Here is a 112,303-nt window from a genome sequence, read left to right on the forward strand (position 1 = left end):
GCCGATCTCGTGGCCAATGCCGTGGGCAATCGCCGGGTTGATGGTGTACTTCGCAATATAGCGGCGGACGCGGAAATTGTCGTTGTCGCCAGCCTCCTCGGCCAGTTGCCCGCGTTGCTTCTTCATCTTGTCGGCGGTCTGCCAGGTGCGGATCAGAACCTCGCCGACCCGGCCCATCGCCTGACTGTCAGAGGCGATGATCGAGAACGCCCCCATGTCGTGCAGGATGTCTTCGGCGGCGATGGTCTCGCGGCGGATACGGCTTTCGGCAAAAGCAACGTCCTCAGGGATGGATTTGTCGAGATGGTGACAGACCATCAGCATATCGAGATGCTCTTCCAGCGTGTTCACGGTGAAGGGGCGCGTGGGGTTGGTCGAAGACGGCAGGACATGCTCCTCGCCACAGATTTTGATGATGTCTGGCGCATGCCCGCCGCCCGCTCCTTCGGTATGGAAGGCATGGATAGTGCGGCCCTTCATGGCGGCGACGGTGTTCTCGACAAATCCGGATTCATTCAAAGTGTCGGTATGGATCATAACCTGCACATCCATGGCGTCGGCCACTGACAGACAGCAATCAATCGCGCCGGGTGTCGTGCCCCAATCCTCGTGCAGCTTCAGCGCGCAGGCCCCGCCCAGCACCTGTTCCTCAAGCGCAGCGGGAAGCGAGGCATTGCCCTTGCCGGCAAAGGCTAGGTTCATCGGAAAGGCATCCGCCGCTTGCAACATCCGCCCGATATGCCATGGGCCGGGTGTGCAGGTGGTGGCGAGCGTGCCATGAGCCGGGCCTGTGCCGCCACCCAGCATGGTGGTCAGGCCGGAATGCAGCGCATCCTCGATCTGCTGCGGGCAGATGAAATGGATATGGCTGTCGAAGCCCCCGGCGGTCAGGATGCGCCCCTCACCGGCGATCGCCTCGGTGCCGGGGCCGACGATGATATCGACACCGGGCTGGGTGTCCGGGTTGCCCGCCTTGCCAATTCTGGCGATGCGTCCGTTTTTCAGGCCCACATCGGCCTTGTAGATGCCGGTATGATCGACGATCAGCGCGTTGGTGATGACCGTGTCAACGGCACCCTCGGCGCGGGTGGTTTGGGCCTGTCCCATGCCGTCGCGGATCACCTTGCCGCCGCCGAACTTGACCTCTTCGCCGTAGGTGGTCAGGTCACGTTCAACCTCGATGATCAGATCGGTATCGGCCAGCCGCAGCCGGTCGCCGGTGGTGGGGCCAAACATGGCGGCATAGTCGGCGCGGGAAATCGTGGCGGGCATCAGAGCTCTCCCATCACTTGTTGATTAAATCCGTAAATCCGCCGCGCCCCGCCAATTGGGATCAACACCACCTCACGGCGCTGTCCGGGTTCGAAGCGCACAGCGGTCCCGGCTGCAATATCCAGCCGCATGCCACGCGCGGCGGCGCGGTCAAAGTCCAATGCGCTGTTGGTCTCGGCAAAGTGGTAATGCGATCCAACCTGAATCGGGCGGTCGCCGGTATTGGCCACCATCAACCGCGTGACCGCGCGATCTTCGTTGAGGGTCAATTCCCCCTCCGCCGGAATGAGCTCGCCAGGGATCATTTTGAACGTGTCCAGGCCAAACCCGCCGCCCCTGCGACAACCAGCCCTCCAATCAAAAACGGAAGCCACGATGGGTCATTGGCGTGGGGATGCATGTGCGCGCCGCTATGGGCAAAAGCTGGCGCGGCGGTCAGGGCAACAAGAGCGGTCAGAGCGGGTTTCATGATGGATCTCCTTCAGCGAATGGGATTGTGAACGGTGACAAGTTTGGTTCCGTCCGGGAACGTGGCCTCGACCTGCACCTCGTGGATCATCTGGGTGATGCCTTCCATGCAGTCTTCGGCAGCCACCACCTCGGCCCCTGCTTGCATCAGGTCGGCCACCGAGCGCCCGTCGCGGGCGCCTTCGACCACTGCGTCGGTAATCAGGGCAATCGCCTCGGGGTGGTTCAGTTTCACACCGCGCGCCAACCGTTTGCGGGCCACCTCGGCGGCCATGGCAATCAGAAGCTTGTCTTTTTCTCTTGGGGTCAGGTTCATCTCAGATCATCCAGCATCGGGGAATGTCGTCATTGTTCAGAAGGCGCAGCACCGGCAGCAGGCTCTGGCGCAGCACAAAACTGTCCTGCGCCAACAGCCGCGCCACCAGCAGGTCATCACCGATCAGGCTCGCTCCTGCGGTTTCGGGCAGTAACGCCCTCAGTTTTGGTAACAACGCCTCGGCATCCTCGGCCACATAGACCAGAACCACCATCGCCCCCGCCCCATCGGCAATGAAGGGCAGCGCCAGATGCGCGGTCACGTCCCCCTGCAAACGGGTGGCATCCAGAAAGATCGGCTTGCCCTGGCGCCGGATCTCGATCCGATCGGTGAACTGGGCCTCGGTCAGCGTCTCACCCATGGCGGCCCGGCCAAAAATCAGCGGCTCGACCATCAACAGGCTGGCCGTCGGTGCCATCTCGATCACAAGACGCCGGTCCAGCGCCGAACCATTATAGAGAATCGTTTCCTGCGGCAGCCAGTTCAGCCGCGCCCCGGCCTCGGCATGCAGCGTATTGCGCACCTGTCCGACCTGGCCGGGATGTGCCCTATACGCGCGCTCGCATGCCTGCGTGGTCACGCTCAACCGCGACCCCGTCCCGGCCCGGGCCGAAAACGACAACCGGTCCCCCCCGGTTACACCGCCGGCCGTATTCAAAAGCACCGCGTCAAGACCCGCGCAGCTGTTGCGCGGAAACAAGCATTTGGCCGACCCGGCCTGATACAACTTGTCAACGGCGCTGCGCCCACCGGCCAATTTGCTCACAAGCTCGACCGCGCCCCGCGCTCGTGGCTGCACGGCCAATTCACGCCGGGGCATTATGGTCGCATGTTGTGTAATCCGGGCCACCTATCGCGTATGAACTTGCCCTTGGTTTTGGCGCGGCGGGGACAAAGCGCCATTGGAAAGGGCGATTCCGGGGTGATTCCCTGCGAGGCTGATTGTTTTCTGGGCGCAGGTGTCGGTGGCTGATGGAAAATTAGGCATTTACCGGGGCGCTGGGCGATTTTCCCCGACCCGGGTTTGCCATTCTCGCCGCAATGCAGAATCGATTGCCTCACCTACCGGGGGCACAAAGCCGAACATGTCCGGGGGGTGTGTGGCGACCATACGAATTGGACCTCGAAGCGGCCGCCACACGATTGCAACACGAAGTTGCGGGGACAGGTAAGGGAACTGTGCGCCTCTGCGCAAGGGTTTCCGCCACGATCCCCGCGAGGAGAATCGCATGAACTTTCTCAAATCAACGCTTGCCGGATCAATGGTTTTTGCCGCGCTGGCCGGCTCGGCCATGGCTGCTGAAGACACGATCAAGGTTGGCGTCCTGCACTCGCTGTCGGGCACGATGGCCATTTCCGAGACCACGTTGAAGGACACGATGCTTATGCTGATCGATCAGCAGAACGCCAAGGGTGGCCTATTGGGCAAACAGCTGGAGGCCGTGGTTGTTGATCCGGCCTCGGATTGGCCGCTTTTTGCCGAAAAGGCCCGCGAACTGCTAACCGTTCACGATGTCGACGTGATCTTCGGCAACTGGACCTCGGTCAGCCGCAAATCGGTTCTGCCAGTGATCGAAGAGCTGAACGGCCTGCTGTTCTACCCGGTGCAATACGAGGGCGAAGAAAGCTCGAAAAACGTGTTTTACACCGGCGCAGCCCCGAACCAGCAAGCGATCCCGGCAACGGATTATTTCCTGGAGGAACTGGGGGTCGAGAAATTCGCTCTGCTTGGCACGGACTATGTCTACCCCAGGACCACCAACAACATTCTTGAGAGTTATCTCAAGCAGAAGGGCATCGCCGATGCCGACATCTTCGTCAACTACACCCCGTTTGGCCACTCGGACTGGTCGAAAATCGTGGCAGACGTCGTCGCCCTGGGCGCAGATGGCAAAAAGGTCGGCGTGATTTCGACCATCAATGGCGACGCCAATATCGGCTTCTACAAGGAACTGGCCGCCGCAGGCATCTCGGCCGACGACATCCCGGTCGTGGCGTTCTCGGTCGGTGAAGAAGAGCTTGCCGGTCTCGACACCTCGAACCTGGTGGGTCACCTGGCGGCCTGGAACTACTTCCAGTCGGCTGAAAGCGACGTGAACGCCGAATTCGTCAAGACCTGGAAGGCGACGATGGGTGAAGAGCGCGTTACCAATGACCCGATGGAAGCCCACTATATTGGCTTCAACATGTGGGTGAACGCCGCCACCGAGGCAGGCGGCACCGAAGTCGACGCCGTGCGCGCCAAGATGTACGGTCAGGAGTTCCCGAACCTGACCGGCGGCACCGCCGTGATGTTGCCGAACCACCACCTGGCCAAGCCGGTGCTGATCGGTGAAATCCAGGCCGACGGCCAATTCGACATCATCAGCCAAACGACAGAAGTTCCGGGTGACGCCTGGACCGACTTCCTTCCGGAATCGGTCGTTCTGATGTCCGATTGGAAGGACCTTGGCTGCGGTATGTACAATACCGAGACCGAGACCTGTGTTCAGACCCTGTCGAACTACTAAGACCTGACCTTGTGAAGGGGGTAGCATGCCTACCCCCTTTTACCCTGAATTTGCGGAATCCCCTGACATGAAACGTCTTTTGCTCGCGGGACTTGCCCTCCTGTTGTCTTGCCTGATGGCCACAGCACAGGATGCGCCGATCCAGCCGCTCTTGCAGGAGCACCAGGCGGTCATCGCTAAAAGCTCGCGTAAGACGATCGGCCCGGCAATCGACGCCATTGCGACAAGTGGGCTGCCACAGGCGCAGGTCGTTCTGGAAACCTGGGGCGCCAAGTCGATGTGGATGCGCAAATCCGACGGGTTGTTCTTCATCGGTAAAAAAGCTGACGGTAAATCTTACCAATTGACCGATTTCGACAGTGGCGAGGTCGTGGGAGAGTTCCCCAAGAAAGAGCTGAAACAGCTCAAGCCAAACAGCGGCATCCGCGCCCTGATTGCCACCGCACTTGTCCAATTCCAACTGAATGACCCGGACCGTGCCAAGCGGCAGGACGCTTTGACCTCGATCCAGCGCGACCCAGAGGCCGCGCATCTGGGGCCACTCCGAGCGTCGATCGATAACGAGCCCGACAGTGAGTTCAAGGCTCAGAAGAAACGGCTTGAACGATTGCTGACCATCAGCTTCGATAACGACATCCAGACCCGCATCAATGCCATTAACGAAATGTCTGGCGATGTGGGCGTCGACCTGCGCGCCACGCTGAACCCGCTGGTCGCCACCACGCGAGAGGTTGCAGTGGGTCAAATACCCGAAGACAGGAACGTTGCGGCCCGTCTGACGCCTGGAACAGCCGCGTTGCCGCGCGACGAAGCCTATGGCCTTCTGGTTGCCAAGGGATTTGCCCCGACCCAGGTCACGCCGGATGACATCCGCACGGCTCTTGCCACTAACATCACCGGCGGACTGGTCGCGGGCGTTCCCGTAGCCCAGCTTGACACCGACGCCGCCCGCGCCCGCGCCTATGCTGCACTGGCCAAGGGCGGCACTGTGCCACCGATCCTATCCGACGCGGAAATCGACGCGGCCCTTGCCGCCCATGTTTTTTATGACAGTTACGCCGAACCTTCAAATCATGTCACCGACGCCGCAAACGACGTCCTCAAATCCATCGAGTTGAAGGTGGGGGCCAACCAGGCGCTCGACCTCACACTTGACGCTCTGTCGCTCGCCTCGATCTATTTCCTCGCTGCCATTGGCCTTGCCATCACGTTTGGCGTGATGGGCGTGATCAACATGGCCCACGGCGAGTTCATCATGATGGGAGCCTATACTGGCTACGTGGTGCAACAGATCATCCCCGATCACACCGTCTCGATCCTTGTTGCCATCCCGCTTGCTTTTGCCGTGACCTTTGCCGCAGGCGTTGCGATGGAGCGGCTGGTGATCCGCTGGCTTTATGCGCGTCCGCTGGAAACCCTGCTGGCGACCTTCGGCATCTCGATTGCCCTGCAACAGCTCGCCAAGAACATCTTTGGCACCCAGGCACGGCCACTCACTTCACCCGAATGGCTCGACGGCGCGCTGGTTCTGAACGACGTGGTCTCGATCAGTTATATCCGCATCGCCATCTTTTTCCTTGCGCTAATTTTCCTTGGCGTTTTCCTCTTCATCATGAAACGCACCCGGCTGGGGCTGGAAACCCGCGCCGTAACCCAGAACCCGCGCATGGCGGCTTCGATGGGGATCAACCCGGGCCGCGTCAACATGCTGACCTTTGGACTGGGTTCGGGCATTGCCGGGGTTGCCGGTGTCGCCATCGGCCTCTTTGCCAAGGTCACCTCAGAGCTCGGCAGCGATTATATCGTGCAAAGCTTCATGACCGTTGTCGTGGGCGGTGTTGGCAATATCTGGGGCACGCTCGCGGGGGCCACTATGATCGGCTTCCTGCAGAAGGGCATCGAGTGGCTGAACCCCAGCAATACACTGGCGGCGCAAACCTACATGATCGTCTTCATCATCATTTTCATCCAGTTCCGGCCAAGGGGCATCATCGCCATCAAGGGCCGCGCGGCGGGGGATTGATCCATGCAACGCTCGTTTATCGCCAAAAACCCGTCCGTCCTGATCTTCATCGCGGCACTGGCGCTCTTTACCCTCGTGGTCACCGTCCTATCCGAAGGTTTCGGCACCGGGATCATTTCGACCAGTTTCATCAAGACGCTGGGCAAGACTCTGTGCTTGTGCCTTATTGCAGTGGCGATGGACCTGATCTGGGGCTTCACTGGCATTCTCAGCCTTGGCCATTTCGCCTTCTTCGGGCTGGGAGGATACATGATCGGCATGTGGCTGATGTATGAACGGACCCGCCTGATCGTGGCCGAGTCGCTGTCGCAATCCGAAATACCACCAACCGAAACCGAGGTCATAGACGCCATCGGCAACCAGATCTTCGGCGTTGTCGGATCCAGCGAGTTTCCTGTGATCTGGGCCTTCGCCGACAACCTGTTCCTTCAGCTTGTTCTCATCGTGCTTGTGCCCGGACTGTTGGCCTTGGTATTTGGATGGCTGGCCTTCCGCAGCCGTGTCACCGGCGTCTATCTTTCGATTCTGACCCAGGCGATGACCCTGGCGCTGGCGCTCTACCTTTTCCAGAACGACAGCGGGTTACGTGGCAACAACGGCCTCTCGGGCTTACAAAACCTGCCGGGCATCGAGACCACGCAGGATGTCGTCTCGCTCTGGTTTCTCTGGGCCTCGGCCCTGGCCCTGGGGCTTGGCTATCTGCTGGCGGCGTGGATGGTGAGCGGCAAATTCGGTTCAGTCATTCGCGGCATTCGCGACAACGAGGCGCGAGTACGGTTCCTCGGCTATTCGGTCGAGACCTACAAGCTGGTGATCTTCACCCTGACCGCCTGCATCGCCGCCATTGCCGGGGCGCTTTATTACCCACAGGCCGGTATCATCAACCCGGCCGAAATCGCCCCCATCGCGTCGATCTACCTCGCGGTTTGGGTTGCCATCGGAGGGCGCGGTCGGCTTTACGGCGCTGTAATCGGAGCGGCCTTCGTCAGCCTGCTGTCCACATGGTTCACCGGCGGGCAGGCTCCCGACATTCCTTTGGGGTTCTATACCATCAAATGGGTCGACTGGTGGCTGGTGCTGCTGGGTCTGTCCTTTGTCGCTGTCACGCTGTTTGCGCCAAAGGGTATGGGTGGGCTGGTCGACCTCTGGACGATGCGCAAATCTCCAAGCCGTCACGGCGCCGACCTTGGCCCCGACGATGGCGCCTTGCGCGAACAGGAGGCCAGCCAATGAGTACACTTCTCGAAGTCTCCGGTGTCTCGGTCGCATTCGACGGGTTCCGCGCCATCAACAATCTCAGTTTCCAGATCGGCGATGCGGAAATGCGCGCCGTGATCGGCCCCAACGGCGCGGGCAAGACCACGTTCATGGACATCGTCACCGGCAAAACCCGCGCTGATGAGGGCCGGGTGATCTGGGGCGAACGCTCCGTGTCGTTATTGAAAATGAGCGAGGCAAAAATCGCCCAGGCCGGGATCGGCCGCAAGTTCCAGAAACCAACCGTGTTCGAAGACCAGACCGTGCAGGAAAACCTGCTCATGGCATTGAAGAAGCCGCGCCGCTGGCTTTCGGTGCTGGCCTACCAGCCCAGCAAGACAGATTTCGAAAAGGTAGAGGAACTGGCCCGGGAAATCGGGTTGCAGGACGCCCTGAAACGCAAATCCGGCGAGCTGAGCCACGGTCAGAAACAGTGGCTCGAAATCGGCATGCTGCTGGCGCAGGAGCCGCGCTTGCTGTTGGTTGACGAACCCGCCGCCGGTATGACCCCTCAGGAACGCGAACACACAACCGACCTCTTGATCGAGGCAGCCAAGACCCGCGCCGTGGTGGTGGTGGAACATGACATGGAATTTGTCCGCCGCCTGAACTGCAAGGTCACCGTGCTGCACGAGGGGTCCGTTCTGGCCGAAGGCAGCCTTGATCATGTCACCTCGAACCAGGACGTCATCGATGTTTATTTGGGGCGCTAGAGAATGCTGAAGCTACGAGACCTGACCCTGCATTACGGGCATTCACAGATCCTCAACGGTATCTCGATGGAAGCTTCCCTTGGCGAAGTCACGTGCGTCATGGGCACCAACGGTGTCGGTAAGACCAGCCTGATCAAGGCCATTTCGGGCACCCATCCGCGTTCAGGCGGTGACGTGATCTTGAATGGGGAACCGTTGGGTGTTTTGCCCGCGCACCGGTTGGCCCATAAAGGTGTGGCCTATGTCCCTCAGGGGCGCGAGATTTTTCCGCTTTTGACCGTACGCGAAAACCTTGAAACCGGGTTTGTCTGCCTTCCACCCGACGCGCATTTCATTCCCGACGAGGTTTTTGATCTGTTCCCGGTCCTCAAGGAAATGCTGAACCGGCGAGGCGGTGATTTGTCGGGGGGGCAACAGCAGCAGTTAGCCATTGCACGGGCGCTGATCACCAAACCACGGCTCTTGCTGCTGGACGAGCCAACCGAAGGCATCCAACCTAATATCATCAGTCAAATCGGCGAGGTCATCCGCCATCTGCGCGCGCAAGGCAAAATGGCGATCGTCCTGGTCGAACAATACTTCGAATTCGCTTACGATCTTGCCGACAGGTTCGTGGTCTTGCGACGCGGCGAGGTGCTTGTGGCGGGGCAAAAGAACAAGCTCAAGAAGGAAGATGTTTTGGAAGGCGTATCGGTTTGAATTGAGCTTTGGTTTACTTACTAGATTCGTGACCGTCCCTGGGCGGCTCAGGTACGTTCTCGGAATGACCACTTTGTCCCGCGTAAGAGACTTTCAAGCCGCCCGCAGCAAAAGTCTGGTTCTCAGCCGATCTCATCAAAAGGTTTCGTGTACTTCTCTTGCGCCTGCAATCCGGTTGACCTTGCTGAGAGTGAGTTTGATTGACGCGACGCGCAGGCAAGCCTGCGGTTGATCAGGCCGCCAACCAGATTTTGGCGCTGCACGAACAATGCAGGTCAAGTTCACCGGCAGACGGGCAATACCCGCTGTGGCTGGTTCTTCAGGGAGCGCCGCCATTTGTTGATGATCGGCTGGAGGTTTCGTTTGGGCCAGAATTTCGGAGCGCCGATGGCCTTGCGGCACGTCTCGTTCCAATAAAGCCCGGCTTGGGACAGGGATTTTCCCGCCTTCACTGCACTGGCGACCGCTTTGATATCGCCGGATTCCGGATAGATGTAGAGCGTCGTCGGGTTGTCCTCGACCAGGGTTATAATTTCCTTGGAAGCGGTCTGTGACCAGGTTGTGCAGCCGTTGCTGCGGCCGCTGGTATAGTCCACCAGCCTTCCGAAGAAAACATACCCGTCCTTGTCGGCATGGGGGCTTTCGGGTTTCTGAAGGCGGCACTGCCATTTCAGGAACGTGGCCTGATGCCCGCCGATCGCCCGCTCGCGGGCGTTGTTCGTTTCTCCTTCGCCATCAAACAGCAGGAATGTGCGGTAAAACGGTGTCCGCTTGCCGGATCGGCTGTAATAGCCTTTGAATGATGTCCTTGTTTCGGCCGTCACATAGGATCCACCCATGGTCAGCTTGGACCCTTCTGCGTTGCTGAAGTTTTTCGCGCATTGCCGGCCGTTCGAGAAATTCGCGCGTTTCAGCTTTCGCCCGTTGCCATAGCCCGATGAGACCGCGCGGAACGATCTTTTGGATTCGCAAATGACGTAAAACCGGCGACCCGGTTTGCCGCTCTGCGAGGTGCTTGGGCGTGTCGCATCCATGGCAAGATAACAGGGGTTCGTGATAGCGCCCTGGCTGCGTTTTTTTTGGTGAAGTGCGCGTGCACGGTTCAGGATCACCTGTGCGATCTGACCGTCGCCGGTGCCGGCGTGTTTTTGCAGCCAAGCCGGAACGTCCGAGGATTGCGCCGCCGCCGGACCAGGACGTGAAACCGACAAGGCGGCAATGATCATGGTGGCAATGGCGAGACGGGGGGCATTCAACAGCAACGGATAAATCTCCTGCCAAAACATCCTCTTCGTCAACATAACCAAATTGCCAGGTTGAAGTCACTAGGGCTTGGATGACGGCCAATGGTTTCGGCTGATGACCGCTGTAGCGGCCCGGGATCAGGTTGACCTTGCTCATGGCGCATTCGAGAATAAGTAAAGAGTATCGGTGCCGTCATGCGCCAACGGTTTCGGAGTGTACCCATGAGTCCCGCCCAAGACATTGCCCGCCCGCAAAATGCTGTGCCATTCTGGCTGTCGCTTGTGTTGATCCCGATTGCCTGGATCGGGGCGGTTTATGGGGGGTGGACCGTGATCCTGCTGCCGGTGGCGACGTGGTATTTGTTTTCGGCGTTGGATGCGGTGTTGGGGCTGAACACGGAAAACGCCGATCTGAAGGCCAGCGAGGATGACATCAAATGGTACACGGTGATCACCAAGGCCTGGGTGCCATTGCAGTTTGCCACGCTTTTCGGGTTGATCTGGTACGTGACCGGGCCCGGCGACGAACACCTCAACGCGTTCGAGACCATCGTGCTGTTTTTCGGCGTCGGGGTGATCACCGGGACGGTGGGGATCAACTATTCCCACGAGTTGATGCATCAGAAGAACAACCTGGAGCGTTGGCTGGGCGATATCCTGTTGGCGATGGTGATGTATTCGCATTTCCGCAGCGAGCACCTGTTGGTACATCACCGCTATGTCGGTACGCCGCGTGATCCGGTGACAGCGCGATACAACGAAGGGTTCTACCGGTTCTATCCGCGCGTTTTGATCGGGTCGCTGAAATCGTCGTTCCGTGCCGAGAAAGAAAAACTGGCCCGTGCTGGGCGCGCCTGGACGGATCAGAGCAATCCGTTCTGGCGATATTGGGGTTTGCAGACGCTGATGTTGGCGTTGGCGTTGGGTGTCGGTGGGTGGGAAGGCCTCTTCCTGTTCCTCTGGCAGGCGGGCGTCGCGGTCTGGCAATTGGAGATCGTCAATTATGTCGAACATTACGGGCTGACCCGGAAGCATCTGGGCGAGGGCAAATACGAGCACGTGATGCCGCATCACTCGTGGAACGCGGCGCACAAGGCGTCGAACTGGCTGCTGATCAACCTGCAGCGCCATTCGGACCACCATTACAAACCCGATCGGCGATTCCCGCTGTTGCAGAACTATGGCGAGGATCAGGCGCCGCAGCTTCCCCATGGCTATCCGGTGATGACCATGGCGGCGATGGTGCCGTCGCTGTGGCGCCGGGTGATGAACCCGCGGGTACAGCGCTGGCGCGGGATGTATTATCCCGAGATCACCGATTGGCGGGACTACAACAAGGCGGCCAACCCGATGCCGCGGTAGGGCGGGGCGCGATTTTTCGTACGAGAAATCATGGCCGCCGCGCTGTGACGCAGGGGCAACGCCTTGGGGCTGTGCTAGCGTAAGGTGAATCGCGTCCAAAACCACCCAGGAGGTTGCCCATGCCGCTTGACCAGAATCAGCTTGATCTGATCCGTCAAAGTTTTGCCGCTTTGAAGGAAAACCCTGAGCGCCGCTCGCATGAATTCTACGAGGCGTTCTTTGACCGTGCACCTGAGGTCAAACCGATGTTTCGAGAAGACATCGAAGGACAGGGGATGCGGTTCCTGGCGACGCTGTCAATGATCGTGGGGCATCTGGATCAGCCGGAAAAGATGGCGGAACGACTGGAAGAATTAGGCCAAGGACACCGGGCCATGGGCGTGACGCAGGCACAGTTTGCTCCGATGGGTGAGGCGTTGGTCGCCACTCTGGCGGCGGCGCTGGGCGATGATTTCACCCCCGAGACCCGCGCGGCCTGGGAGGCCGGGTTTGCCGAGATCACCGCATCGGTGGTTGAGAAGGGCGGGATTGGTCAAGTCTAGTCTCGATCGCACATGGAACTGCGTTATCGTTTTTCAAGCGACAACGAGGAACGCTCGACCGACAGGCGTTTCTCGCAGAAATGTGCGAAACGTTTGAGACGTTTGACAAAGTGCCGAAAGACACTTGGACCAGCTGTCTTTGGCATTGAAGAGCTGGTGACCGTACGGTGATGGCTCGGGCGAGGGCGGCCAGCAGCATCATATCTTGTAACTGTTCTTAACAGGCTGGTGTCGGGCAATTGCATAGCGTTTCTCCAGGAACCAAATTGTCTATCTGGAAAGTAGCATTTCTTGTTGTATGATCAGATTCAGGAATACTTTTAGGCTGTTAGGAAAACTTTCAATGGAGCTGCTGGATTGGACAAAGCTTCCTTCGCTGACGTCGCTAAAGGCGTTTGAGGCGGCGGCGCGGGCCGAGAGTTTCAGCGCGGCGGCGCGTTCGTTGAATGTGACCCATGCGGCTGTGGCTCAGCAGGTCAAATCACTGGAAGAGCATCTGGGTGTACAATTGCTGCAGCGGTCGCCGAGCGGGGTTGCCGTGACGCCAGATGGACGCGACTTTGCCGAAAGTTTACGGGCCGGGTTCGCGATCGTTGCGGAAGCCGTGCGGGCGGTTGGTGAATCCGATGGCAATCGCCCAATCAGGATCACAACAACGGCGTTCTTTGCCGAAGCTGTAATTTTCCCGCGCATCGCTTCTTTCTGGAGCAAGTTTCCAGATACTGAGATCTCGTTCTCGTCTTCCGACGACATCGTGGACATTGTTGCCGAAGGGTTCGACCTAGCGATACGAGCCAGCGATAAGCCTTGGCCGGACTTGTCATGCCATTTGCTTTTGGAAAGCCCGACGCGCGCGCTTGCCGCGCCTTCGCTGGTTGATGATCCGAAGACGGATTGGAATAACCTACCGTGGCTCATACCTGACGACAGTCAATGGGAGCGAGAGGCATTGCGACAGTCTGGCATCGACACGAATTCAATCACGACCAAGGATCTGGGCAATCCATCGCTGGAAGTCAGAGCGGGCGAAGAAGGAATGGGGATTGTACTTGAATCCGAACTCGATGTGCGGTCGCAATTGTTGCAAGGTTCGCTGAAAGTGGCGCCAATCAAGATCACGCACATATCGGGGTACTATGTTGTGACCCCGCCGTGGAAACCGCGCGCTTCCGTACAGTTGTTCATCGACTGGCTGATGCACATGGGGCGCACCATTTCAACGTGACGAAGTTTGTCGAAAAAAATGCCCCGCCAAGAGGCGGGGCAGTTGAGTGCCATGTAGTCAGGCCACAGGCACCGGCGGTGTTCAGGGTGATGCGTTTGTCAGGGAACTTGGAGAACCGCCGTTACTGGTAAACGACAAACGCATTTAAAATCAGTTGCGCATTTCCGCGCGGATCTGCTGGCGGAAGAGGTCGATGGGCACGGTTTTGCCTTCGCGTTTGATGCCCCAGTAGGTCCAGCCGTTGCAGGATGGTGCACCCTCGCAATGGGCGCCGACCTGGTGGATCGATCCCTTGATGTCATCACCGATCAGGGTGCCATCGGCACGGACCTTGGCCTTGTGGCGACCGTTGAGAGAGTAGAGATCCTCGCCCGGGCGCAGCATGCCACGTTCGACCAGCTGGCCGAAGGGGACGCGGGGTTCGGCACGTTTGGAAGCGGAGACTTCGAGCGCAGCCTTGTCGAACTTGCGGATCTTGGACAGACGCTTTTTGGCGACCTTGCGATAGGCCTCTTCACGCTCGATGCCGATGAAATCGCGGCCCAGCATTTTCGCCACCGCGCCGGTGGTGCCGGTGCCGAAGAACGGGTCCAGGATTACGTCGCCGGGGTTGGTGGTGCCGACAAGGATGCGATGAAGCAGGGCTTCGGGTTTTTGCGTCGGGTGGGCCTTGTCGCCGTTTTCGTCCTTGAGCCGTTCGCCGCCATTGCAGATCGGGATGACCCAGTCCGAGCGCATCTGGATGCCTTCGTTCAGGGCCTTCAGCGCCTCGTAGTTGAAGGTGTATTTCGCGCCTTCGGATTTCGAGCACCAGATCAGGGTTTCATGGGCGTTGGTGAAGCGCTTGCCACGGAAGTTGGGCATTGGATTGGATTTGCGCCACACGACGTCGTTGAGGATCCAGAAGCCCTGGTTCTGAAGCTCGGTCCCCATGCGGAAGACGTTGTGATACGAGCCGATGACCCAGAGCGCGCCGTTGGGTTTCAGAAGGCGGCGAGCGGCCTTGAGCCATTCATGGGTAAAGCGGTCATAGACCTTGAAACTGTCGAACTGATCCCAGTGGTCATCAACCGCGTCGACCTTGGAATTGTCGGGGCGGTGCAGGTCGCCCTTGAGCTGGAGATTATAGGGCGGATCGGCGAAAATCAGGTCGATGGAATTGGCGGGCAACGCGTTCATTGCCTCGATGCAATCGCCGTCGAGAATCGTGTTGAGCGGGAGCGTTTTCACGCTCTTGTCGGTCTTGGTCTTCGTCATTGTCTGCCTCTGTCCCGGCCCCAATTTTGGGTGCCTGTTTGTTGGGCCTAGGATGAGTCAGAGATGATTCGCGGTCAAATTCTTTTTTGAATCAGTCACTTACATTTTTCTGTTGATACAAGATATTGTGGACCGGTTTGAACGAGCGTCTATGGTGTGGGGTTACCCCGAGATTTTGGAGCGCTGAAATGTGCTTTTTCGATCCATATCCGGCGTTGGTTTCCCAGCCGTAGCCGGGGTACTGTTGCGCAAGGGACAACATGCCACGATCACGCCATGTTTTGGCCACAATTGAGGCGGCCGAAATCGACAAAGATCGGGCGTCACCCTTGATTATTGCCTCGGCTGAAACAGTCAGGTCGCGGGGCAACATGTTGCCGTCGATCAGGCAATGATCGGGGGCATGCGGCAAACCGGCGATGGCCCGGGTCATGGCAAGGTGGCTGGCGCGCAGGATGTTGATCTCGTCAATTTCCTCAACCGTGGCTTCTGCAATCGAGACCTGGGCGCAGTCCATGATCTGGCCGTACAGCGCCTCGCGCCGTTTGGCGGTGAGTTTCTTGGAGTCGTTCAGACCCTCGGGGATGTTGGCGGGATCAAGAATTACGGCGGCAGCGGTGACGGGGCCGGCAAGGGGGCCGCGGCCGACCTCGTCTACGCCGACGATACGGGAAAAGCCGCGGTCGAGCGCGGCCTGTTCGAAAGAGAAATCAGGGACTGTCATGGATCAGGTGAAAGCGCAAAGCCGGGCGGCAGGCAAGGGGAAAGCGCTTCCGAAAAGACCGCCCCCCGTTCAAGGAATGCTCCCTGGGGACTGAACGGGGGGCGGCTGCTCGAGGCGGGCCGGGGGAAGGACAGCGACACGATCACCCCCGGCGCTGGCCTCGCCTCACCTTGGTCAGTGGCGGTTGAGATTGTTGGCGCGGCGGATGACTCGCTGAACGCACTGGGCATCGTAGCCGCGGATTTTACGACCACCGGCGCGAACCTTGGTCATGCAGTTCTGTGGCAGGAGCCAGGGCGCGCGGATCTTGTTTTCCATGCAACGTTTTTCATAGATCTTGTGCATGCCGCGACGGTTCTGGATTTTGATCAGGCAGCGGCGCGGCAGATCGACATTGCGCACACGATCCGGCAGCGGGCGCGGGGTGACATGCGTGCGCGTGCGGCGGTCGCGGTCACGGGTGCGCCCGTTGGCATCGCTGTCGCTGTGCACCCGGTCGCGGATGCGGCCATGGGTGTATGCGTCGTGGCGATGATTCACGTTGCCGTGGCGATGCCAGCCGTCATAGCGATGCGTATGAGTCGATTGGGTTACGGTGTCGGCCTTGGATTGCGAAGCCGCCGCGCCTAGGATGGCGAGAGCTGCCGCGCCCAGGATGACGTTGCGGGTGCGTTTGTCGGCCTGGGCCTGGGAGGCGGTTATGCCGGCGACGGCGACCGAGGCGGCAACAACGAGCGAGATGAACTTGCGGGACATGAGGTGTTTCCTTTCCTGTGTGCGTATCTTGGGTCGGGCGGCGAGTGAGACCCGCGGCGCCGTTCGTGGGACCAAGATCGGGCCGGACGGGAAAGACAGGCAATATCAGCGCCCTGTTATCGAATATCGTGGCCAAAACGGGCCTGGGTTATTGAATAACGCGGCGCATCGGCGCAGGTTGGGGGCATGAAACGGATTGCACATATCATGACTTTGGTGGCCGGGCTGGTCCTGGCATCCACGGCGGCGCAGGCGGCCTGTGTCGTCGAATACAAGGCCAAGCGCGACAACCCGCTTGAGCTTTTTTATGACGTGACCCAGGTTGGCGGCGATTGCAGTGTTGCAGATGCCACCGAGCGTCTGCGTCGAAAGCTGACAAAGCAGGGGCTGACCTTGCTCAAGGTATTGTCGGTGACCAGGCAGTAACTCGGACAAAAAAGCGTTTCGAGTTAACGTTGACTCACGGTGTAAACTCGAAATGCGCGAAACATTGAAATGTTGTGGGCGCTTCGACATATTGTCGTGACCCAACAATAAGTCGAAACGCTTTGGGGGCTCCATGTCCGAACAGTCTCATTCCGCCGCAGATATGCGCCGCACGGGCAACCGCCTGGTGATTGCTGGCGTGATCGCCATTGTCGCAATCCTGACGATGGCGGCGGTCTTCTTGTTTCTGTCGCTGCCCGATGCCAATGCGTTCAATGCCCGGGTCGAACGGATCTTTGTCGAGAATGACGCGCTGACCACGGGGTCGGAAATCAAGCTGCTGGAAATCCTTGCCCTGTCGGGGACGGCGTTTTCCGAAACGTTGACGTCCTATCGGATGGTGATTTTCGTGTTGCTGGTTTTTGCCACTGCCCTGCTGATTGCGGCGCTGGTATTTCTGGTGATGCTGGTGGCAGTGAACCGGCGCATGGCCCAGATCGAGCGCGCGGGGATCCAGGTGAATTCGCTGTTGATTTCGCGCGAAGAGAATACGGTTTACCTCAACAACCTCGGATTCAAGCTGACCCCGGCGGCAATGGAGACGCTAAGTGTGCTGGCCGAGGCGCGAATGGATGACGATGTGTTGTCGGGGTCCGAGATCGAGGGGATGATCTCGGGGCGCGACGCGTCGGATTGCGAAGAGGCTGCCGGCGCGACGCGGGTCAAGCGGCTGCGCGATACGCTGGGCAATCAGCTGGTCAGCGAGCTCTTGGTGAAGAACATCGCGCGGCGTGGCTATATCCTGTCGATCGACAAGGACGTGATCCAGGTGTTGTGAGGTAAGGCGGGGTGAAACCCCACCTTGCATTCAATCAGAAATCTCTGCGCGCAACTCGCGCATCAGGATGCCCAGCGTTTTTTGATAGCGTTCGCTGGCCAGGTGGCCCTCGTCGTCGAACTGGTTTGACCCGTCGGCCACGGCCAGTTCCGGGCCGGGAAGGAGGCGCGGGCGAAACGGGGTCATCATCGCGCGCAGGATCACCTGGGCGCGTTCGCCGCCGGCGCGGCCGTCGGCAACCGACATGATCGCCACCGGTTTGCCTTTCCAATGCATGCCCTTGACCCGGCTGACCCAGTCGAGGGCGTTTTTCAGAACGCCCGAGGGGGCCTTGTTGTATTCGGGGGTGACGATGATCACGGCGTCGGCCTCGGCGATTTGCTCGGCCAGCGTTTGGACGGCGGCGGGGATGCCATGGGCGTCTTCGTCATCGCCATTATAGAGCGGCAAGTTGAGGTCGGCGACGGTGAACTCGGCCTCGCCGAAGGCACGGGCGGCCACGTGCATGAGTTTACGGTTCTGGCTACCCGCGCGGAGAGAACCGCAAAGGCCGAGGAGTGTTGGTTGGGTCATGAAGGTCTTTCCTGATCGCTTGCTTCACCCGAAATAAGGCGTGGTGCGGGGTGGGGCAAGACAGCGGTGCGCATGGGATGCCTGCGGAAATGCATGATCCCGCCGGACAAGGGCGGGATCACAGAATGTTTGTCAAAGGATGGGATCAGGCCGCGTTGGGCAGGATCACGATCTCGACCCGGCGGTTTTGTTGCCGCCCCTCGGGCGAGAGGTTCGAGGCGACCGGCTGGCTTTCGCCACGGCCGGTGGACTGGATCCGGCTCGAGGCGACCCCTTCCGAGACCAGCACCGTGGCCACGGATTCGGCCCGGCGATAGGAGAGGTCCTGATTATAACCGGCATCGCCGACATTGTCGGTGTGTCCCAGGACCTGCACCGTGCTGTCAGGATAGGCATTGAGGTTGCTGGCCACGGCGCGGATGTCACGTTCGAGATCGGGGCGCAGCGTGTCGCTGTCGGTGGCAAACAGGATGTCCTGTGGCAGGGTCACGATCAGGCGGTCGCCTGTGTTGGTGATCTGCACGTCGTTGCCGACGCTCTGGCGCAGGTCGGCCTCTTGCTTGTCGAGAATGGACCCGGCGACAACGCCGCCCGCCGCGCCGACGACGGCGCCGAGCGCCGCGCCTTTTGCGCGGTTGCCGTCACCGGCGACGATCGCCCCCAGTGCGGCACCGAGACCGGCGCCCATCAGCGCGCCCTGCTTGGTGTTGTAGTCTGGATCATCGGGGTTCAGATAGGCCGGATCGGTGCAAGCCGTAGTGGTGGCCAATGCCCCGACGGCCAGCGCCAGCGAGATTTTCGATACATATGTCATGGTGTTTACCCGTTCAGCCTCAAGTCTGTGGTGTCGTGCCGCATTTTGCGGTCGTTATGCAATAACAGGCTCAATATACGCCAGCAGCGCCCCCGACCCAAGGGAAGATCGGGGGGAAATCGGCGGCAATTCGCGCATATCCACGGCACCGGGTCTAACCTGAAGCCACTATGCGAAACGTCTGCAACGCTTGACAAAACGGACGGCCAAAAATCTCAACCCTGTGCGAACTATGCGCTTCACCAGGCGCAGCCGATCAGCGCAAAATGTACAATCGATGATAGAGGTATTGTGCTTTTTGTTTTGAGAGGTGTCCAATGACAGCCAAATGCCTCATGCTTGATGTCGATGGCGTCCTCGTTGATGGTCGCCCTTGCGATGGGCGGCGTTGGGACTCCGATCTGTTGGAGGACTTGGGCCTATCGCCGGCTGTGCTTTTTGAAAACTTCTTCACGGCCGAGTGGAACGACATTGTTGTCGGAAAAAGGGAACTCTTGCCGACACTTGAAACAGTGTTGAAGCGCCTTGCTCCAATTGTCCAAGCCAAAGACCTCGTAGCCTACTGGTTTGAAATGGATTCTCGTATCATACAAGCCGTTTTGTCAGATGTCCGTATAGCAAGAGGTCAAGGAATTCCTGTGCATCTCGCGACCAATCAAGAGCACATGCGAGTTGAATACTTGATGCAGACAATGGGCTTGCGCGACGAAGTCGATGGCATCATTTATTCAGCCAAAGCAAGGTGTAAGAAACCGAGCTCCGAGTTCTTTGCTTTTGCGGAACAGACAACCGGGTATCGACCTGACGATTTGCTCCTGGTTGACGACACTTTGACAAATGTTGAAGCCGCGCGCGCATCTGGGTGGTCTGCGGTTCATTGGGATGGAACCAAAAAGCTTTCAGCTATTTTGCAACGCAGCATTGGGTAGTGTTGGCCCAAAGCCGCCGTCCGCTAGACGGTTGAGCATTCTTGAATAACTCCACGTTGCAAACAATCCTGTCAGGCCTCGGCGCGGGCGCTTTCCCATGCGAGCAGCGCGCGCTTGACCGGCAGGCCCCAGTGATAGCCGCCAAGAGCGCCGGATTTGCGCAGAGCACGGTGGCAGGGGATCAGCCAGCTGACCGGGTTGCGGCCCACGGCAGTGCCGACGGCGCGCACGGCGCGGGGTTTGCCGACGGCCTGAGCGATTTCGGAATAAGTGCTGACGTTGCCTGACGGGATTTGCAGCAGCGCCTCCCAGACCTTGATCTGAAAGGGCGCGCCGATCATGTGCAGCGCGGTCTCGCCTTTCTGCTCGAAGGCGGCGTCGACCAACGGTTTCAGGCGCATCGGGTCCTCGGTGAAGGTGGCGTTGGGCCAGCGGCTGACCATATCTTCCATCGCGGCCTCGGTGCCGGTTTCCGCGGCAAAGGCCAGCCCGCAAATGCCCTTTTCCGTGCCCATGACGAGGGCGAGGTCGAACGGACTGTCGAACCAGCCCCAGAAGACCTCGAGACCATCACCCTTGCGGGCAAATTCGCCGGGGCTCATCGCCTCCCATCGGATGAACAGATCGTGCAGGCGGCCCGACCCCGAAAGGCCGAGGGAATGGCTGACCTGAAGGGTGGTCATGTGTTCGGATAGCATCTTCTTGGCCTGACCCAGTTGCAGGTATTGCTGATAGCGTTTCGGGCTGACGCCGACCCATTGCGAAAACAGCCGTTGGAAATGGGCGGGCGACATGTCCATCTGCGACGCCAGATCCTCCAGCGACAAGGGCGCATCGGCGGCGTCGATCAGGTCAAGCGCGCGGCGCATGACGTGGTAGTGATAGCTCTGGTTCTGGTCGGCGGTCATGGGCTTGGTCCTTTTGGCTTGCCTATGAACCTAGTGGCTGTTGGAGGGTGAGGCGACCCGGATTTTGCGCATTTGCCGGATGTGGATTGGCGCGGTATGAGCAAGGCAACGCGAAAGGTGTGGCCGATGAAAACAGTGACCTCGATTGAAGAGTTGGAAACCCTCTATTCCGAACCGGTGCCTGCGTCCCTGACCAAGGTGACCGCGAAGATGACGCCGCTGTATCGGCAATGGATCGAGGCGTCGAAGTTCGTCGTTGTGTCGTCGGTCGGGCCGGAGGGGACCGATGCCAGTCCGAGGGGCGATGATGGCCCGGTGGTGCGGATCGCGGATGAGCAAACGGTCTTGTTGCCCGACTGGAAGGGCAACAACCGGATCGACACGCTGCGCAACATCGTGCGGGACGACCGGGTGAGCCTGATGTTCATGGTGCCGGGCTGTACGAACGTGGTGCGGATCAACGGCACGGCGGTGCTGGCCGTGGACGAGGGGTTGCGCGAGAGCTTTGCCAAGGGCGGCAAACTGCCCGCGACGGTGATCGTGGTGCGCATTGGCGAGATGTATTTCCAATGCGCCAAGGCGATCATGCGGGCGAATTTGTGGGGCGGGGATGCGCCGGAGGTGCCCACGGCGGGGCAGTTCATCAAGGAGATGAAATCGGATTTCGATGCCGAGGGGTATGACAGTGGCTATCCGGAATATGCCAAGGGGCGGTTTTGGTAGTAGAAAGCCAACAAAAAGGTTTGCAGGCGATCGTCAGAATTCCGTCAAGATGCCGTAGTATCGCTTAATCGGTTCACGGGCATTTAAAGTATGCGGGGTGCAATTTGCAGGACGACCATTTACACGAAACGCACGGAATAATGTGCGGTCACGTGCACACCGGTGAACGACCGCTCCGACTTATCGAGCACGGCCCTGATGGTCAGTGGGACCTTATGTGCGGAGAAACCGACCATGACACTCAGGAAGCGGTTAACGCGGCTGTCGTCGATTGCAAAGACTGCGCTATGAAGGGTCTCTTTCTACCGCACAGTGTTCAGAATCTTCCAATGGGGCATTTGGCTGAGTTTGAGCCAAGCAAAGAGCGCTGGGACGTAAGGCAAATGACGTCTGCTGAAATTGCTGCGTATTACGAAGAATGACGGCTTCGGCAGACAGGGCGTTGCCCCTAATGAGAATTGCGCTGGCTTTCGACCTTTGGTTGCCAACCATCCCACCCCGCCTTATCAAACCTGAAACGCAACCCCGGGGCGGCGCCATGGCCAAGCAGCTTGACTACCACACGATCCGAGAGATTTTCACCCGGTTCCAAGAAGCCGAGGCCGAGCCCAAGGGTGAGCTGGATCATGTGAACGCCTATACGCTGGTTGTGGCGGTCGCGCTGAGTGCGCAGGCCACGGATGTGGGGGTGAACCGGGCGACGAAGGACCTGTTCAAAATCGCCGATACGCCGCAGAAGATGCTGAATCTGGGCGAAGAGGCGTTGATCGAGCATATCAAGACCATCGGGCTTTACCGCAACAAGGCCAAGAACGTCATGAAGATGGCGAAGATATTGGTCGAGTACTATTGCGGCGAGGTGCCCAATTCACGCGCGGCGCTTGAGAGTCTTCCGGGGGTTGGGCGCAAGACGGCCAACGTGGTTTTGAACATGTGGTGGCATTATCCGGCGCAGGCGGTGGATACGCATATCTTTCGTTTCGGCAACCGCTCGGGTGTATGCCCGGGAAAGGACGTGGTGGCGGTTGAACGCGCCATCGAGGACCATATCCCGGTCGACTTCCAGCAGCATGCCCATCACTGGATGATCCTGCACGGGCGCTATACATGCGTCGCGCGCAAACCCAAATGCGCGGCCTGCCTGATCCGGGATCTGTGCATGTTCGAGGACAAGAATCTGTGAGCCGTCAGAACGTTTCTTCGGGATCGCCGCTTGAGCCGCAGATCGGGTTTTCTTGGGCGGTGCGGATTGGCAGTCACGTGGCGGTGGCCGGTACTGCGCCGATTGCCGACGGTGGCGGCACCGCGGGTGTGAGCGATGTGGCCGCGCAGACGCGCCGCTGCCTTGAGATCGGGCTTGAGGCATTGGCCGAGGCCGGAGCAGGCGCTAGGGATGTGATCCGCAGCCGGATCATGCTGACCGATATCAGCCGCTGGAAAGAGGCGGCGGAGGTGCACGGCGAGGTGTTCGGAGATATCCGCCCGGTCTGCACATTTGTCGAGGTCAGTGGTTTCATAAACCCGGAATGGTTGGTCGAGACGGAACTCGACGCCGTGATGTCAGAGGAAGAGCAATGAGCAAATATCAGGTTGTCGGCATCGGCAACGCCATCGTCGACGTGATTTCGCAATGCGATGACAGCTTTCTCGACCTGATGGGGATCGAGAAAGGCATCATGCAACTGATCGAGCGGGAACGCGGTGAGCTGCTTTATGGCGCGATGGGAAACCGCACCCAGGCGCCGGGAGGTTCGGTTGCCAATACGATTGCCGGCCTCGGATCGCTGGGGCTGTCGACGGCCTTTATCGGCCGGGTGCATGATGATGCGCTGGGGCAGTTCTATGCCCGCGAAATGGCGGCCGACGGCACTGATTTCGTCAACCCTCCGGTGCCAGGGGGTGAATTGCCGACGTCCCGCTCGATGATCTTTGTCAGCCCAGATGGCGAGCGGTCAATGAACACCTATCTCGGTATTTCGGCCGAGCTGGGCCCCGAGGATGTGGATGACGCCGTAGCAGGGCAGGCCGAGCTTTTGTTCCTGGAAGGGTACCTGTTTGACAAGGACAAGGGCAAAGAGGCGTTCCTGGCGGCGGCGCGGGCCTGTCGTGCAGGGGGCGGCAAGGCGGGAATTGCCCTGAGCGATCCATTCTGCGTTGACCGCCATCGCGATGATTTCCGCCGGCTGGTCAAGGAACTGGATTATGTCATCGGCAATTCCCACGAATGGGAATCGCTCTACCAGACCGATCTGAGTGCGGCGCTGGAGCAGGCAAGCCGGGATGCAGGTATGGTGGTCTGCACCCGTTCAGGACATGACGTTGTGCTGCTTAGCGGGGATGAGTTGGTGGAAGTTCCGGTTGACGAAATCGTGCCGGTGGATGCCACCGGGGCAGGCGACCAGTTCGCCGCCGGGTTTCTTTATGGTGTGGCCACCGGGCAGAGCCTTGAAGTGTCGGGTCGCATGGGATGCGTTGCTGCCGCCGAGGTGATCTCCCATTACGGTGCACGGCCCGAGACGGATGTGAAAGCCTTGTTCAAGGACGCCGGGCTGATCTGATGGTCGCCGCTTTTACGACCATGGCGCGTGTTTCAGGGTTGCCGGGTTTCGCGAACAGTATCTGGGCGAAGAAAGTACACGTGTGGCGCACCCCCTCACGGCTCAGAGTTTTCCGTCCAACCGATAATGTCCGGTCATCGGATAGCGCAGCAGGAAATCCTCCAGGCGCGCGCCCGCGCCGACATTGTGAATGATCATCGGCCGTTCCGTGCCGGGAACAAGCTGATCCGAGACGATGCCGATATGGGGCAGGCCGCGGCCGAGGGTCCAGGTGACGATGTCGCCAGGCAGGAAGATGGTTTGCTCATCCGGCATAGGCAGGGCCATGCCACCGCGTTTGAAATAGCGCCGCAGGTTGGGCACGCGGCGGTGGTCGATGTTGCGATCGGGGCGCTGGAGGCCCCAGATTGCCGGGTAACGGGAAAAGGCTGCACGCATGTCTTCGTGAACCAGCTTTTGCAGGTCGATACCGTGGGCGTCGCGCAGGGCGCGGATCAGCACATCGGTGCAAACGCCGCGCTCGCGGGGCACGTCGCCGCCCGGATAGGACAGGCTTTGGTAGGCGCCGTCATAGATCGTGGTGATGCCGATCTGGCTGCGCGCCGAGGTGATCAGGGCCCGAGACCAGTCCGAGCTGGGAAGAGGTTCGGGCGCAGGGGTGATTGCCGTGGCCGGGACAAGGTCGGACAGATAGGCCCGGGCGATGTTCCAGTGGTGCGGTTTCGCCAGCCCGATGGCCGCGGTGAAGATGACGGCCGTGAACGCGAGGATGAGAACAAGGGTCCGCATGCGGGCAGGTTAGGGCTGTGGTTTCGCGATGCAAAGCCGTTGCCCGGATCGGGTGGGAAATCGGCAAGGGATGGCCGGTCTGGTGCGGGGCGTTTGGGGGGAAGAGGCGGCTGCGCGTATTTGCCCTGCAAATGCGCCGAGGTGAGAGGCTGGACAACGACCCAAGCGGGGCTCGTTACGGCTGCTTCCTTCCGGACCTGACCGGGTTGGCGAGGCGCCTGCCCGCGCCAACCTCTCACGCTTGGATATAGGCTTGTGGACGGGGATTCGCAAGATGCTGCGGCAAACCCCGAAACAGACAAGGATCAGAGCGTGATCCGAAACTCGGCAAACCCGTCGGACGTGTCGCCAAGATCACGCAATTTCGGCAGATGCGGGTCGTTCAGGTAGTCGCGGGCCACCGGTGAGGTCTGGAACCGCGCAGTGGCGCCTGCGAGCGGCGTGAAGGACCAGACCCGTTTGGACGTGAAATCAAGCGGGCTGTTGTTGCGGATATAGTCGAGCAGAATGTCGTGGATCGAGACCGGGCTTTCGAACACGATTTCGGGTGCGCTTGCATCGTCCGGGTCGGCAGGCGCGCCGGGAAAGCCGACACCATAGACGCGGAACGCGTTGGTGGCCACGAGGAAGATCTGGTCATCCCGCACCGGTGAGCCCTTGTGGCAAAGGTTGCGGATACGCCGGGTTGCAGGGTTGATAACCGACAGATGGTCGTCATATCGCGGTGGCTGGCGCAGGTCGATTTCATAGGTCAGCCCGCAGATCACGTCGAACTTGTAGCCTGGGAAGCTGTCGATCAGCAGCGGAACGTCTCGTGGTGTGCCGGGTGGAATGTGGGTAAACAGGCTGGCGGCATGTTCCAGCCATTCGCGCAGCTGAGCACCCACAAGCCGGACGGCACAGAACGTGTTGGGATAGACGTAAAGATCGCTGACCGATCGCCGTGTCAGCGGGCCTGTGGGAACGCAGGTATAGTGATCGGGCCCGCCACGGCGGCCGGTTTTGAACGGTGCGGCCACGGACAGGAGCGGCAGGGTCGCAAGCTCGGTATCGGCGACAGCACGGCGCAGAAACATGGCCTGGGCCTGGGCCACCAGTTGCACCGAGGCGTCGTTGGCGATCATCGAAAAAAAGCTGTGCAGGGGGTTGCGTGTTTCGCCGACGGGTTCACGGATGTGGTTCAGCGTGCGGACATGGGCCGGTTCGCTCAGGCTGCAGAGGGTGGCGTCTTCGGTAACGACTTGACTCACTTGGCCCGCGCTGCTGCGCCGCGCCAGCGGCAAAAGCGTTTGGTGTGACGCATGAACCCGCCAGTTGCCCGAGGCATTGCGGGTCAGGGTCAGATCGGACTGGCCCAGGTGATTGCCGCCAAAGCCCGGCATCAGAACCGGCGTGCCGTGGATCGTTCCGGCATCGTTGTTGATGGCAGGATGAACCGGACCATCGCCGTGCGGCGCGGGAAACGTCAGGTGGGTGTGTCCGGCCAGAACGATATCGACGCCGGCCAAGCCGGCCAGTTCGATGGCGGCGTTTTCCGACCCTGCGTCCGAGTGGCCCGGATCGATGCCCGTATGTGCCAGAAGCACGATGAGATCACAGCCCTGAGTACGGAGATCGGCGATTTCGGTCCGGGTCGCGGCTACCATGTCAGAGGTGGTATAGCTTTCGGCGAGCTTATGGTCCCAGTCAATGGTCTGCGGTGGCAGACAGCCGGTGACGCCGATACGCAGGTCATGAGGTTGCCCGCGCTGATCGACAAGGCGGCGCGACAGGATGGTATGAGGTGGAAAAACCGGCGTGTTACGACCCGCCGGGTTCAGATGGAGGAAATTGGACGAGACCACCGGAAAATCGGCATCTTCCAGCGCCCGCGACAGGAAGTCGATGCCATGGTTGAAATCATGATTGCCTGGAGCGAACCCGTCATAACCCAGGGCATTCATGGCGTTGACCATCGGATGAGTCACGCCTTGCGGCAGGCCGCGGTTGGCGGTGAGATCGCAAAGGGCGCTGCCCTGCAGCATGTCGCCCGTGTCGAACAGAAGTGAATTGGCGGCGACCGCACGGGCTGCACGAATCAATGTGGCCGTGCGAGCAAGGCCGAGAAATTCCGACGGCTTGTCAGCAAGATAGTCGTAGCCGCGCAGTGCGCCGTGGACGTCCGAAGTATGAAGAATGCGCAGGTGGATTTCACAGAAGTCCGGGCCGGTGAATTGCGTGGGTTCATGCGCCAAATTGCTTTTGCCTCGAAATAGGACAGACCCCGAGCGGCCGTCACTTGGGCTGAGCGGTCTTCACAGCAGCCTAGTTGCCACTTGCGGGAAGTCAACAGCAGGGTTGTTATTTAAAGCGTCCTATCAACCATAACGGGATTTGAAGCAGGGCTTTCTGTGTGGGATTGTCCTGTTGGGGCAATCATGCGACAGGGGTGGCTAGGGAGACGGGTATGAAAATTGCGGAAACAGTGACTTTCGGGGGATCCGGGTTGAACCGGGCCGCGCATCTGCGCGGGGACGCAACGGCGCTTGCCGAGATGGCGGCCTTTCCCACGGCTGTGAGCATCCTGATCTGGCGTGGAAAACCCCTGTTCGAAGGTGAGGGTCACGATCGGCTGGCGCGGCTGCGGATGGATCATGCGTTGGTCAAATCCAGCGGAATCCCGGCGATCTTCATGGGCAGGGAAGAGGACGGTACCCCGGTCTTTGCCCATGATATTTCCGGCTGGCAGCCCGAGGACCTGGACCGCGAGGCGATGGGCAGTTTTTTCGATCAGAGCGTTCAGGTCCATCCCCTGGCGCCCGAGGGGGCTGTCTTCCTGGAATTGCGCGGACGGATGGCGGCAATCAATCCGCGCGACGCGGAACTGGCCGCCACCGCCAAGTCGATGTTCAGTTGGCATCGCAGCCACAGGTTTTGTGCCAAGTGCGGATCGGAAAGCAAGATGGCGATGGCCGGTTGGCAGCGCAATTGCCCGGCGTGCGGTGCGCCGCATTTTCCACGGACCGACCCGGTGGTGATCATGCTGATCACCCATGGCAACCAGGTGCTGATGGGGCGCAGCCCGGGTTGGCCCGATGGGATGTATTCGCTGTTGGCGGGCTTCGTGGAACCGGGCGAGACGATCGAGGCAGCGGTGCGCCGCGAGGTCGAAGAGGAATCCTCGATCAAGGTGGGGCAGGTCGATTACCTGGCAAGCCAGCCCTGGCCCTATCCCAGCTCGCTGATGATCGGCTGCCGGGGCGCGGCGCTCAGTGATGAGATCGAGATCGACCCGAACGAGATCGAGGATGCACGCTGGTTTACCCGCGAGGAGATTGCCGATTCCTTTGCCGGACGGAACCCCGATCTGAAACCGGCGCGGGCCGGCGCGATTGCACATTTTATCTTGTGGAACTGGCTTGCGGATCGTCTGGATTAGAGACAGAATCGACGCAACAAGACGCGTGGGGCGGGCAGGCAATGAAGTTCAAGACCAAGGAAGATATCGAGGCGCCGATCGACTATATGTTCGCGGTGGTGTCGGATTTCGACAGCTTCCAGCGTCAGGCACTGCGGCGCGGGGCCGAGGTTTCGCGACTGGATGATCTGGACGTGCCCGGGGTTGGCATGGCTTGGGACATCGCCTTTCCGTTTCGCGGCAAGCGGCGGCAAATGCTGGTCGATCTTGTCGACTTCGATTCGCCGAACAAAATGCTGTTCGACAGCCGGATGCAAGGGATGGCGGGCCATATGTTGGTTGACTTGATGGCCCTGTCACGGACACGAACCCGGATGACGCTGGAGATCGACCTGAGACCCGAAACCCTGTCGGCGCGGCTGCTGGTGCAGTCGATCAAACTGGCGCGCGGGTCGATGGACAAGCGGTTCAAACTGCGGGTGGCGGAGTTCGGGAAAGGCGTTGAGGACCGGTATTCGCGGGTTGGGTGAGTGGCGTTTCTTAGCCACCACCAATGTCCGCTTCGCGGGTGCGGATTCAACGGGTGATCGCAACACTTTAATCTTACGAGAGAGATGGAGTGTTGAGATATGAAGTACCGGACGCAAACGTTTTACACCGACAGACAGAAGTCAGAGATGTGGGATCGCTGGCAGCGCGGGAGTCGCTGAGTTCAATTGGGCGCAAGAGTGACGAGCCGCTTTTTTCCGGGTGCGCACGACCGATTGGGGAGGAAACGACCGCGACTTTGTTTTGGCGGACCCGTTACTGTTGTTTGGAAAACACTAGTTTCAAAAAATTGAATCTTCGTGTCAGTCCCTTCACGATTGGCAGGAAGAAGAACACAACCGCGATGGTTATAAAAAGTCCGGAAAGCGGGCGCTCGACGAAGGCCAAGATGTTGCCTTGTTCCGAGATCAGGGTCTGGCGGAAGCTTTTTTCCATCAGCGGGCCGAGAACAAGCGCCAACACCAGCGGTGCCAGCGGGTAATCAGCCTTGCGAAGCAGATAGCCCACGACCCCAAAGCCCAGGATTAACCAGACATCGTGCATTTTCTGGCTGGGGGCAAATCCGCCAACGATGCACAGCACCAGAACCAGCGTGCAAAGCACGGTAAATGGCATTCTCAGTGCCCAGACGAACAGCGGGATCAGCGCGATGTTGATCACCACGGCGGCGAAATTGGCAGTGTAGAGCGACGAGATCAGGCCCCAGACAAAATCGGGCTGTTCGATGAACAGCATTGGGCCGGGCACGAGGCCCCACATCACCATGCCGCCCAGCAGAAGAGCTGTGGTCGGCGAACCGGGAATGCCGAGGGTCAGCATCGGCAGAAGCGATCCGGTCGAGGCGGCGTTGTTGGCCGTTTCTGGTGCGGCGACGCCTTCGATATTGCCCTTGCCGAAGGTTTCGGGTTCTTTCGAGGTGCTTTTGGCAATGCCATAGGCCATCAGCGAGGCCGGGGTGGCGCCGGCTGCTGGCAGCATACCGACAAAAAAGCCGAGGAAAGAGCCCACGGACATGGTTTTCCACAGGCGCACCATTGTTTTTAGCCCGGCAGCCATTTCACCAAAGGTTAGCCGCGCCGCAGTGACGGTCTGGCCTTTCTGACTGGTTTCAATAGTGAACAACACCTCACCGATCCCATAGACGCCGATCGCCAGGACCAGGAAAGAGATGCCGGAATAGAACCCGGGTTGGTCAAAGAAGATCAGGCGCGGCTGCCCCGAAATCAGGTCAAGACCTACTGTGGAGAGCACCAGGCCAAGGCAGATCATGATGATGGTTTTCAGGATATCGTCGCCGCCGAGCCCGACAAAGGTGGTGAATGCCAAAAGTACCAAAGCGAATTCTTCGGCAGGTCCGAAGGCCAGCGCCAGATCGGCAAGCGGAACCGCAAAGATGGTAAAGAGAATGACTGAAATCGTGCCGCCCACAAACGAGGCCGTTGCAGCGGCCATCAGCGCAAGCCCGGCCTGGCCCTTCTGTGCCATAGGGCGCCCATCGAACGTGGTCGCAACCGCGGTCGAGGCGCCGGGTATTCCAAGAAGGACCGAACTGATCGCACCGCCGTACATGGCGCCATAGTAAATCGCAGCGAGCAGGATGATGGCCGAAGAGGGCGGAACGATGAAGGTCAGCGGCAACACGATGGCCACGCCGTTAACCGACCCAAGTCCCGGCATGGCACCGATGAAAAGTCCGGCCGTCACGCCAAGAAGAACGATCATCAGGTTTATTGGGGAAAGCGATGTGGCGAAGCCATCGCCGAGAAGAGCAAAAATTTCCATGGTGCAGGGTCCTCAGAAAAACTTGGCGTAGAGCGGAATGAACCATGGCTCGGTAAAGCCCTTGGGCAGCAGGATCTTCAATGTCACTTCGAAGAAAAAGAACAAAAAGACCGGGGTCGCCACAGCTAAAATCCCAGTCAGAATCCAGCCGTGGCGACCAAAGATCTTCAGATACCACAGCATGAAGAGCGGCAGCGCGATATAGGCGCCCGCCAGAGGCATCAGGAAGATCGTCACGGTCAGCGCCAATGTGACGGCGATTATCGGACGCAACGCCCGGTCGGAGAAGAAACGGGTGAGTTGACGTTCCTGCCGCAGGCTGCGCAATAAAACACCCAAGGCCGCGAACGCCATGATCAGAGACAGCCAGAACGGAAAGGCACCTGCGCCAGGACCGCCGGTTTCACCGTTCCAGCCGATCGGCAATTCCCAAGCATAGTACATGAAATAGGCGCTCATCGCGACAATCGCGAGCGCAATCATACGGTCTGCTGTCTGCATGACGTAGGCCCTTTGCCCTATGGTATCTACGCAGACGTGGCCGCCCCGGCGGCCACGTCCGATCTTCAGGTTTCAGCCGGTTTTAGGAGCCTTCGCCCTTCGCCTTGAGAATGTCGGCGTGCTTGGCGCGCTCCTCGAGGAAATAGACCTGAAGCGCGTCACCTGACAGGAAGTCGTTCATGAGCGACTTTTCTTCGGTGTAGGTCTTCCACTCTTCAGTTTCCGAAAGCTTTTTGAACATGTCGGTGTAGTAGGCGGCCGCCTCAGCCGGCATGTCCTTGGGGCCAACGAACGAGCGTTGCATCCAGTAAACGATGTCGTGACCCAGTTCGCGGGCCGTCGGCACGTCAGGAAAGGCTGCAAGGCGTTCGGGCGTGAAAGCCACGAGCGGGCGCGATTTGCCAGCCTTGTAGAAACCCATTTGTTCAGATGGGTTGTTCACCGTCGAATCGATATGCCCGCCGACAAGGTTTTTGGCCACGGTTCCGCCGCCTTTGAAGGGAACATAGGTAATCTCAAGCCCAAATTCCTTTTGCAGCATGGCCGTGACAAGGCTGTCCTCTTGACCGGTGCCAGTGCCACCCATCTTCCACGAACCACCTGCAGCTTTGACAGCGGCGACATAGTCGTCGAGGCTCTTGATGTCGCTGTCGGCGTTGACCCAGAGCACGAAAGTGTCCAGTGCCATGCGCGCCAGCGGCGTGAATTCTTCGATGTTCACCCCGATGTCATTGCGCAGCGGCGTGGTGTAATAGCTGTTCAGAGTGGCCATGATCTTGTGGCTGTCACCGCCGTTGTCCTTTAAGTGACGCAGCGCTTCTGCACCCGAACCCCCGCCTTTGTTGACCGGAAGAACCGGCATGGACGCAAGACCTTCCTTTTGGATGATCGACTGAAACAGGCGCGCGATACGGTCAGCGCCACCGCCCTGGCCAGCCATGATAACCATTTCGATCGGCTTGTTGGGTTTCCATTCTGCCGCGACTGCGGGCATAGCCGCGGTTGTCGCAATGGCCACGGATGCAGCAGCGGCAATGAAACCACGTTTAGTAAATTTGTGTAGCATGTCGTTTCCTCCCAGAATCACGCTATGTGCAAAACTCTTCCAAATTTCGCGAGTTTTCATCGTTGCACACAAGGCGAAAGCAGTGGGATGCGACAAATTATTCCATTTTCGGATGATTATTCATCGTAATGTTGCCTTTACATTAACACTAATTGTATATCTGTAAACATGGAAAAGACATTTATTGGATCGCAATTGCGTCAATTGCGTCAATCACACGGGGAAACTCAGGCTCAGATGGCCAAACGGCTGGGGATTTCACCGGCATATGTAAATCTGCTTGAAAGCAATCAGCGCTCCCTGTCGGTCAAGGTGCTACTTTCCATCACCGAAATTTACGGCGTCGAATGGCGCGATTTGCTAAGCAACGAGGATGAAAAGCGCCTCCCCGAATTGCGTGCCGCCATGCGCGACCCGATCTTTGCAGGGAATGAGCCCGACCTGCTGGAATTGCGCGCAGCATTGGATCACTCACCCCGCTTTGTCGCGCGCTTTCTGCAGATCTATGACAGTCATCGCAATCTGACCGACCGGTTGGGTCGGGGCCTCGGTCAAACCGGCGCTGACGACCTGTTGGCCATTGCACCGGAAACCGCGATCCACAATTTTTTCCGGGATAAAGAAAACCACTTTGCCGATCTCGAGTCCCGCGCCGAAGACCTGCGTGCGCGCATCGGCGGCGCATCGGATGATCTCTATGCCTCACTAAAGCGTCATTTGCGATTGGAACACGAGGTCTCGGCCCGGCTGGTCTCCAGTACCGACATGCCCCATGCCCTGCGCGAGTTCGACGATTCCCGTGCCGAGGTCCGCCTGTCCGAGACACTGGACCACCCAAACCGCGTATTCCAGCTGGCCCATGTTCTGGGGCTGCTGGCGGCGCGCGACATCGTTGATGACCTGGTCGCCAGCGCCCCCATTCCCGACGAGGACGGCCAGGCCCGGCTGGCGGTCGAACTGGTGAACTATTTCGCCGGGGCGCTGGTGATGCCTTACGAGAATTTCTTCACCCTGGCCGAAGCCAGCCGCTATGACATCAGCCGGCTCAAGGCCGCCTTCTGCACCAGCTTCGAGCAGGTCAGCCACCGCCTGACCACTCTGCAACGCGCCGGGCAACGCGGGGTGCCGTTTTTCCTGCTGCGCATCGACCGCGCCGGCAATGTGACCAAGCGATTCAACGCCACGCCCTTCACTTTGGCCGAACAAGGCGGGTCCTGCCCGGTCTGGAACATACACGCCGCCTTTGACAGCCCCGGCACGCTTTTCCCCCAGTTGGTCGAACTGCCCGACGGCGGGAGGTTTCTGACCCTGAGCCGAACCGCCGACCGCCCCGCCCTTGTCACCTCGGGACAGACGAGGCGGCTGGCCATTTCACTGGGATGCGCAAGCGTTCACTCTGACCGTGTTAAGTATGCCGACCGGCTCACGACCGACGCCTCGGAAAGTTTCGCCCGGATCGGGATTACCTGCAATGTCTGCCCACGGGTCGCCTGCTCACATCGCGCCCACCAGCCACTCAATGTACAGCTGCGGATCGACGCCAACCGCCGCGGCGCGACTCATCACGAAAGTTGAATCCTTGACTCTCGCGCCGCGACAGGTAAATAGGTTGGACCAATTTTGAAATTGGTTGGATCAAATAACGAGGCTCGATCTCAAATGCCCCAGCCCCACGGCACCCAAAACGCACCGGCCTATCTGGACGTTGCTTTGCGCCTGAAGCGTTTGATCGCTGATGGCGAAATGAAGATCGGGCAAAGCCTGCCGACGGAACGCGCCCTTGCCAAACAGTTCGATGTGTCGCGCCATTCGCTGCGCGAGGCCCTGCGCGTCCTGCAGGAACAGGGCATTCTGGCCCCGCAACAGGGCAGCGGCAATTACATCGCTTCTGCCGATGTCGACCTGTTGGACAGCGACCTGCGCCAACCCGGTCGCGGAGACGCAGATACTCGCAACCGCGAAATCTTCGAATTCCGCACTCTGCTTGAGCCGCAGATCGCTGCTTGGGCGGCCGAACGCGCCAGCGACCGCGAAATCGATGCACTGGCCGAAATCGTGACCCAACAGGCCAGTGAATCCAACGCTCATACGCTGAAACTGCTGGATGATGCCTTCCATCTCGGACTGGCTCGCGCCGCGCACAACCACGTCGTTACCGGGGTAATCCGGTCGATCAATTCCGTGGTAGGTCAGGTCCGTTCCGAGGCCTATCAAGGCCCGCAAAGAAACGCCGTTTCGCTGGATGGACACCGCGCCATCCTCGATGCGATCCGCGCCGGTGACGCTGATGCCGCGCGCCGGGCCATGAACCGACACATCACTCAAATTCGCGGCCTCGTTGTGGAAGAAACCTAAACCGCTGAACCGAAAACTCAAGGACAGAAAGACATGACCGACAAGATCACTCTGGGGCAGATTCTTGCCTCGGCCCCTGCATCGAACAAGGCGATCACTGCGCCCGACCGCCCGGACCTGAGCTATGGTGAACTGGCAAGTTTCGTGGAGCGGACTGGCGGGCAGTTGCGTGCCGCAGGCGTTGGCCGGGATGACAAGGTGGCCATCGTGCTACCCAACGGACCGGAAATGGCGGTGTCCTTCCTGGCCACGGCCAACGCCGCCGTAGCCGCGCCGCTTAACCCAAACTACAAAAAGGATGAATTCTCCTTTTACATGGATGACCTCAGCGCCAGCCTGCTGATTTGTGACGATGCCGCGGGCGCCGCCGCCCAGGCGGCCAAGGGCTTGGGTATCCAGATCGCCGTGATCTCGGTCGACGCTGCCGCCCCGGCGGGCACCTTCACAATGGATATCGAAGGCGATGGCATCTGCCCGCTTGACGAATCCCGGCCCGACGATCCTTGCCTCGTACTGCACACTTCGGGAACCACGTCGCGGCCCAAGATCGTTCCGCTGTCGCAGTTGAACGTCGCGACCTCGGGCCAGAATATCGCGCGCACGTTGGGCCTAGTGTCCAGTGATATCTGCATGAACATTATGCCTCTGTTCCACATCCACGGGCTGATCGCGGCCGTTTCTTCGACCATGGCCGCTGGTGCGGAAATCTACTGCACCCCGGGGTTCAATGCCCTGAAGGTATTCAGCTGGCTCGAGGATTGCCGGCCAAGCTGGTACACCGCAGTGCCAACCATGCACCAAGCCATCCTCGGTCGCGCTGCGCGCAACGAAGAGATCGTCAAGAACATGAAGTTGCGCTTCATCCGGTCGTCTTCTTCCTCGCTGCCACCAACCGTCATGGCAGAATTGGAAGAGGTTTTCGGCTGTCCCGTCGTCGAGGCCTATGGCATGACCGAAGCCACCCACCAGATGGCATCGAACCCCATCGGCAAGGGCACCCAGAAACCGGGCGCCGTCGGCATCGCCGCTGGACCCAAGGTCGCCATCCATGATGGCACTGGCCTGACGACCGAACCGGACGTTATTGGCGAAATCTGCATTTCTGGCGCCAACGTGACCGCGGGCTATGAAAGCAACGAAAAGGCCAATGCGGAAAATTTCTTCATGGATGGCGACGAGCGCTGGTTCCGCACTGGTGACCAGGGGCGCATGGATTCTGACGGCTACATCTACATCACCGGGCGACTGAAAGAGATCATCAACCGTGGCGGCGAGAAGATTTCCCCGCGCGAGGTAGACGAAGTGCTGATGGAACACCCTGCAGTCAACCAGGCGGTAACTTTTGCCGTCAAGCATCCTCAATTGGGTGAAGATGTCGGCGCCGCCGTAGTCTTGAACGAAGGCGCCAGCGCCGAAGCCAAGGACATTCGCGCCTTTGCTGGGGAAAAGCTGGCCGGGTTCAAGGTGCCACGCCAGGTGTTGATTCTCGACGAAATTCCGAAAGGCGCCACCGGCAAGTTGCAACGTATCGGCCTGGCCAAGGTGCTGGGCCTGGAGGATTAATCCATGACCAAGATTTGTATTTTCGGCGCTGGTGCCATTGGTGGCATGATGGCCCACGCTTTACACAAGGCGGGGGCCGAGGTCAGCCTTGTTGCCCGTGGTCCGCATCTCGAGGCGATCCAGGAAAAGGGCCTGACCTTCATCAAGGATGGAGTGAGCGAGACAATCGACGTCAAAGCCTCGGACAACCCGGCTGACCTGGGAGAGCAGGACTATGTGATCATCACGCTCAAAGCGCATTCCGTGCCGCCGATCGTGGATACTTTTTCGCCGCTGTTGGGTCCTGACACGGCAATCGTCTCGGCGGTAAACGGCGTGCCGTGGTGGTATTTCCACAAGGCAAATTCCGGCACCGATCTGGACGAAAACCCAGTGGAAACCACCGATCCGAACGGCGCGCAATGGCACGCGTTCGGACCGGAACGCGCCATTGGCTGCGTGGTCTATCCGGCCTGCGAGGTCACGGAACCGGGAACCGTGCTGCACCGCTCGGGCGATCGTTTCACCCTGGGCGAACCATCAGGCGAACGCACTGATCGGGCGATGGCCCTGTCCAAGCTGCTGCGTGACGGCGGTCTGCGCGCACCCGTGAAGCCGCGTATTCGCGATGAGCTGTGGATCAAGCTTTGGGGCAATTGTTCGTTCAATCCGGTCTCGGCCATTACCGGTGCCTCGCTGGACCTGATCGGTGCCGATGTTGCCAGCCGAACCGTGGTTCGCAACATCATGAGCGAGGCCCGTGAGGTTGGCCAGGCCATCGGCGCACGCTTCACCGTCGGCATCGAGCGCCGCATCCAGGGCGGAGCGGACATCATTGGCCACAAACCTTCTACCCGTCACGACGTAGAACAGAACCGACCGATGGAGCTTGATGCGCTGATTGTTTCGGTGCAGGAACTGGCCCGCCGTCTGAATATCCCGACACCAACGCTTGACGCCGTATCGGCGCTGGTACGAATGCAGGGACAGGTCATGGATCTCTACCGCCGTCGCCCCGACCTAGAGGCAATTGTCGACGGAGAATATCAACCTGCCGACTAACCGCGTAGCGACACGAAAAAGCCCCCTGGCCAATACTCGGAGCAGGAATATGGTGGGGCGAAACGCAACGTATCGGGGTTTCGTGCGCCTCCCCAAAACCTAGGTTTAAAAAACTTCGCATTTTGCTGTGTTCTTTGTGGCCCTCGTTGGCATGTGCGGCCGGATTTGTTGGGGTTCGATGTCGGCAACGGGCTCAGAGCGGTCATCCGTTCAATGCCAAATTACCGCACCCGATCCGCCGGATAGACGCCCAGAATATTCAGGTAGGAGGTGAAATAGTCCAACTCCTCCAGCGCCCGCTGCACCGGGGCGTCGTCGGGGTGGCCGTCGATGTCGGCATAGAACCGGGTGGCGGTGAAGTTGCCATCGACCATGTAGCTTTCGAGTTTGGTCATGTTGACGCCGTTGGTGGCGAACCCGCCCATCGCCTTGTAAAGCGCGGCGGGGATGTTGCGGACCTCGAAGACGAAGGTGGTCATCATGCCCAGATCACCACGGCGGGCTTCGTCCTTGTCCTTGCCCATGATGACAAAACGGGTGGTGTTGTGGCCGTGATCCTCGATATCGCGGGCCAGCACGTCGAGCCCGTAGATGTCTCCGGCGAGGGCCGAGGCGAGGACAGCTTCGCCCGGGGTCTTGTGTTCGGCCAGGTGGGCGGCTGCGCCGGCACTGTCGGCGGCACCGTGACTGGTGATGCCATGGGCGCGCAGAAAGGCGCCTGATTGCGGCAGCAGGACCGGGTGGGCGTAGACTGTTTTGACCTCATCGAGCGTCGTGCCGGGGGTGGACAGGAGGGCGATGCGAACGCGGACGAAGGTCTCGTCGATAATGTAGAGCCCGCAATCGGGGATCAGGCGGTGATTGTCGGCCACGCGGCCGTAGGTCGAGTTTTCAATCGGCAGCATCGCCAGGTCGCTATCGCCGTTTTGAACAGATTCGATGGCCGCCTCGAAGGACATGCAGGGCACCGGCGTGGCATCGGGATTGTAGGTGACGCAGGCCTCGTGAGAGTAGGCGCCGAGCTCTCCCTGGAAGGCGATACGCGTGTTCATGGGCGATTTTCCTGTCGATTTAACCAAAAAGGGCGATTGGTCGCGGAAACTACACCTTGCCATAAGGAAGGGGAAGCGGATAGATACGCGCCGACGGACGACTCTGAAATTCGGAAACGGGCACATGTTTGACACTATGACTTCGACCAAGATTATTGGCGCCTTCTGTGGGGCGCTGCTGGTTTTCCTGCTGGCCAAATGGGGCGCTGAGATCCTCTATGCGACAGGCGGGGGCCATGGTGGCGAGCAACACGCGGCCTATGTAATCGACACCGGTGAGGGCGACGCCCATGCCGCGGAAGAGGCCGAGGAAGGCCCGAGTTTTGACGAGCTGCTGGCCGCAGCGGATGTTGCCAAGGGCGCCAAGGTGTTCGGCAAGTGCAAGGCCTGCCACAAGATCGAGGATGGTGTGCATTCGACCGGCCCGTCGCTGTTCGGTGTTGTGAACCGCGCCATCGGCGGTACCGATTTCGGCGGCTACTCGGGCAAGCTGGCTCAGGCCGGTGAGACCTGGGATGCGGCGACGCTGAACGCTTTCCTGACCAACCCCAAGAAGGCCACGCCGGGCACCTCGATGAGCTTTGCGGGTCTGAAAAAGGAAAAGGACCGTGCCAACCTGATCGCCTATCTTGACGGTCTCGACGGCTGAGCCGGGTATCGGAATTGAGAAAAGGCCGCTGGACGACGTTCCGGCGGCCTTTTTGATTCCGGTTCAGGTGGGTGGGATATTCCGCCGCCTCACGGTTGATCACACATTCTCAACTTGAATGTCGCAAGGCGACGTATTTAGCATATGTTAACGATAATTCGCGCCAATCAGAAACCAGCGTGAGGAGGATGAGCCAGATGCCGACATATTCCGTTGCAAGCCGTTCCAGAGAGTGGATGGCGCTGGGGCTGATGATTGTGACGCTTGCCTTGACCTGGGCGGCGGTGCCGGTCAAGGCCGAGGAAGCGATCATCAAGAGCCACGGGATTTCGACCTTTGGCGATCTGAAATACGGGGCGGACTTCAAGCATTTCGATTACGTCAATCCGGACGCGCCGAAGGGGGGCGAGTTTTCGACCTGGGCCTTTGGCACGTTCGACAGCTTGACGCCCTATATCCTGAAAGGGAATGCCGCGGCCGGATCAACCGTGTTTTATGACAGCCTGATGACCGGTTCGATGGATGAGCCGGATGCGATGTATGGGCTGTTGGCGCATATGGTGGAGTACCCAGAGAACCGTGAATGGGCGATCTTCCATCTGCGCCCCGAGGCCAAGTTTTCCGATGGCACACAGGTGACGGCAGAGGACGTGGTTTTCTCTTACGAGGTGCTGCGCGAAAAGGGCCAGCCGGGGTATCAGGTGACGTTCAAGGATTTTGAAAGTGCCGAAGCGCTGGACCCACTCAGGGTGAAGTTCACCTTCAACCCCGAGGGCGCGCTGCGCGAATTGATTATGACGGCGGCGGGGCTGCCGGTGTTTTCGCGCGCCTATTACGAGACCCGCGATTTTGCCGAATCCACCATCGAACCGCCGTTGGGGTCGGGGGCTTATGCGCTGAACGAGATCAAATCGGGACGCACGGTCAGCTACAAGCGGCGCGACGATTATTGGGGCAAGGATTTGCCCGTCAATGTCGGGCACAACAATTTCGATACGCTCAAGTTCGAGTATTTTGCCGATTACACCAGCGCATTTGAGGCGTTCAAGGGCGGGGCCTATGTGTTTCGCGAGGAATTCCTGTCGAAACTCTGGGCCACGGCCTATGATTTCCCGGCGATTCAGGAGGGCAGGGTGAAGGTGGAAACCCTGCCTGATGGGCGGCCTGCGGGGACGCAAGGGTTCTTCTTCAATCTGCGGCGTGACAAGTTCAAAGACCCGAAGGTGCGGCAAGCCATCGAGATGGCGTTCAATTTCGAATGGTCGAACCAGAGCCTGTTCTATGGCATCTACACCCGCACCGACAGTTTCTGGGAGAACTCGACCTTGCAGGCCGAGGGAATTCCGGGGCCGGAGGAGCTTGCCATTCTTGAGCCGTTCCGGGGGCGTATCCCCGAGACGGTCTTTACCGAATCGGCCTATGTCCCGGCGGTGTCCAAGGCGCGTAAGGCGGGCGATCGCAAGAGCCTGCGGGCGGCGGCCAAGCTGCTCGATGAGGCGGGATGGACGATTGGCGATGATGGGATGCGGCGCAACGCCAAAGGTGAGGTTCTGAGCGTCGAGATATTGAATGACAGCCCGTCGTTCGAACGGATCGCGCTGCCCTATATCGACAACCTTCAGCGGCTTGGGATCGACGCAAGCTCTGAGCGGGTGGATGCGGCGCAATCGGCCGAGCGCGAGAAGAAGTTCGATTTCGACATGGTGACGCAGCGCTATGCGATGTCGTTCACGCCGGGGATCGAGCTGCGCGGAATTTTCGGCTCGCAATCCGCCGATCTGCACGGGTCGAACAATATCGTGGGCCTGAAGAACGAGGCGGTGGATGAGCTGATCGAGAAGATCATCCAGGCCAAGTCGCGCGAAGAGCTGGACCATACTGTCAAGGCCCTGGACCGGGTGCTACGGGCGCTGCATATCTGGGTGCCGCAATGGTACAAACCGAGCCACAACATCGCGTATTTCGACATGTACGAACGCCCCTATGGTGACAACCCGCCGCCGCTGGCGCTGGGTGAGGCGTCGATCTGGTGGTTCAACCCGGAAAAGGCGGCCAAGCTGAAACAGGCGGGGGCGCTGCGGTAATTCATGGGCGCCTATATCCTCAGACGGCTGTTGTTGATCATTCCGACGCTGATCGGGATCATGATCATCAATTTCACGCTGGTGCAGTTCGTGCCCGGCGGTCCGATCGAGCAAATCGTGGCCCAGTTACAGGGTCAGGGTGATGTGACCGAAGGCTTTGCCGGGGGGAGTGACGCCGGGATGGACACGTCGACCAGCGGTGATGATCAATCGGTCGGATCGCGCGGCCTGCCGCCGGAAATCCTGGCCAAGCTGGAAAAGGATTTCGGGTTCGACAAGCCGCCGCTTGAGCGGTTCCTGAACATGATGTGGGACTATATGCGGCTCGATTTCGGCGAGAGTTATTTCCGCTCGATCGGGGTGATTGACCTAGTGATCGAGAAGATGCCGGTGTCGATCACGCTGGGGCTGTGGAGCACGCTGATTGCGTATATCGTGTCGATCCCGCTGGGTATTCGCAAGGCGGTGAAGGATGGCAGCGCCTTTGATACCTGGACCAGCGGCGCGATCATCGTGGCCTATGCGATCCCCGGCTTTTTGTTCGCGATCCTGTTGGTGGTTCTGTTCGCCGGGGGATCCTATTGGCAGATCTTCCCGCTGCGGGGTCTGACCAGTGATAATTTCAGCGAGCTGAGCACATGGGGCAAGGTGGTGGATTATTTCTGGCACATCGCGTTGCCGGTTCTGGCCTCGACCATCGCGGCCTTTGCGACGCTGACGCTGCTGACCAAGAATTCGTTTCTGGACGAGATCAAGAAACACTACGTGATCACCGCGCGGGCCAAGGGATTGAGCGAGCGGCAGGTTCTTTACGGCCATGTGTTCCGCAATGCGATGCTGATCGTGATCGCGGGGTTCCCGGCGGTGTTCATCGGTGTATTTTTTGGTGGTTCGCTGCTGATCGAAACGATCTTTTCGCTGGATGGTCTGGGGCGGCTTGGGTTTGAAGCGGCGGTGGCACGGGACTATCCGGTGATGTTCGGGACGCTGTTCATCTTTGGCCTCATTGGCCTGATCGTCGGGTTGCTGAGTGACCTGATGTATGTGCTGGTCGACCCACGAATTGATTTCGAGCGGAGGGAAGGCTAGTGCGTTTCCTTTTTCAAATGAACCGAATCTCGCTGCCTCTCGCCTGTGGCTCGAACGCGAAATCTGATGCTTGTGTTTTCCGTAAGAAGGAAACGCTGTAGATGGCTCTATCCCCCCTCAACCAGCGCCGCTGGCGCAATTTCCGGCGCAACGGACGGGCATTCTGGTCGCTGATCATTTTCATGGTGTTGTTCACCATTACGCTGTTTGCCGAGTTCGTGGCCAACGACAAACCGATCCTGGTGAAGTATCGCGGTGAATTCTACATGCCGATCTTCAAGACATACCAGGAGAGCACATTCGGTGGTGAGCCGGGGTTCCAGATCCGCTATTCCGACCCCGAGGCGCAATGCCTGATCATCACCGGGGGGATCGAGGATTGTTTTGATGAGCCAGAGGAGCTGATCGAAGACGCCGGGGACGGGATGATTGACGGCGAGAAGATCGCGAAGGGCTGGATCCTGTCGCCGATCATTCCCTATTCCTATGATACGCAAGTGGAGCGATCCGGTGCGGCGCCGTTACCCCCGGGCGAGGGAAACTGGCTGGGCACCGATGATACCAAGCGCGACGTGCTGGCGCGGGTGATTTATGGCTTCCGATTGTCGATCCTGTTCACGCTGACCGTGACGGTTCTGGCGAGTTTCTTTGGCATTCTGGCCGGGGCGGTGCAGGGCTATTTCGGCGGTTGGGTCGACCTGATTTTCCAACGGATCATCGAGATCTGGGGTGCGACGCCGCAGCTTTACGTGATCATCATCATGTTTGCGGTGTTGGGGCGAAGTTTCTGGCTGTTGGTGTTCATTACCGTGCTGTTTGGCTGGACTGCCTTGGTGGGTGTTGTCCGGGCCGAGTTCCTGCGGGCGCGGAACCTGGAATATGTCCGCGCGGCCAAGGCGCTGGGTGTTTCCAACACAACGATCATGTTCCGCCACATGCTGCCCAACGCCATGGTGGCGACGCTGACCATGCTGCCGTTTATCGTGACCGGGACGATTTCGCTTCTGGCGGGGCTGGATTTCCTTGGGTTTGGGTTACCGTCAAGCTTGCCGTCGCTTGGAGAGCTGACCTTGCAGGCGAAACAGAACCTGCACGCGCCTTGGCTGGCGTTTACCGCGTTCTTCACCTTTGCCATCATGCTGTCGCTGCTCGTGTTCATTTTCGAGGGTGTGCGCGATGCGTTTGATCCAAGGAAGACGTTTCAATGAGTCTTCTTGAAGTCAACAACGTAAAGGTGGGCTTCCGCCAGGACGGCAAGGTCAACCCGGCCGTGAAGGGCGTGTCGTTTACCGTGGATCGGGGTGAGACGGTGGCGCTGGTCGGCGAGTCCGGGTCGGGCAAGTCGGTGACCGCGCTGTCGACAGTTTCGCTGTTGCCGCAGAGTGCCGAGATCGAGGGGTCCGTCAGATATGACGGGCAGGAGATGATCGGGGCCAAGGAGAGCCTGTTGCGCGACGTGCGGGGCAATGACATCAGCTTCATCTTTCAGGAGCCGATGACGTCGCTGAATCCGCTGCACACGATCGAGAAGCAACTTTCCGAGAGTATCATGCTGCACCAGGGTGTGGTCGGCGATGCGGCGCGGGCGCGTATCCTTGAACTGCTGGATAAGGTGGGTATTCGGGACGCGGAGAGCCGATTGGGGGCCTATCCGCATCAGTTGAGCGGTGGACAGCGGCAGCGGGTGATGATCGCCATGGCGCTGGCCAACAAGCCCGATATCCTGATCGCGGATGAGCCGACAACGGCGTTGGATGTGACCATTCAGGCGCAGATTTTGGAGCTGCTCGCGGAACTGAAACAGACCGAGGATATGGGGCTGCTCTTTATCACCCATGACCTTGGGATCGTGCAGCGTTTTGCCGACAAGGTCTGCGTGATGAAGGATGGTGAGATCGTTGAAAGTGGGCCGACGGCAGAGCTGTTCGACAATCCGCGGCATCCCTATACGCAGATGCTTTTGGGGGCGCGGGCGGTGGGTGAACCGGCACCGGTGCCGACGGCCTCGCAGGAATTGGTCAAGACCGATGGCTTGCGGGTGTGGTTCCCGATCCAGCGCGGGTTTTTCAAGCGCACAGTCGGGTACGTGAAGGCCGTCAACGATGCGTCGATCAGCGTGCGCGCGGGCGAGACGCTGGGCATCGTGGGTGAGAGCGGATCGGGCAAGACCACGCTGGCGCTCGGCATCATGCGGCTGATCGCGTCGGAAGGTGGCATCACCTATGACGGGCAGGATGTGCGGGGGTGGAGCACGCGCAAGCTGCGTGATTTGAGGCGCGAAATGCAGATCGTGTTCCAGGACCCGTATGGCAGTCTCAGCCCCCGGATGAGCTGTGAACAGATCATTGCCGAGGGGCTGGGGGTTCATGGCAACCCGGGTGGCCGGGCCGAGCGCGACCTAGTGGCGGAAGTGATGGACGAGGTGGGGCTCGATCCGGCCACGATGGATCGATATCCGCACGAGTTTTCCGGCGGCCAGCGGCAGCGGATTGCGATTGCGCGGGCGATGATTCTGCGGCCCCGACTGGTGGTGCTGGATGAGCCGACCAGTGCGTTGGACATGACCGTACAGGTGCAGATTGTTGATCTGCTGCGCGATTTGCAGGTGAAATATGGCTTGGCCTATCTGTTCATTTCGCACGACCTGAACGTGGTGCGGGCGATGAGCCACAAGATGATCGTGATGAAGCAAGGCGACGTGGTTGAGGCCGGGCAGGCCGAGGACGTGTTCGAGCGGCCACAGACCGAGTATGCCCGAACCCTGCTGGCGGCGGCGCTGGATTTGAAGGCGGGGTGACTGGGCGCTGGGGGGCCGCCCCGGCGTCACTCCCACCCACCCTCCCCGTTCCGCCGGCGCGGCTGGTGGCTGAGCCTTGGACGGGATCGCCCAACGCGATCGGGGAATGAGTATTTTTGCAAAGAAAGAGGGGCGAGTAGGTCCGTTCCTGCTTGGGTTAGTCAAGGTCGACGTGGATCAGGGCGTGGTCTGAGGCATGAGGGCGATGTTCCCCGGTGCCTGGCAGGCGCAGGCCAGTGTAGCGGGTGGACTCAAATCCCATGCCGTGGCGCAGAATGCGCGGCAGGGCATCAGGGTTGTCGGCGGCGAGCGCCGGGGAGGCCAGCAATTTGTCCGGGGCGGCGTAGAAATGGTCACGTGGCTGGTGATAGGACCAGCGCCGATCGGGGGGCAGACGGTCGACCAGGCTTTCGGAAAACGGCGGCAGCAAGGGGGCGATGGCGCGATTTCTGCCGGTGGGCGCGTCGACCGGATCGTTGAGGTCGCCAAGGATGAGCCAGCGGGCTATGGAGGGGTTGGGGAAGTGGCTCTCGATCAGGTGGCGGACGGACTGGGCCTCGGCCCGGCGGGTGGCCCAAGCCACGTCGGCGTCCGGGTATGGGGCCTTGAAGTGGCAGGCGTACAGGGCGAGATCCGGCAGGTCGATCTGGAGGCAGTCGCGGCGAAAGATCGGCAGGTCAGGGTCGAGACCCAGGGCCGGATCAACGCCGGTGTCGCCAGCGGTGAGGGTGGCGTGACTGGTGATGCGGGTCACGGGCAGGCGGCTGAGCAGGGCAATGTCGAGGCCACGGCCATCGTTGCCGGGCAGGCAGTGGCGAATGGGGTAGGTTACGCCGAGCGGTGCAAGGTAGTGATTGTGGAAATGTTCGAGCGTGTCGGCGTCGAACACCTCTTGCAGGACGATGAGATCGGCGTCGGCATCGCGGATCAGGGCGGCGGTCAGGCGACGGTCGATCCAGTCGATAGCGCGGGCGCCGGGGCCGGTATCGCCTGGCACGTCGCCATCGCGGGCCCCATCGAGATGGGAGCCGCGCAGGCGCAGGTTCTGGACGTTGAGCGTGGCGATACGCATGTGACCGCCTTTGCTTGGATCAGATCGCCGAGCTGTGCCCTGCCTTGGAGAGGTCATAGGCATCAAAAGCGCGGGCAATCATCCGGGTCAGGGGGCGGGCCTTGACCGGAATGGTCAGACCAGCGCCGGAGATTTTGAGCAGGCCATCGAAGGCTTCGTTGGTCTCTTCGAACATCTTGTAGAGCTCATCCTGCGAGATGTCATAATCGCGCAGGATCTCGCGGGTGTTGATCTTGAAATCGCACATCAGCATTTCGATCATCCGCGAACGCATCTTGTCCTCGGGGGTGAAGACGTGGCCGCGGGCGACCGAGAAATGGCCCTCGCGGATCGCCGAGGTATGGGCCGAGGTGGCCGGGGCGTTCTGCGCATAACCTTGCGGAAAGCGCGAGATCGAAGAGGCGCCGACCCCAATCAGGACTTCGGCCGGGTCGTCGGTGTAGCCTTGGAAGTTGCGGCGCAGGGTACCATTCCTTTGCGCCACTGACAGGCCGTCCTCGGCAGTGGCGAAGTGGTCGATGCCGATCTCGACGTAATTGTCCCACAGGAAGAGTTTGCGCGCGGTTTCAAACAGGCGCAGGCGTTCCTCGGGGGTGGGAAGTTTGTCGGAGGGGATCATCTGCTGACGCTTGGCCATCCAGGGAACGTGGGCATAGCCGTAAAGCGCGACCCGGTCGGGGGCCAGTGCCAGAAGCTTTTGCACGCTTTCGGTAATACGCGCGTTTGATTGATCCGGAAGGCCGAAGAGGATGTCGGCATTCAAGGAATGCACACCGCGCGCGCGAATCTCGACGACGGCGTCACGAGTGATTTCGAAGCTTTGTTCGCGACCGATGGTTTTCTGAATCTCTTCGTGGAAATCTTGAACCCCGATTGAGGCGCGGTTCATACCCGCTGCTGCCAGAGTGTCGAGCCGGGGGCCGTCGATTTCGTTCGGGTCGATCTCGACCGAGAACTCGTAATTTTCGGCAAAGCCTGCAACATCTGAAATGGTGCCGGCCAGATCGGCCATCATCGGTGCGGTCAAAAGCGTTGGTGTACCACCGCCCCAGTGCAGACGCGACAGTTTCACTCCTGAGGGCAGGCGCGATTTCAGAAGGGCGAGTTCTGTCTTGAGCGTCTCAAGATAGGCCTGCACAGGCGAATCAGACTGCGTGCCCTGCGTGCGGCAGGCGCAGAACCAGCACAATCGTCGACAAAACGGCACGTGTACATAAAGAGATATCGCCGAATCAGGTTTAATTTCGCTGATCCAAGATTCAAAATCCCGCGGTCCGACCGAAGGATTGAAGTGGGGTGCCGTTGGGTAACTGGTGTAACGCGGTACTTTCGCGTCAAATAGACCCATGTTGGCGAGTTGCGTTTTCGTAACCATCGTCGTACCGTTAGGCAAAGCTCAAGCCACTATCCTTGATGCAGATCAAACGCGCGAATTGTTCCCATGGTGAAAGAAAAAACAGCTTTCGTGCCGCACGACTGTGTGGACTGCCAAATTCGCCATCGGGCGGTTTGTGCGAAATGTGACGTGACCGAGCTCGAACAGCTGGAAACGTTCAAATATTACCGGACCTACGAGGCTGGACAGACGATCATCTGGTCCGGGGACCGGATGGATTTTGTCGGTTCGGTGGTGTCGGGAATCGCAACGCTGACCCAGACGATGGAAGACGGGCGGACCCAGATGGTGGGCTTGCTTTTGCCGAGCGATTTTGTCGGGCGTCCGGGGCGCGACGGAGCGGCCTATGACGTTGTCGCCACGACCGACCTTGTGATGTGCTGTTTCCGCAAACGGCCGTTCGAGAAGATGATGGCGCAAACGCCGCATATTGCGCAACGCCTGCTGGAAATGACGCTGGATGAGTTGGATGCGGCGCGGGAATGGATGCTGGTCCTGGGGCGCAAGACCGCCCGCGAGAAGATTGCCAGCCTGCTGAGCATCATTGCGCGGCGCGATGCGACGCTGAACCTGCGCGGGGTGGATGGCGAGATGGTGTTCGACTTGCCGCTGACCCGTGAGGCGATGGCGGATTACCTGGGTCTGACGCTGGAAACCGTGAGCCGCCAGATTTCCGCGTTGAAGCGTGACGGGGTGATCCAGCTGGAGGCCAAGCGCCACGTGACCGTGCCGGATTTCGCCCGGCTGATGGAAGAAGCGGGCGACGACAGCGACGGCGGGATGCTGGTTTAGGGCCGGATGGTGGGTTGGCACCCATTCGCCGAGGAATTGATTTCTAGGCGTGCCAGCTACGTATAGGGGCTATCTGGTCGTTGCCCTCGCGTCCAAAACAAACGCGAAAGCCAACCCCAAAACGCCATCCATTTCTTCCAAAGCCAAGAGTGCGGTTTGGAGATGTTTCGGAGCAGTTTTTCTACCAGTTTTGCTTCGCGCGCTGAGAAGTTTGCCTCAGTACCTTGTGGCGTCGACATTGTCTTCTTCCGCAGTCGGCGAACCGAGTAGGCTCTAAGTGCGGCAGCGACGAACAGCATTACTAGTATGCCAATGGCAAGTGGCACGACAATTGGAACAGCAGGCAAAAAGCCCCATGACATCAGGAGTCCTGTGACCCCTGTGGCGCCAACAGTGGTTCCGAATATCCCAGGGCCACCAACTAGCAGCGAAAATGCACCAGCGGTTGTGCCATAAGCCCAAACGACTGATCCACCTATAACCGCAACTCCAAGCTTTGCGGCAGTCACCGTGCCGGTAAGGAAAGATGCAAGTCCGGCGGTGCTTATGTATGTGCCTGCCACATATCCACCTGTTGATGCGCTATAAACAATCAACCCTCCCGCTGAGTGAGCAACGAGGTGACCACCTGATTTCAACGCAGCCACAACAGCGAGTAATGGGAATGCCATTTCTTAACTCCCAAGTGTTTTGGTGCGCAAAATGCGCACCCTACGTGTCGCGTGATCCTTCAGTGCGCCATGAAGACCGGAAGTTTGGCCTGTTCCAGCATGTAGCGGGTGGCGCCACCGAGGATGGCTTCGCGGAAGCGCGAGTGGCCATAGGCGCCCATCACGATCAGGTCGGCCTCGATATCACCGGCATGGCGCATCAGCACATCCGAGACACGCGGCAGGGTTTTCGACAGCACGTCAATCTCCGCCCGCACGCCGTGACGCGACAGGTATTGTGACAACAGCCCACCGGGATCCGAGCGGGTGGGGCCATGGGTTGGCGGGTCGATCACCACCACATGCACGTTTTCGGCGGATTTCAGCACCGGCAGCGCGGCGCGCACGGCGTTGAGCGCCTCGGAGCTTTCGTTCCAGCCGATCATGATGGTTTTCGGTGTCGGACGAGGGTCGCCTTCATCCGGAACTACTAGAACCGAGGTTCCACCTTCGAACAGAGCTGCCTCGACCACCGGTTCGATTTCTGCACCGTGGTCCTCGCCATAGGGCTGTGGCAGAATCGCCAGATCGGAGAACCGGGCCCGCGCCGCCACGTGGCGGCCAAGATCGGCCAGCTGGGCCACGCCGCTATCGGTGCCCCAGCGGATATTCGAACCGGCAAGGATGGATTTGGCCTTTTCCTCGATCTCTTCGGCTTCTTCCTGGGCGCGGTTGATGGTTTCCTGAAGCACCATCGCGTTGGCACCGGCGTAGTAATAGCCCGTTTGGCTGCGATCGACGCCGAGACAGAGCACCTCGAGATGGGCGTCAATGACATTTGCAATGGCGATCCCGTGGGCCAGCACGTTTTCAGCCAGGTCGGTGTCCGTGAGAACGGAAAATAGAGATTTGTAAGCCATGGGGCGCTCCGGATTTGGCATTTGGGTCCGTGTTTCGATGTTATCGGACTGAGACCTGCGTTACTTTGATGCGTATCAGGAAAAGTGGGCGGCAATTTTGATGCAGATCAAAGCGGTTATTCACCAACCCCCCGCATTAAGCTGCCAGTCAAATCCCCCTGCGCGGGAGAACGAATCGCGCCGGGCAAGACGAAGGGACGAAAAATGGGTAACTACATCAAGCTGATCGTGTTCGGCCTGATCGCGCTTTTTGCGCTGATCGCGGCCTCTTATGCACGTGACGTGGCCTATATGGTGAACGCGATCGAAATCGCGCTTGTCGCCGTTGTGGCCTTTATTTGGACATTGCGCCGGACTGGTAATCCGGTCGCGCAAACCGATCTTTCCGGTGAGTATATGGACGGGCCGATCCGTGTCGGCGTCGCTCTGACGGCTTTCTGGGGCGTGGTCGGATTTCTTGTCGGCGTGACAATTGCGTTTCAGCTCGCCTTTCCGGCGCTGAACTTTGAATGGGCGCAGGGCTATCTGAACTTTGGCCGCCTGCGGCCGCTGCACACCAGCGCCGTGATCTTCGCCTTTGGCGGCACCGCGCTTATCACCACGTCGTTCTATGTCGTGCAGCGCACCAGCGCAGCGCGGCTTTGGGGCGGCAACCTGGCGTGGTTTGTGTTCTGGGGCTTTCAGATCGTGATCCTGCTGGCCGCAACCGGCTATGTTCTGGGTGCTACGCAAGGCAAAGAATACGCCGAGCCGGAGTGGTATGTTGACTGGTGGCTGACCATCGTTTGGGTTGCCTATCTCCTCGTCTTCGTCGGCACGATCATGAAGCGCAAGGAGCCGCATATCTATGTGGCCAACTGGTTCTTCCTGTCGTTCATCATCACCGTTGCAATGCTGCACATCGTCAACAACCTGTCGATCCCGGTCTCGATCTGGGGTTCCAAATCGGTTCAGGTGTTCAGCGGCGTGCAGGATGCCATGACGCAGTGGTGGTATGGCCACAACGCCGTGGGCTTCTTCCTGACTGCAGGCTTCCTGGGCATGATGTACTATTTCGTGCCCAAGCAGGCCGAACGTCCGGTGTTCAGCTACAAGCTGTCGATCATCCACTTCTGGGCGCTGATCTTCCTGTACATCTGGGCCGGTCCGCACCACCTGCATTATACCGCTCTGCCTGACTGGGCCTCGACGCTGGGTATGGTCTTCTCGATCGTGCTGTGGATGCCGAGCTGGGGTGGCATGATCAACGGTCTGATGACCCTGTCGGGTGCATGGGATAAACTGCGCACCGACCCGGTGATCCGGATGATGGTGATCTCGATCGGGTTTTACGGCATGTCGACCTTTGAAGGTCCGATGATGTCGATCCGCGCGGTGAACTCGCTGTCGCACTACACCGACTGGACCATTGGCCACGTGCACTCGGGTGCGTTGGGCTGGAACGGCATGATCACCTTTGGTGCCTTGTACTTCCTGGTTCCGAAACTGTGGAACCGTGTCGGACTGTACAGCAACAGTCTGGTTAGCTGGCACTTCTGGCTCGCCACCATCGGCATCATCCTCTACGCGGCCTCGATGTGGGTCACGGGGATCATGGAAGGCCTGATGTGGCGCGAAGTGGATGCCAATGGCTTCCTCGTGAACTCGTTCGCCGACACCGTGGCGGCCAAGTTCCCGATGTATGTCGTACGCGGCACCGGTGGTTTGCTGTTCCTCGCGGGCGCAATCATCATGTGCTACAACCTTTGGATGACCGTGAGACGTTCGCCGGCTGTTGAAGCCACGAACCACATGGTCCCAGCTGAATAAGGAGGGTTGGACTAATGGCAATTCTCGACAAACACCATGTACTTGAGAAAAACGTAACGCTTCTGGCCATCTTTGCCTTTCTGGTGGTGACCATCGGCGGCATCGTTCAGATCGCGCCTTTGTTCTGGCTGGAAAACACGATCGAGGATGTGGACGGCATGCGCCCCTACACCCCGCTCGAGCTGGCCGGTCGTGACCTCTATATCCGCGAAGGGTGCTATGTCTGCCACAGCCAGATGATCCGCCCGATGCGCGACGAGGTCGAGCGTTATGGTCACTACTCGCTGGCGGCAGAGTCGCAATATGACCATCCGTTCCAGTGGGGCTCAAAACGGACCGGGCCTGACCTGGCCCGTGTTGGCGGCCGTTACTCGGACGAATGGCATGTCGACCACCTGCGCGATCCGCAATCGGTTGTTCCGGAATCCGTGATGCCGAAATACGGCTACATGGAAAACCGGATGATCGACGGCAAATACATCGGCGACCTGTTGGCAACGCACAAGCTTGTCGGCGTACCTTACACCGACGAGATGATCGAAAACGCCAAGGCAGACTTTGCTGCCCAGGCCGATCCGGACAGCGACTATGACGGTCTGATGGAGCGTTATGGCGAAAAGGTCCAAGTGCGCAACTTTGACGGCAAGCCCGGCATTTCGGAGATGGACGCAATGGTCGCCTATCTGCAGATGCTTGGCACGTTGGTCGACTTTTCGACCTTCACGCCGGACGAAAGCCGTTAAGGGAGGGAATCATGGAAACATATTCCCTTCTGCGTGAGTTCGCCGACAGCTGGATGTTGCTCGCACTCTTCACATTCTTCGTCGTCATGGTCCTTTGGGTCATGTTCCGGCCAGGAAGTACGAAGACCTATCGCGATGTGGCAGAGATTCCGTTTCGGCATGAAGACAAGCCCGCGCCTGCGCGGGACGCCAAGGAGGCGTAAGACATATGGCTAAACAACCTGAAAATCACCAAGACCCGGATACCACGGGCCACAGCTGGGACGGGATTGAAGAATTCAACAACCCGCTGCCGCGCTGGTGGGTGTGGATCTTCTACGCAACCATCATCTGGGGCATTTGGTACACCATCGCTTATCCGGCCTGGCCGGGTATCAAGGGCGCGACCGCCGGTTACCTGGGATTCTCGACCCGGGGTGAAGTGGCTGCCGACATCAACGCGGTCAATGAAGCGAACGCACCGAAGAATGACAAGCTGGCCTCGGTCGAGCTTGCCTCGATTGCGGACGATGCCGAGCTGAAAGGCTATGCCGTGTCGTCGGGCGCCGCCGTGTTCAAGACCTGGTGCGCCCAGTGTCACGGCTCGGGTGCGCAGGGGTTCAAGGGGTATCCCAACCTGCAGGACGATGACTGGCTTTGGGGTGGCAGCATGGAAGCGATCCATGAAACCATCACAATCGGTATCCGCAGCCCGGATCACGAAGACACCCGGATCAACGATATGGGTGCCTATGGCCGTGACGAGCTTCTTGAGAAAGAAGAGATCGAACAGGTGGTCAACTACGTGATGTCGCTGTCTGGCGAAGCCAAGGACGCAAGCCTTGTCGCAGCCGGTGCGGTCGTGTTCGAAGATAACTGCTCGTCCTGTCACGCAGAAGGCGGTGTAGGTGACCAAGATCAAGGCGCGCCGAACCTGGCTGATGCAATCTGGCTGTATGGCGGTGACTACGATTCGGTCAAGGAAACCGTCTACAACGGTCGTTCGGGCGTTATGCCGAATTGGGACACCCGTCTCAGCGAAGCGCAGATTCGCGCCGTTACGACTTATGTCCACCAGCTTGGTGGTGGTGAATAAAAGAATTCCGGGGGTGTGAGCCCCCGGATATGGCACCGGCCCTTCCGTCCTGTTCGCGCGTTTCCTGGAAGGCCGGTGCCAGCTTATTCTGCCCAAGTTGTGCAGAATTTCAATAGGTGACGATGAAATGCCTCTTTAGAGGCTTTTGTTCGCACCCGATCCCCACCGGCCTGCGCGCCGGTGTTTTTTTGTCTCGGCGCAGTTGCACAGGTAAGGCCAGACGCGGAAATTACGCAACCCTCGGTCGCTGAGGTCAGGGTGATAGACGATAGGGTCAATCATGGTGCTTTCTCCGGTTTGGGGTTGAAGTTTTGCGTTGCCGCCAGTGATCTGGTGCGTCCCAACGCGAGCGGCTGTGCGTTTTCTGACGTGTGGCGATCAAGAAGGAATCGGCCCATATTGTAAGCATGACTTTTCCTTTCCTCATGCAGTAATGTCTTGAAAATAGGAAATTTTACGGCTTTGTTGCGAGTCAAAGTGCCTGTCTATATGTAAGGTGAGATTACATGATTGATTGGATGTCCTTACCGCCGCTTGCCGCGCTGCGTGCCTTTGCGGCCTATGCCGAAACAGGCAACATCACAAAGGCTGGCGCGCGTTTGAACGTGAGCCACGCGGCGGTAAGCCAGCAGATACGTGCGCTGGAGGCGCATATGGGCGTCGCCTTGTTTGACCGAACCGGGCGCAGACTGCGGATGACGGCAGAGGGCGAGCGGCTGGCCAGGGCCTTGCAACAGGGGTTTGAGGGGATTGCCCAGACAATCGACGAAATGACCGGAGTCGAGGCCGAACGACCGCTGTTGGTGTCGGCCACTCCGACTCTGGCATCGGCCTGGTTGGTGCCACGTTTGCCGGATTTCCGCGCCAAACATCCCGGTATTGATCTGATGATCGACGCCTCGGCGGAAGTGCGCGAGATCGGCCCTGGAGGAGTTGATCTGTCGATCCGGTATGGCAATGGCGAGTGGCGTGGACTCGAGACCGACTTGCTGCTGCCATCGCCGGTCGTGGTGGTGGGGGCGGCCTCGCTTTATAACGGGCCGACCCCTTGTGAGATTGAGGCGCTGGGCGAGTTCCCCTGGTTGCAGGAAATCGGCACAAACGAGGCCAGTGCATTCCTGAGCCGACATGGTGCCAGTGGCGAGCTGACCCATGGAACAACGTCGCTGCCTGGCAACATGATGCTGGAAGCGGTGCGTGCCGGTCAGGGGCTGGCGGCGGTGGCGTTGGTGACAGTTGAGGCCGATATTGCGGCCGGACGATTGAACATCCTGTGCCGCGATGACAGGGCGCAGGGATATTTCATCGTCACCCGCCCCGGGGTGCAGCGCCCGCCTGTGCGTGAATTTGTCAGGTGGCTACGCAGGCAGGGGCGGCAAAGCGTGACTAAATAATAGGTGTGTCAAAAATGTAGAATATCGAAGCCGGTTTGATACAGGTCAAAGTGTTCGTGATCCCAACCTGTGAGAAGACCCTGACTGCGAACAGTATTTCCGGAGTGATTCCGTGTCCCAACAAGAACCCCAAAAGCTTTATGCCGCGCGTGAGCCGGTGTTTCCAAAAAAGGTCTACGGCAAGTTCCGTAACCTGAAATGGGGGATCATGATTTTTACCCTGGGGATCTACTATCTGACCCCCTGGATTCGGTGGGACCGTGGGCCCAGCCTGCCCGATCAGGCGGTTCTGGCAGACCTGGCGAACCGCCGATTCTATTTCTTCTGGATCGAGATCTGGCCGCATGAATTCTATTTCATTGCAGGCTTGCTGGTGATGGCCGGTTTGGGGCTTTTTCTGTTTACCTCGGCATTGGGGCGGGTGTGGTGCGGCTATGCCTGTCCACAAACAGTTTGGACGGACCTTTTCGTTCTGGTCGAACGCTGGATTGAGGGGGACCGCAACGCGCGCCTGCGTCTGCACCGGCAGAAGAAATGGGACTTCCGCAAGTTCCGCCTGCGGTTAATCAAGTACAGCTCCTGGATTTTGATCGCGCTTGCGACCGGTGGGGCCTGGGTTTTCTATTTCACCGATGCGCCAACACTTTTGGTGGACCTGGTTACCGGCCAGGCGCACCCGATTGCCTATACCACCATCATGGTGATGACCGGCACGACCTTTTTCTTCGGCGGGATCGCACAGGAGCAGGTTTGTATCTATGCCTGCCCATGGCCCCGTATTCAGGCGGCGATGATGGACGAGGACACGCTTGTCGTGGCCTATCGCGACTGGCGTGGTGAGCCGCGTGGCAAGCTGAAGAAAGGCAAGGAGAACCCGGATCAGGGGGACTGCATCGATTGCATGGCCTGTGTGAACGTTTGCCCTGTGGGGATCGATATACGTGACGGTCAGCAGCTGGAATGCATCACCTGTGCGCTGTGCATCGACGCCTGCGACGACATGATGGACAAGATCGGCAAGCCGCGCGGTTTGATCGATTACATGGCCTATACCGACGAAAAGGCCGAACGCGAGGGCGGGACCGCCAAGAACATCTGGAAGCACGTTTTCCGGCCGCGGACCATGCTTTACACCAGCCTATGGTCGCTGGTGGGTGTTGGCCTGATCGTGGCGCTGTTTATCCGCTCTGACATCGACATGACTGTCGCTCCGATCCGCAACCCGACCTTTGTAACACTGTCCGATGGTACGATACGCAATGTCTACGAGATCAAGCTGCGCAACAAGCACGGCGAAGAACGACCATTCCTGTTGTCGGTACGGGGCGACCCATCCCTGACGATGGAGATTGAAGGCAGTGCCTATAGTTCCGTCAAGGTGCCCGCCGATACCGCCCTGCCGGTGCGCGTCTACGTCATGGCGCCCAAGGGATCGCAGCCAGCGGAAAGTGAACGCGTTCCGTTCCGCTTCTGGGCGGAAGACATGACAAATGGCGACCGAGCCTATAAAGATACCGTGTTTAACGGAAAGGCGAATTGATGTCCGACGGCACGAAAAAGGGCCGCGAGATCACCGGCAAGCATGTGCTGATCGGTTTTGTCGCCGCCTTCGGAGTGATCATCGCGGTCAACCTGATCATGGCGTTTAGCGCGGTGAAGACTTTCCCCGGGCTTGAGGTCAAGAACTCGTATGTCGCGAGCCAGGAGTTCGACAAGCGCAAGGCGCTGCAGGAGGCCCTGGGCTGGTCTGTGTCGGCACGGCATGAGGGGGAGGAATTGGTCCTGTCCATCACCGACCGCAACGGCAACCCGGTCGAAGTAAAAGAGCTGAACGCGATCTTGGGTCGCCCGACCAGCGTAAAGGAAGATGTCGAGCCCGAGTTCCGGTTCAACGGCAGCGCCTATGTCGCACCGCTGAGCCTGCAAGATGGCAATTGGGACGTGCGGATGGTGGCCTATGCTGCCGACGGCACCGAGTTCCGCAAACGTGTGAAGATGGAATTCAAGAAGTAGCGCCATGACCGCAACGATGCGCCCAAACCTTTCGGCCTGTCCGGCCTGCTCTGCCGCCCCGGCGGCCGAGGCGTTGGCGGATGCGGCCGAGCAAAAAGATGTGCGCATTGCCCTGTCATTGCCAACAATTCACTGCGCCGCCTGTATCGTTGCGGTGGAAAAGGCGCTGAATGACTATCCTGGTGTCGAAAGCGCGCGGGTGAACCTGACCCTCAAGCGCGCCACGATCGAGGCCGACCCTGAGGTGATGCCCAACGATCTGGCCAAGATGTTGGAAGACATAGGCTATGAGGCATACGAGCTTGATCCCGGGACACTGAGTGCGACCGAGACCGACAAGGCCGGTCGCGAGCTGTTGATGCGGTTGGCCGTGGCCGGGTTTGCCTCGATGAATGTGATGTTGTTGTCAGTGTCGGTCTGGTCCGGGGCAGCGGATGCAACCCGCGACATGTTTCACTGGATCAGTGCCGCGATCACCCTGCCGACGATTGCTTTTTCCGGCCAGCCGTTTTTCCGTCACGCCTGGACGGCGCTCAGGGCCGGGCGGCTGAACATGGATGTGCCGATTACGCTGGCGATCCTGCTGGCGGTTTTCACGTCGCTTTGGGAAACGTCCCTTTCCGGTGAACATGCCTATTTCGATGCGGCGCTGGCGCTCACTTTCTTCCTTCTGGCCGGTCGTTATCTTGACCACCGCACAAGGGCGATTGCCCGGTCCGCGGCCGAGGAACTGGCCGCTTTGGAAGTGCCCCGTGCGATCCTGATGGTGGATGGCGAGGAACATCAGGTGCCGGTCGCGCAGGTTGTCGTTGGAGATCTGGTTCTGGTGCGCCCGGGCGGACGGATGCCGGTAGATGGCGAGATTTTTGAAGGTCATTCAGAGATCGACCGCTCGCTTCTGACCGGGGAAACTCTGCCGGTCTATGGTGGACCGGGGCAGGGTGTTTCGGCGGGTGAGGTGAACCTGACCGGGCCGCTGGTGATCCGCGCTACGGCCGTAGGTGAAGAGACCTCGCTGCACCGTATGGCAGATCTTGTGGCGATCGCTGAATCGGGCCGCTCGCGCTATACCTCGCTGGCAGACAGCGCCGCCAAGCTTTATGCGCCGGGCGTGCATATCCTGTCCGCCTTGGCCTTTGTCGGTTGGTATCTTTACACATGGGACGTGCGAACGGCGCTTAACATCGCTGCCGCCGTTCTGATCATTACCTGCCCCTGTGCGCTTGGCCTGGCCGTGCCGGCTGTGACGACAGCAGCGTCGGGGCGCCTGTTCCGCAAGGGGATGCTGATCAAGCACTCGACCGCGCTGGAACGGTTGGCGCAGGTCGATACTGTGGTGTTCGACAAAACCGGCACGCTGACTTCGGGCACGCCCGAAGTGATGAACCTGGATCAGGTGTCGACCCGCGATGTTCAAATTGCCATGGCGCTGGCGCAGGGATCTTCGCATCCGCTTTCGGTTTCGCTGGTGGCGGCCGCGCGTGACGCGGGGTTTGAGCCTGCCGAAGTCGAAGAGATCACCGAGGTTCCGGGATACGGCACCAAGGGCACGTGGCAGGGCCGCGAAGTTCGCCTGGGCCGTGCCACATGGGTCAATGCGCCGTCGATCAGCCGCACGGCGGCCTGGCTTAAGGTCGGTGATGAAGACTCGCAGGCGTTCGAATTCACCGACCGGCTGCGCGAAGGCGCCGAACAGGCGATTGCCGCACTGAAAGAGGCGGGCAAAGAGGTCTACCTGATGTCGGGCGATACCACCGCGGCGGTCGAGGCCATGGCGGCGCGCCTGGGCATTCCGCATTGGATGGCCGAGGCGCTGCCTGCGGACAAGGCCGCGCGGGTGCAGGACATGGCCGAGGACGGGCGCAAGGTTTTGATGGTGGGCGATGGTCTGAATGACACGGCGGCGCTTGCCGCGGCGCATGTGTCAATCTCACCGGCCAGCGCGCTGGACGCGGCGCGGGTGGCCAGCGATATCGTGCTTCTGGGCGGAGATCTGTCACCGATTGGTGATGCAGTGAGCACGGCGCAATCCGCCATCCGCCGCATCCGCGAGAATTTCCGTATTGCCACGCTCTACAACGTGATCGCTGTGCCTTTGGCGGTGGCGGGCCTCGCCACGCCGCTGATTGCCGCATTGGCGATGTCCGCCAGTTCGATTACAGTGTCGCTGAATGCATTGCGGTTGAGGTAACGGCATGAACATCCTGACCTATTTGATCCCGATCTCGTTGATCCTGGGCGGTGTCGGGCTTCTGGCTTTTGTCTTTACCGTGCGCAGCAATCAATATGACGACCCCGAAGGCAATGCCCGGCGCATCCTGTCAGACGAATATGACGACAAACCCAAGAGCTGAACGTTCCACCGTTCCAATTGCAGGTGCCTGCCCGGTTTGAAGAGGTGGGTCTTCTGAGTATTTGCGCCAAGAAAGAGACCAGCGTCCGTGCTCTTTCTTGGGGAAAATACTCAAATCCCGACAGCTGATCTTGATGCGATCTCTGGGAAAGCAGCGACGGGCCCGCCGTCCCGCCGAGCGAAGCGAGGCCCCCTGGCGACGCCGAAGGCGGCGCAAAGCCTCTGATCAGCCGGGACCGATCATGAAACAGGTGACATTGCGGGCCTGCAAGCGGCGGCAGGCCAGTTCGGCACTGTCACGGGTCAGGCCGGTAAAGTTGGCGTCGAACCCCTTCTTGCTCTGGATCACCTTGCGCGAGGTGCCATCGAGCGTTTCCATCTCGTTCAGCGCGGTCTTCAGCAGAACACGCTCGGCGGCATAGCGCGAGCGATAACGCCCGACATTGATGCCCCAATGCTTGTTGCCTTTGGCACTGATGCGGGTGACGACTTCCTGTACCTGCTTCGGTGAAGCGGGGGCTGAGGCCAGAACGAGGTTTGCCGGCCGGGCCTTGGGGGTGACACTTGGTTTGGTGGGTTTGACTTGAGAAGTAGCGGTCGGCTCGGGCTTTGGCTTGGGTGCAGGGTCCGGCGTGGCCTGAACCTCTTTCAGGGCGTCCTGGATATCATCCTTGAGCCCGGCGACGATCACCGGGGCCGGGGTCGGAATTGTCTCGCTGCCCGGGCGCACCTTGGGGCGCAGGCTTTTCTTGACGGCGGTGATCAGGCGGATGGTTTTACCTGCTGTTCCGGGGATGTGCTTCTTGGGTTTCGGCTGCGCATAGGTGGGCGCGGCCGGTTTGCGCAGCGGCGCCTTGGACGGTGCGCGGCGGAACCCGAGGTCGAGAAGCTCGGCCACTTTGGCATTGCGCGACGCGGTGGAGCGGCCGCCAAACACGGTGGCAATCACCCGTTCACGTCCCCGTTCGGCCGAGGCGACAAGGTTGAATCCGGCAGCGCGGGTATAGCCGGTTTTGATGCCGTCAGCGCCTCTGTAGGCATCCAGAAGCCGGCGGTTGGTATTCGACACTTCGCGCACCCCGGCATGGGTCGAGCGGCGCGAGAACAGGTTGTAGTACTGTGGATAGTCATAGAGCAGGTGACGGCCTAGCAAGGTCATGTCGCGCGCCGTTGACAGGTGCCCCTTCTCGGTCAGCCCATGGGCGTTGCGAAAGGTGGTGCGGGTCATGCCCAGCGCCTTGGCGGTGCGGTTCATCCGGCGGGCAAACTTGGCCTCGGAGCCCGAGATCGCCTCGCCAATTGCCGTGGCGCAGTCATTGGCGGATTTTACCGCCGCCGCCCGGATGCAATAGCGCAGCTTGATCCTTTGCCCGGCCTTGAGACCCAGTTTCGAAGGCGGCTCGGCGGCAGCATTTTTTGAGATTCGGATATTGGTGTCGAGGCTGATTTCGCCGCGTTTGATCGCTTCGAAGGCGATGTAGAGCGTCATCATCTTGGTGAGCGAGGCCGGGTGCAGGCGCGTGTCGGCGTTGCGGGAATGCAGCACCTCACCAGTGCGCGCATCCACGACCATCGCTGCATAGGGCGCGGCCGCGGCCGAAATGGGCACGACGACAAGCATCCACAATGCTGCAAAGATGAATATCCCGTACCGGACGGGGTGCCTGCCACGCATGCGCATGGGTGTCTGCCTTTTCTGCCTCAATCACCGCCGGTTTTCCGGCTGGCATTTTTTTGATGCTTCAAACCTAGCATGGGCTACATTTTTAGAAAAGATTTGTTTTCAATTGGATAGACGGCAGGAATTGCTACATCTTGGGGGAGAGCGACAAACCCTCCCCCAGATAAGCAATTGTGGCAGCAATGTGGCGGCGGGTTTCAAAGGAAAAACCGCAGTGTTGCAAATCAAACCGAGGCGCCTTGCGTTCAATGGAATTGCCCCGATTTTCGAACGCGTGGTGGCATGCAAATGCTGCCTCGGCGATCGGGGGATTACATGACTAGACCAAACTCCGCGCGCTCTAGATCAGTTTGACGATCTGCTTGCCGACATTCTTGCCTTCGAGCAGCCCCATGAAGGTGCGCGGGGCGTTTTCGATACCTTCGGCGATGTCCTCGAGATAGGCGACCTGGCCTGAAGAGATCATCGGCACCACCTCTTGCAGGAAGGCCGGGTAGAGGTCGAAATGGTTCGAGATGATGAAGCCTGACGCGGTCAGGTGCTTGATCAGGACCGTGCTCCAGAACATCGGGAACCGGTCGGGGCCTTCGGGCATTTCGGTGGCGTTGTAGCCCGAGATCATGCCGCAGACCGGGATACGACCGAAGCGGTTCATCAGGGGCAGCACGGCCTCGAATACCTTGCCGCCGACATTCTCGAAATAGATGTCGATGCCATCGGGACAAGCGGCGGCCAGTTCCTTGCGCAACGACGAGGCATCGGAATGGGCGCGGTGGTCGATGGCGGCGTCAAAGCCGAACTTTTCGGTCGCCAGTGCGCATTTGTCGGCGCCCCCGGCAATGGCGACAGTGCGCAATCCACGCGCCTTGGCAATCTGGCCCACCATCGAGCCGACAGGGCCGGTGGCGGCGGCAACGACGAGGGTTTCCCCCTTTTTCGGTTTGCCGAGTTCCGTGAGGCCGTACCAACCGGTGAAACCGGGCATACCCAGCACGCCAAGCGAGGTGGTGATCGGCACACGCGGATCGAGCTTGCGCAGCATGTTTCCCGGTTGAATCCCGTGTGTGGCCCAACCGAACATGCCAAAGACCATGTCTCCGGGGGCATAACTGGGATCGTTCGAGGCGATGACTTCGCCGCATCCGCCGCCCTCCATGACGCCGCCAATCGGTACGGGTTCGGCATAGGACTTGGCGTCATTCATGCGGCCACGCATGTAGGGGTCGAGCGACATGTAGTGGACGCGGACCAGAACCTCACCCTCACCGGGGGTGGGGATGTCGCGGGTTTCGAGGGCGAAATCCTCGTCCTTGGGCGCGCCAAAGGGGCGCTGGGCCAAGGTGATACATTGCATTTGGTCGGTCATGGTTTTCCCTTTCCGGAACGGTATTTGAAGACGGCCGTGGCCGTCGCGATCTTGGTGCCATTTTCGTCTGTGATTTCGGCGTCGGCGAAGGCGACGGATTTGCCGCCGCCGGTCTTGCGGCCCTCGGCGATCAGCATCTCGCCGCGCGCGACCGAGTGATATTGCACGTTGAGCGACAGGGTCATTACCAGCTGCTTGTTGTCGCGGTCGCCAGTGTAGCAGACGGCATAGCCTGCGGCGGTGTCGAGCAGTGTTGCCAGTACGCCACCATGGGGGATGCCGTATCGGTTGCCGATATGAGGGACCATGGGTTGGGATAGGCGGCAGTAATCCTGGTTCCACTCGTCGATGGTAAAGCCGAGATGAGCCTGAAACGGGTAGGGGGGTTCGCGCAATGAGTCGTCCATGGTCACACCGTCTTGGCCGCCTGAAGCCCGGCATTGGCAAAGAGGGGGACGAAGCCGCCCAACTTCTTGGCGCGTTCGGGGTTTGAGGCGTTGCCGTCGAGCGCGCGTTTCAACACGCCCTGAAGGATGCCGCCCATGCGGAAGAAGTTGAAGGCGAGGTAGAAGCCGAGCTTGTCGATGCCGGGAAGCCCGCGGTGGCGGCAGTAGCTTTCGACGAATTCGGTATCGGTGATCAGACCTTTGGCGGTGCGATCAATGCCGGCGAGGCCACGGCCCTCGGTGCCGGGAGGCATGGCCCATTGCATGAGCACCGCACCAACATCGGCGAAGGGGTGGCCGATGGTGCTGAGTTCCCAATCAAGAATGGCAAGAACGCGCGGTTCCGAGGGATGCCAGAGCAGGTTGTCGATGCGATAGTCGCCGTGGACCAGAGTGCGCTGCCCGTCATCTGCGGGAATGTTGGTTTGCAGCCATTGCGACAGCTCTTCCATCTCGGGGATGTTATCGGTTTTCGACGCCTCGTATTGCTTGGACCAGCGCCCGACCTGACGTTCGAAATAGTTGCCGGGGGGGCCATAATCCGACAGGCCGACAGCGTTGATATCGACCGAGTGGATGGCCGAGAGAACGCGGCACATTTCATCATGGACGGGACGGCGGTCCGGTTTGTCGAGTTCGGGCAGGGACGGGTCGTCGAAGCGGCGGCCGGTGACGTTTTCCATCACGTAGAAAGCGGACCCGATGACGTCATCGTCTTCACACAGGAGGTGCATGTTCGCGACCGGCACGTCGGTACCTGCCAGCGCCTTTTGTACCCGGAACTCGCGGTCGACGGCATGGGCGGATTTGAGCAAGACCCCGGGGGGTTTGCGGCGCAGGACATATTCGCCTGACGGCGTGGTCAGACGAAACGTCGGGTTGGATTGACCGACCGAGAACTTGTGCAGCTCGATCGGACCGGTGAAACCGGGCAAGTTGGCCGTGAGGTATGTTTCAACCGCGTCGGTATCGAGTTGGGCGGCGGCGTTCGCGCTCATGTTGGCCTCCCTAGGAGTAAGTCAGAAGCCGCTCTTGGTTGGCGGCGTTGATGTGCGGGGTTTCGTTGAACCCGGTCAGGTAGGTTGTCCTGGCAGAGTAGACGAAACGGGTGACAGAGCAATTCCTGGTTTGGAGTTGCAGCTTGATCTGTTGGCCGGGCGGGCAATCGAGCGTGTCGGCGACGATACGACCGATTGCGCCGCCCGAGGACACGGCAAGCACGGTTTGTTGGTCCGGGTCCATGGCGGTGCGCATGGCGTGGCGGGTTCTGTTGGTGAAATCGGCCCAGGATTCCGGTGGGTTTGGAATATCGTCGCGTTCCCATTCCAGCACCGTGTCGCGCAGGGTGCGAAAGTGGGATTTGCGTTCGGTGTGCATGTTTTCCGGGGCGGGTTGTTCTGCGTATTTCGCATTCAGCAGGGCGGTGAAATCGAATTCGTTGAATCCGGCGTGGGTTTGCGGTGCAGCAGAGGCGCCCATGCCACGCAGGATACCGTCGAGCGTTTCGCGGTGACGGGTCAGGGTGCCAGCCCAGAAGGACGTGGGTGTTACGCCTTGGGCCTTCAAAGCACGGCCCAGTTCCTCGGACTGCTCATGGCCGAGATCGGAAAGCTTGTCGTAATTCGCCGCCCCGAACGAGGCCTGGGCGTGGCGGATGAGGAAAAGCTCAGGCACCGCAGAGCCTTTCGCGGGCCGCTGTGTATTCAGCGGCAAATCGGTCGACCATCCGGGCGGTGGACTGCACTTCCTTGATCGAACCGATACCCTGTCCGGACCCCCAGATTTCTTTCCAGCTTTTGGGTTTCTCGCGGTCAGCACCGAAATTCATCTTGGATGGATCGGAGTGTTCAAGGTTTTTCGGGTCCATCCCGGCATTGGCAATCGAAGGCGCGAGATAGTTTCCATGTACGCCAGTGAAGAGGTTGGAATAGACGATATCCTCGGCCCCGGATGCAACGATCATGTCCTTGTAGCCCTGAACTGCGTTGGCCTCTTCCGTGGCGATGAAGGGCGAGCCGATATAGGCGAGGTCAGCGCCCATGGCTTCCGCTGCAAGGATTGAATTGCCGTTGGCAATCGCGCCCGAGAGGGCAAGCGGGCCGTCGAACCATTCGCGGATTTCGCTGATCAGGGCGAGCGGGGATTGCGCGCCAGCGTGGCCGCCTGCGCCGGCGGCAACTGCGATCAGACCGTCTGCACCTTTCTCGATCGCTTTACGCGCGAAGGTGTTGTTGATGATGTCATGCAGGGTGATGCCACCGCAGGAATGGGCGGCCTCGTTAACCTCGACCCTTGCACCCAGCGAGGTGATCCAGATTGGCACGTTCCACTTGGCACAGATTTCCAGATCCCGGTCGAGCCGCGTGTTCGAGCGGTGGACGATCTGGTTTACCGCGTAGGGTGCGGCGGGGTGATCGGGGTTGGCCTGATTGTGCGCATCCAGCTCTTCGGTAATGCGCTTCAACCACGCCTCAAGCATGATCGGGTCTCCGTCCTGTTCGCGGGCGTTGAGCGCCGGGAACGAGCCGACAATACCGGCCTTGCACTGGGCGATCACCAGATCGGGGTTCGAGATGATGAAAAGTGGAGAGCCGATGACTGGCAGGCGCAGGTTCTGAAGTTGGGAGGGAAGGGTCATGAATGCATCCGTGAGTGTGTGTAGAGAGGGTGTCCCACGCCCGGGCAACGACCCGCCCACCCACCCCGTCGCCCGGGCGTGGGCCTGACGGGCCAATAGCCGGGTCAAAGAACCTCGAACAGGCCCGCCGCGCCCATGCCGCCACCGACGCACATGGTGCAAACCACGTATTTCGCGCCACGGCGTTTACCCTCGATCAGGGCGTGGCCGACCATGCGGGCACCGGACATGCCATAGGGGTGGCCTACGGAAATCGCGCCGCCATCGACGTTGAGGATCTCGTTGGGGATGCCGAGGACGCGGGCGGATTGCAGCACCTGGCTGGCGAAGGCTTCGTTCAGTTCCCACAACCCGATATCGTCCATCTTGAGGCCGTGCGCGTCGAGCAGTTTCGGCACGGCATAGATCGGTCCGATGCCCATTTCGTCGGGTTCGCACCCGGCGGCCATCACGCCGACATAGCGGCCCAGCGGTTCCAGCCCGCGCTTCTCGGCCTCTTTGGCCTCCATCACAACCGATGCCGAGGCCCCGTCGGAGAGCTGGCTTGCGTTGCCGGCGGTGATGTATTTGCCTTCCTTGATGACTTGGCCGTTTTTAAAGACCGGTTGCAGCCCCTGGAGGTTTTCCAGCGTGGTGCCGGGGCGGTTGCCTTCGTCCTTTTCCAGCGTAACCTCGTGGAACGAGATTTCCTTGGTCTCCTTGTCCATCACGCCCATGTTGGTGGTCAGGGGCACGATTTCATCGTCGAACTTACCTGCTTCCTGCGCGGCGGCGGTGCGCTGTTGCGATTGCAGGGCGTATGCGTCCTGATCTTCGCGGCTGACGCCGTAGCGTTCGGCCACGGTTTCGGCGGTTTCCAGCATGGTCATGTAAAGCGCCGGCTTGTTGGCTTGGATCCATTTGTCAGCCAGATGGTCGACGCGCATCTTTTCGTTTTGGACGAGGCTGATGGATTCGACCCCGCCGCCGATGGCGATGTCCATGCCGTCATGCACAACCTGTTTGGCCGCCGTGGCTATGGCCATCATGCCGGACGAGCACTGACGGTCGAGAGACATTCCGGCCACGGTTACCGGCAGACCTGCGCGGATCACCGCCTGCCGACCGATATTGCCGCCGGTCGAGCCCTGCTGCAGGGCCGCGCCGATGATGCAGTCGGAAACCTCCGAGCCATCGAGGTCTGCACGGCTGACCGCGTTCGATACGGCGTGGCCGATCAGGGTTTGCGCCGAGGTGGCGTTGAAAGCGCCGCGATAGGCCTTGCCGATCGGGGTGCGGGCGGTGGAAACGATAAGAGCGTCGCGCATGGGTCTTAGTCCTTTTGGTCAAGCGAGATGCCGCGCAGGTCTGCGGCCTTGCGGATGTATTTGTTGGTCTGGTCGAAGGCACCGGGCATTTCCTGCTGACCTTGCGGATCGCGGATGCGGGCCATGTTGGCCATCACCGCTTCGGGCGTCATGTCGTCATCAGGCAGGGCAACGCCTTCGGTTTCGTAGATCTTGGTTTCGGCAAAACAACCGCCACCCGCACCAAGGATCATCTTGGCCGGGGCGTCTTCGCTGACAAGAGCGAGGAGGCCCGGCGTGATCGTCTCGGGTGCAAGCAGCGGCAGGACCGCGGGTGGGAGCAACGCCTCGGTCATTCTGGTGGCGGCGGTGGGGGCCAGCATGTTGACGCGGATGCCCTTGCGATGGCCCTCTTGGTGCAGCACGTTCATCAGGCCCAGCATGGCGGATTTGGCCGCGCCATAGTTGGCCTGCCCGAAATTGCCATACATGCCGCTGGCCGACGTGGTGAAAACGATGCGGCCATATTCGCGTTCGATCATGTGGCGCCAAAGAGCGTGGGTGCAGTTGACGGACCCCATCAAGTGAACGTCGAGCACGGATTGGAAGTCGTCGAGATGCATCTTTGCGAAGGTCTTGTCGCGCAGGATGCCCGCGTTGTTCACAAGGATGTCGACGTGGCCGAATTCGGCAATCGCTTCGTCCACCATGGCCTGCACTTGATCGGCGTTGGCTACATTGGCGCCATTGGCGATGGCGTGGCCACCCGCTTCGCGGATTTCGTGAACGACCTGTTTGGCGGCATCAGACGATCCTGTGCCGTCGGTGGCGACCCCAAGATCGTTTACCACGACCTTGGCACCGCGCGCGGCGAGGCCAAGTGCATGAGACCGGCCAAGGCCCACACCTGCACCGGTGACAATGGCGACGCGCCCGTCAAAACGAATTGTCATGTCTCTTCTCCGAAATAGCGGCGGCCGATCCAATCTGCGATCAGCGCCGGTTTGTCCTGACCCTCGATCTCGATTGTGGTTTCCATGCGGGTGGTGACGAAGCCAGGGTGGCTGTCATCGACATGGGTCATGGTGAAATGCGCCCGGATGCGGGCACCGGCGGGCACGGGTGACAGGAAGCGGATCTTGTCGAAGCCATAGTTCACACCCATTGCGACGTTTTTCAGGACCGGCATTTCATAGACCATGGCCGAAAGCATCGAGAGCGTCAGGAAGCCGTGCGCGATGGTGGTCCCGAATGGGGTTTCCTTGGCTGCCTCGGGGTCGCAATGGATAAACTGCCAGTCCTCGGTGACGTCGGCGAATTTGTCGATTTTCTCTTGTGTGATTTCGTACCAGTCGGAGGTGCCGAAGGGTTTGCCTTCGAGCGCCTTCAGTTCAGCGAGTGTAATGGTGTCGGGCATGACTACAGGTCCTCGTTGAAGAGGTTGCCGGGGGCGTTGGACTGCATCCCGCCAGACAAGGGAAGGATCGCGCCCGAGACATAAGCGCCGCCGCGACTGCAGAGGTATTGTAACGCGCCCGCGATATCCTCAGGTGTGCCGACACGGCCAAGGGGAACACCCTTGGCGGCTTGTTGTTGACCGGCCTCGGAGGCGAGCGCGAAAGCGGTCATTTTCGAGACGAACGGGCCGGGGGCAATAGCGTTGACGGTGATGCCCTGCGGGGCGAGGTCATTCGACAGGACACGGGTCATGTGATGCACCGCGCCCTTGGAGACGGCATAGGAATAGGTGGCTGTGCCCTTGGGGATGTCGCCCATGACCGAACCCACGTTAACCACGCGCGCGGGGTCGTTCGGCGCCGAACCCTTGAGCAGCAGCGGCAGCAGTTCCTGTGTCAGGTGAAACATGCCCTGCACGTTCAGCGACAGGAGCTTGTCCCAGGCGTCATAGGGGTGTTCACCTATCGGCGCGCCCCAGGTGCGCCCGGCGTTGTTCATCAGGATGTGCAACGTGTCGGTGCGCGATGTGACCTCTGCGACGATGGCGTCGATACCCTCTTCAGTGGCGACGTCGCCGCCGAAGCCTTCGACGCTGCCGGGCAGGCCAAGCGCGTTGACCTCGTCGGCGACGGCGGCGCAGGCATCGGCCTTGCGCGAACAGATGATGACACGCGCACCTGCAGCAGCGAGGCCTTCGGTCGCCATCCGGCCAATGCCGGTGGCGCCACCGGTGACAAGGGCCACCTTGCCGGTCAGATCAAACAGGGCGTTGGGGGTGAGGGTGGTCATTGGGTGATCTCCTTCAAAGTCCGCGATGGGCGGCGATAATGGCCGCGTGATAGCCGTAATCACCCAGCCATTCGGCCCCGACACGGGCACGTTTCATGAAAAATCCGGCATCGTATTCGTCGGTCATTCCGATGCCGCCATGCATCTGCACACCTTCCATCACGGCGAGTTTTGCCGTTTGTGTAGCGCGAGCCTTGGCGAGGCTGACCGCAAGGTCAGACGAGCCGCCTGCATCCAGAACCCGGCCTGCGTTGGCGATGGCGGAAGCGGTGACTTCGATCTCGCTGAAGAGATGCGCGGCGCGATGTTGCAGGGCCTGGAAAGAGCCGATGGTGCGGCCGAATTGTTTGCGCTCTTTCAGGTAGCCAAGGGTGATCGCGGCGATGCCCGAGGAAAGACCGGTCAGTTCGGCGGCAAGGGCGGCCTGTCCGGCCTGAAGCGCGGGGGTGATCGCGGCGAGGCCATTGTCGACGTCTCCGATCACGTCATCGCCGGTGGCCTCGACATTGTCGAAGTCGAGCGTGGCGAAGTCGCGGGCGTCGATGCTGTTTGCGGCCTCGCGGTTCAGGCCTGCACGGTCGGCATCAAGGTTAAACAAGGTCAGGCCCTGCGTTTCGCCTGCGCTGCCTGAGGTACGGGCGAGAACCAGAATGCGATTGGCAGAGGCACCGTCGGCAACGAAGCATTTCCGCCCCGACAGGCGGAAGGCGTTGCCCTCGCCACGCGCTTGAAGCGCGCTGTGCTTGGGGGAAAACTTGGCGCTTTCGTCAATCGCGAGCGCATATAGGGCCTGACCGGCGGCGATATCCGCCAAATGATCGGACCCGGCATCGCGCAGGGCTGTCGCGGCGATGACTGCAGAAGCGATGAATGGTGACGCCACCAGAGTCTTGCCCATTTCCTCGGAGAGGATGCCGGCGGCACGGTGGCCCATATCTGCCCCGCCAGCCTCTTCCGGTAATAGCACCCCGGCCCAACCCATCTGGGCCATTTCGGACCAGAGTGCGGGATCATACGAGCGCACCGCGTCGCGGTTGGCACGGAAAGCCGACAGCGGTGCATTTTCTTCCAGGAACCCGCGCGCAGCGTCGCGCAGCATGACCTCGTCTTCGGTATCGAGCAGTTTTTCCATGTCAGCGGCGCCTCATTTCGACGGCAGTTCGAGAACGCGCTTGGCGATGATGTCGAGCATCACCTCCGAGGTGCCGCCCTCGATCGAGTTGGCCTTGGTCCTGAGCCATGTCGCCGCCGCTCCGTCTTCCCAATCGAGCGAATTTGTACCTCGGGCCGACATGACAATCTCGTGCCGGCGTTTGTTCAACTCGGTGCCATAGTATTTCAGCATTGCAGAGGCGTGGCCGACGCCCTGACCGGCCTCGGCCATGTCCTTGTAGCGCTCCATAGTTAGGGCAAAGGCCATGGCATCGACTTCAAGCTCCATCGCCTGGGTTTGGATGAATGGGTCGGCAGCGGCAACCGGATCAAGTGTGCCCATCAGGTCTGCTAGTGTGGACCCGGCAAGAAGACCGCCACCACCGCCACCAATCATTTCACGTTCGTGGGTCAAAAGGTACTTGGCCACATCCCAGCCGCGATTCATTTCACCGACAATTGTTCCCTCCTTGGGCACTTTCACATTGTCGAAGAAGGTCTCGCAGAAGGGGGACGCGCCCGAGATCAGGCGGATGGGTTTGGTGGTCACGCCCGGTGCTTCCATGTCGATCAGCATGAAAGAAATGCCGAGGTGTTTGGGGGCCTCGCGGTCAGTGCGCACCAGGGCGAAAATCTTGTCAGCCTTGTCGGCATAGGACGTCCAGATTTTCGAGCCGTTGACCAGCCAGTGATCGCCCATGTCCTCGGCTCTCGTCTGCACGTTGGCAAGGTCCGATCCGGCGCCGGGTTCAGAATAGCCCTGACACCAGCGGATTTTGCCGGCGGTGATGTCGGGCAAATGCGCTGCTTTCTGTTCGTCGGTACCGAATTTCAGTAGGGCCGGGCCAAGCATCCAGATGCCGAAGCTTTGCAATGGGGAGGGCGCGCCAGAACGATCCATTTCCTCGCGCAGGATTTTCTCCTCCGCACGTGACAGCCCGCCGCCGCCGTATTCGGTGGGCCAGCGCGGGCAGGTCAGGCCGCGGGCATGGCAGCGGGAAAGCCAGTCGCGTTGGGCGCCCGAAGTGAACTGCCAGTTGCGACCGCCCCAGCAGATGGTTTCCTCGCTTTGTGCAACGCCCTGCAATTCGGGCGGCAGGTTGGCGGCAATCCAATCGGCGATTTCCGTGCGGAAGTTTTCAAGAGTTTCGGACATGCGGTTTCCTCCCAGAACCTCTGGTAGGGCACACCGAAAGGGGGGTGCCGCGCAAGGGGGCGTCGGGTTTGACGGTGCGTCACGGCGTCGTGTGCCGTAGCGTTCTGGCGCGCGCCAAGGCCTTTATAAGGCCTTGGCCCAAGTCGGGATTTCAACAGGTGTCAGCGCTGATCCGGCAGGCGGTAGTCGCCCATGGTGCGGCGAAGGTTCAGCTTGGACACCTTGCCGGTTGCCGTCAGGGGCAGTTCATCGACCCAGATCAGGTCGTCAGGCAGCTGCCACTTGGCGAAATGTTCGGACATATGTTCGTGCATCTCTTCAAGGCTGGGACGATCACTCCCCGCAGGTACGGCGATAAGCACCGGGCGTTCATCCCATTTCGGGTGGGGCACGGCAACCACGGCGGCATTGGCCACCGCCGGGTGAGACACTGCGGCGTTTTCAAGGTCGATCGAAGAAATCCACTCGCCGCCCGATTTCACCAAGTCCTTGGCGCGGTCCTGGATCGACAGGAACCCGTCCGGCGTGATCACTGCTACGTCTCCGGTGCCAAACCAGCCATCGGCGTCCATTGCCTCCTGACTTGCCTCGGCATTGTTGTAATAGCCCGACACGATGGCATTCCCGCGCACGTAAAGCTCGCCCGCAGATTGGCCATCATGGGGCTGGCGATTGCCATCTTCATCAACGATCTTGAGGTCAACGCCAAAGATGCGGCGGCCCTGAAGTGCCTTGTAGTCGATCATCTTTTCAAAAGGCTGCTCGGCGACCCACTTGGGCATGGTGCCATGGGTGCCGATCGGCGACATTTCGGTCATGCCCCAGGCGTGAACCACGTCGACGCCCATTTTTTCAAAACGTTCGATCATCATCCGGGGGGCCGCAGATCCGCCGACAACCATGTGGCCGAAATTGTCCGGCTTGCGGCCCTGGGCCTCGATTTCACCAGCGAGGCCCAGCCATACGGTAGGCACACCCCAGGCCGAGAATACGCTCTCGCTGTCCATCAGTTTGAACAGCGACGGGCCGTCCAGCGCCCCGCCGGGCATGATCAGCGAATGGCCCATCAGCGGCGCGAAATAAGGAAGGCCCCAGGCGTTGACGTGAAACAGCGGGACCACTGGCAGGATCTTTGACTCCGGGGGTATCGACGGGCCCAGCGTCATCGCCTCGAACAGCGCATGCAGCACGGTCGAGCGGTGCGAATAGAGCGCACCCTTGGGATTGCCGGTTGTGCCGGATGTATAACACAGGCCTGCAGCGGTGTTTTCGTCGAACTCGGGCCAGTCGATTACAGTGGGCTGTCCCTCCAGCAGTTCCTCGTAGCAGAGTGCATCAAGCGTGTTCTCGGGCATATGCGCCCGATCGGTCATGATCACATAGGTCATGCCATGGGGCAGATGATCGCGGACCGCCTCGAGGATCGGCACGAAGGTGGTGTCGACACACATCACCTTATCCCCGGCATGGTTCACGATGTAGATCAGCTGTTCCGCCGACAGGCGTGGGTTGATCGTGTGGCAGACGGCACCGATGCCCGAGACCGCATAGTACAATTCGAAATGGCGATAGCCGTTCCAGGCCAGTGTCGCGACACGGTCGCCCACCTTGATCCCATGTGCCCGCAGGGCATGGGACAGCTGGGCCACACGCGCGCCGGTTTCGGCATAGGTCTGGCGGTGGATGTCGCCTTCGGTACGGACCGATACAAGCTCACCTTGCGGGTGCATTTCAGCGGCGTAGGTAATGATATCGCTGATCATCAGCGGCCGGTGCATCATCTGGCCCAACATGGCGGTTTCCTCTCTCCCTGGCTTTTGGTGACCAGAGCCTATGCCGGGCCGGGCAGGATTGGGAAGCGGTTTTGCGTGTCGTGACGTTCCGGCATTTCATGGCCTGAGCCCTTGCGGCGAGGCCGGGCTGGTCACTAACGTGGCCAGGCAACAGGAGGGCACACGCATGAAGGCAATCGTCTGCAAGGAATATGGACCGCTTGAGGATCTGGTGATCGAGGATGTGCCCGCCCCCGAACCACGCAAGGGCCAGATCGCGATCAAGGTTGAGGCGGCGGGGGTGAACTATCCCGATGGGCTGTTGGTTCAGGGGCTTTACCAGATGAAGCCGCCGACCCCCTTTACTCCAGGAATGGAGGTGGCCGGGACGGTGGCCGCCGTGGGTGAAGGTGTCAGTGGATTTGCTGTGGGCGACCGGGTGGCGGGCAAGGGTGGCTTAGGCGGTTACGCCGAACTGATCGCCATGCCCGCGAACCAGTGTTTCGTCATGCCAGACGGGATGGACCCGGCGGATGCCTGCGCGTTGATGGTGGCCTACGGCACTTCGCATCACGCCTTGAAACAACGTGCCGATCTGAAAGCCGGGGAAACTCTGGTGGTGTTTGGCGCTTCGGGGGCAACCGGCATCGCGGCGGTTCAGATCGGCAAGATCATGGGCGCCCGTGTCATCGGCGTAGCCTCGACCGAGGAAAAGCGCACACTGGCGCAGGAAGCCGGCGCCGACGAAGTGATCGGCTATGACAATCTCAAGGATGACGTCAAACGCCTGACCAAGGGCAAGGGTGCCGATGTCTGCTATGATGTGGTTGGTGGCGATGCCTTCCACGCGGCCAGCCGGTTCATGGGACGCAACGGACGGTTGTTGGTGATTGGCTTTGCCGGGGGCGAGATTCCGAAGCTTCCAGTCAACCTGACCCTGGTCAAGGAATACAGTGTCGTGGGTGTGTTCTGGGGTAATTTCACTATGCACGAGCCGGATGTCTATGCGGCCAACATGGAAGAATTGTTTGGCTGGTATGCCGCGGGCAAGGTCAAACCGTTGATCGAGGGGCGCTATCCGCTCGAGGACGCTGCCGCCGTGCTGGCACGCGTCCTCGGCCGCGGAGCCACGGGCAAGATCGTCCTGACCCCCTGAGCAGACTACCCAAGCCGCACCTCTTTCTTGGCACAAATACTCGAATCGCGACCGGGCAATCTGGTGCTGTGGTAAAACCGGAATGCAGACCATGCGGTGCGCTGAGCGCTAGCTCGGCGCCACCAGATGCCGTGCGGGCCGAGCGAAGCGAGGCCCCAGGCGACGCCGTCTGGCGGCGCAACCCCTCAAACCTGCGGCAGGAACGCTCCTTTCTGGTCCGAGATGTGGCCAAAGACCGATTGTAAGGTCGGTGAGAGCTCCAGATCGGCGCGGTGCAGCAGGTACCATTGTCTCCGGATCGGCAGGGTATCAGCATCCAGGGCAACCAGCCGCCCCGAGCGCAGTTCCTCGGTCACCGTGTGTTGCGAGATCATGGCGACGCCAAGGTTGGCGATCACCGCCTGTTTGATGGTTTCGTTTGATTCCATTTCGATCAGCCGGTAGGGCGTGCCGCCACCGATCCGGTCGAGATAGCGGGTCATCAGAATACGGGTGCCCGACCCCTGCTCGCGGGCGATGAATGTCTGGTCCAGAAGGGCCTGCGGCGCAATGCCACGCTGCCCCGCCAGGGGGTGATCGGGCGAGGCAATCATCACGTGCGGATGCTCGCCGATCGGTTCGGATGTGACAGATGGGGTGCGCGGCGGCCGGCCCATGATGGCCAGCTCGATCGTGCGCTGTTGCAGAGCGGTGATTATGCCGTCCCGGTTGGAAACCTTGAGCGAGACCTCGATGTCCGGAAATGCCGTGCGCAACTGAGCCACGAGTTGCGGTGCAAAATACTTGCCGGTCGAAACCACGCCAAGCATTACGAGGCCACTGCGTCCTTCCTTGTAAGCTCTTAATTTCTTGGAACAAATTTCAAGTGCGGACTCGATTGTGATGTTCGCATCCAGTACCGCGCGCCCCTCGTTGGTGAGTTGCGCCCCACCTGATGACGAACGGTCCAGCAGAGTGCAGTCGAGATTCTGCTCCAGAGTGCGCAATTGGGTATGCACCGCCGGAGGGGTCAGTGATAGTATTTCGGCGGCGGCGGTGATCGACCCGAATTCAGCCACCGCACGCAAGGCGCGAAGTTGTTTCAAGGTGATCGATTCCAGGCGGGCCATTAAATTATTTTTACTCCGGGCTTTATTTTATTAAATTCTATAAACCTTCCAACTCTGGAATATCAACCCCAACGAACGCTGCCAGTCCAGAATCGGGAGGGGATGAAGATGACAGCCACAGGACAGGTCATAAAGACAGACCGCATGCCGGCCGAGCTTGCCCCGATCATCGAGGCGCTTTGCGAGGTAGGCATTGGCGTTGCCGATATCATTGCCAAGGGGGCGTTGGCGGGGGCGCTGGGCGCGGGTGTTGGCGAAAACACCGACGGTGACCAGCAAAAGGCACTCGACGTCATGGCGGACGAAATGTTCGCCGAGCGACTGAAATCCACTGGTGTGCGTTATTATGCCAGCGAAGAGCAGGAAGACGTGGTCGAGTTGAACCCGGAGGGGGATTACGCGCTGGCGATTGATCCGTTGGATGGGTCCTCGAACATCGACGTGAACGTGTCGATTGGGACGATCTTCTCGATCTTCAAGGCAAATGATGGAGCCGAGGAAAGCTTCTTGCGCAAGGCGCGGGAACAGTTGGCTGGCGGCTATATCATTTTTGGTCCGGCGACTGCGCTGGTCGTGACCTTCGGGGATGGTACCCAGATGTACACTCTGGATCGTGACAGTGGTGAATACATCCTGACCAACGATCGAATGGAAATTCCGGCCACGTCCAAGGAGTTTGCGATCAACGCCTCGAACTACCGTCATTGGACCAAGCCGGTTCGTGCCTATATCGACGATTGCCTGGCCGGCGATACCGGTCCGCGGGATCGCAACTACAACATGCGCTGGGTGGCGAGTCTGGTGGCGGAAACCCACCGGATCCTGACCCGCGGCGGTGTGTTCCTTTATCCCGGTGACGCACGTCCGGGGTACGAGCGCGGCCGGTTGCGCATGGTTTACGAATGTGCGCCGATGGCGTTCCTGGTCGAGCAGGCTTCGGGCAAGGCGACCGATGGTTGCGACCCGATCCTGGACCAGACAGCCGAAAGCCTGCATGCGCGCACGCCTCTGGTGTTCGGGTCGTCCGAGAAAGTCGACCGGGTGGCAACCTATCACGATCTGCCGGACGAGGAGGTTTCGGCGCTCTTTGGGCAACGCGGGCTGTTCCGCGGGTAAGAAGCTGCGTCTGCCGCGTGGGAGGAGACACAAGGCAAGGCGCGCAGGGCAACACTTCAAAGGAGAGGGTACTGAGCCGATTTCGCAGATACTGACTGAAAGACGCCAGCGCTTATAGGGAAGAGAAAATGAGCAAGAAACACCCCATCATCTCGGTGACGGGCTCGTCAGGTGCGGGCACCTCGACCGTCAAAGGCACTTTCGACCAGATCTTTCGTCGTGAAGGAATCAACGCCGTTTCCATCGAAGGTGACGCGTTTCACCGCTATGACCGGGCGGCGATGAAGGCCGAACTGACCAAGCGCACCGAGGCCGGTGACGACACGTTCAGCCACTTTTCCTATGACGCCAACGAGCTGGAAAAACTTGAGGACGTGTTCCGCACCTATGGTGAAACCGGCGGTGGCGAGACCCGGCATTACGTGCATGACGACGAAGAGGCCGAAAAGTTCGGTGTGGCGCCGGGCAACTTCACCGAGTGGGGCAGCTTTGCGGATGGATCGGACCTGTTGTTTTACGAAGGCCTGCACGGTGCGGTAAAAAACGATGATGTGGACCTGGCGAAATTCGCCGACCTGAAAATCGGGGTGGTGCCGGTCATCAACCTTGAATGGATCCAGAAGATTCATCGCGACAAGGCACAGCGCGGTTACACAACCGAAGCGGTGACCGATACGATCCTGCGCCGCATGCATGCCTATGTGCATTGCATTTGCCCGCAATTTATCGAAACCGATGTGAACTTTCAGCGGGTGCCGGTGGTCGACACCTCCGATCCTTTCATCGCGCGCTGGATTCCGACGGCGGATGAATCGCTGGTGGTGATCCGGTTCAAGGATCCGCGCGGTATCGATTTCCCCTATCTGACCTCGATGATCGGCGGCAGCTGGATGAGCCGGGCGAATTCGATCGTGATCCCAGGCGGCAAGATGGACCTTGCGATGCAGCTGATCTTTACGCCGATGGTTCACCGTCTGGTGAGCGAGAGCAAGCGCGTCTGATCCAACCTTTTTCCCATTTCCCGCAAGGAGAGCTGAGATGAACACCCACGCAGAGATTTCGACCACCACCGAAGACATGATGGCAAATGCCATTCGCGCACTGAGCATGGACGCGGTGCAGGCGGCCAATTCTGGTCACCCCGGAGCGCCGATGGGCATGGCGGACGTGGCGACGGTTCTGTTCAACCGGTTCATGAACATTGACCCAAGCGCAGACACCTGGTCAGACCGCGATCGGTTCGTGATGAGCGCGGGGCATGGGTCGATGCTGGTCTATTCGATCAATCACCTGCTGGGCTATGACGACATGGACATGGACCAGATCCGCAACTTCCGCCAGATGGGATATCGCACGGCGGGGCACCCGGAATTTGGCCATGCCAAGGGCATCGAGGTCACCACAGGGCCGCTGGGTCAGGGGATCACCACCGCCGTGGGCATGGCGCTGGCTGAGCGGATGGATAATGCACGGTTCGGCGACGATCTGGTTGATCACTACACCTATGTCATCGCCGGTGACGGCTGCCTGATGGAAGGTATCAGCCACGAGGCCATCGACATGGCCGGTCACATGGGGCTGGGCCGGTTGATCGTGATGTGGGACGACAACAACATCACCATCGATGGCAAGGCAGACCTGTCGACCAGCACGGATCAGAAGGCCCGTTTCGCAGCCAGTGGTTGGCATGTGCAGGCGGTGGACGGGCACGACAAAGAAGCCATTGCGGCCGCCATAGCGGCGGCCAAAGCCGATCCGCGCCCGTCGATGATTGCCTGTAAGACGATCATCGGGTTCGGCGCGCCCAACAAGCAGGGCACCAGCGCGACCCACGGCGCACCGCTGGGCGATGAAGAGATTGCATTGACCCGGGAGGCGCTGGGCTGGACCCATGCGCCGTTCGAAATCCCGGGCGATGTTTACGAGGCATGGCAAGCAATTGCCAAGCGTGGTCAGGCGGTTCGTATTGCGTGGGAGAACCGCCTGACCTCCCATAATCAGAAGGCGGCTTTTGAGGCCAGCCATGGTGACGTGGACGAGACGGCACTGAGCGCGGCAATGACGGAGTACCGGCGTCAGTTGTCGGCGGATGCCCCAAAGGTTGCCACCCGCAAGGCCAGCGAAATGGCGCTGGAAATCGTCAACGGCACGTTGCCCAATTCGGTCGGAGGATCGGCGGACCTGACCGGCTCGAACAACACCCGCACCAGCCAGATGACGCCCGTGTCAAAGGACAATTACGGCGGCGACTACATGCATTATGGCGTTCGCGAGTTTGCCATGGCCGCAGTGATGAACGGCATGGCGCTGCATGGCGGGTTCAAGCCCTATGGCGGCACCTTCCTGGCTTTTGCCGATTACTGTCGGGGCGCGATCCGCCTGAGCGCGCTGATGGGTGTGCCGGTGGTTTATGTGATGACGCATGACTCGATCGGTCTGGGCGAAGATGGCCCGACCCACCAACCGGTGGAGCATATCGCGTCCTTGCGTGCGATGCCCAACCTGATGGTGTTCCGCCCGGCAGACGTGGTGGAAACGGCCGAGGCCTGGGAAATTGCCATGACAGACAAGACTACACCGTCGGTTCTGGCGTTGTCACGTCAGGGGCTTCCTTGCGTGCGGACGACCCATAACGACGCGAACAAGAGTGCCAAGGGCGCCTATGTCCTACGTGACGTGGAGGGTGAGCGCGACGCGACGATCATCGCCACCGGCTCGGAAGTTGAGATTGCTATGGCCGCAGCCGATGCGCTGACGGCAGAGGGCAAGAAGGTCGCCGTTGTGTCGGCGCCCTGCTTCGAACTGTTTACGCGCCAGGATGACGGCTACCGCATGAGCGTGCTGGGCACCGCCCCACGTGTTGGCGTCGAGGCCGCCGTGCAGCAGGGCTGGGATGCGATGCTGCGCCACAAGGACCGGTTCATCGGCATGACTGGTTTTGGTGCGTCGGCCCCGGCGGGCGAGCTTTACGCACACTTCGGAATTACCGCTGATGCCGTGGCCGATGCCGCGCGCGGCTTGATGGGATAACGCCATGCTCCGGGCAGGGCTCCGGGGTGGCAAGGATAGGAACCGAAACCCAGGGCCGGGCCCGGGGTGCGAAGAATGAAGACGAAGAGGGAATGACATGACTGTCAAAGTTGGGATCAGCGGGTTTGGCCGCATCGGGCGCTGCACGCTGTCGAGCATCATCGAAAGCGGTCGCGAGGACATCCAAGTGGTGAAAATGAACGCCACCGGGCCGATCAACGACATCGCACATCTGCTGAAATACGATAGCGTCCATGGCCGTTTTGCCGGCGACATCAAGATCGACGGTGACATGATGGACGTGGGTCAGGGTGCAATGAAGGTGTTCTCGACCTACAACCCTGAAGAGTTGGACTGGTCGGGGTGTGACGTGGTTCTGGAATGTTCGGGCAAGTTCAACTCGAAAGAGGCTAGCGAGGTGCATATCCGCCAGGGCGCCAAAAAGGTTCTGGTCTCGGCACCGGCCACCAACGCGGATGTCACCATCGTGCATGGTGTGAACTCGGAAACCCTGACGGCTGATGATCTGGTCGTGTCGAACGGGTCGTGCACCACCAATTGCCTGGCACCGATGGCGAAGGCGATCAACGATGCAATCGGCATTGAATCGGGCATCATGACCACGATCCATTCCTATACAGGCGATCAGCCGACGCTGGATCGCCGCCACAAGGACCTCTATCGCGCGCGGGCTGCGGCGATGAGCATGATCCCGACCTCGACCGGGGCGGCCAAAGCGATTGGATTGGTGCTGCCGGAGCTGAATGGCAAGCTTGATGGTAGCGCGATCCGTGTGCCGACACCGAACGTGTCGGCGGTGGACCTGACGTTCATGGCCTCAAAGGACGTGACGGCGGAAGAAGTGAACGCCGCAGTTGAGGCCGCCGCCAATGGCGCGATGAAAGGGATCATGTCCTATGAGACCGAAAAAAAGGTCTCGGTGGACTATAATCACAACACCCATAGCTGTAACTTCGCAGCCGATCAGACCAAGGTGATGGGCGGCCGGTTGGTGCGCGTTCTTGGCTGGTATGACAATGAATGGGGCTTTAGCTGCCGGATGGCAGATAACGCCGTGCATATGGGAACGATTTAAATGGAAATTCCTGCAATTACCGAAATGGATGTCCGCGGTAAGCGCCTTGTGGTGCGGGCCGACCTGAATGTCCCGATGAGCGAGGGCCGCGTCACCGACGCGACCCGGATCACCCGCTTTGCCGAGGGGGTGAAACCGCTGCTGGCCAAAGGTGCGCGGCTGGTGATCCTGACGCATTATGGCCGACCCAAGGGCAAGGTCGTGGCCGAGATGAGCGTGGATCAGTTGCGCCCGACCTTGGCCGAGGCGCTTGCTGTGGATGTGGCGTTTTGCGCCACGTCTTCGGGTCCTGAGGCCGAGGCGGCTGCTGCGGCGCTGCAGGATGGTCAGGCGATCCTGATGGAGAACGTGCGGTTCGATCCGCGCGAAGAGGCCAATGACAGCGGCCTTGGCGCTCTGTTTGCGCGGCTGGGCGATGTTTATGTCAATGATGCGTTTTCCTGTGCGCATCGGGCGCATGCCAGTACCGAGGCAGTTGCGACTCTGATGCCGTCGGTGGCCGGGCCGCTGATGAGTGAGGAAATTAACGCACTGCAAAACGCGCTGGAAGCGCCCGAAAGCCCGGCGATTGCCATCGTGGGCGGAGCCAAGGTGTCGACCAAGATTGCCGTGTTGAAGAACCTGGTGAAAAAGCTGGACGGTGTGATTGTTGGGGGCGGTATGGCGAACACCTTCCTGTTTGCCGACGGTGCACCTATGGGGGCGTCGCTGCACGAGCCGGACCAGATCGACACGGTAAAGGAAATCCGTGCGCTGGCGGCTGAGCATAACTGTACGCTTTACCTGCCCGAGGATGTGGCCTGTGGCGCCGAGTTCAAAGCCGGTACGGCAATGTCGCTGGTTCCTGCCGCGATGTGCCCCGAGGACCAGATGATCCTGGATGCCGGACCTCAGGCCGTCACGGCGTTTTCGGATGCGCTTGCAACGGCCAAGACGATCCTGTGGAACGGGCCGCTGGGTGCGTTTGAAATCCCGCCATTTGACAAGGCTACCAACATGTTAGCGCAAAAGGCGGCGGAATTGACCCGAAATGGCGGTGCGGTGTCGGTTGCCGGTGGCGGCGACACGGTTTCGGCGCTAATCCATGCCGGAGTAAAGGATGACTTTACCTATGTGTCATCGGCGGGTGGCGCGTTTCTGGAATGGCTTGAGGGTAAAACCTTGCCCGGGATCGCCGCGCTGATGCGTTCGGATATTGCTGCTTAGAGGACCTGCGAAAAATGGCTCTTATTACCCTTCGACAATTGCTCGATCACGCTGCTGAAAACGATTACGGCGTGCCAGCCTTCAACATCAACAACATGGAGCAGGGCCTGGCGATCATGAACGCCGCCGCGAAGTGCGACGCGCCAGTGATCATGCAAGCCAGCCGCGGCGCACGGTCCTACGCCGGGGACATCATGCTGAAACACATGATCCAGGCGCTGGCCGAGATGTATCCGGATATTCCGATCTGCATGCACCAGGACCATGGCAACAACGAACAGACCTGCATGAGCGCGATCAAGCACGGTTTCACGTCGGTGATGATGGACGGCTCTTTGGAGGCGGACATGAAGACGCCCGCCGATTGGGATTACAACGTTGCGATCACCGAACGCGTTGCGCGCATGGCCCATTGGGTTGGAGCGTCTGTTGAGGGGGAACTGGGCGTTCTGGGCTCGTTGGAAACCGGCGAAGCGGCGGAAGAAGACGGCTCGGGCGCGGTTGGAAAGCTGAGCGAAGATCAGCTTTTGACCGACCCGGACGAGGCGCTTGATTTCGTCAAACTGACCAAGGTGGACGCGCTGGCAATTGCCTGTGGCACAAGCCACGGCGCTTACAAGTTCAGCTCGAAACCCACGGGCGAGACGCTGGCGATTTCCCAGATCGAGAAGATCCACGCCAAGATCCCCAATGTGCACCTTGTGATGCATGGCTCGTCGTCGGTTCCGCAGTACCTGCAGGACCTGATCAACGACAATGGCGGCGAGATGGCCCAGACCTATGGCGTACCGGTTGAAGAGATCGAGCGCGGCATCAAGTCGGGCGTGCGAAAGGTGAATATCGACACCGACAACCGCATGGCGATAACCGGTCAGTTCCGCAAGGTGGCCAAGGAAAGCCCAGCGCAGTTCGACCCGCGCAAGTTCACCATTCCAGCGATGGAAGAAATGGAAAAGCTTTGCCTTGACCGGTTTGAACGGTTCGGCACGGCGGGCAACGCAGGCAAGCTCAAGCCGATCGATCTGGATGACATGGCCAAGCGGTACGCAGATGGGTCGCTTGATCCCTAAGGAAATGGCGGGGTGAACCCCGCCCCACGAAAACAAGGAGGTTCGACATGAGCTTTGACCGTTCCATCAAGATTGCCCCATCCATCCTGAGTGCGGATTTCGCGAATTTCGGAGAGGAAATTCAGGCCATCGAAGCGCAGGGCGCCGACTGGGTGCATGTGGACGTGATGGACGGGCATTTCGTGCCGAACCTCACCTTCGGGCCGCCGGCAGTGAAAGCATTTCGGCCGCATGTGAAGACTTTCATGGACGTACACCTGATGATCGCGCCGGTGGATCCATATATCGAGGCCTATGCCGAGGCGGGGGCCGACATGATCGTGGCCCATTTCGAGGCCGGGCCGCATCCGCACCGCACGCTTCAGGCAATCCGGGGAACCGGCGCCAAGGCGGGAATTGCGCTGAATCCGGGCACGCCGGCCGGCGCCATCGAATATCTGCTGGACCTGTGTGACATGGTGCTGGTGATGAGCGTGAACCCCGGCTTTGGCGGTCAGAAGTTCATTCATTCGGCCGTCGACAAGGTGGCCCAGGTGCGCGAGATGATTGGCGATCGCGAAATTCACATCCAGGTGGATGGTGGAGTCGACCCCGCTACCGTTGGGCCGCTGGTGGCGGCAGGAGCAGATTGCTTCGTCGCCGGTTCGGCGGTGTTCCGCGGTGGCTCGGTCCAGAATCCCGGGCCATATGGTGAAAACATCCGTGCGATCCGCGCAGCCGCAGAAGGCGCATTGAAAGCCGCCTGAAACCAAGCCGTCCAAGGCGAACAGGACGAAAAACATGACTGACATCTTCAAAGCGCCCGAGCGTCTGCTCATGGGCCCCGGCCCCTCTAACACTTCTGCTGCAGTTTTGGCGGCGACGGCGCAGCCGACGATTGGCCACCTGGACCCGGATTTCCAGCGCATGATGGAAGAGGTCAAGGACCTCATGCGATATGCGATGCAGACGGAAAACCCGGTCACATTCCCGATCTCGGCGCCTGCGTCGTTGGCGATGGAGGCAGGGTTGGTCAACCTGTTGGAACCCGGTGACACGGCGATCATCGCCCAGAACGGGGTCTTTGGCGGGCGCATGGCGGATATCGTTGAGCGTTGTGGTGCGAAATGTGTTTTGGTCGAAACCGATTGGGGCAAGCCGATCGACCTGGATAAGGTGGCCGAGACGATCAAGGCGCACCCCGAAGCAAAGTTGTTGGGGTTCGTACATGCTGAGACCTCGACCGGGGCCGAATCCGATGCCGCCGCGTTGTGCCAGATGGCGCAGGAGGCAGGCATCCTGACGCTGATGGACACTGTGACGGGTCTGGGCGGTGTGCCGGTGCGGGTTGATGACTGGGGCGTCGATATCACCTATTCCGGGACGCAGAAATGCCTGTCGGTTCCGCCGGGGCTGGCGCCGTTTTCGGTGTCGCAACGGGCGATTGAGGCGGTGCAGGCGCGCACGACCAAGGTCCAGAGCTGGTTCACCGACCTGAACCTGGTGCTGGGCTACTGGTCGGGCGGTGGTGGGGCGCGCTCCTATCACCATACCGCGCCGGTCAACGCGCTTTATGGTATGCATGAGGGCCTGCGCCTTTTGAAGGAAGAGGGCCTCGAGGCCGCGTGGGAGCGGCATGCACGGTGTCACCGCAGGCTTGCCGTGGGGCTGCAGGGGTTGGGGCTGGAGTTCGTCGTCGATGCGCCGCACCGGCTGCCGCAGCTCAATTCGGTTTGGGTGCCCGAGGGGGTGGATGATGCAACGGTGCGCGGCACTTTGCTTAACGAACACGGGATCGAGGTCGGCGCCGGCCTTGGCCCCTTTGCCGGGCAGGTCTGGCGGATTGGCCTGATGGGTGACACGGCGCGTGAAGACAACGTGGACCGGCTTTTGTCAGCGCTCTCGGTGGTGCTGGGCCGTGGTCTGAAAGCTGCGGAGTAAAAGCAATGGCAGCAATTCCCCCGGTATGTGATTTTGGCTGGAAGGCCCCGGGCTTCAATCTTCCAGGCGTCGATGGCAACGACTATTCCTTTGCCGACATCGCCGGGCTGAACGGCACGTTGATCATGTTCATCTGCAACCACTGTCCTTACGTTCTGGCGGTGAAGGACCGGATCATCCGTGATGCGGAAGAGCTGAAACGGTTTGGTATCGGCGTGGCGGCGATTTCGTCGAATGACGTGGTCGCCTATCCGCAGGACAGTTTCGAGAAGATGAAGGAAGAGGGCTATCCCTTTCCCTATCTCTTTGACGAGAGCCAAGAGGTGGCGCGGGCCTATGATGCGGTCTGCACGCCGGATTTCTTTGGTTTCAATTCCAAGGGCGAGTTGCAATATCGCGGCCGTCTGGATGCCAGCCGCAAGGAAAGCGGCCCGGCGGACCTAAAACGTGACCTGTTCGAAGGGATGAAGCTGGTGGCTGAGACTGGCAGGGGACCGGAAGATCAGATTGCCTCGATGGGATGCTCGATCAAGTGGAAGGATGCGTCGTGAAGGCTATTGTATTTGACCTCGACGGGACGCTGATCGACAGCGCGCCGGATATTCACCAGGCTGCCAACCGGATGCTGGCGACGCTGAACCTGGAACCTCTGGACTTGGCGACCATCACATCCTTTATCGGCAACGGGCTGCCCAAGCTGGTTGAGCGGGTGATGCGCACACGCAATATCAACGAGGGACGGCATGCCGAGCTGACCCAGGTGACGCTGGATTTCTACAACCAGGCCAGTTCCGACCTGACGGTGCCCTATCCCAACATGGTGGCCGCGTTGGAGGCATTTGCCGAGGCTGGTTACGTCATGGGCGTGTGCACCAACAAGCCGGTGGCGCCAGCGATCGACATTCTCGAGGCGCTGGACATGATGAAGTTCTTCAAAGTGGTGATCGGTGGTGACAGCTTGCCGGTGAAGAAGCCCGATCCGGCACCATTGCAGAAGTGCTTTGATGATCTGGGCGCGACCGAGCGGCTTTATGTCGGCGACAGCGAGGTGGATGCGGCGACGGCAGACAGGGCCGGGATTGATTTCGCGCTGTTTACCGAAGGTTATCGCAAGGTGCCGGTCGAGGAACTGCCATATCTGTCCAAGTTCGATGATTTTGCAGCCCTGCCGGGGATCGCGGAGGATGCGTTCCGCGCGGTGACAGCATGAGCCTTGAGGCGCTGATTTTCGACGTAGACGGCACGTTGGCCGAGACGGAAGAGGCACATCGCACGGCGTTCAATGAGACGTTCGTGGCCTGGGAGCTGGATTGGCACTGGTCGCAGGATGATTATCGCCGGTTGCTCAAAACCACCGGTGGCAAGGAACGGGTGAAGGCGTTTCAGAAGGAATTGCCGAAAGCGGCGCGCCGCTTGAGCGACAACGAGGTGGCCCGCTATCACGCCGAAAAGACCGAAGCCTATACCGGCATCCTGGCCCGAGGTGAGCTGGAGCTGCGCCCCGGCGTAGCCGAGCTTATCGAAGCGGCGAAACAGGCTGGGCTGCGGGTGGCGGTGGCAACAACGACCAACCTGCCGAATGTTGAGGCGCTGTGCCAATGTTGCTGGGGCAAGCCCGCCGATGCGGTTTTCGAGGTGATCGCGGCAGGGGACCAGGTACAGAACAAGAAACCGGCGCCGGATGTGTTCCAGCTGGCGCTGGACCGGCTGGGGATTGCGCCCGATGTTGGATTGGCCTTCGAGGACAGTCGCAACGGGGTGGTGTCGGCACGGGCGACGGGGCTGAAGGTGTTGGTGACGCCGAGTGCCTATACCGACATGGATGATTTCAGCGCGGCAAACTGGGTTGTGCCATCGCTTCAGGCACGTCATTTGCCCGAGGTTCTGAGGCGCGCTATGGCGGGTTGAAATCCCGCCCTACGGGGTTGCGCTTTTGGCCTGTGCAGGCATCATCGTCACCGGGTGATGATGGGAGCCAAGCCGATGGATATTGCCAACAAGCTGATGAGCGAGATCGCCACGCGGCGCGATGACCTGGTGGAGCTGACCCAGGAACTGATTCGAATTCCGACGCTGAATCCGCCAGGAGAGTTTTATCGCGACATCTGCGACTTTCTTGACCGGCGGCTGGTGCGGCACGGGTTCAATACCGAGCTGATCCGGGCCGAAGGGGCGCCGGGGGACAGCGACAAATATCCACGCTGGAACATCGTGGCGCGGCGGGAAGGCAACGCGCCGGGCGAATGCGTGCATTTCAACAGTCATATCGACGTGGTCGAGGTGGGCCGTGGATGGACCACCGATCCGTTCGCCGGTGAGGTGATCGACGGTAAGATCTACGGTCGAGGTGCCTGCGACATGAAGGGCGGATTGGCCGCCAGCATCATCGCGGCCGAGGCGTTTATCGACACCTGTCCAGAGTTTCGGGGCGCGATTGAAATTAGCGGCACGGCTGATGAAGAGTCCGGTGGGTTTGGCGGGGTGGCTTATCTGGCCGAAAAAGGGTTTTTCAGCCCCGAACGGGTGCAGCACGTCATCATCCCCGAGCCCCTGAACAAGGATCGTATCTGCCTGGGCCATCGCGGCGTCTGGTGGGCCGAGATCGAAACCCATGGCGAAATCGCCCATGGCTCGATGCCGTTTCTTGGCGATTGCGCCGTGCGCCACATGGGGGCGGTGGTGGCCGAGATGGAGGACAGCCTGTTCCCGGCACTGGCGCAGAAGCGCACTGACATGCCGGTGGTGCCGGACGGGGCCAAACAGTCGACGCTCAACATCAATTCGATCCATGGTGGCGAGGCCGAGCAGGACCCGGACTATACCGGGTTGCCCAGCCCCTGCGTGCCCGACAGTTGCCGGATGGTGATCGACCGTCGCTTTCTGATCGAGGAAGATATCGACGAGGTGCAGGAAGAGATTTTCAATGTGTTGAAAAGCGTCGAAGAGCAGCGCGAGAACTTCCGCTACGACGTGCGGGAAATCCAGCGGGTGCTGCCGTCGATGACCGAGAAATCGGCGCCGGTGGTGCAGTCGGTGGCGCGCGCGATTGGTGATGTGATGGGCAAAGATCCCGATTACGTGGTCAGCCCCGGTACCTACGATCAAAAACATATCGACCGGATCGGCAAGCTAAAGAACTGCATTGCCTATGGGCCGGGGATTTTGGATCTGGCGCACAAGCCGGACGAATATGTTGGCATCGACGACATGGTGGAAAGTGCCCAGGTGATGGGGCGGAGCCTGCTGGACCTGTTGGGATAGCCGTGCACACAGTTTTCGACCGCCGTGCCTGTGGGGAGGGTGGAATTGAGTATTTGAGCCAAAAAAAGAGAAGCGGGCATGACCCTCTTTCTTGGTCCAAGTGCTCATCCCTTGGCCGCCCCACACACTCTGGCGGCGATTGATTGCGCAAACGGTGCGTGCAGCGGTTTCCGAGCGAAGCGAGGCCGGGCCCAACGGGCCAAGGCGATCTCTGATCGCCGCAGGCCGGGCGGGAGCGCTACCTTGCAGGAATGTCGATATTGTCGATCAGGCGCACGCCGGCCAGCCAGGCGGCGGCAAAGAGGCGGGCGTGTTCGGAGGGGGTGTCGAGCAGGCCGAGGCCATCGGCGGCGCGAAGTTCAAGGTATTCGACCTCGGTGAAACCCGCTTGTTCCAGCTTGGCAATCGCCGGGCCTGACAGGTCGGACATTGCCTTTCCCTCTGCGAACGCGGTGGCGATTGCCTCCATCACCTCGTTGAGGTGCGGCGCGAAGATACGGGCGCGGTCCGACAGAAGCAGGTTGCGCGATGACATGGCCAGCCCGTCCTCTTCGCGGATGGTGGGGCAGCCGATGACCTCGACCGGTATGTCGAGGTCGCATGCCATGCGGCGGACGACCTGCAATTGCTGGTAATCCTTGTTGCCGAAATAGGCCTTGTCGGCGCTGGTCTGCAAAAACAGCTTGGACACCACTGTCGCCACCCCGTCGAAATGGCCCGGGCGGTGGGCTCCGCAGAGACAATCGGTCAACCCCTCGACCGAGACATTTGTGGCAAAACCGCCGGGGTACATGGTGTCACCATCGGGCACGTAGATCACGTCCACCCCGATCGGGGCCAGTTTCCGGGCGTCCTCATGCTCGGTGCGCGGATAGTTCTTGAGGTCGTCCGGGTTGTTGAACTGTTTCGGATTGACGAAGATCGTGGTGATCACCCGGTCGCATTCCGCGCGGGCAATGCGCGCCAGCGACAGGTGCCCCTGATGCAGTGCACCCATGGTGGGGACCACGCCGATCATTTCGCCCGCGCGGTGCCACGCACGGGTCAGTTCACGCAGTTCGGGAAGCGAGCGGATGATGGGGGCGGTCATTTGGACGGGGCCTTTTCAGCAAAGATGTGTTCGGGGGCTGGGAAGGCGCGGCTGCGCACCTCGTCGGCGTAGGATGCGATAGCTTTATCGATGTCATCGCCCAGCGTTGCGTAGCGTTTGACAAATTTCGGTTTGAACGCGGTAAACAGGCCCAGCATGTCGTCGACCACGAGGATCTGGCCATCACAGCCAGCGGATGCGCCGATGCCGATGGTCGGGGTGGCAACGGTTTCGGTGATCCTGTCCGCCAGAGCGGCGGGGACCTTTTCCAGCACCACCGCAAAAGCCCCGGCGTCGGAGACGGCCGAGGCGTCGCGCATCACCTGCTCGGCCGCGGCGTCACGCCCCTGGACCTTGTAACCGCCAAGTGTGTTGATCGACTGTGGCGTGAGGCCGATATGGGCCATCACCGGAATGCCGCGCGCGGCCAGGAAAGCGGTGGTTTCAGCCATGTGAACCCCGCCTTCCAGTTTGACGGCGGCGGCGCCCGTTTCGGCCATGATCCGGGCGGCGTTGCGAAATGCCTGTTCGGGGCTTTCCTCGTAGCTGCCGAACGGCATGTCGACGACCATCATCGCGGTGGAGAGCCCGCGCGCCACGGCCTGCCCGTGCAGGATCATCATCTCCATCGTCACCCCCAGGGTCGAGGGCAGCCCGTGCAGAACCATGCCGACACTGTCCCCAACCAGAACAAAGTCACAATGGGCATCCATGGCCGCGGCCATGGGCGTGGTATAGGCGGTCAGCGACACGATGGGTGTGCCGCCTTTCATCGCCATTATGTCGTCGGGCAGGGGGGCGGATTTTCGGGCCGTAGCGCTCATGAATCGTCCTTGGTTCGCTGCGTTGCAGCGCGGCATATCAAAAGACGTCGCGCGAATCCAGTTGTCTGCGGCGCCTAAGCCCTTGAACCCGCGCCGATTCGCGGTGACACTCGATTACGTGACACGGTGCCGCCCACGCTGCACCCCAAGGAGACAGAGGGAGAATATCCATGAAGTTCATGCAGATTACGTCCGCAAGCGTTCTGGCGATGCTGGTTGCCGGAGCGGCCATGGCCAAGAACGACATCACCGTTGCGATGCAGCTTGAACCACCGCATCTGGATCCAACAAGCGCAGCTGCCGGGGCGATTGATAGTGTGTTGTACTCCAATGTCTTCGAAGGGCTGACCCGGTTTGGCCCGGACGGCAGCGTCAACCCCGGGCTGGCGAAAAGCTGGGACATTTCCGAGGACGGGCTGAGCTATACCTTTCATCTGAATGAAGGGGTGATGTTCCATGACGGCACCGCCATGGACGCCGAGGACGTGAAATTCAGCCTCGACCGCGCCCGCGCCGAAGACAGCGCCAATGCGCAGAAAGCGTTGTTTGGTGCGATTGCCAGTGTGGACGTGGTGGATGCAGCGACAGTGAAGGTGACATTGTCCGAACCCAATGGCAGCTTCCTGTTCAACATGGCCTGGGGCGATGCGGTGATCGTGGCCCCCGAGAGCATCGAGAACATAAAGCAGATGCCGGTGGGCACCGGCGCGTTCAAGTTCACCAATTGGGTGCAGGGCGATAACATCACGCTCGAAAAGAACGGTGCCTATTGGGGTGAGGCGGCAAAGCTGGACAAGGTGACATTCAAGTTCATTTCCGACCCGACGGCGGCCTTTGCCGCGGTGATGGCCGAAGACGTGGACGTGTTTACTGGCTTCCCGGCACCTGAAAACCTGCCGCAATTTGAAGCTGATCCGCGCTTCCAGGTGATTGTCGGCAATACCGAGGGTGAAACAATCCTGTCGACCAACAACAAGATGGCACCGCTGGATAACGTCAAGGTGCGCAAGGCGATTGCCCATGCGATTGACCGGCAGGCGATCATTGATGGAGCAATGTTCGGGCTGGGCACGCCGATTGGTACGCACTTTGCGCCGCACAACCCGGATTATGTCGATCTGACCGGTAACTCGGCCTATGATCCGGAAATGGCTAAGGCGCTATTGGCCGAGGCCGGCTTTGCCGACGGGTTCAAGACCACGCTGAAACTGCCGCCGCCCTCTTACGCGCGGCGCGGCGGTGAGATCATTGCGGCGCAATTGCGGGCCGTGGGGATCGAGGCTGAAATCTCCAACCTGGAATGGGCGCAATGGCTAGAGCAGGTGTTCAAGGGCAAGGATTATGGTTTGACCATCGTCAGCCATACCGAGCCGTTCGATATCGGCATCTACGCGCGGCCTGATTACTACTTCCAGTATGACAACCCGGCCTTCCAGGAGATGAATGCCAAGCTGAGTGTCGAAGCCGATCCGGCGATGCGTTCGGATCTTCTGGCCAAGATGCAGCGGACGATTTCCGAGGATTACGTCAACGGTTACCTGTTCCAGCTGGCAACGCCGACCGTGGCCAAGGCCGGCGTGACCGGAATGTGGAAAGACGCGCCGACCCAGGCGACAGACCTGACCGGCGTTTACTGGGCCGAGTGATGATCGTGGAGGGAACGACCCCCCGGTGTACGTTCCCTCCCACCCACCCCACGTACCCCGCGGGGCCTTGTGTTTCATTGCGATTGAACATGTTCGTGGTACGCGTGGAAGCCTCCGGCGGGGATATTTGTAGCAAGAGGAAGAGCAGGGGCGCACAATGCTGAGATATGCGGTGAAGCGCCTTTTGTCCTTGGTGCTGTCGCTGATCGTGGCCAGCGTGGTGATTTTTGCCATGGTCGAGGTCGTGCCGGGCGACACGGCGGCCTATATGCTGGGGATCAACGCCACCGAGGAGACGCTGAATGCGCTGCGTGATCAGCTGGGGCTGAATGGGACCCTTGTGGAACGTTACCTGAGCTGGGCCGGGGGGTTGCTGCGCGGGGATTTCGGAACCTCGTATACTTACAGAACGCCGGTGGCCGAGATGATCGGTGAGCGGTTGTGGATTTCGTTGCCGCTGGCGCTTTATGCGTTGACGTTGTCGACCGTGATCGCCTTTCCGGCGGGGATCTGGGCAGCGAGCAAACGCGGGTCGGTGGCGGATGTCAGTGTCATGGGGATCACGCAGCTGGGTGTGGCGATCCCGAATTTCTGGTTCGCGATGCTGATGGTTCTGGTCTTTGCCATCAATCTGCGCTGGTTTAATGCCGGGGGGTTTGCCGGGTGGGATGCGGGGTTCTTTGCGGCGATGAAGAGCCTGACCCTGCCGGCAATAGCGCTGGCCCTGCCGCAGGCGAGCATCCTGGCGCGGGTGATGCGGTCGTCTCTGTTGGATACGCTGGGCGAGGATTTCGTGCGCACGGCAAGGGCCAAGGGATTGTCGAAGCGCCAGGCGTTGTGGCGGCATGCGTTGAGGAATGCGCTTATTCCGGTGCTAACCATCATCGGGTTGCAGTTTTCCTTCCTGCTGGCCGGAGCAATCATCATCGAGAACGTGTTCTTCCTGCCGGGGCTGGGGCGCCTGGTGTTCCAATCCATCAGCGCACGGGACCTGATCGTGGTCGAGTCCGTCGTCATGCTTTTGGTTTTCGCCGTGGTGATTGTGAATTTCGCTGTCGACATTGCCTATGCGGTGGTTGATCCGCGGTTGAGGACAAGAACATGAGCGTGGCCGAGGAAAACCTGGGCCGGGCGGCGCTGCGCAATCGCAACTTGGTGTTTGGGGCGGTTTTGACGCTGGTGTTTGCTGGAGCGGCGTTGATTTCGTTTCTGTGGGTGCCTTACGACATCACCCAGCTCGATATCGCCAACAAGATCAAGACGCCCAGTTTGGCGCATCCGCTGGGTACCGATCATTTCGGGCGCGATATTCTGAGCATGATCATGGTGGGGGCGCGGACTTCGATTGCCGTGGCGCTGGTGGCCGTGGGGATCGGTATGGGGTTGGGCGTGCCGCTGGGACTGGCGGCGGCGGCGAAAAAAGGATCGCTGTTGGATGAGGTGATCATGCGGGGCAATGACCTTGTCTTTGCGTTCCCAAGCTTGCTGATCGCAATCATGATTACGGCGGTGTTCGGGGCGAGCGCGTTGAATGCGATCATTGCCATCGGCATTTTCAACATTCCGGTTTTTGCCCGGTTGGTGCGCGGCGCTGCGCTGAGCCTGTGGACCAGGGATTATGTGCTGGCGGCGCGTGTGTCGGGCAAGGGGGCTGCACGAATATCGTTCGAGCATATCCTGCCCAACGTGATGAACCTGTTGATCGTGCAGGGGACGATTCAGTTCTCGCTGGGGATCCTGGCCGAGGCGGGTCTGTCCTATGTTGGCCTTGGAGCGCAGCCGCCGACCCCAAGCTGGGGGAGGATGCTGGCTGACAGCCAGACGATGATATCTTTTGCGCCGCATATGGCGCTGTTTCCCGGCCTGGCGATCCTGCTGACGGTGCTGGGCTTGAACCTGATGGGCGACGGGCTGCGTGACCTGTTCGATCCGCGGATCAGGAGGGTGGCGCGATGACCCTGCTGACCATCGAGGGGCTGGATCTGGATATCCATGGCACGCCAATTCTGAAAGGGGTCAACCTGAGCGTTGAACCAGGACAGATCGCCGGTGTGATTGGCGAAAGTGGATCGGGCAAGTCGATGACTGCTCTGGCAGTTATGCAATTATTGCCGGAGGGGTCGATGTGCCGGGGGCGTGTCGAGCTGAACGGGCATGACATGCTGGGGCTGGAGGAACGCGCCCTGTGCCGGTTGCGTGGCAACGAAGTTGGTATGGTGTTTCAGGAACCGATGACGGCACTGAACCCGATCAAAACCATCGGTGACCAGGTGGCGGAGACAATCCTGATCCATGAATCCGTGACCAAACGCGAAGCGATGGAGCGGGCGCGTGAGGCCCTGAACCGCTGCGAACTGCCCGAGGAAAAGTTTCCGCTGAGCCGCTATCCGCACGAGATGAGCGGCGGGCAGAGGCAGCGGGTGGTGATTGCCATGGCGATTGCCTTGCGGCCCAAGTTGCTGATTGCAGACGAGCCGACGACGGCGCTGGACGTGACTACGCAGGCCGAGGTATTGCGGCTGATCAAGCGGTTGGTGCAAGAGGATGGCATGGGCTGCATGCTGATCACCCATGACCTTGCGGTGGTGGCGGACATGGCCGACGAGATCGTTATCATGCGTCATGGCGAAGTGGTCGAGGCCGGGCCGACGCAGCGGGTTTTTACCGAGATGAAGCACCCCTATACACGCGCTCTGTTCGAGGCTTCGGGGCACCAGCCGGTTCGGCAGGAAACGGAGACATCCACGGCACTGCTACAGGTGCGCGGGGCGGTCCGGGATTACCCGTTACCGCGCACGAAACTGTTTGCGCCGCAGGAGTATTTTCGCGCTGTAAAGGGCGTGAACTTATCCATTGAGCGGGGCGAGAGCCTGGGTCTTGTGGGCGAATCGGGCTGTGGGAAATCAACCCTGACACGGGCGATTCTAGGGCTGGAGGAATTGCAGGCAGGAGAAATCCTGCTGGATGGAGAGCCAGTCTATACCGGGCATCGGCCGAACCGCGATGTGCGTCGCCGGATGCAGGTGGTGTTCCAGGACCCCTATAGCAGCTTCAATCCGCGCTGGAAGGTTGCGCCGCTGGTGGCGGAGCCGTTTCATCTGTTGAATTCGCGCCCGGAAGATTGGCACGATCAGGTGGCCCGCGTGCTGGAAGATGTGGGCATCGGTGCAGAAGCGATGAACCGCTACATCCATGAGTTTTCCGGAGGGCAAAGGCAGAGAATCGCAATTGCGCGAGCGTTGATCCTGAAACCTGAACTTGTGGTGTTGGACGAGGCGGTAAGTGCATTGGACGTGAGTATCCGGGCGCAGATCCTTGACCTGTTGGCCGATCTGCAAAGCGAATACGGGTTGTCCTATCTGTTCATTTCACATGATCTGAGCGTGGTACGGAACGTGACGGACCGGGTGCTGGTAATGCAGGCCGGTGAGATCGTGGAAGAGGGCAAGACACGCCGTGTGTTTGAAGCCCCGCAGCATGACTATACCAAGCAACTTATCGCGGCAGCGCCAGTGTTGCCCGATCTGGATGTGGCGTGAGGGAGAAAGAAGATGAGCCTTGAAGACCTGTGGTTTGACCCGTCGAAATGCCTGATTGCTGGCGAATGGGTTGCCCCGGCGGGCGGGCAGACTTTGCCGCTGATCAACCCGTCGACGGGCGGGCAGATCGGCGAGATCGCCCGTGGGGGGCAGGCGGATGTTGATGCCGCTGTGGAGGCCGCGCGCAAGGCCTATGATGGCGGTTGGTCGCGGACCCCGGCGGTTGAACGGGGGCGTATCCTGATGCGCCTGAAGGCGCTGGTGGAAGAGAAGGTCGAGGCGCTGGCGCGGATCGAGGCGCTTGATGTTGGCAAGCCATTGAAACAGGCGCGGGCGGATGCGGTGGCATTGGCGCGCTACATGGAATTCTATGGCGGGGCGGCGGATAAGCTTCTGGGTGAGACTATTCCCTATCTGGATGGTTACACCGTTTACACGTTGCGGGAACCACATGGGGTGACGGCGCATATCGTGCCGTGGAACTACCCGATGCAGATCATTGGCCGGTCCGTTGGCGCCGCGCTGGCGGCGGGGAATGCGTGCGTTTTGAAACCGGCCGAGGATGCATGTCTGACGGCGCTTGCCTTTGCCGATCTGGCCAAGGCCGCCGGACTGCCGGACGGGGTGTTGAACGTGGTGTCGGGGTTGGGGAGCGAGGCCGGGGCGGCGCTTTCGGGGCACGACGGGATCGACCATGTGAGCTTTACCGGGTCAGTGGCAACGGGAGCGATGATCCAGGCGGCGGCAGCCAGGAATGTGGTGCCGGTGACGCTGGAGCTGGGCGGGAAAAGCCCGCAGGTGGTGTTTGACGATGCCGACATTGATGCCGCGCTGCCGTTCCTGGTGAATGCCGGGATTCAGAATGCGGGGCAGACCTGTTCTGCGTCCTCGCGCATTCTGGTGCAGCGGGGGGTTTATGACGAGGTAGTGAGCCGGATGGCCGAACGATACGCGGCGCTGCGGGTGGGGCCAGCGATGGATGACCTTGACGTTGGGCCGTTGATCTCGGCCAAGCAGAAAGGGATTGTTTCTGATTTCCTGGGGCAGGGGGCAGACCTTGAAACCGCGGGGACGGGCCAATTGATTGATGCGCCTGAGGGCGGGAATTTCGTGGTGCCGACGCTGTTCAGTGGCGTGGCCGGGGATCACGCGTTGGCGCGCGATGAAATCTTTGGGCCCGTTCAGGTTGCCATTCCGTTTGATGACGAAGACGAGGCGGTAGCGATCGCCAATGGCACCGATTACGGGCTTGTCGCCAGCGTTTGGAGCGATAGCGGCGCACGGCAGATGCGGCTGGCCAAGGCGATCCGCGCCGGGCAGATCTTCATCAACAATTACGGCGCCGGCGGCGGTGTGGAACTGCCCTTTGGCGGCATGGGCAAATCCGGGCATGGGCGCGAGAAGGGGTTCGAAGCGCTGTATGGGTTTACCGTGTTGAAGACCGTGGCGGCCTATCACGGGTGATGATGGCAGAGTGCCGCAAAAGGATTGAGAAGAGTTTAATAGGCAGGACGGAATGACAGTGCGGGTGGCCGAGCTGCAGAAATTGGCGCAGGAGGTGCGGGATTTCCTGGAACCGCATTGGGCCGCGTGGCATCGCAAGGCCGGGTCGCCGGAGGGGCGCCGGACCTTGTCCGAGGGGACTTGTGGGCGCTCGTCGGCATTCCTGTGTGACCTGTTGCGGGCACAGGGGTACGAGGCCGAGACGGTGTTTGGCTCGCCGGTGGAATGTGATTGCGGGTTTCTGACCGAGCAGGGTTGGCGCGGGCATGGATGGGTGCGGGTGAAGGCGCCAGATTGCATCATCGACCTGACGGCCGATCAGTTTGGGGCAAAACCGGTGATTGTGACCGCGTCCGATGATCCGCGATATGGCGCAGGCCATGACGTGGCAGGAGATGGATGGAAAGCAGAGAGGCAGCGTGTGGCGCACGAGCTGATGCGCGATTGGAAAAGACGAAACGCGCCTGCGGGCGCGCAATGACAAGCGAGGGAATGAACATGCGACTGGACGGAAAAATGGCAATCGTGACCGGGGCGGCAAGCGGCTTTGGTGCTGGAATCGCGCGGAAATTCGTCGCCGAAGGGGCACAGGTGATGGTGGTGGACCTTAACCACGATGGTGCTATGGCGATGGCCGAGGAATTGGGTGAAGGATCGTTCGGGCATGCTGCCAACGTTGCCGACGGGGCACAGGTGGCCGAGGTGGTCGGGACCGCGAAGGACGTGTTTGGCGGGGTGGACATATTGGTTAACAACGCCGGCGTGACGCATCTTCCGATGCCGATGGAAGAGGTCAGCGAAGAGGATTTCGACCGGGTGTTCGCGGTCAATTGCAAGTCGATCTACCTGTTCGCCCGGGCGCTGGTGCCGCATATGAAGGAGCGGGGATCGGGGGCGATTTTGAACGTGTCGTCCACGGCGGGTCTGAGCCCGCGCCCGAACCTGAATTGGTACAATTCTTCAAAGGGTTGGGTGAATACCGCGACCAAGGCGATGGCGGTGGAACTGGCCCCGCGCGGCGTGCGGGTCAACGCGATCAACCCGGTGGCGGGGGAAACGCCGCTTTTGGCGAGTTTCATGGGGGAAGATACGCCGGAAGTGCGGGCAAAGTTCCTGTCGACCATCCCGTTGGGGCGGTTCTCGACGCCTGAGGATATGGGCAATGCTGCCGCCTTCCTGTGCAGTGACGAGGCCAGCATGATTACGGGCGTTTGCATGGAAGTGGATGGCGGGCGCTGTATCTGAGTGCATTAACGGGGTGTGATTGCGCCGTCCGTGCGGGTTAACGCGATTTTTTGTAGAAAATCGGCGTGCTGGAATCTGTCGGCTACCTGTCGGGTATCCGTCTGGCGTTCGGTGGCGCAGGGTTCTGTAAGGAAAATGGATAACGCGGCGCCCGGTGTGGCGCGAAGGCTTGTGTCCGCGGCATCGGCGTGTCACCGAGGCGGCGGACAGGGGAGTGAGACATGCGCGCAGATTTGATCCTGCTGACTTTTGCCTATGTGCTAAGTCAGTTTTACCGGGCGTTCCTGGCTGTTCTGACCGAGGTTTTGGAGGTCGATATCGGAGCGACGCCCGAGGCGCTGGCCACAGCGTCCGGGTTTTGGTTCCTGTCATTCGCGGCAATGCAGATCCCGGTGGGCTGGGCCCTGGACCGGATCGGGCCGCGGCTGACCTCTTCGGTGTTGTTGTTGATCGGCGGCGGTGGCGGGGCGGCGATGTTTGCCGTCGCGCAGGCGCCCGAGCATGTGTCGATTGCCATGCTGCTCATTGGCGTGGGTTGTTCCCCGGTTCTGATGGCGAGCTATTTCATTTTCGCCCGCGTCTATAGCCCGGCGGCATTTGCCACGCTGGCGGCGCTGATCCTGGGGGTGGGGAGTGTTGGCAACCTCGCCAGCGCGCTGCCTACGACATTGGCGGTCGAGGCCTTTGGCTGGCGCACGGTGATGTGGGTGATGGCCGGGATCAGCGCGGCGACGGCGGCAGGTTTGTTTGTCATGGTGCGCGACCCCGAGAAGGTGTTGAGCGACGAGAAGGGATCGGTTCTGGATCTGTTGAAGATGCCGGCGCTGTGGCTGCTGTTTCCGTTGATGTTCTTTCACTATGCCCCGGCGGCGGGGCTGCGGGGGCTGTGGCTGGGCCCGTACTTTACCGATGTCTTTGGCGCCAGTGCCGGGGTGGTGGGTAGTATCACCCTGATCATGGGGGCGGCGATGATTGCCGGGACTTTTGCCTATGGACCGCTTGATCGCATTCTGGGGACGCGGAAGTGGGTGGTATTTGGCGGTAATGCGCTGGGCCTGGCCTGTATCGTTGCGCTGGCCTTTCTACCGCAAGACGTGCTGTGGCGGGCGGTGGCGCTTTGTGCAGCGATCGGTTTTTTTGGCGCATCGTTTCCGGTGCTGATGGCGCATGGGCGCAGTTTCTATCCACCGCACCTTGTGGGGCGCGGCGTGACCCTGATGAACCTGTTTGGCATTGGTGGTGTGGGCGTGATGCAGGTGATCACCGGCAAGCTTTATAGTGCCGCCGAGGCAGGAGGCGGGGCGGTGGAGTACCCGTTTCAGGTACTCTATTGGTTCTTCGCGGCGACTGTGCTGGTGGGGCTGGTGATCTATCTGTTTTCGCAGGATCGCACCGGCTAGGCCCCTGTGAGTCAGATGGTCAGGTGTTGAAAAGCGCCGCTTACAACGATTGCCGACATCGCAAATACAAATGCGGAAGCATAATTCGTGAGTTTGCGTTGTGGCACTTGCGGCTTCGGCGGCTGCATCTTCCACTCGGACCATTTCTTGTGGTCGGCAAAACTATTGGTTTGGTCGCGATAGTTCATTGTAGTCTCAAGCGAGTCGATTTGGATTGAGACCAAAGTTGCACATCAATGTGGCAGAACTTGGGCAATTGGTGTCAAAACCCAGCGTGACCCTCTGAGTGATCATACGGGTGCCGTGGGCGCTGCCATTCTGTCTGCTGTCACGAGATCGCACCGGAGTATGCACTGACGATCAGAAAGCCAGCAGTCGGATATAGCTGACCAGCGCCTCGACATCTTCCTGGCTGAGAATGCCGCGCCAGGCGGGCATGTAGCGACCGCTGCCGTCTAGGATGGTTCTGGCCATCTGGTCATTGTCGAGCGTGTCGGTTTCGATTGGGTTGGTCAGGTCCATCGGTGACATGGCGAGCAGCTTGCCCATGACGCCATCGCCATAGCCGTCGTCACCATGGCAGACCCGGCAGTATTTCTGAAACAACTCGAAGCCTTCCGCCGGATCGCCCACCAGGTCATGCTTGGCCCGGCTCATGAAGCGCAGCCAGGCGATGAGTGCCGTAACCTCATCGTCGTCGAAGATGTCCTTCCATTCCGGCATCGCATCACTGATCAGATTATGGCGGTCGCGCCCGGTGATGGTTTGGCCTTCGCCGGTGATGATTCGGGTCAGAATAGCATCGCTGCGGGCGCGCACGGTGGTTGTCAGGTCCGCTGGGGTGAGCCCCATGGATTTCGCCAGCGGTCCGTCGCCCTTGCCTTCGGTGCCGTGGCAAAGCTGACAATATGAAACATAGAGCCTTTGCCCCTCATAGGCGGGTGGCGGTTCGGCCCGGGCAATTCCTGCCGCGGCAATGATCAAAAGGGCCGTCGCGGTTAGGGTTTTCAGAAGATGTGTCATCCGGGAACCTCGGGTTTGATGCGGTTTTTCACTGATGTTGGCACGCGGATCGCTTTTCTCCAAGCTTGGGGTTGCAGACAGAACGTCAGGAATATTCGCCCCGATGCACCGCTTGGTCACAGAAACTGATGTTTCAGGGCCTTTCCCCGGGGGAAGCCCTGCGCTAAGACGCCTGCGTTGAGTCGCAAGGAGACCCTAGAGATGGGCTATAATGTCGTTGTCGTCGGTGCCACGGGGAACGTGGGCCGTGAAATGCTGAACATTCTTGCCGAGCGTCAGTTCCCGGTCGAGAAGATTGTCGCGCTGGCCTCGCGCCGGAGCCTCGGCACCGAGGTGAGCTTTGGCGACAAGACATTGAAGACCCAGGATCTGGATACGTTCGATTTTGACGGTTGGGATATGGCGCTGTTTGCTGTTGGGTCCGAAGCGACCAAAAAGTATGCGCCGGTGGCCGCCAAGGCCGGTTGCACGGTGATCGATAACAGCTCGCTTTATCGTTACGACCCGGACATCCCGCTGATCGTTCCGGAAGTGAACCCCGAGGCGGTGCATGGCTATGCCAAGAAGAACATCATCGCCAACCCGAACTGTTCGACGGCGCAGATGGTCGTAGCGCTGAAGCCGTTGCATGACCGGGCCAAGATCAAGCGCGTCGTCGTGTCGACCTACCAGTCGGTTTCCGGCGCGGGCAAGGAAGGCATTGACGAGCTGTGGGACCAGACCAAGTCGATGTACAACCCCACAGATGACAAGCCGGCGAAGAAATTCACCAAGCAGATCGCCTTTAACGTCATTCCGCATATCGACGTCTTCATGGAAGACGGCTCGACCAAGGAAGAGTGGAAGATGGTGGCCGAGACCAAGAAGATCATTGATCCGGCGATCAAGGTCACCGCGACCTGCGTAAGGGTGCCGGTGTTCGTGGGCCACTCGGAAGCAGTGAACATCGAGTTTGACGAATTCCTCGACGAAGACGAAGCGCGTGACATCCTGCGCGAGGCGCCGGGCATCATGGTGATCGATAAGCGTGAAGACGGGGGCTACGTGTCGCCGGTGGAATGTGTCGGTGATTTCGCCACCTTCATCAGCCGTATCCGCCAGGACAGCACCATCGAGAACGGTCTGAACCTGTGGTGCGTCAGCGACAACCTGCGCAAGGGTGCGGCACTGAACGCGGTGCAGATTGCCGAGCTTCTGGGCCGTGAGGTTTTGAAGAAGGGCTGAGACCTTTCAGAGATTTGAATGAGGCAGGGGTCGGAAACGGCTCCTGCCTTTTTTCATGCGCTGGCGTTTTTTTGCCAAGGATCAAGGCGTGAGCCACGTCATAGAGGTAAGCTGCTTCCCATCGCGCGGGCGATGGGATTTGATTGGAGCGTATCGCAGAGGAGATTTTCATGCGCGTTTTGCCTTTGGTTCTGGCCTTTTTTCCGAGCGTCGTCCTGGCGGATGACATCACCCTGACAAGCAAGGTCACGGATGTGTTGATGTACCCCGAAGGGGCCAAGATCACTCGGGTGGTGCCATTCCAGGTGCCCGAGGGGCGGCATCAATTGCGGCTGATCGACCTGCCTGCGGGTACGCCGATGGAGGCGGTGCGAGTCAAGGTGAGCGGGGTTGCAATGGGGGCGGTAACGCTGCGCGACAACTACGTGCCACCCGCCGAGGACCGGGAAAGTGACGCGCTGAAGGCAGCGCGGGATGAGGTTGAGCGTCTGCAAGAGGCCGTGCGGGCCAAGGAGGATGCGGCAAAGGCCATTCGGGCGGCTGGTGAAGCGGCAGATACGCGGATCACCTTCCTGCGCCAGTTGGGCCAGGGGGAAGCGCTGAGCGGAGCCGGGACAGATGTGCTGCGCGATGTGTCGCGGATGGTGGGGGAAGAAACCCTTGCGGCGCGTCAGGCGGCGTTGTCGGCCGAGGGCGAGGCGCGCAAGGTGGATCGTGAGGTCGAGGATTTGCGCGAGGCGCTAGAGAAGGCGAAACAGGCGGTTCGGGCGTTGGTGCCGGAAAGCGAGGTCAGGAACCTTGTGGCCGTCGAGGTTGCGGCGGGGGCGGCAACCGAAGGCGTGATGGAGGTCAGCTATTACGATTGGCGGGCCAGTTGGATGCCGGTTTACGATGCGTATCTGGATCGCAAGGCCGGGCAGGTGACGCTGAAACGCGGGGTGCTGGTGGCACAGAATACCGGTGAGAACTGGCGGGACGTGACGCTGGAGATGTCGACAAACGCGCCTGAGGGCAAGGTGCAGCCGTCGCACCTGTGGCCCGACAAGCGCCGGATCACAGACCCGGAGAAGCAACGAGCGGTGATGACTAGCAAGCGCTACGACGAGGCCGAGATGGGAATGATGGCCGATCCGGTCATTGAAGCACCCGTGATTGTTGAAGAGGCTTCAGCTTCGGTCAGTTTTGACGGGCTGAGCGTGACCTATACCTATCCCGAGAAGATCAACCTTGCGTCCTCGGCGGATCATGTGCGGCTGGCGCTGGGCGAGTTGGGGTTTGATGCCGAAGTCAAGGCGCAGGCGGTGCCAAAATATGACGAAACCGCATTCCTGGTGGCCGAGTTCACCAATGACAGCCCGGAACTGATCCTGCCCAGCGAGGCGGTGCAGCTGTTCCGAGACGGTGCCTATGTCGGGCAGGTTGAGGCACACGAGCCGATCCCGACCGGGGCCGAGGCAATGCTGGCCTTCGGTCCGATCGAGGGGCTGCGCCTGACAAGGGTTGTGGATCGAAACCAGGGCGAGCGCGGTGTTCTGAGTACCTCGCACCAGATTGCCGAAAAGGTGCGGATCGAGGCCGAGAACCTGACTGGGGATACCTGGCCGATGCGGGTGATTGACCAGGTGCCATACTCGGAACAGGAGGATCTGGTGATCACCTGGAATGCCAAGCCACGCCCGGCTGAGCTGGACGTGGATGACGGCAAGGGGATCATGGCCTGGGAGGCCGAACTGGCACCCGGAAAGACCATGAAAATCGACCTGAACTACACCATTGATTGGCCGGACGGGAAAGTTCTGCGCTAGGTCACACTGGGTACGGTGGGTACGGTGGGTTTGCACCGACCCTACGGGATACGGGGCGGTCGATTGGCCGCCCCGTTTTCGTATCAGACCGCTGCGAAGCCGCCGGTTTCGGGCAGGTACTGTTCAATCGCGCCTTCGCCGATGTCGTGCCACAGACCGTGCAGCGACAGGCGCCCGCTTTCCACGGCTTCGGTAACGAAGGGGAAGGTCATCAGGTTTTCGAGGCTGACGATCACCGCCTGTTTTTCCAGTGCGCCGCCCTGGTCTTCGCCGGGCAGGTCCTTGACCCGGTCATACCCGGGGCGCAGGATGTCCATCCAGCGGCCGACGAAGCTTGATTTTTCTTCCAATGCCGGGGCGTTGCCGGTGCACATGTCAAGACAGCCCTGAACCCCGCCACAGCTAGAGTGACCCATGACGATGACATGGGCGACCTTGAGCGCAGTCACGGCATATTCCACCGCGGCCGAGGTGCCGTGCTGGGCACCGTCGGGTTTGTAGGGTGGTACGAGGCTGGCGATGTTGCGGTGAATGAAGAACTCGCCCTGGTCGGCGCCAAAGATTGCGGTGACGTGCACGCGGCTGTCGCAACACGAGATGATCATGGCACGGGGGTGCTGACCCTCGTCGGCAAGGCGGTGATACCAGGCTTCGTTGTTCTTGTAGGTGGTTGCCTTCCAACCCGCATAGCGTTGAACCAGATAGGATGGCAGGGGCTTGGCCAATTGCATGTCGACTCCTTGGGCGTGGACTTAAGTCTGGCGCGACAGATAGCCAAAAATTGCGGAGATTTCGAGAGAAAAGACCGCCCCGCCCTAACCTTTTAGAGAGGTCTTTGGCCCCACGATGCGCCAATGCCGTGGGGGCAGTGAATGGAAAGGGTGAGATCGTGGATGTGGTGACCATTCTGGCGCAGAATGAACCGGTTCGGGTGGACGCGGAAACGCTTGAAGGGCTGTACCGGCAATTGGGCGACATCAATGCCGAGGACATTGTGTGCCGCGCGATGGAGGAGCTTGCCGTCAAGCTGGCCCAGGTCGAACGGTTTTACCGCGAAGGCCGGTTCGGCGATATTCGCAAGGCGGCGCGGATGATCGTGGCCATTGCCGAGCAGATCGGAATGAAGCTGTTGGCGCGGGTGGCGGGTGATTTGAAGGCCTGTATCGACATGGGGGACGAGATTGCGCTGGCTGCCGTTCTGGCGCGGTTGATCCGCACCGGCGAGAGGTCATTGACCGAGATTTGGGATTTGCAAGACCTGTCGATCTGAGCGGCGCGCGGGGGGTGATCGGCTGAAGTCGTACGTCATGCGGCTCTGTCTGTGTTTGGCTCATGGTTTGGAACAGGCGACCGCATCGTCTAACCCAGCTTCGCTGCTATAGGCGCACGGATTTGTAGGGAACCCCTTCCAGCGTGCTATACGTTCTAAGGCCGTGCTGCTCGAGCGCTTCAAGAGTTTTCATTGGCAATTCCCCCTCAACGGTGACAACGATTTCGTGCCGGTCTTCCGTGAAGCGAACGACAACGTCATCGATAAGGATCCGATGGGTTTTGTGGTCTTCGGAGGCGGTGTCAGGTTCGATCTTGCGATGCGGGATTGGGGGTGAAAACCGCCCTTCGAACAATTCGACATCTACTATGAGGCCACGTTCTTCAAATTCGGTGCGATAACGCTCGGCTATCGTGCTTTTGCGCGAAGAACGGTTTGCGCGCGCGACCTGCTCGATCCCCCACAGGTCATTGTAGCTTTCGTCTTCTCGCAGCAAAATCCAACGTTGAAATGGTTTGGTCTCGATGAACTCCCAAGACATCTTTGCAAGATCGAACTCCCAAGTTGTCAGGTTCTCGACCGTTCTGTCTGTGGGTTGATGTGTCACCTGACCTTCGGTGCAAATCAGTCTGGCACCGCCACGCGCACATTCGGCCTTGTGGTCGTAGAGCCATGGCGGCGCGTCCCCTTGAGTTGCCACGGGGTGAATGGAGAAATCGGAAAGCCGGAGGCGAAAAACCAGGGTGTCGTTGTGGTCTCGGTCATCTGGATGGCGCAGCCCGCCGATGATGATTATCTCGTTGCCCCACAGCGTTGCGCTGTGAAAATCGGTTGGTGGGAAGATATCGGTTGGGTAGCCGTAGAGCTCAATAGAAGCATCAGGCCTTACGGCAACAACATCATTGTAGATGTAAAAGTCGGGGTCATAATGGTCTTCGTGTTCCCCCCAATGTAAATGCGTGTTCCATCGGGAAGGTGCGTTTCCGACTGACCAAAGCGGTCAAAACACCATCCTGGGGATTGCTTTTCGCCGGAGCCTGCCGCCTTGTGCGCCGCATGGGGCCAAGCTCGTGTCTGAACGAGCCATGACCAAACATCATTGGTCTGATTTTCAGGGTTTGATTTGCCTCTTCTGGGCAGGTGCCAGTTGTTGAACTGGGCCACCACCTCAGGCGGTGCTTGAAGCTTTGTTTTCATTGCAGCGTCGGCTCTGCCGACCGGGTTGCTTACTATGTGGAACCTTTATTACGAGGTTTTCCGACCACATCCAACAGGGTTCCAACCGTGCCCGGCGCAGACGAGCACGCCAAAGCGGTGGTATGCGTAACTGTCGGGGTTGCAGGCCGCGCGGATCGGGATAGGCTGCGCGGGACAATTGCCAATGCGGAGCACGCCCCATGTCCTCGACCGATACCAAGCCGAGCCCGATGAAGTTTGCCGATGGCGCCGATGGGGCGATCCCGCTGCGCCTGTTGGCGAAGGACGCTTTGGAGGGGTGGCTTGAGGAGCAGCCCGAGCGGGTGGCAAGCTGGGTTCGGGCATCAGGGTTCGAGGCCAAGCTTGGTCAGGCGCTGGTGATCCCGGGTGAGGATGGGGCGCCGGAGGCGGCGCTGGCCGGTTTTGGGGATGACAAGACCCGGGCGCGCGGGCGGTTTCATCTGGCAGGTGCGGCGGCGAAACTGCCCGAAGGGGTGTATGCGCTGAGCAGTGATCTGGAGGGGTCGGCGCTGGAGGTTGAGGCGCTGGGTTGGTTATTGGCGGGTTACGCGTTTGACCGCTATGCCAAGGCCAGCGGGATCAAGGCGCGGCTGGTGGCACCAGAAGGGGTGGATGCCGCCAAGATCGAGGCGATTGCGAAAGGCGAGGCATTGACCCGGGACCTGATCAATACACCGGCGAGTGATATGGGACCGGTGGCGCTCGAGGCGGCCTGTGTCGACCTGGCGGGGCGGTTCGGGGCCGAGATTTCGGTGATCCGGGGCGAGGCGTTGTTGGAGGAAAACTTTCCGATGATCCACGCGGTGGGTCGGGCGAGTGTCCAGGTGCCACGGTTGATTGACATGAGCTGGGGTGACAAGGGGCCCAAGCTGACTCTTGTGGGCAAGGGGGTGTGTTTCGATACCGGGGGGCTGAACCTGAAACCCGGTGCCAGCATGGGGCTGATGAAGAAGGACATGGGTGGGGCAGCCACGGTAATGGGCCTCGCGCATATGATCATGGCGCTGGGGGTGCCGGTGCAATTGCGGGTGCTGATCCCGGCGGTCGAGAACGCGGTGAGCGGCGATGCGTTCCGGCCCGGGGATATAATGGCCAGTCGCAAGGGACTGTCGGTCGAGATCAACAACACCGATGCCGAGGGTCGGTTGGTGCTGGGCGATGCGCTGGCACTGGGGGCCGAGGATGGGCCGGACCTGATGATTTCGATGGCGACGCTGACCGGCGCGGCGCGGGTGGCCGTGGGGCCGGATCTGTCGCCCTATTATAGCGACGATACAGGGGTTGTGGCCGCGCTGGAGGGGGCGGCGATCCGGGTGGCCGATCCGGTTTGGCGGATGCCGTTCTGGAACCCCTACGAGGCGATGATCGAGCCTGGGATCGCCGATCTGGACAATGCGCCAAAGGGCGGATTTGCCGGGTCGATCACCGCGGCACTGTTCCTGCGGCGGTTTGCGGGGGACAAGGCGCGCTATACCCATTTCGACATCTACGGCTGGAACCCAACGGCCAAGCCGGGGCGTCCCAAGGGCGGTGTCGGCATGGGTGCGCGGGCGGTGCTTGAGGCGCTGCCGGGGATGTTGGACCTGTGATCGACCGGCGGTTGCATTTCGCCAACGAGCGGGTGGCACATGACTCGCTGAAGGGTCAGGTTGAGGCCGATACCTTTGTTGATGGGCATCTTGAAACAGTCGCCGTGATCTGTGCCGACATCATGGCCAAGCCGGACATCAACGGCGAGAGAATCGACCGTCAACTGCTTTTGGGTGAATGGGTCAGAGTGCTTGAGCACCACAAGGGCCACGCTTTTGTACGGTCCGAAAAGGATGGCTATGTCGGTTGGGTCAGCGCATTTGATTTGACTGAACACGCCTTGCAATCCCCAACCCATGTCGTAGCCAGCCGATCAACGCACCTCTACAAGCATCCGGACATGAAACTATCTCGGTGCGCTTGGGCGATCAGTCATGGCTGTCGCTTGACTGTGGCTGAGGACAATGGGCGTTTCGCGAAAATACAGATGCCATGCCGGATAGATGACTCGACATGTGATGGGCCTTACAAAACCCGCTTTGTTCCAATTCAACATCTTCGCCCGATTTCCCAATTGGACGTTGACCCTATCGCGGTTGCCGAACTTTACCTTGGCGCACCCTATCTTTGGGGCGGAAACAGTGCCTTCGGGATTGATTGCTCGGGGCTAGTGCAGGCGGCTTTGCTGGCCTGTGGCATTGCCTGTCCCGGGGACAGCGACATGCAGGAGGCCGAGCTGGGTCGTCCGTTGGCCGAGGATGAGCCGTTGCAACGTGGCGATCTTTTGTTCTGGAAAGGCCACGTCGCGATGGTGGTGGATAACGAGAGGCTGATCCACGCCAATGCCCACCACATGGCGGTGGCCTATGAAGGGATCGACGAGGCCATCGCCCGGATCGAACGGCAGGGCGACGGGCCAGTGACATCAAGGAAGAGACTGGAGGGTTTGGGCCATGAGTGACGTGTTTTTTCACCCGGTGAGCGGGTTCGACCTGCCTCGGTTTGCCGGCATTCCGACCTTCATGCGGCTGCCGCATGTGCCACCCGGGCACGAACGGTTCGGGGACGTGCAGGTCGGGCTGATCGGCGTGCCTTGGGATAGCGGCACCACCAACCGGCCCGGGCCACGGCATGGGCCACGACAGTTGCGCGATGCCTCGACCATGATCCGGGCCGAGCATCCGGTCAGCGGGGTCAGACCGTTCGAGACGGTGAATTGTGCCGACCTGGGCGACGTGGGGCCGAACCCAGCGGACATTCAGGACAGCATGCAGCGGATCACGGCGTTTTATCGTGAGGTTGTCGCGGCGGGGATCGTGCCGCTGACCGGCGGCGGCGATCACCTCTCAAGCCTGCCAATCCTGCGGGCGGTGGCGGCGAGCGGCCCGGTGGGGATGGTGCATTTCGACAGCCACACCGACCTCTACCATTCCTATTTCGACGGGACGATGTACACCCATGGCACACCATTCCGCCGGGCCGTTGAAGAAGAGCTTCTGGACCCTGCGCGGGTTGTGCAGATCGGTATTCGCGGAACGATGTATGACCATGAGGATATGGACTTTGCCCAATCGGTCGGCATCCGGATCATCACGATTGACGAGTTCCATGCCCGTGGTGTGGCGGACGTGATGGCCGAGGCGCGCGAAATCGTGGGCAAAGGGGATACCTATGTGTCCTACGATATCGATTTCGTCGATCCCACCTTTGCGCCGGGCACTGGCACGCCCGAGGTTGGTGGCCCGAACTCCTATCAGGCGCTGCAGGTGGTGCGGGAGTTGGCGGGCGTGAAGATTGTCGGTGCTGACTTGGTTGAGGTGTCACCGCCGTTTGATCCGTCCGGCGGGACTGCGTTTCTGGGTGTGTCGATCATGTTCGAGATGCTGTGCCAGATGGCTGCACAAGTTCAGGGTGGATAGAGGGTACGCCGCCTGGCGGCAGCTCCCGCCCGCCCTCCTGGCTTTCATCAGGGGACGTGAGCGACGCACCTCGAATGATTTCGCATTTGGCAGGGTCGGAATACGTATTCGAGCGGCCAGGCAGGTGCGATGCATTCAGTTGAAACGAAACGTTGATGTGCGCCACGCGCAAGCGAGGTGCCTGCAGATACCATGTGGCCCTGAGCGAAGCCGAAGGCGGCGCAAAACCTCAAGCCGGGAGTGGGTGGCGTGAGTTGAAGCGTTCAAAATCGGATTGCGTGGGGCGCTCGCCCGTGAAGACCTCGATATAGGCGGGCATCCGCGCGATTCGGGCGACAGGGTCTTCGCTGACCTGCATCGAGATATAGCCGATCTGGGTATAGAGCACCGACAGGGCGCGGACCTCGGCCTGGTCGGAGTCATAGCCGAAGCGGGTGAACATGGCCGTGACGGCGGCACGGCGGCGGGCATCGGCGCTGTCGAGGCGGGTTTGCAGGGCCGGGTCATTGCGGGCCCAGTTGCGGATGGCCAGGTCAAGCCGGGCGTCGAACAGGTCGGCATCGAGCCAGCAGTCGAAGAGGTTGAACATTGCCTCGCAGATCGTCTCGGCAAAGGCTTCACAACGGTCCACGAGGTTGCCGGTGTTTTTCTCTTCCCAGCGGCGGATCATCGCTTCGAGGAGCGCGTCACGATCCTTGAAATGCCAGTAGAACCCGGTGCGCGACAGGCCGACGCGACGGGCAAGCGGCATGATCTTGACCGCCTCGACCCCGCTTTCCGTCAAGAGGTCATAGGCGGCGGCGAGCCAGAGGTCTTCGCTGTTGCGGCTGCGTTGCGGCGTTTCGACATTCATGGGGGGAGCGTATCAAGGTTGACATAGATGCACAAGTTACTTGACACAAGTGTCAAGTTGGCGTTGAGATTTTCCTGGAGAGTCGTTTGGAGGAGCGCGACATGAGTGAGGAAGAGCTGCGGGCAGACTTGCAGGATGAAGCACGGGTCGAGGCGCCTGCCCAGACCCGCAAGCGGCGGCGCAAGCGTAGCGTGGGAACGGGGCGCACCAACGAGGCCGGGCAGAACCCGCATTTGGAGGCACCGTTCATCACCCGCAAGATGAAGCCCTACGAGATTCTGGACGAGGCGCAGCTCGATCAGATCGAGGCGACGTCGAACCGGATCATGGACGAGATCGGCATCGAGTTCCGCGAGGACCCGGAGGTTGTCGAGCTGTTCCGTGAACGCGGGGTGAAGGTTGAGAAGACCGGGGAAGAGACCTGGCGGCTCAGATTCGAGCCGGGCTTGGCGCTGGATATTCTGAGCACCGCACCGGAACGCTTTACCCAGCATGCACGCAATCCCAAAAACACGATTGAAGTGGGCACCGATGCGACCGTGTTCCTGCCCTCCTACGGCTGTCCGTTCATGATGGAGATGGACGGCACGCGGCGTTACGCGACGCTTGAGGATTTCGAGACGCTGGTGAAGCTGTCGCAATCCTCGCCTTGGGTGCATCACTCGGGCGGGACGATTTGCGAGCCGACGGACATCCCGGTGAACAAGCGGCATCTGGACATGGTCTATGCCCATATCCGCTATTCCGACCGGCCTTTCCTCGGGTCGATCACTGCGCCCGAGCGGGCGGCGGATTCGATTGAAATGGCGCGGGTCCTGTTCGGAAAAGATTACGTCGACCAACACAACGTGGTGATGGGCAACTTCAACACCACCTCGCCTCTGGTCATCGATGGGATCACCAGCAAAGGCATTCGCACCTATGCGCGCGCCGGTCAGGGGTCGATCCACTTGCCGTTCCTGCTGGGCGGGGCGGTGGCGCCGCTGACCATGGCGGGGCAGGTGGCGCAGAACCTGGCCGAGACACTGGTTTCTGCCTCGATCACGCAATTGGAGCGGCCCGGGTCGCCGGCGGTGATTGCGAGCTTCATGAACTCGATGGCAATGCGGTCGGGGTCACCCACGTTTGGCACGCCCGAGCCTGCGGCGGCGAGCCTGATCATGGGGCAGTTTGCAAGGCGCTATAAACTACCTCTGCGCTGCGCCGGGAGTTTCACGACCAGCAAGCTTCCAGATGGGCAGGCGATGCAGCAGTCGATGATGTCGGCAATGTCCGCGGTACAGTCGGGGGCAAATTTCATCATGCACATGGCGGGATATCTCGATGGGCTCTTGAGCATGTCCTATGAGAAACTGGTGATGGACTTCGATGTTTGCGCAGCGTTGCATGCCTATCTGCAGGGCGTTGACGTGAACGAGGATACGCTAGGGTTTGAGGCGCTATCGGAAGGTGGGCCTGGAGAGCACATGTTTGGGTGTGCCCATACGCTGAAGCATTACGAGACGGCCTATTGGGACTCAGCGCTGGATGACAACACCCCTTGGGAGACCTGGGACGAGGCGGGCCGGGTGGACATGGCGACACGGGCGAATAAGCGGTGGAAGGATACGCTGGCGCGGTACGAGCCGCCGGAGCTGGATGCCAGTATCGACGCCGAATTGCAGGCCTTTGTCGCCCAGAAGAAAGACGAGATGCCGGATATGTGGCACTGATGCGGGTGGAGGTTTGAAACCCCACCCCACGCCGTGAAGGAAGGAATGGACCTATGTCGAACGATCCCCTGTTGCAGCCCTATCAGCTGAAACATCTGACGCTGAAAAACCGGATCATGACCACCAGTCACGAGCCGGCCTATCCCGAGGACGGCATGCCCAAGGATCGCTATCGCGCCTATCACGAGGAACGCGCCAAGGCGGGGGTTGCCTTGGCGATGACGGCGGGCTCGGCGGCCGTGTCCAAGGACAGCCCGCCGGTGTTCAACAACATCCTCGCCTACAAGGACGAGGTGGTGCCGTGGATCAGAAACCTGACGGACAGTCTGCACGAGCATGGCTGCGCGGCGATGATCCAGTTGACACACCTTGGCCGTCGTACCGGCTGGGCCAAGGGGGATTGGCTGCCCTCCATCAGCTCATCGAAACACCGCGAACCGGCGCACAGGGCCTTTCCCAAGCTGGCCGAGGATTGGGATATCGAGCGGATCATCAGTGATTTTGCCGATGCCACAGAGCGAATGAAAGAGGGCGGCATGGACGGGGTCGAGTTGCAGGTCTATGGCCACCTGCTGGATCAGTTCTGGTCGCCGCTGACCAATGATCTGGATGGACCTTATGGCGGTGGCGATCTTGAGACCCGGCTGGCGTTTCCGATGACCGTGCTGGACGCCATTCGCAAGCGTGTCGGGGACGAGTTCATCGTCGGATTTCGTTACACCGCCG

General features: G+C 60.1%; 110 protein-coding genes and 1 other RNA gene (2 of these 111 only partly in view). 66 read left to right on the top strand and 45 right to left on the bottom strand.

All coding sequences use genetic code 11. The features are described from left to right. The 5 genes in view from ureC to RXV86_RS11810 are tightly spaced (at most 12 nt apart) and all read right to left on the bottom strand, a layout consistent with a single transcriptional unit that may run on beyond the window. On the bottom strand, positions 1–1,272 hold the 5' portion of the coding sequence (gene ureC / locus RXV86_RS11790) for an urease subunit alpha (RefSeq protein ID WP_316299863.1). Its footprint begins 438 nt before the window's first position; 1,272 of the gene's 1,710 nt are visible here — the first part of the coding sequence; it begins with the start codon at positions 1,270–1,272; its stop codon lies off the left edge, out of view. Then, positions 1,272–1,577: an urease subunit beta gene (locus tag RXV86_RS11795; protein ID WP_316299865.1), complete on the bottom strand. Its 306-nt coding sequence runs from the start codon at positions 1,575–1,577 to the stop codon at positions 1,272–1,274. Before RXV86_RS11795 ends, ureC begins: the two co-directional genes overlap by 1 nt. Beyond that, positions 1,574–1,741, bottom strand: a complete 168-nt coding sequence (locus RXV86_RS11800; RefSeq protein WP_316299868.1) for a peptidase M23 — start codon at positions 1,739–1,741, stop codon at positions 1,574–1,576. The genes RXV86_RS11795 and RXV86_RS11800 overlap by 4 nt, the downstream gene beginning before the upstream one ends. A 12-nt stretch (positions 1,742–1,753) precedes the next feature. Then, positions 1,754–2,056, bottom strand: a complete 303-nt coding sequence (locus RXV86_RS11805) for an urease subunit gamma (RefSeq protein WP_316299870.1) — start codon at positions 2,054–2,056, stop codon at positions 1,754–1,756. Between the two features lies 1 nt (position 2,057). Next, positions 2,058–2,876 carry an urease accessory protein UreD gene (locus RXV86_RS11810; RefSeq protein WP_316299873.1) on the bottom strand — a complete coding sequence of 273 codons (819 nt, stop codon included), beginning with the start codon at positions 2,874–2,876 and terminating at the stop codon, positions 2,058–2,060. Positions 2,877–3,285: 409 nt separating this feature from the next. On the opposite strand from RXV86_RS11810, the gene urtA reads away from it, so the two are divergent. The 5 genes from urtA to urtE all read left to right on the top strand — a co-directional run bounded on the left by urtA (position 3,286) and on the right by urtE (position 9,258). Next, entirely contained in the window at positions 3,286–4,566 is a 1,281-nt protein-coding gene (gene urtA, locus RXV86_RS11815; RefSeq protein ID WP_316299875.1) for an urea ABC transporter substrate-binding protein, read from the top strand. A gap of 67 nt (positions 4,567–4,633) precedes the next feature. Continuing rightward, positions 4,634–6,589, top strand: a complete 1,956-nt coding sequence (urtB, locus tag RXV86_RS11820) for an urea ABC transporter permease subunit UrtB (protein WP_316299879.1) — start codon at positions 4,634–4,636, stop codon at positions 6,587–6,589. 3 nt (positions 6,590–6,592) lie between these two features. After that, positions 6,593–7,822: an urea ABC transporter permease subunit UrtC gene (gene urtC / locus RXV86_RS11825; RefSeq protein WP_316299881.1), complete on the top strand. Its 1,230-nt coding sequence runs from the start codon at positions 6,593–6,595 to the stop codon at positions 7,820–7,822. Further along, positions 7,819–8,559 carry an urea ABC transporter ATP-binding protein UrtD gene (gene urtD / locus RXV86_RS11830; RefSeq protein ID WP_316299884.1) on the top strand — a complete coding sequence of 247 codons (741 nt, stop codon included), beginning with the start codon at positions 7,819–7,821 and terminating at the stop codon, positions 8,557–8,559. The genes urtC and urtD overlap by 4 nt, the downstream gene beginning before the upstream one ends. Before the next feature lie 3 nt (positions 8,560–8,562). After that, positions 8,563–9,258: an urea ABC transporter ATP-binding subunit UrtE gene (gene urtE, locus RXV86_RS11835; protein WP_316299886.1), complete on the top strand. Its 696-nt coding sequence runs from the start codon at positions 8,563–8,565 to the stop codon at positions 9,256–9,258. Positions 9,259–9,539: 281 nt separating this feature from the next. Here the strand turns inward: urtE and RXV86_RS11840 are convergent, their stop codons facing one another. Then, positions 9,540–10,544 (bottom strand): murein L,D-transpeptidase catalytic domain-containing protein, encoded by a 1,005-nt coding sequence (locus RXV86_RS11840; RefSeq protein WP_316299889.1) that lies wholly within the window; start codon positions 10,542–10,544, stop codon positions 9,540–9,542. A 180-nt stretch (positions 10,545–10,724) separates the two neighbouring features. Between RXV86_RS11840 and RXV86_RS11845 the strand changes: the two genes are divergently transcribed. From RXV86_RS11845 to RXV86_RS11855, 3 genes are all read left to right on the top strand, one after another. Continuing rightward, positions 10,725–11,864, top strand: a complete 1,140-nt coding sequence (locus RXV86_RS11845) for an alkane 1-monooxygenase (protein ID WP_316299891.1) — start codon at positions 10,725–10,727, stop codon at positions 11,862–11,864. A 119-nt stretch (positions 11,865–11,983) separates the two neighbouring features. Then, on the top strand, positions 11,984–12,406 hold the full coding sequence (locus tag RXV86_RS11850; protein ID WP_316299892.1) for a globin domain-containing protein: 423 nt from the start codon (positions 11,984–11,986) through the stop codon (positions 12,404–12,406). Positions 12,407–12,749: 343 nt separating this feature from the next. Further along, a complete protein-coding gene (locus RXV86_RS11855; protein ID WP_316299894.1) occupies positions 12,750–13,631 on the top strand; it encodes a LysR substrate-binding domain-containing protein in 882 nt (293 codons plus the stop codon). A gap of 150 nt (positions 13,632–13,781) precedes the next feature. Here the strand turns inward: RXV86_RS11855 and RXV86_RS11860 are convergent, their stop codons facing one another. The 3 genes from RXV86_RS11860 to RXV86_RS11870 form a co-directional block, all read right to left on the bottom strand. After that, positions 13,782–14,888, bottom strand: a complete 1,107-nt coding sequence (locus RXV86_RS11860) for a site-specific DNA-methyltransferase (RefSeq protein WP_316299896.1) — start codon at positions 14,886–14,888, stop codon at positions 13,782–13,784. A gap of 91 nt (positions 14,889–14,979) precedes the next feature. Beyond that, positions 14,980–15,612 carry a ribonuclease HII gene (locus RXV86_RS11865; RefSeq protein ID WP_316299899.1) on the bottom strand — a complete coding sequence of 211 codons (633 nt, stop codon included), beginning with the start codon at positions 15,610–15,612 and terminating at the stop codon, positions 14,980–14,982. Between the two features lie 174 nt (positions 15,613–15,786). After that, positions 15,787–16,368, bottom strand: a complete 582-nt coding sequence (locus RXV86_RS11870; protein ID WP_316299901.1) for a hypothetical protein — start codon at positions 16,366–16,368, stop codon at positions 15,787–15,789. A 186-nt stretch (positions 16,369–16,554) separates the two neighbouring features. Here RXV86_RS11870 and RXV86_RS11875 point away from each other — a divergent pair, with 186 nt between their 5' ends. Both RXV86_RS11875 and RXV86_RS11880 read left to right on the top strand, forming a co-directional pair. After that, positions 16,555–16,794, top strand: a complete 240-nt coding sequence (locus RXV86_RS11875; RefSeq protein WP_316299904.1) for a hypothetical protein — start codon at positions 16,555–16,557, stop codon at positions 16,792–16,794. Positions 16,795–16,957: 163 nt separating this feature from the next. Further along, a complete protein-coding gene (locus RXV86_RS11880; RefSeq protein WP_316300267.1) occupies positions 16,958–17,632 on the top strand; it encodes a hypothetical protein in 675 nt (224 codons plus the stop codon). A gap of 30 nt (positions 17,633–17,662) precedes the next feature. On the opposite strand, the gene RXV86_RS11885 is transcribed toward RXV86_RS11880, so the two are convergent. Beyond that, a complete protein-coding gene (locus tag RXV86_RS11885; protein ID WP_316299906.1) occupies positions 17,663–18,205 on the bottom strand; it encodes an NAD(P)H-dependent oxidoreductase in 543 nt (180 codons plus the stop codon). 145 nt (positions 18,206–18,350) lie between these two features. Continuing rightward, on the bottom strand, positions 18,351–19,019 hold the full coding sequence (locus RXV86_RS11890; RefSeq protein WP_316299909.1) for an OmpA family protein: 669 nt from the start codon (positions 19,017–19,019) through the stop codon (positions 18,351–18,353). 335 nt (positions 19,020–19,354) lie between these two features. Here RXV86_RS11890 and RXV86_RS11895 point away from each other — a divergent pair, with 335 nt between their 5' ends. Then, positions 19,355–19,948, top strand: a complete 594-nt coding sequence (locus RXV86_RS11895; protein WP_316299912.1) for an HAD-IA family hydrolase — start codon at positions 19,355–19,357, stop codon at positions 19,946–19,948. Positions 19,949–20,019: 71 nt separating this feature from the next. Here the strand turns inward: RXV86_RS11895 and RXV86_RS11900 are convergent, their stop codons facing one another. Next, positions 20,020–20,856 carry a bifunctional helix-turn-helix domain-containing protein/methylated-DNA--[protein]-cysteine S-methyltransferase gene (locus RXV86_RS11900; protein ID WP_316299914.1) on the bottom strand — a complete coding sequence of 279 codons (837 nt, stop codon included), beginning with the start codon at positions 20,854–20,856 and terminating at the stop codon, positions 20,020–20,022. 126 nt (positions 20,857–20,982) lie between these two features. Here RXV86_RS11900 and RXV86_RS11905 point away from each other — a divergent pair, with 126 nt between their 5' ends. The 4 genes from RXV86_RS11905 to RXV86_RS11920 all read left to right on the top strand — a co-directional run bounded on the left by RXV86_RS11905 (position 20,983) and on the right by RXV86_RS11920 (position 24,137). Beyond that, on the top strand, positions 20,983–21,579 hold the full coding sequence (locus tag RXV86_RS11905) for a pyridoxamine 5'-phosphate oxidase family protein (protein ID WP_316299918.1): 597 nt from the start codon (positions 20,983–20,985) through the stop codon (positions 21,577–21,579). Positions 21,580–22,117: 538 nt separating this feature from the next. Then, positions 22,118–22,762, top strand: a complete 645-nt coding sequence (nth, locus tag RXV86_RS11910) for an endonuclease III (protein ID WP_316299921.1) — start codon at positions 22,118–22,120, stop codon at positions 22,760–22,762. Further along, entirely contained in the window at positions 22,759–23,157 is a 399-nt protein-coding gene (locus RXV86_RS11915; protein ID WP_316299927.1) for a Rid family hydrolase, read from the top strand. Before nth ends, RXV86_RS11915 begins: the two co-directional genes overlap by 4 nt. Next, positions 23,154–24,137, top strand: coding sequence for an adenosine kinase (locus RXV86_RS11920; protein ID WP_316299932.1), 984 nt, complete (start codon positions 23,154–23,156; stop codon positions 24,135–24,137). The genes RXV86_RS11915 and RXV86_RS11920 overlap by 4 nt, the downstream gene beginning before the upstream one ends. Positions 24,138–24,239: 102 nt before the next feature. Here the strand turns inward: RXV86_RS11920 and RXV86_RS11925 are convergent, their stop codons facing one another. The 3 genes from RXV86_RS11925 to RXV86_RS11935 form a co-directional block, all read right to left on the bottom strand. Next, positions 24,240–24,926 (bottom strand): DUF1287 domain-containing protein, encoded by a 687-nt coding sequence (locus RXV86_RS11925; RefSeq protein WP_316299935.1) that lies wholly within the window; start codon positions 24,924–24,926, stop codon positions 24,240–24,242. Positions 24,927–25,065: 139 nt separating this feature from the next. Next, an RNA gene (gene ffs / locus RXV86_RS11930) (signal recognition particle sRNA small type) lies at positions 25,066–25,164 on the bottom strand. A gap of 67 nt (positions 25,165–25,231) precedes the next feature. Beyond that, positions 25,232–27,160, bottom strand: coding sequence for a bifunctional 2',3'-cyclic-nucleotide 2'-phosphodiesterase/3'-nucleotidase (locus RXV86_RS11935; protein WP_316299937.1), 1,929 nt, complete (start codon positions 27,158–27,160; stop codon positions 25,232–25,234). 212 nt (positions 27,161–27,372) lie between these two features. Here RXV86_RS11935 and nudC point away from each other — a divergent pair, with 212 nt between their 5' ends. After that, the gene (gene nudC / locus RXV86_RS11940) at positions 27,373–28,344 is read left to right on the top strand and encodes an NAD(+) diphosphatase (protein WP_316299940.1); all 972 of its coding nucleotides are present in this window, start codon (positions 27,373–27,375) and stop codon (positions 28,342–28,344) included. Between the two features lie 41 nt (positions 28,345–28,385). After that, the gene (locus RXV86_RS11945; protein WP_316299943.1) at positions 28,386–28,853 is read left to right on the top strand and encodes an SRPBCC family protein; all 468 of its coding nucleotides are present in this window, start codon (positions 28,386–28,388) and stop codon (positions 28,851–28,853) included. A gap of 274 nt (positions 28,854–29,127) precedes the next feature. On the opposite strand, the gene RXV86_RS11950 is transcribed toward RXV86_RS11945, so the two are convergent. From RXV86_RS11950 to RXV86_RS11960, 3 genes are all read right to left on the bottom strand, one after another. After that, positions 29,128–30,654, bottom strand: coding sequence for a tripartite tricarboxylate transporter permease (locus RXV86_RS11950; RefSeq protein ID WP_316299945.1), 1,527 nt, complete (start codon positions 30,652–30,654; stop codon positions 29,128–29,130). 12 nt (positions 30,655–30,666) lie between these two features. Then, positions 30,667–31,155 (bottom strand): tripartite tricarboxylate transporter TctB family protein, encoded by a 489-nt coding sequence (locus RXV86_RS11955; RefSeq protein WP_316299948.1) that lies wholly within the window; start codon positions 31,153–31,155, stop codon positions 30,667–30,669. A gap of 82 nt (positions 31,156–31,237) precedes the next feature. Continuing rightward, positions 31,238–32,221, bottom strand: coding sequence for a tripartite tricarboxylate transporter substrate-binding protein (locus tag RXV86_RS11960; RefSeq protein WP_316299950.1), 984 nt, complete (start codon positions 32,219–32,221; stop codon positions 31,238–31,240). Positions 32,222–32,389: 168 nt separating this feature from the next. Here RXV86_RS11960 and RXV86_RS11965 point away from each other — a divergent pair, with 168 nt between their 5' ends. From RXV86_RS11965 to RXV86_RS11980, 4 genes are all read left to right on the top strand, one after another. Next, positions 32,390–33,796 carry a short-chain fatty acyl-CoA regulator family protein gene (locus RXV86_RS11965; RefSeq protein WP_316299952.1) on the top strand — a complete coding sequence of 469 codons (1,407 nt, stop codon included), beginning with the start codon at positions 32,390–32,392 and terminating at the stop codon, positions 33,794–33,796. Positions 33,797–33,880: 84 nt separating this feature from the next. Further along, complete coding sequence (locus RXV86_RS11970) at positions 33,881–34,576, top strand: FCD domain-containing protein (RefSeq protein WP_316299955.1); 696 nt, start codon at positions 33,881–33,883, stop codon at positions 34,574–34,576. A 33-nt stretch (positions 34,577–34,609) separates the two neighbouring features. Next, positions 34,610–36,139 (top strand): acyl--CoA ligase, encoded by a 1,530-nt coding sequence (locus tag RXV86_RS11975; protein ID WP_316299957.1) that lies wholly within the window; start codon positions 34,610–34,612, stop codon positions 36,137–36,139. Between the two features lie 3 nt (positions 36,140–36,142). Further along, positions 36,143–37,180: a 2-dehydropantoate 2-reductase gene (locus RXV86_RS11980; RefSeq protein ID WP_316299960.1), complete on the top strand. Its 1,038-nt coding sequence runs from the start codon at positions 36,143–36,145 to the stop codon at positions 37,178–37,180. A gap of 221 nt (positions 37,181–37,401) precedes the next feature. On the opposite strand, the gene RXV86_RS11985 is transcribed toward RXV86_RS11980, so the two are convergent. Then, positions 37,402–38,232, bottom strand: a complete 831-nt coding sequence (locus tag RXV86_RS11985) for a prephenate dehydratase (protein WP_316299962.1) — start codon at positions 38,230–38,232, stop codon at positions 37,402–37,404. 124 nt (positions 38,233–38,356) lie between these two features. Here RXV86_RS11985 and RXV86_RS11990 point away from each other — a divergent pair, with 124 nt between their 5' ends. The 5 genes from RXV86_RS11990 to RXV86_RS12010 all read left to right on the top strand — a co-directional run bounded on the left by RXV86_RS11990 (position 38,357) and on the right by RXV86_RS12010 (position 44,851). Next, positions 38,357–38,881 carry a c-type cytochrome gene (locus tag RXV86_RS11990; RefSeq protein ID WP_316299964.1) on the top strand — a complete coding sequence of 175 codons (525 nt, stop codon included), beginning with the start codon at positions 38,357–38,359 and terminating at the stop codon, positions 38,879–38,881. A 197-nt stretch (positions 38,882–39,078) separates the two neighbouring features. After that, positions 39,079–40,965, top strand: coding sequence for an extracellular solute-binding protein (locus RXV86_RS11995; RefSeq protein ID WP_316299967.1), 1,887 nt, complete (start codon positions 39,079–39,081; stop codon positions 40,963–40,965). Positions 40,966–40,968: 3 nt separating this feature from the next. Further along, positions 40,969–42,054, top strand: coding sequence for a microcin C ABC transporter permease YejB (locus tag RXV86_RS12000; protein ID WP_316299969.1), 1,086 nt, complete (start codon positions 40,969–40,971; stop codon positions 42,052–42,054). 101 nt (positions 42,055–42,155) lie between these two features. Next, positions 42,156–43,262: an ABC transporter permease gene (locus tag RXV86_RS12005; RefSeq protein WP_316299970.1), complete on the top strand. Its 1,107-nt coding sequence runs from the start codon at positions 42,156–42,158 to the stop codon at positions 43,260–43,262. Continuing rightward, on the top strand, positions 43,259–44,851 hold the full coding sequence (locus RXV86_RS12010) for an ABC transporter ATP-binding protein (RefSeq protein ID WP_316299971.1): 1,593 nt from the start codon (positions 43,259–43,261) through the stop codon (positions 44,849–44,851). The genes RXV86_RS12005 and RXV86_RS12010 overlap by 4 nt, the downstream gene beginning before the upstream one ends. Positions 44,852–45,008: 157 nt before the next feature. Here RXV86_RS12010 and RXV86_RS12015 read toward each other — a convergent pair whose 3' ends face one another. Together RXV86_RS12015 and hemN are read right to left on the bottom strand one after the other, a co-directional pair. After that, positions 45,009–45,923: an endonuclease/exonuclease/phosphatase family protein gene (locus tag RXV86_RS12015; protein ID WP_316299973.1), complete on the bottom strand. Its 915-nt coding sequence runs from the start codon at positions 45,921–45,923 to the stop codon at positions 45,009–45,011. Positions 45,924–45,942: 19 nt separating this feature from the next. Further along, complete coding sequence (gene hemN / locus RXV86_RS12020) at positions 45,943–47,298, bottom strand: oxygen-independent coproporphyrinogen III oxidase (protein ID WP_316299974.1); 1,356 nt, start codon at positions 47,296–47,298, stop codon at positions 45,943–45,945. A 66-nt stretch (positions 47,299–47,364) separates the two neighbouring features. Between hemN and fnrL the strand changes: the two genes are divergently transcribed. Further along, complete coding sequence (fnrL, locus tag RXV86_RS12025; protein ID WP_316299977.1) at positions 47,365–48,111, top strand: transcriptional regulator FnrL; 747 nt, start codon at positions 47,365–47,367, stop codon at positions 48,109–48,111. Between the two features lie 56 nt (positions 48,112–48,167). On the opposite strand, the gene RXV86_RS12030 is transcribed toward fnrL, so the two are convergent. Both RXV86_RS12030 and RXV86_RS12035 read right to left on the bottom strand, forming a co-directional pair. Continuing rightward, positions 48,168–48,782, bottom strand: a complete 615-nt coding sequence (locus tag RXV86_RS12030; RefSeq protein WP_316299979.1) for a hypothetical protein — start codon at positions 48,780–48,782, stop codon at positions 48,168–48,170. Between the two features lie 59 nt (positions 48,783–48,841). Next, complete coding sequence (locus RXV86_RS12035; protein WP_316299981.1) at positions 48,842–49,681, bottom strand: universal stress protein; 840 nt, start codon at positions 49,679–49,681, stop codon at positions 48,842–48,844. A gap of 204 nt (positions 49,682–49,885) precedes the next feature. On the opposite strand from RXV86_RS12035, the gene ccoN reads away from it, so the two are divergent. The 9 genes from ccoN to ccoS all read left to right on the top strand — a co-directional run bounded on the left by ccoN (position 49,886) and on the right by ccoS (position 59,069). Beyond that, positions 49,886–51,490: a cytochrome-c oxidase, cbb3-type subunit I gene (gene ccoN / locus RXV86_RS12040; RefSeq protein ID WP_316299983.1), complete on the top strand. Its 1,605-nt coding sequence runs from the start codon at positions 49,886–49,888 to the stop codon at positions 51,488–51,490. Between the two features lie 14 nt (positions 51,491–51,504). Then, positions 51,505–52,233, top strand: coding sequence for a cytochrome-c oxidase, cbb3-type subunit II (gene ccoO, locus RXV86_RS12045; protein WP_316299985.1), 729 nt, complete (start codon positions 51,505–51,507; stop codon positions 52,231–52,233). Between the two features lie 11 nt (positions 52,234–52,244). Next, a complete protein-coding gene (locus RXV86_RS12050; protein ID WP_316299987.1) occupies positions 52,245–52,436 on the top strand; it encodes a cbb3-type cytochrome c oxidase subunit 3 in 192 nt (63 codons plus the stop codon). A gap of 5 nt (positions 52,437–52,441) precedes the next feature. After that, complete coding sequence (gene ccoP / locus RXV86_RS12055; protein WP_316299989.1) at positions 52,442–53,308, top strand: cytochrome-c oxidase, cbb3-type subunit III; 867 nt, start codon at positions 52,442–52,444, stop codon at positions 53,306–53,308. A 506-nt stretch (positions 53,309–53,814) separates the two neighbouring features. Next, positions 53,815–54,702, top strand: a complete 888-nt coding sequence (locus RXV86_RS12060) for a LysR family transcriptional regulator (protein ID WP_316299991.1) — start codon at positions 53,815–53,817, stop codon at positions 54,700–54,702. A 112-nt stretch (positions 54,703–54,814) separates the two neighbouring features. Next, entirely contained in the window at positions 54,815–56,242 is a 1,428-nt protein-coding gene (gene ccoG / locus RXV86_RS12065; RefSeq protein WP_316299993.1) for a cytochrome c oxidase accessory protein CcoG, read from the top strand. Then, complete coding sequence (locus RXV86_RS12070) at positions 56,242–56,715, top strand: FixH family protein (RefSeq protein WP_316299995.1); 474 nt, start codon at positions 56,242–56,244, stop codon at positions 56,713–56,715. The genes ccoG and RXV86_RS12070 overlap by 1 nt, the downstream gene beginning before the upstream one ends. A gap of 4 nt (positions 56,716–56,719) precedes the next feature. After that, positions 56,720–58,906 (top strand): heavy metal translocating P-type ATPase, encoded by a 2,187-nt coding sequence (locus tag RXV86_RS12075; RefSeq protein ID WP_316299997.1) that lies wholly within the window; start codon positions 56,720–56,722, stop codon positions 58,904–58,906. A gap of 4 nt (positions 58,907–58,910) precedes the next feature. Continuing rightward, positions 58,911–59,069: a cbb3-type cytochrome oxidase assembly protein CcoS gene (gene ccoS, locus RXV86_RS12080; protein WP_316299999.1), complete on the top strand. Its 159-nt coding sequence runs from the start codon at positions 58,911–58,913 to the stop codon at positions 59,067–59,069. Between the two features lie 225 nt (positions 59,070–59,294). On the opposite strand, the gene RXV86_RS12085 is transcribed toward ccoS, so the two are convergent. Further along, complete coding sequence (locus tag RXV86_RS12085) at positions 59,295–60,749, bottom strand: serine hydrolase (RefSeq protein ID WP_316300000.1); 1,455 nt, start codon at positions 60,747–60,749, stop codon at positions 59,295–59,297. Here RXV86_RS12085 and RXV86_RS12090 point away from each other — a divergent pair. After that, positions 60,670–61,068 (top strand): hypothetical protein, encoded by a 399-nt coding sequence (locus RXV86_RS12090; RefSeq protein WP_316300278.1) that lies wholly within the window; start codon positions 60,670–60,672, stop codon positions 61,066–61,068. The two genes, RXV86_RS12085 and RXV86_RS12090, sit on opposite strands and share 80 nt — an antisense overlap. Before the next feature lie 21 nt (positions 61,069–61,089). Here RXV86_RS12090 and RXV86_RS12095 read toward each other — a convergent pair whose 3' ends face one another. The 12 genes from RXV86_RS12095 to RXV86_RS12150 all read right to left on the bottom strand — a co-directional run bounded on the left by RXV86_RS12095 (position 61,090) and on the right by RXV86_RS12150 (position 72,833). After that, a complete protein-coding gene (locus RXV86_RS12095) occupies positions 61,090–62,115 on the bottom strand; it encodes an NADP-dependent oxidoreductase (RefSeq protein WP_316300002.1) in 1,026 nt (341 codons plus the stop codon). Beyond that, positions 62,112–62,522, bottom strand: coding sequence for a PaaI family thioesterase (locus tag RXV86_RS12100; protein ID WP_316300004.1), 411 nt, complete (start codon positions 62,520–62,522; stop codon positions 62,112–62,114). The genes RXV86_RS12095 and RXV86_RS12100 overlap by 4 nt, the downstream gene beginning before the upstream one ends. 2 nt (positions 62,523–62,524) lie before the next feature. Then, on the bottom strand, positions 62,525–63,559 hold the full coding sequence (locus RXV86_RS12105) for a phosphotransferase (RefSeq protein WP_316300006.1): 1,035 nt from the start codon (positions 63,557–63,559) through the stop codon (positions 62,525–62,527). Positions 63,560–63,569: 10 nt separating this feature from the next. Further along, on the bottom strand, positions 63,570–64,235 hold the full coding sequence (locus RXV86_RS12110; protein ID WP_316300009.1) for a histidine phosphatase family protein: 666 nt from the start codon (positions 64,233–64,235) through the stop codon (positions 63,570–63,572). Beyond that, positions 64,228–65,199, bottom strand: a complete 972-nt coding sequence (locus RXV86_RS12115) for a nitronate monooxygenase family protein (RefSeq protein ID WP_316300010.1) — start codon at positions 65,197–65,199, stop codon at positions 64,228–64,230. Before RXV86_RS12115 ends, RXV86_RS12110 begins: the two co-directional genes overlap by 8 nt. Positions 65,200–65,303: 104 nt before the next feature. Beyond that, on the bottom strand, positions 65,304–66,506 hold the full coding sequence (locus RXV86_RS12120; RefSeq protein ID WP_316300013.1) for an acetyl-CoA C-acyltransferase: 1,203 nt from the start codon (positions 66,504–66,506) through the stop codon (positions 65,304–65,306). A 5-nt stretch (positions 66,507–66,511) separates the two neighbouring features. Then, positions 66,512–67,438, bottom strand: coding sequence for an SDR family NAD(P)-dependent oxidoreductase (locus RXV86_RS12125; protein WP_316300015.1), 927 nt, complete (start codon positions 67,436–67,438; stop codon positions 66,512–66,514). After that, on the bottom strand, positions 67,435–67,902 hold the full coding sequence (locus tag RXV86_RS12130; RefSeq protein ID WP_316300017.1) for a MaoC family dehydratase: 468 nt from the start codon (positions 67,900–67,902) through the stop codon (positions 67,435–67,437). The genes RXV86_RS12125 and RXV86_RS12130 overlap by 4 nt, the downstream gene beginning before the upstream one ends. A 2-nt stretch (positions 67,903–67,904) precedes the next feature. Continuing rightward, positions 67,905–68,732 carry an SDR family NAD(P)-dependent oxidoreductase gene (locus tag RXV86_RS12135; protein ID WP_316300019.1) on the bottom strand — a complete coding sequence of 276 codons (828 nt, stop codon included), beginning with the start codon at positions 68,730–68,732 and terminating at the stop codon, positions 67,905–67,907. Positions 68,733–68,745: 13 nt separating this feature from the next. Beyond that, positions 68,746–69,864 (bottom strand): acyl-CoA dehydrogenase family protein, encoded by a 1,119-nt coding sequence (locus tag RXV86_RS12140; RefSeq protein WP_316300021.1) that lies wholly within the window; start codon positions 69,862–69,864, stop codon positions 68,746–68,748. 12 nt (positions 69,865–69,876) lie between these two features. Next, positions 69,877–71,040 carry an acyl-CoA dehydrogenase family protein gene (locus RXV86_RS12145; RefSeq protein WP_316300023.1) on the bottom strand — a complete coding sequence of 388 codons (1,164 nt, stop codon included), beginning with the start codon at positions 71,038–71,040 and terminating at the stop codon, positions 69,877–69,879. Positions 71,041–71,201: 161 nt separating this feature from the next. Further along, positions 71,202–72,833, bottom strand: a complete 1,632-nt coding sequence (locus RXV86_RS12150; RefSeq protein WP_316300025.1) for a long-chain fatty acid--CoA ligase — start codon at positions 72,831–72,833, stop codon at positions 71,202–71,204. Positions 72,834–72,999: 166 nt separating this feature from the next. Here RXV86_RS12150 and RXV86_RS12155 point away from each other — a divergent pair, with 166 nt between their 5' ends. After that, positions 73,000–73,968: an NADPH:quinone oxidoreductase family protein gene (locus RXV86_RS12155; protein ID WP_316300026.1), complete on the top strand. Its 969-nt coding sequence runs from the start codon at positions 73,000–73,002 to the stop codon at positions 73,966–73,968. Positions 73,969–74,153: 185 nt separating this feature from the next. Here RXV86_RS12155 and cbbR read toward each other — a convergent pair whose 3' ends face one another. After that, a complete protein-coding gene (gene cbbR, locus RXV86_RS12160) occupies positions 74,154–75,077 on the bottom strand; it encodes a LysR family regulator CbbR (protein ID WP_316300028.1) in 924 nt (307 codons plus the stop codon). A 108-nt stretch (positions 75,078–75,185) separates the two neighbouring features. On the opposite strand from cbbR, the gene RXV86_RS12165 reads away from it, so the two are divergent. From RXV86_RS12165 to RXV86_RS12220, 12 genes are all read left to right on the top strand, one after another. Continuing rightward, positions 75,186–76,193 carry a class 1 fructose-bisphosphatase gene (locus tag RXV86_RS12165; RefSeq protein WP_316300031.1) on the top strand — a complete coding sequence of 336 codons (1,008 nt, stop codon included), beginning with the start codon at positions 75,186–75,188 and terminating at the stop codon, positions 76,191–76,193. A 128-nt stretch (positions 76,194–76,321) separates the two neighbouring features. Continuing rightward, a complete protein-coding gene (locus RXV86_RS12170; protein ID WP_316300033.1) occupies positions 76,322–77,194 on the top strand; it encodes a phosphoribulokinase in 873 nt (290 codons plus the stop codon). 37 nt (positions 77,195–77,231) lie between these two features. Further along, on the top strand, positions 77,232–79,223 hold the full coding sequence (tkt, locus tag RXV86_RS12175; RefSeq protein WP_316300035.1) for a transketolase: 1,992 nt from the start codon (positions 77,232–77,234) through the stop codon (positions 79,221–79,223). A 97-nt stretch (positions 79,224–79,320) separates the two neighbouring features. After that, positions 79,321–80,319 carry a type I glyceraldehyde-3-phosphate dehydrogenase gene (gap, locus tag RXV86_RS12180; protein WP_316300037.1) on the top strand — a complete coding sequence of 333 codons (999 nt, stop codon included), beginning with the start codon at positions 79,321–79,323 and terminating at the stop codon, positions 80,317–80,319. After that, positions 80,320–81,525 carry a phosphoglycerate kinase gene (pgk, locus tag RXV86_RS12185; protein ID WP_316300040.1) on the top strand — a complete coding sequence of 402 codons (1,206 nt, stop codon included), beginning with the start codon at positions 80,320–80,322 and terminating at the stop codon, positions 81,523–81,525. A gap of 14 nt (positions 81,526–81,539) precedes the next feature. Continuing rightward, entirely contained in the window at positions 81,540–82,595 is a 1,056-nt protein-coding gene (gene fba, locus RXV86_RS12190) for a class II fructose-bisphosphate aldolase (protein ID WP_316300042.1), read from the top strand. Positions 82,596–82,642: 47 nt separating this feature from the next. Further along, positions 82,643–83,341, top strand: coding sequence for a ribulose-phosphate 3-epimerase (rpe, locus tag RXV86_RS12195; protein ID WP_316300043.1), 699 nt, complete (start codon positions 82,643–82,645; stop codon positions 83,339–83,341). A gap of 34 nt (positions 83,342–83,375) precedes the next feature. Beyond that, the gene (locus RXV86_RS12200) at positions 83,376–84,515 is read left to right on the top strand and encodes an alanine--glyoxylate aminotransferase family protein (RefSeq protein ID WP_316300046.1); all 1,140 of its coding nucleotides are present in this window, start codon (positions 83,376–83,378) and stop codon (positions 84,513–84,515) included. 5 nt (positions 84,516–84,520) lie between these two features. After that, a complete protein-coding gene (locus RXV86_RS12205) occupies positions 84,521–85,066 on the top strand; it encodes a thioredoxin family protein (RefSeq protein WP_316300048.1) in 546 nt (181 codons plus the stop codon). Continuing rightward, positions 85,063–85,725, top strand: a complete 663-nt coding sequence (gph, locus tag RXV86_RS12210) for a phosphoglycolate phosphatase (RefSeq protein WP_316300050.1) — start codon at positions 85,063–85,065, stop codon at positions 85,723–85,725. The genes RXV86_RS12205 and gph overlap by 4 nt, the downstream gene beginning before the upstream one ends. After that, on the top strand, positions 85,722–86,423 hold the full coding sequence (locus RXV86_RS12215) for an HAD-IA family hydrolase (RefSeq protein ID WP_316300051.1): 702 nt from the start codon (positions 85,722–85,724) through the stop codon (positions 86,421–86,423). The genes gph and RXV86_RS12215 overlap by 4 nt, the downstream gene beginning before the upstream one ends. A 75-nt stretch (positions 86,424–86,498) precedes the next feature. Next, on the top strand, positions 86,499–87,776 hold the full coding sequence (locus RXV86_RS12220; RefSeq protein WP_316300269.1) for an acetylornithine deacetylase/succinyl-diaminopimelate desuccinylase family protein: 1,278 nt from the start codon (positions 86,499–86,501) through the stop codon (positions 87,774–87,776). Between the two features lie 238 nt (positions 87,777–88,014). Here the strand turns inward: RXV86_RS12220 and panC are convergent, their stop codons facing one another. Together panC and panB are read right to left on the bottom strand one after the other, a co-directional pair. Continuing rightward, positions 88,015–88,866 carry a pantoate--beta-alanine ligase gene (panC, locus tag RXV86_RS12225; protein WP_316300053.1) on the bottom strand — a complete coding sequence of 284 codons (852 nt, stop codon included), beginning with the start codon at positions 88,864–88,866 and terminating at the stop codon, positions 88,015–88,017. Continuing rightward, a complete protein-coding gene (gene panB, locus RXV86_RS12230) occupies positions 88,863–89,690 on the bottom strand; it encodes a 3-methyl-2-oxobutanoate hydroxymethyltransferase (protein ID WP_316300055.1) in 828 nt (275 codons plus the stop codon). The genes panC and panB overlap by 4 nt, the downstream gene beginning before the upstream one ends. A gap of 179 nt (positions 89,691–89,869) precedes the next feature. On the opposite strand from panB, the gene RXV86_RS12235 reads away from it, so the two are divergent. The 8 genes from RXV86_RS12235 to RXV86_RS12270 all read left to right on the top strand — a co-directional run bounded on the left by RXV86_RS12235 (position 89,870) and on the right by RXV86_RS12270 (position 99,023). After that, complete coding sequence (locus tag RXV86_RS12235; RefSeq protein WP_316300271.1) at positions 89,870–91,336, top strand: ABC transporter substrate-binding protein; 1,467 nt, start codon at positions 89,870–89,872, stop codon at positions 91,334–91,336. Between the two features lie 157 nt (positions 91,337–91,493). Next, positions 91,494–92,441, top strand: a complete 948-nt coding sequence (locus RXV86_RS12240; RefSeq protein WP_316300058.1) for an ABC transporter permease — start codon at positions 91,494–91,496, stop codon at positions 92,439–92,441. Next, positions 92,438–93,292 carry an ABC transporter permease gene (locus RXV86_RS12245; protein WP_316300061.1) on the top strand — a complete coding sequence of 285 codons (855 nt, stop codon included), beginning with the start codon at positions 92,438–92,440 and terminating at the stop codon, positions 93,290–93,292. The genes RXV86_RS12240 and RXV86_RS12245 overlap by 4 nt, the downstream gene beginning before the upstream one ends. Then, a complete protein-coding gene (locus RXV86_RS12250) occupies positions 93,289–94,875 on the top strand; it encodes a dipeptide ABC transporter ATP-binding protein (RefSeq protein WP_316300064.1) in 1,587 nt (528 codons plus the stop codon). Before RXV86_RS12245 ends, RXV86_RS12250 begins: the two co-directional genes overlap by 4 nt. A 12-nt stretch (positions 94,876–94,887) precedes the next feature. Continuing rightward, positions 94,888–96,339 (top strand): aldehyde dehydrogenase family protein, encoded by a 1,452-nt coding sequence (locus RXV86_RS12255; RefSeq protein WP_316300066.1) that lies wholly within the window; start codon positions 94,888–94,890, stop codon positions 96,337–96,339. A 52-nt stretch (positions 96,340–96,391) separates the two neighbouring features. Then, on the top strand, positions 96,392–96,859 hold the full coding sequence (locus RXV86_RS12260) for a hypothetical protein (protein ID WP_316300068.1): 468 nt from the start codon (positions 96,392–96,394) through the stop codon (positions 96,857–96,859). Positions 96,860–96,876: 17 nt separating this feature from the next. After that, positions 96,877–97,623, top strand: a complete 747-nt coding sequence (locus RXV86_RS12265) for an SDR family oxidoreductase (protein WP_316300070.1) — start codon at positions 96,877–96,879, stop codon at positions 97,621–97,623. A gap of 221 nt (positions 97,624–97,844) precedes the next feature. Continuing rightward, positions 97,845–99,023 (top strand): MFS transporter, encoded by a 1,179-nt coding sequence (locus RXV86_RS12270; RefSeq protein ID WP_316300072.1) that lies wholly within the window; start codon positions 97,845–97,847, stop codon positions 99,021–99,023. A gap of 11 nt (positions 99,024–99,034) precedes the next feature. Here RXV86_RS12270 and RXV86_RS12275 read toward each other — a convergent pair whose 3' ends face one another. Both RXV86_RS12275 and RXV86_RS12280 read right to left on the bottom strand, forming a co-directional pair. Further along, complete coding sequence (locus tag RXV86_RS12275) at positions 99,035–99,211, bottom strand: hypothetical protein (protein ID WP_316300074.1); 177 nt, start codon at positions 99,209–99,211, stop codon at positions 99,035–99,037. Between the two features lie 172 nt (positions 99,212–99,383). Further along, positions 99,384–100,046 (bottom strand): c-type cytochrome, encoded by a 663-nt coding sequence (locus RXV86_RS12280; RefSeq protein ID WP_316300076.1) that lies wholly within the window; start codon positions 100,044–100,046, stop codon positions 99,384–99,386. Between the two features lie 201 nt (positions 100,047–100,247). Between RXV86_RS12280 and RXV86_RS12285 the strand changes: the two genes are divergently transcribed. Together RXV86_RS12285 and RXV86_RS12290 are read left to right on the top strand one after the other, a co-directional pair. After that, complete coding sequence (locus RXV86_RS12285) at positions 100,248–101,270, top strand: aspartate-semialdehyde dehydrogenase (RefSeq protein ID WP_316300078.1); 1,023 nt, start codon at positions 100,248–100,250, stop codon at positions 101,268–101,270. Positions 101,271–101,440: 170 nt separating this feature from the next. Beyond that, positions 101,441–103,075 (top strand): mucoidy inhibitor MuiA family protein, encoded by a 1,635-nt coding sequence (locus tag RXV86_RS12290; RefSeq protein ID WP_316300081.1) that lies wholly within the window; start codon positions 101,441–101,443, stop codon positions 103,073–103,075. A gap of 83 nt (positions 103,076–103,158) precedes the next feature. On the opposite strand, the gene RXV86_RS12295 is transcribed toward RXV86_RS12290, so the two are convergent. Continuing rightward, positions 103,159–103,806: a carbonic anhydrase gene (locus RXV86_RS12295; RefSeq protein ID WP_316300083.1), complete on the bottom strand. Its 648-nt coding sequence runs from the start codon at positions 103,804–103,806 to the stop codon at positions 103,159–103,161. A gap of 104 nt (positions 103,807–103,910) precedes the next feature. On the opposite strand from RXV86_RS12295, the gene RXV86_RS12300 reads away from it, so the two are divergent. Then, positions 103,911–104,345: a hypothetical protein gene (locus RXV86_RS12300; RefSeq protein ID WP_316300085.1), complete on the top strand. Its 435-nt coding sequence runs from the start codon at positions 103,911–103,913 to the stop codon at positions 104,343–104,345. A gap of 106 nt (positions 104,346–104,451) precedes the next feature. Here the strand turns inward: RXV86_RS12300 and RXV86_RS12305 are convergent, their stop codons facing one another. Then, a complete protein-coding gene (locus tag RXV86_RS12305) occupies positions 104,452–105,045 on the bottom strand; it encodes a hypothetical protein (protein ID WP_316300087.1) in 594 nt (197 codons plus the stop codon). Between the two features lie 185 nt (positions 105,046–105,230). Beyond that, positions 105,231–105,542 (bottom strand): hypothetical protein, encoded by a 312-nt coding sequence (locus RXV86_RS12310; RefSeq protein WP_316300088.1) that lies wholly within the window; start codon positions 105,540–105,542, stop codon positions 105,231–105,233. A 200-nt stretch (positions 105,543–105,742) separates the two neighbouring features. Between RXV86_RS12310 and RXV86_RS12315 the strand changes: the two genes are divergently transcribed. The 3 genes from RXV86_RS12315 to speB are packed head-to-tail and all read left to right on the top strand — an operon-like array spanning position 105,743 to position 109,012. Then, on the top strand, positions 105,743–107,152 hold the full coding sequence (locus RXV86_RS12315; RefSeq protein WP_316300090.1) for a leucyl aminopeptidase family protein: 1,410 nt from the start codon (positions 105,743–105,745) through the stop codon (positions 107,150–107,152). Beyond that, entirely contained in the window at positions 107,149–108,054 is a 906-nt protein-coding gene (locus RXV86_RS12320; protein WP_316300092.1) for an NlpC/P60 family protein, read from the top strand. Before RXV86_RS12315 ends, RXV86_RS12320 begins: the two co-directional genes overlap by 4 nt. Continuing rightward, the gene (gene speB, locus RXV86_RS12325; protein ID WP_316300094.1) at positions 108,047–109,012 is read left to right on the top strand and encodes an agmatinase; all 966 of its coding nucleotides are present in this window, start codon (positions 108,047–108,049) and stop codon (positions 109,010–109,012) included. Before RXV86_RS12320 ends, speB begins: the two co-directional genes overlap by 8 nt. Positions 109,013–109,241: 229 nt before the next feature. Here speB and RXV86_RS12330 read toward each other — a convergent pair whose 3' ends face one another. Continuing rightward, positions 109,242–109,865, bottom strand: coding sequence for a TetR/AcrR family transcriptional regulator (locus RXV86_RS12330; RefSeq protein ID WP_316300097.1), 624 nt, complete (start codon positions 109,863–109,865; stop codon positions 109,242–109,244). A 101-nt stretch (positions 109,866–109,966) separates the two neighbouring features. On the opposite strand from RXV86_RS12330, the gene RXV86_RS12335 reads away from it, so the two are divergent. Together RXV86_RS12335 and RXV86_RS12340 are read left to right on the top strand one after the other, a co-directional pair. After that, positions 109,967–111,577: a trimethylamine methyltransferase family protein gene (locus RXV86_RS12335; RefSeq protein ID WP_316300099.1), complete on the top strand. Its 1,611-nt coding sequence runs from the start codon at positions 109,967–109,969 to the stop codon at positions 111,575–111,577. A gap of 53 nt (positions 111,578–111,630) precedes the next feature. Then, positions 111,631–112,303, top strand: the beginning of a protein-coding gene (locus tag RXV86_RS12340) for an NADH:flavin oxidoreductase (protein WP_316300101.1). 1,373 nt of this gene lie beyond the right edge of the window; the window shows 673 of its 2,046 coding nt (coding positions 1–673); the start codon lies at positions 111,631–111,633; the stop codon falls past the right edge of the window.

It is taken from the genome of Aliisedimentitalea sp. MJ-SS2 (genome assembly GCF_032586155.1).
GTDB lineage: Bacteria > Pseudomonadota > Alphaproteobacteria > Rhodobacterales > Rhodobacteraceae > JAWHTC01.

Bases quoted from the DNA above. Each gene is read 5' to 3' on its own strand.
- RXV86_RS11795 (WP_316299865.1), bottom strand. From the start codon at position 1,577: ATGATCCCTGGCGAGCTCATTCCGGCGGAGGGGGAATTGACCCTCAAC.
- RXV86_RS11800 (WP_316299868.1), bottom strand. From the start codon at position 1,741: ATGAAACCCGCTCTGACCGCTCTTGTTGCCCTGACCGCCGCGCCAGCT.
- RXV86_RS11805 (WP_316299870.1), bottom strand. From the start codon at position 2,056: ATGAACCTGACCCCAAGAGAAAAAGACAAGCTTCTGATTGCCATGGCC.
- RXV86_RS11810 (WP_316299873.1), bottom strand. From the start codon at position 2,876: ATGCCCCGGCGTGAATTGGCCGTGCAGCCACGAGCGCGGGGCGCGGTC.
- urtA (WP_316299875.1), top strand. From the start codon at position 3,286: ATGAACTTTCTCAAATCAACGCTTGCCGGATCAATGGTTTTTGCCGCG.
- urtB (WP_316299879.1), top strand. From the start codon at position 4,634: ATGAAACGTCTTTTGCTCGCGGGACTTGCCCTCCTGTTGTCTTGCCTG.
- urtC (WP_316299881.1), top strand. From the start codon at position 6,593: ATGCAACGCTCGTTTATCGCCAAAAACCCGTCCGTCCTGATCTTCATC.
- urtD (WP_316299884.1), top strand. From the start codon at position 7,819: ATGAGTACACTTCTCGAAGTCTCCGGTGTCTCGGTCGCATTCGACGGG.
- urtE (WP_316299886.1), top strand. From the start codon at position 8,563: ATGCTGAAGCTACGAGACCTGACCCTGCATTACGGGCATTCACAGATC.
- RXV86_RS11840 (WP_316299889.1), bottom strand. From the start codon at position 10,544: ATGTTTTGGCAGGAGATTTATCCGTTGCTGTTGAATGCCCCCCGTCTC.
- RXV86_RS11845 (WP_316299891.1), top strand. From the start codon at position 10,725: ATGAGTCCCGCCCAAGACATTGCCCGCCCGCAAAATGCTGTGCCATTC.
- RXV86_RS11850 (WP_316299892.1), top strand. From the start codon at position 11,984: ATGCCGCTTGACCAGAATCAGCTTGATCTGATCCGTCAAAGTTTTGCC.
- RXV86_RS11855 (WP_316299894.1), top strand. From the start codon at position 12,750: ATGGAGCTGCTGGATTGGACAAAGCTTCCTTCGCTGACGTCGCTAAAG.
- RXV86_RS11860 (WP_316299896.1), bottom strand. From the start codon at position 14,888: ATGACGAAGACCAAGACCGACAAGAGCGTGAAAACGCTCCCGCTCAAC.
- RXV86_RS11865 (WP_316299899.1), bottom strand. From the start codon at position 15,612: ATGACAGTCCCTGATTTCTCTTTCGAACAGGCCGCGCTCGACCGCGGC.
- RXV86_RS11870 (WP_316299901.1), bottom strand. From the start codon at position 16,368: ATGTCCCGCAAGTTCATCTCGCTCGTTGTTGCCGCCTCGGTCGCCGTC.
- RXV86_RS11875 (WP_316299904.1), top strand. From the start codon at position 16,555: ATGAAACGGATTGCACATATCATGACTTTGGTGGCCGGGCTGGTCCTG.
- RXV86_RS11880 (WP_316300267.1), top strand. From the start codon at position 16,958: ATGCGCCGCACGGGCAACCGCCTGGTGATTGCTGGCGTGATCGCCATT.
- RXV86_RS11885 (WP_316299906.1), bottom strand. From the start codon at position 18,205: ATGACCCAACCAACACTCCTCGGCCTTTGCGGTTCTCTCCGCGCGGGT.
- RXV86_RS11890 (WP_316299909.1), bottom strand. From the start codon at position 19,019: ATGACATATGTATCGAAAATCTCGCTGGCGCTGGCCGTCGGGGCATTG.
- RXV86_RS11895 (WP_316299912.1), top strand. From the start codon at position 19,355: ATGCTTGATGTCGATGGCGTCCTCGTTGATGGTCGCCCTTGCGATGGG.
- RXV86_RS11900 (WP_316299914.1), bottom strand. From the start codon at position 20,856: ATGACCGCCGACCAGAACCAGAGCTATCACTACCACGTCATGCGCCGC.
- RXV86_RS11905 (WP_316299918.1), top strand. From the start codon at position 20,983: ATGAAAACAGTGACCTCGATTGAAGAGTTGGAAACCCTCTATTCCGAA.
- nth (WP_316299921.1), top strand. From the start codon at position 22,118: ATGGCCAAGCAGCTTGACTACCACACGATCCGAGAGATTTTCACCCGG.
- RXV86_RS11920 (WP_316299932.1), top strand. From the start codon at position 23,154: ATGAGCAAATATCAGGTTGTCGGCATCGGCAACGCCATCGTCGACGTG.
- RXV86_RS11925 (WP_316299935.1), bottom strand. From the start codon at position 24,926: ATGCGGACCCTTGTTCTCATCCTCGCGTTCACGGCCGTCATCTTCACC.
- nudC (WP_316299940.1), top strand. From the start codon at position 27,373: ATGAAAATTGCGGAAACAGTGACTTTCGGGGGATCCGGGTTGAACCGG.
- RXV86_RS11945 (WP_316299943.1), top strand. From the start codon at position 28,386: ATGAAGTTCAAGACCAAGGAAGATATCGAGGCGCCGATCGACTATATG.
- RXV86_RS11950 (WP_316299945.1), bottom strand. From the start codon at position 30,654: ATGGAAATTTTTGCTCTTCTCGGCGATGGCTTCGCCACATCGCTTTCC.
- RXV86_RS11955 (WP_316299948.1), bottom strand. From the start codon at position 31,155: ATGCAGACAGCAGACCGTATGATTGCGCTCGCGATTGTCGCGATGAGC.
- RXV86_RS11960 (WP_316299950.1), bottom strand. From the start codon at position 32,221: ATGCTACACAAATTTACTAAACGTGGTTTCATTGCCGCTGCTGCATCC.
- RXV86_RS11965 (WP_316299952.1), top strand. From the start codon at position 32,390: ATGGAAAAGACATTTATTGGATCGCAATTGCGTCAATTGCGTCAATCA.
- RXV86_RS11970 (WP_316299955.1), top strand. From the start codon at position 33,881: ATGCCCCAGCCCCACGGCACCCAAAACGCACCGGCCTATCTGGACGTT.
- RXV86_RS11975 (WP_316299957.1), top strand. From the start codon at position 34,610: ATGACCGACAAGATCACTCTGGGGCAGATTCTTGCCTCGGCCCCTGCA.
- RXV86_RS11980 (WP_316299960.1), top strand. From the start codon at position 36,143: ATGACCAAGATTTGTATTTTCGGCGCTGGTGCCATTGGTGGCATGATG.
- RXV86_RS11985 (WP_316299962.1), bottom strand. From the start codon at position 38,232: ATGAACACGCGTATCGCCTTCCAGGGAGAGCTCGGCGCCTACTCTCAC.
- RXV86_RS11990 (WP_316299964.1), top strand. From the start codon at position 38,357: ATGTTTGACACTATGACTTCGACCAAGATTATTGGCGCCTTCTGTGGG.
- RXV86_RS11995 (WP_316299967.1), top strand. From the start codon at position 39,079: ATGCCGACATATTCCGTTGCAAGCCGTTCCAGAGAGTGGATGGCGCTG.
- RXV86_RS12000 (WP_316299969.1), top strand. From the start codon at position 40,969: ATGGGCGCCTATATCCTCAGACGGCTGTTGTTGATCATTCCGACGCTG.
- RXV86_RS12005 (WP_316299970.1), top strand. From the start codon at position 42,156: ATGGCTCTATCCCCCCTCAACCAGCGCCGCTGGCGCAATTTCCGGCGC.
- RXV86_RS12010 (WP_316299971.1), top strand. From the start codon at position 43,259: ATGAGTCTTCTTGAAGTCAACAACGTAAAGGTGGGCTTCCGCCAGGAC.
- RXV86_RS12015 (WP_316299973.1), bottom strand. From the start codon at position 45,923: ATGCGTATCGCCACGCTCAACGTCCAGAACCTGCGCCTGCGCGGCTCC.
- hemN (WP_316299974.1), bottom strand. From the start codon at position 47,298: ATGGTTACGAAAACGCAACTCGCCAACATGGGTCTATTTGACGCGAAA.
- fnrL (WP_316299977.1), top strand. From the start codon at position 47,365: ATGGTGAAAGAAAAAACAGCTTTCGTGCCGCACGACTGTGTGGACTGC.
- RXV86_RS12030 (WP_316299979.1), bottom strand. From the start codon at position 48,782: ATGGCATTCCCATTACTCGCTGTTGTGGCTGCGTTGAAATCAGGTGGT.
- RXV86_RS12035 (WP_316299981.1), bottom strand. From the start codon at position 49,681: ATGGCTTACAAATCTCTATTTTCCGTTCTCACGGACACCGACCTGGCT.
- ccoN (WP_316299983.1), top strand. From the start codon at position 49,886: ATGGGTAACTACATCAAGCTGATCGTGTTCGGCCTGATCGCGCTTTTT.
- ccoO (WP_316299985.1), top strand. From the start codon at position 51,505: ATGGCAATTCTCGACAAACACCATGTACTTGAGAAAAACGTAACGCTT.
- RXV86_RS12050 (WP_316299987.1), top strand. From the start codon at position 52,245: ATGGAAACATATTCCCTTCTGCGTGAGTTCGCCGACAGCTGGATGTTG.
- ccoP (WP_316299989.1), top strand. From the start codon at position 52,442: ATGGCTAAACAACCTGAAAATCACCAAGACCCGGATACCACGGGCCAC.
- RXV86_RS12060 (WP_316299991.1), top strand. From the start codon at position 53,815: ATGATTGATTGGATGTCCTTACCGCCGCTTGCCGCGCTGCGTGCCTTT.
- RXV86_RS12070 (WP_316299995.1), top strand. From the start codon at position 56,242: ATGTCCGACGGCACGAAAAAGGGCCGCGAGATCACCGGCAAGCATGTG.
- RXV86_RS12075 (WP_316299997.1), top strand. From the start codon at position 56,720: ATGACCGCAACGATGCGCCCAAACCTTTCGGCCTGTCCGGCCTGCTCT.
- ccoS (WP_316299999.1), top strand. From the start codon at position 58,911: ATGAACATCCTGACCTATTTGATCCCGATCTCGTTGATCCTGGGCGGT.
- RXV86_RS12090 (WP_316300278.1), top strand. From the start codon at position 60,670: ATGGGCACGACGACAAGCATCCACAATGCTGCAAAGATGAATATCCCG.
- RXV86_RS12085 (WP_316300000.1), bottom strand. From the start codon at position 60,749: ATGCGCATGCGTGGCAGGCACCCCGTCCGGTACGGGATATTCATCTTT.
- RXV86_RS12095 (WP_316300002.1), bottom strand. From the start codon at position 62,115: ATGACCGACCAAATGCAATGTATCACCTTGGCCCAGCGCCCCTTTGGC.
- RXV86_RS12100 (WP_316300004.1), bottom strand. From the start codon at position 62,522: ATGGACGACTCATTGCGCGAACCCCCCTACCCGTTTCAGGCTCATCTC.
- RXV86_RS12105 (WP_316300006.1), bottom strand. From the start codon at position 63,559: ATGAGCGCGAACGCCGCCGCCCAACTCGATACCGACGCGGTTGAAACA.
- RXV86_RS12115 (WP_316300010.1), bottom strand. From the start codon at position 65,199: ATGACCCTTCCCTCCCAACTTCAGAACCTGCGCCTGCCAGTCATCGGC.
- RXV86_RS12120 (WP_316300013.1), bottom strand. From the start codon at position 66,506: ATGCGCGACGCTCTTATCGTTTCCACCGCCCGCACCCCGATCGGCAAG.
- RXV86_RS12125 (WP_316300015.1), bottom strand. From the start codon at position 67,438: ATGACAATTCGTTTTGACGGGCGCGTCGCCATTGTCACCGGTGCAGGT.
- RXV86_RS12130 (WP_316300017.1), bottom strand. From the start codon at position 67,902: ATGCCCGACACCATTACACTCGCTGAACTGAAGGCGCTCGAAGGCAAA.
- RXV86_RS12135 (WP_316300019.1), bottom strand. From the start codon at position 68,732: ATGACCACCCTCACCCCCAACGCCCTGTTTGATCTGACCGGCAAGGTG.
- RXV86_RS12140 (WP_316300021.1), bottom strand. From the start codon at position 69,864: ATGGAAAAACTGCTCGATACCGAAGACGAGGTCATGCTGCGCGACGCT.
- RXV86_RS12145 (WP_316300023.1), bottom strand. From the start codon at position 71,040: ATGTCCGAAACTCTTGAAAACTTCCGCACGGAAATCGCCGATTGGATT.
- RXV86_RS12150 (WP_316300025.1), bottom strand. From the start codon at position 72,833: ATGTTGGGCCAGATGATGCACCGGCCGCTGATGATCAGCGATATCATT.
- RXV86_RS12155 (WP_316300026.1), top strand. From the start codon at position 73,000: ATGAAGGCAATCGTCTGCAAGGAATATGGACCGCTTGAGGATCTGGTG.
- cbbR (WP_316300028.1), bottom strand. From the start codon at position 75,077: ATGGCCCGCCTGGAATCGATCACCTTGAAACAACTTCGCGCCTTGCGT.
- RXV86_RS12165 (WP_316300031.1), top strand. From the start codon at position 75,186: ATGACAGCCACAGGACAGGTCATAAAGACAGACCGCATGCCGGCCGAG.
- RXV86_RS12170 (WP_316300033.1), top strand. From the start codon at position 76,322: ATGAGCAAGAAACACCCCATCATCTCGGTGACGGGCTCGTCAGGTGCG.
- tkt (WP_316300035.1), top strand. From the start codon at position 77,232: ATGAACACCCACGCAGAGATTTCGACCACCACCGAAGACATGATGGCA.
- gap (WP_316300037.1), top strand. From the start codon at position 79,321: ATGACTGTCAAAGTTGGGATCAGCGGGTTTGGCCGCATCGGGCGCTGC.
- pgk (WP_316300040.1), top strand. From the start codon at position 80,320: ATGGAAATTCCTGCAATTACCGAAATGGATGTCCGCGGTAAGCGCCTT.
- fba (WP_316300042.1), top strand. From the start codon at position 81,540: ATGGCTCTTATTACCCTTCGACAATTGCTCGATCACGCTGCTGAAAAC.
- rpe (WP_316300043.1), top strand. From the start codon at position 82,643: ATGAGCTTTGACCGTTCCATCAAGATTGCCCCATCCATCCTGAGTGCG.
- RXV86_RS12200 (WP_316300046.1), top strand. From the start codon at position 83,376: ATGACTGACATCTTCAAAGCGCCCGAGCGTCTGCTCATGGGCCCCGGC.
- RXV86_RS12205 (WP_316300048.1), top strand. From the start codon at position 84,521: ATGGCAGCAATTCCCCCGGTATGTGATTTTGGCTGGAAGGCCCCGGGC.
- RXV86_RS12215 (WP_316300051.1), top strand. From the start codon at position 85,722: ATGAGCCTTGAGGCGCTGATTTTCGACGTAGACGGCACGTTGGCCGAG.
- RXV86_RS12220 (WP_316300269.1), top strand. From the start codon at position 86,499: ATGGATATTGCCAACAAGCTGATGAGCGAGATCGCCACGCGGCGCGAT.
- panC (WP_316300053.1), bottom strand. From the start codon at position 88,866: ATGACCGCCCCCATCATCCGCTCGCTTCCCGAACTGCGTGAACTGACC.
- panB (WP_316300055.1), bottom strand. From the start codon at position 89,690: ATGAGCGCTACGGCCCGAAAATCCGCCCCCCTGCCCGACGACATAATG.
- RXV86_RS12235 (WP_316300271.1), top strand. From the start codon at position 89,870: ATGCAGATTACGTCCGCAAGCGTTCTGGCGATGCTGGTTGCCGGAGCG.
- RXV86_RS12240 (WP_316300058.1), top strand. From the start codon at position 91,494: ATGCTGAGATATGCGGTGAAGCGCCTTTTGTCCTTGGTGCTGTCGCTG.
- RXV86_RS12245 (WP_316300061.1), top strand. From the start codon at position 92,438: ATGAGCGTGGCCGAGGAAAACCTGGGCCGGGCGGCGCTGCGCAATCGC.
- RXV86_RS12250 (WP_316300064.1), top strand. From the start codon at position 93,289: ATGACCCTGCTGACCATCGAGGGGCTGGATCTGGATATCCATGGCACG.
- RXV86_RS12255 (WP_316300066.1), top strand. From the start codon at position 94,888: ATGAGCCTTGAAGACCTGTGGTTTGACCCGTCGAAATGCCTGATTGCT.
- RXV86_RS12260 (WP_316300068.1), top strand. From the start codon at position 96,392: ATGACAGTGCGGGTGGCCGAGCTGCAGAAATTGGCGCAGGAGGTGCGG.
- RXV86_RS12265 (WP_316300070.1), top strand. From the start codon at position 96,877: ATGCGACTGGACGGAAAAATGGCAATCGTGACCGGGGCGGCAAGCGGC.
- RXV86_RS12270 (WP_316300072.1), top strand. From the start codon at position 97,845: ATGCGCGCAGATTTGATCCTGCTGACTTTTGCCTATGTGCTAAGTCAG.
- RXV86_RS12275 (WP_316300074.1), bottom strand. From the start codon at position 99,211: ATGAACTATCGCGACCAAACCAATAGTTTTGCCGACCACAAGAAATGG.
- RXV86_RS12280 (WP_316300076.1), bottom strand. From the start codon at position 100,046: ATGACACATCTTCTGAAAACCCTAACCGCGACGGCCCTTTTGATCATT.
- RXV86_RS12285 (WP_316300078.1), top strand. From the start codon at position 100,248: ATGGGCTATAATGTCGTTGTCGTCGGTGCCACGGGGAACGTGGGCCGT.
- RXV86_RS12290 (WP_316300081.1), top strand. From the start codon at position 101,441: ATGCGCGTTTTGCCTTTGGTTCTGGCCTTTTTTCCGAGCGTCGTCCTG.
- RXV86_RS12295 (WP_316300083.1), bottom strand. From the start codon at position 103,806: ATGCAATTGGCCAAGCCCCTGCCATCCTATCTGGTTCAACGCTATGCG.
- RXV86_RS12310 (WP_316300088.1), bottom strand. From the start codon at position 105,542: ATGAAAACAAAGCTTCAAGCACCGCCTGAGGTGGTGGCCCAGTTCAAC.
- RXV86_RS12315 (WP_316300090.1), top strand. From the start codon at position 105,743: ATGTCCTCGACCGATACCAAGCCGAGCCCGATGAAGTTTGCCGATGGC.
- speB (WP_316300094.1), top strand. From the start codon at position 108,047: ATGAGTGACGTGTTTTTTCACCCGGTGAGCGGGTTCGACCTGCCTCGG.
- RXV86_RS12330 (WP_316300097.1), bottom strand. From the start codon at position 109,865: ATGAATGTCGAAACGCCGCAACGCAGCCGCAACAGCGAAGACCTCTGG.
- RXV86_RS12335 (WP_316300099.1), top strand. From the start codon at position 109,967: ATGAGTGAGGAAGAGCTGCGGGCAGACTTGCAGGATGAAGCACGGGTC.